This window comes from uncultured Reyranella sp. (assembly GCF_945957355.1).
GTDB lineage: Bacteria > Pseudomonadota > Alphaproteobacteria > Reyranellales > Reyranellaceae > Reyranella.
On sequence record NZ_CAMFKM010000018.1, the window covers coordinates 1 to 86918 of the forward strand.

The window sequence follows — 86918 nt, forward strand, 5'->3', positions numbered from 1 at the left end:
CCGAAGCCAGGCTCGGCAAGAGCGGGCGCATCCTCGTACGAAAGTCGGGCACGGAACCGCTGATCCGCGTCATGGCCGAGGGGGACGATTCCGACCTCGTGCACAGCGTCGTCGACCAGATCATCGAGGCAATTCCCCGGCAGGCTGCATGAAGGGCCGCGTGCTGATTGTCGCCGGCTCGGATTCCGGCGGCGGGGCGGGCATCCAGGCCGACATCAAGGCCGTCACCGCGATGAACGGCTTTGCCGCCACCGCCATCACGGCGCTGACGGCCCAGAACACCGAGGGCGTGCACGGCGTGGTCGGCATCGAGCCGGCCTTCATCGCCCAGCAGATCGAAGTCGTGCTGAGCGACATCGGCGCCGACGCCGTGAAGACCGGCATGCTGCACAGCGCCGAAGTGATCGAGGTTGTGGCCGCCGGTATCGAGAGGCATGCCGCCGGTGTGCCGCTGGTCGTCGATCCGGTGATGGTCGCCAAGGGCGGGCACCGGCTGCTGCTGACCGAAGCCGAGGCCGCGCTGCGCGGCAGGCTGCTGCCGATGGCGGCGCTCATCACGCCCAACCTGCCGGAGGCGGAAGTGCTGGTGGGATTTCCCGTGCGCGTCGAGGCCGACATGAAGCGCGCCGCCGAGCGGCTGGCCGCGCTGGGCGCCGGCGCCGTGCTGATGAAGGGCGGCCATCTCGAGGGCGACCGCGTGGTCGACCTGCTGTTCCACGACGGAAGGTTCGACCGTTTCGAGGATGCGCGAATCGTGAGCCGCAGCACCCACGGCACCGGCTGCACGCTCGCGTCGGCCATCGCGGCCGGGCTCGCCCAGAAGATGACCTTGCGCGATGCCGTGGCGCGGGCGCGCGACTATGTCCGCAAGGCCATCGAGACCGCGCCCGGCTTCGGACGTGGCCATGGCCCACTCAATCACGCCGTGACGGTCAGATAAGACCGGCGCCCTCGGCGACCGGCAGCCGGCTGGTCCATTTGCCGGATTCCGACAGCGTGATGAAGTTCCAAAGCTCGCGGTTGAAGGCGTCGGGCTCCTCGAGGTTCACCGCATGCCCCGTCTTGGCGAACATCGCCAGCCCGGCGTTGGGCAGCACGCGCTTCAGGTAGAGGCTGGGTTGCAGGCAGGGATCGTCCTCGTCACCGCAAATGATCAGCGTCGGCAGGTCGAGCGTCTGCCATTCCTCCTCAAAGTCGTAGAGCGACGGCCGCTTGCCCTGGTAGTTCTCCATGGTGTTGGCGGCGCCCAGGTCGGGATGCTCGGAGAGGTGCCTCGTGAATTCGGCGAATCCGCGCGGGTCCTTCAGCCTGAAGCGCGAGCGGGTGGGATTGGTCGTCAGGCTCTCGGCGTACTTCGCCATGCCGTCCTTGCGGATCAGTCCGGCCGTCGTCACCGCGTCCTTCTTGAACTGCTCGTGTCCATCGAGCCCGGCACCGGAGCCCACGCCCGCAAGCGTCAGCGAGAGGGCGCGATCGGCGTACAATCTGCCGAAATGCGCCGTCGCGAAGGCGCCCTGCGAGAGGCCGACGATATGCGCCTTCGCAATCCCGAGATGATCCAGCATGTGCCTGGCATCGTCGACGGCAAATTGCTGGCCGTACATGTCGCCGGACGCGGGCACGTCGGAGCCGGGATAGCCGCGGAAGGAATAGGTGATGCAGCGATGGCGCCGCGCGAAGAAGCGCATCTGCGGTTCCCAGGCGCGCCAGTCGCCGCAATATTCGTGGACGAACAGGATCGGCGTGCCGCTGCCGGCTTCCTCGTAATAGAGCTTCACCCCGTCGGGCGTGGTGGCATGAGGCATCTCGCGCTTCCTCTTCGCATCGTTGATGGCGGCGCCGGATAGGCTAGCATCGCGTCCATGACAAAGCATCGTATCTACATGATGGGCTTCGCCAAGGTTTACGCGGCCCTGGTCGCGAAGGCGGAGCGGAAAGGGCGCACCAGGGAGGAGGTCGAGCAGATCATCAGCTGGATCACCGGCTATGGCGCCAAGGCACTGAAAGCACAGTCGAAGAAAGAGGTCGACGTCGAGACCTTCTTCGCCAAAGCGCCCAAGCCCAACCCGTCCCGTGCCCTCATCAAGGGCGTGGTGTGCGGCGTCCGCGTCGAGGAAATCGAGGAGCCGATCATGCGCGAGATCCGCTACCTCGACAAACTCGTGGACGAGTTGGCCAAAGGAAAGCCGATGGAGAAGATTCTGCGGAAGGAGTGATCCGCAGCATCCGCCTCATCCTCCAAACCGTTCCAGCCGTTCCAGTACCGTCGGGATCTTGTCGTCGGTGACGTTGGCGAAGGCGAGGCGGATGAAGCGTTCCTGCCCGGCGCCGAACATGTCGCCGGGGATGGTGAGCAGGTTCTCGTCGTCGGCCATGCGTTTGGAGACTTCGGTGGAAGGAGTCCCGACGAAGGGATGCTCCACATAGGCGAAGTAGGCGCCGATGCTGACGAGGCGCCAGCGGTTGGAGCGTTCGAGGCCCTGGCCCAGAAGGTCGGCCCGCGCCTTCAGGCCGGCCGTGTTGTTCCGCGCCCATGGCAGCAGGTTGCGCAGGCCGTACAGAGCGGCCTCCTGGCCAAGCCGCGGCGGACAGATCGAAACGCAGTCCATCGCCTTCTCGATCTCGGCCATCAGTTCGGTGCCGGCCGTCACGGCGCCGACCCGGTAACCCGTCAGCGCGAAGACCTTGGAGAAGCTGTAGAGGTGCACCAGCGTGCCGCGCCAGTCGGGCCGGCTGAAGAGATCGTGCGGGCGCTGTCCTTGCGGCAGGAAATCCTTGTAGGTCTCGTCGAGCAGCAGCGCGATCCCGTGCTTCCTCGCAAGCTCGTAGAAGGCGTGGATCGTTTCGGGCGGATAGACGGCGCCCGTCGGATTGTTCGGCGAGATCAGGATGATCGCGCGGGTCCGCGGCCCGATCAGCTTCTCCGCGTCCTCTGCATTGGGAATCGCGCCGGAGCCTGGCCGGAAGTCGAGCGATACCGGCTCGACGCCCTGCATCCGCATCCACATGTCATGATTGAAGTAGTGGGGGCGCGGCAGGATCACCTGATCGCCGGCCTTGGCGATGCTCATGAGGGCCAGGCAGAAGGCCTGGTTGCATCCTGACGTGATGCCGACCTCGGCGTGCGTGATTGTCGCGCCGTAGAAGTCGGAGAGATGTCCCGCATAGGTCTCGCGCAGTACCGGCAGGCCGAGGATCGGCGTGTAACCGTGCATGGTGGGATCGAGCAGCAACTCGCCCAGATGCTGGCGCAACTCCAGCGCCGGCGGATAACCGGGGACCGCCTGGCTGAGATCGATCAACGGACGGTCGGCCGGAAAGGTGCGGCCCAGCACCCAGCGCTTGGTTTCGCCGATGGGCGAGGGGGCAACGGCTGCGAGCCAGGGATTGGTGATCGGAACGGTATTCATGACGAGGCGGACGCTTCTTTCAAATCTGGTGCCGAGAGAGACGGCGATGGAACTTGATCGGGATGCAATTCACAGAAAATTCTCGCAAGAATTGCAGGCCCGTTGCCGACTCGGGGGGCCGCGGAGCATCCAAGTCTCGCTGCAACCTGTCAAATCCCTCGCGAATCCGGGCGCCATGTCAAAATGCATTGCTTGCCCGGTGTCTTGTGCATAGCATCGCCTCAAGGCTCCGTCTGAGAGCCAGTGCCCCAAGCGTCAGTGCGGGCTGGGATCAATCTGCCGGTCGAAATCGGCGTTGAGGAGGAAACATGGTCTCGAGGAAGGTTAATCGTCGTCGATTCGTCGCTGGTACTGCTGCCGTATCGGCAGCGTTCGTGGCTGCGCCATTCGTCCGTGGCGCCAATGCCGCCGGCAAGCTTTCGGTCGGTTTCTGGGACCACTGGGTGCCCGGCGCGAACAAGGCGGTTGAGGCTCTCGTGAAGGAATGGGCCGACAAGAACAAGGTCGAAGTCCAGATGGACTTCATCACTTCGCAGGGCAACAAGTTGCTGCTCACCACCGCAGCCGAGTCGCAGGCCAAGTCCGGCCACGACGTGCTCGCCTTCTCGACCTGGCTGCCGGCGCGCTATTCCGACCAGCTCGTCGCCATGAACGACGTGATGGAGCCGCTCATCAAGGAGAATGGCGCGGTCAATGGCACCGTCGAATATCTCGGCAAGTTGAACGGCAAGTGGCTCGCTGTGCCGGCCACGTCCGGTAGCCAGATCAAGGGCCCGTGCTCGCGGATCGATCTCCTGAAGAAGCATGCCGGCATCGACATCCAAGCGATGTATCCAGCCGGCCAGGCGCCCAAGGCTGACGCCTGGAACCTCGACAACTTCCTCAAGGCGGCGGAGGCCTGCCACAAGGGGGGCAACCCGTTCGGGATCGGACTCGGAACGACGTCGGACAATGTCGACAGCGCGGGCGCCCTGTTCCATGCCTTCGGCGCCCAGCTCGTCAACGCCAAGGGCGACATCGTGGTGAAGAACGACCAGGTCCGCCAGGTGCTGGATTACTACAAGAAATTGATGCAGTTCCTGCCGCCGGACGTGCCGTCGTGGGATGACGCCTCGAACAACAAGTTCCTAGTGTCGGGGCAGGGCTCGCTGATCATGAACCCGCCCAGCGCCTGGGCCGTTGCCAAGCGCGATGCGCCGCAGGTCGCCGAGCAGCTCTGGACGCACGGCTTCCCCGTTGGCCCGAAGGGCCGCTATGCGCCGTTCCTGCCGTACTTCTGGGGCATCTGGAACTTCAGCAAGAACCAGTCGGCGGCCAAGAGCCTGATCACCTTCCTCTCGCAGGCGAGTTCCGCGGAGAAGATGACCAATGCCTCGCAGGGCTACGACCTGCCTTCGTTCGAGAAGCTCACCACCTTCAAGGTGTGGGCGGAAGAGTCGCCGCCAAAGGGCACGCTCTACCACTACCCCAACCCGCACAACCACCAGACCCTCTCGATCGCCGCGGCTCCCGCGCCGCACAAGATCGCCGAGCAGATCTATACCCAGGCCATCCAGACCCAGATGGTCGTGCGCTACGCCAAGGGCGAGGCGATGGACAAGACGATCGACTGGGCGGCCAAGGAGCTCGAGGGCTTCACCCGCAACTGATGCGATGCCGCCCGCCGTTCCTCGAGCGAGGACCGGCGGGCGCTTCATATAGGCCCCGGAATCGGTCCGCAGGACTGGTTCGGGAAGGGTGTGCGGGCGGTCCCACGATGCACGGGACAGTCCGCCGCTCCCGTCTCAACGGCGGGGTCCGCATTGTTTTCGTAGCTCCGTTTCACGTGGCGTTTCCCGCATGGCCCGGCAGGGCCTGGAGTACCCGATGGCAGACATCGCCGCCCGCAATCCGGCAGGGCACCCGACACAGCAGCGCAGCGGCCTGCACAAACTCATGCAGCGCAAGTCGACCATCGCCTTCCTGATGGCCCTGCCGCTGATCCTCCTTATCGCAATCCTGGTGGCCTATCCGGCGGGCTACGCGGTCTATCTCGCGACGCTCAACAAGGGGATGACCCGCTTCGTCGGCTTTGGAAACTTCGAGTTCCTGTTCGGGCGCGACACCTTTTGGCTGGTGGTTTACCAGTCCTGCCTGTTCGCCATCACCGCGGTGATCTTCAAGGCGATCATCGGCTTCGTGGTCGCGCACTTCGTCCATAACATTCCGGCGAAGGGCCAGCGCAAGTGGCGTGGCATGCTGCTGGTGCCGTGGGTCATTCCGCCGGCCATGAGCACGCTCGCCTGGCTGTGGCTGTTCGACCCGTCCTACAGCGCCCTCAACTGGATCCTGTCGCTCTTCGGTATCGAGGGCATTCCCTGGACAGGCGAGGCCGGCTGGGCCCGCTTCTCTGTGATCCTCGTCAACGTCTGGATTGGCTCGCCGTTCTTCATGATCATGTACCTCGCGGCGCTGAAGTCTGTGCCCGAGCAACTCTACGAGGCGGCCTCGATCGACGGTGCGACCTGGTGGCAGCGCATCTGGTATGTGACTCTGCCGATGATGCGCAACATCATCGCGATCACCGCGCTCTTCTCGCTGATCGTCACTTTCGCCAACTTCGACATCGTGCGCGTGTTGACGGCCGGCGGTCCGTTGAACAGCACGCATATCTTCGGGACATGGGCATTCCGCGTCGGCATCGAGGGCGGTGACATCCCCCTCGGTGCCGCCGTATCGCTGTTCATGGTGCCGATCCTGGCCGTCGCCGCGACCTTCATCCTGCGCGACATCACCAAGCGGGGGAGTGAAGTCTGATGGCCGACGCATCGATCGCCAGCGGCGCGCCGAGCCGCCCCAAGTACGGCAGCATGAGCCGGGACCGCGCCTGGGCGCTGCGCTGGTCCTATTTCTTCCTCGTGCTGTTCGCCATCTTCTTCCTGATGCCGCCGGTCTACATGCTGATCACCTCGCTGAAGACCAGCGCGGAAATATCGGCCGCGACCAACCCGTGGTGGATCAGTAATCCGACCCTGCAGAACTACATCGACCTGCTCTCGCAGAACCAGTTCCTGGTCTTCTTCAGGAACTCGGCGATCGTGTCGATCTGCGTCGTCATCCTCACCATGGCGATCAGCGTGATTGCTGCCTTCGCGTTGGCCCGCATGAAGTTCTGGGGATCGGCTACGCTGGCGACCGGCGTGTTCCTCACCTACTTGATCCCCGAAACGCTGCTGTTCATCCCGCTGTTCAAGATGTTCGCCTGGGTGAACGAGGTGTTCGGCGTCCAGCTGATGAACCATTGGTGGACGATGATCATCCTCTATCCGACGTTGACGGTGCCGTTCGCCACCTGGATCATGATCGGCTACTTCGCGTCGATCCCCAAGGAGCTCGACGAGGCGGCCCTGATCGACGGCGCCACCTGGATGCAGACTCTCACGAAGATCTTCATTCCGGTGGCCCTGCCGGGGATCATCGCGGCGACGATCTTCACCTTCACCGTGGCCTGGGCTCAGTTCCTCTACCCGCTGGCCTTCACCACCTCGACCAGCGAGCTGGTGCTGCCGGTGGGCATCATCACGACGCTGATCAAGGGCGACGTCTTCAACTGGGGGCAGATCATGACGGGCGCGCTGCTCGGCGCAGCGCCACCGCTCATCATCTACGCCTTCCTCATGGATTACTACATTGCGGGTCTGACCGCGGGCGCGACAAAGGGATAGTCGACACATGGCTCAGGTAACGTTGCGTAAAGTCGTCAAGAAGTACGACGAAGTCCTCGCCGTCCGCGGCATCGACCTCGATATCACCGACAAGGAGTTCATCGTCCTGGTCGGCCCGTCGGGCTGCGGCAAGAGCACCACGCTCCGCATGATCGCGGGGCTGGAGGAGATCAGCGGCGGCGACATCGAGATTGGCGGGCACATCGTCAACGACGTGCCGCCCAAGGACCGGGACATCGCCATGGTGTTCCAGAACTACGCGCTCTATCCGCACATGAACGTCTACGAGAACATGTCGTTCGGGCTGAAGCTCAAGAAGACGCCGAAGGACGTGATCGACCAGCGGGTCAGGCAGGCGGCGCAGATCCTCGACATCACCGAACTGCTGGATCGCAAGCCCAAGCAGCTCTCCGGCGGTCAGCGCCAGAGGGTCGCCATGGGCCGCGCCATCGTGCGCGATCCCAAGGTGTTCCTGTTCGACGAGCCGCTTTCGAATCTCGATGCCAAGCTGCGTGTCCAGATGCGCACCGAGATCAAGAAGGTGCATCAGAAGGTCCGCACCACCACTGTCTATGTGACCCACGACCAGGTCGAGGCGATGACCCTGGCTGACCGCGTGGTGGTGATGAACGGCGGCATCATCGAGCAGGTCGGCTCGCCGAACGACCTCTACCACTCGCCGGCAACCAAGTTCGTCGCGGGCTTCATCGGCTCGCCGGCCATGAATTTTATCACCTGTCAACTCGAGCAGGCGGCGGGTGCCCTGAGGGTGAGGGTGAACGACACGCTGTCCTTCCCGGTGCCGGCCGACCGCACGGCGCGCTACACGCCGCATGTCAGCAAGCCCAACCTGATGCTGGGGCTGCGGCCCGAGCACATCATGGAGACGAGGCCGCATACCGAGCCCAACCAGCACGATTTCGACATGCTGATCGATGTCGTCGAGCCGATGGGCATGGAAACCCTGGTCTATTTCACCGTGAACGGCCGGGAGGTCTGCGGCCGAGTCAATCCCAACGCGGGCGCCGCCGCGGCACAGTCCATGAAGCTGAGGGCCGACCTCAGCAACATGCACCTGATCGACGACAGCACCGGCAAGGTGCTCTGAGCGTCAGCGCGCGTCGTCCGAGTCCACTTCGGCGAGGAAGCCGGAGACGAGGGCCTTCACGACCTCGGGCTGGTCGTCGTGGATATAGTGGCCGGCATCGGCCACTTCCTTCCAGCGCACGAGAGGATTGCGTGCGGCCATCGCCTCGGCGGTTTCGCGCCGGAAGTAGTCCGAGCGGCCGCCGCGCAGCGCGAGCGTCGGGGCACATAACGCTTCAACATGCGGCCACAGGTCCACCCGGCGCGACGGGTCTGGATCGAGCCGGGCGCGGGCGATTCCATCATGGTCGTACTGCCAGCCCCACGTTCCGTCGGGATGCTGCTTCAGCATGTTGCGTAACCGGTCGAGGCGCGCTTCCTCGGTGACGCTCGGGCGCAGGTTTCGCATGAAGGTGACGGCGGCGTCCCAGCTTTCGAAGGAGCGGGGGGCCGAAAGCAGTTCCTGGCGGATGCGGGCGGAGCCCGCGCTGTCCTCCGAGGCGCCCGGGCCGGCATCCTCGATGATCAGCCGCCGGATTTTGTCGGGATGAGTCGCGGCATAGACGTAGGCTGCGATACCCCCCATCGAATGGCCCAGCAGGTCGAAGCGGCCGAGGCCGAGATGATCGACCACGTCCTCAATGTCGCGGACGTAGCTGTCGTTATAGTAGTTGCCCGCCGGATCCCAGTCGCTGGCACCGCGGCCGCGCTGGTCCCAGGCTATAGTGCGGAAGCCGGGCTCAAGCGCCTGTGCCAGCCCGGTGAAGGTCCGGGCATAGCCCCGAATCCCGTGCAGCATGACGATCGGTGCCGCGGCGGGCGGGCCCCATTCCAGCACGCGCAGCGACAGGCCGTCGCGGGTGCGGACCCTGTATTCCCGCGATTCCTGTTCAGTCTTGGCCATGCGATCCTCTTCGTCGGTCAGGCGGCACGTGATGCGTCGGCGGTGGGACCGCCGAGACGCGCATGCAAACGCCCGCGCGTGGCGAAAGCGAAGGCGATGACGATCTCGTCCGCGTTGGGCGCATCCGCGAACATGGCGCTGATCGTGTCGTAGTGCGAGCGGACATACAATTCGTCCTTGTGGGCGAGCGGAATGTCGATCGACGAACCCGGGACGCCGCGCTTGCCGGTCGAAGGAATCCAGGACTTCGCCCCGCCGATCGCCGAGCGCACAGGATCGGCGAAGACCGTCGTCAGCAAGGCATTGCCGTGCTCGTATTCGCCGGCCGAGCCCACCAGGCAGGCCTTGCCGTAGCTCTCGACTCGCGCATCGCCGATCGTCTCGCGGATGCGCTTCCCGAACTCCCGGCCCAACGCCTCCGAGGCCCTCACCGAGCCGCCGAGATTACCGACGAAACGGCCGGCGTGGGGATTATGCAGGGCAGCCCCGACCACGATCTTGCGGACGGGACTGCCGTCGGCCAACTCGCCAGTTTCGGTGGCCAGGGTATCTTCGATCTGCAGGTACCATTTGCGGATATGGAATTCGCCTAGATTGTTGGTGCGCATTTTCCGTTTGTCTTCAGGTGGGAGGAGCGCCGATGTCTCGCGGCGGTCAGGTGATCGAGCGGGGATGCGCGCGAACCGGCGCCTCGAAGGGCGTCCAGGCGACGGCGGTGATCTCGGGGAACGCACGCCATTCCTTGAACCAGCTCCGTCCGCCGTCGAGCGAGCGGAAGAGATCGCCGTACTTGGTGCCGGCGAACACCAGGGCCGGGTCCGAAGAATGCAGGCCGAAAGCCCAGAAGGTCGAGTTCGGCTCGGCATGGAGCAGGGCGGGGACCCAGCTGTCGCCGCGGTCGGTCGAGCGGTAGAGGCGGCTCCGGGTGCCCGGAGTGCCGTCACCGACCGCCAGCATCAGCGCACCGTCTCCGGCCAGCGGCTGGACGGCGCGGGTGTAGTAGAGCCCCTCGAAGCGATCCTTGGAGGCGGCACCAGTCCACGCCTTGCCGCCGTCGGTACTGGTGAAGACCGAATTCACCGTCGCCACGAAGATCCGGTGCGGGTGCTGGCTGCTCGCCGGCAGCATCGAGATGCTGTGGATGTCCGAATTGGTGATTCCGCAGTCGGGATCGATACGGCGCCAGGTGGCGCCGTGGTCGCCGCTTTGCCACAGCCCGCCTTCCTCCACGCCGAACCAGATCTGGGCGGTGTCTGAGGGATTGACGTAGATCGTCAGGATGCGGGGACGATTGACGCCCTGGCAGAATTCCGGGATTTCGGGCGAAAGGCGCTCCCAGCTCTTTCCGGCATCGGTCGAGCGGAACATGGCCGCACGCGAGGGCGCGCCTGTGCCCGCGTAAATGTAGGACGGGTTGGCCGGATCAATGGCGATCGACCATACGGCCTGACCGTTCATTGGCGAGTCCACGAGCGAGAAGTGCGCGCCGCCATCGGTGCTGATGCATAGGCCTGAATCGGCACCGGCCAGGACCACCTGCGGATCCTTGGGATGGACCACGACGCTGCGCACGACGCCGTCGAACTCGATGGCCTCCTTGAGACCCAGACGGTGCCAGCTCGCGCCATCGTCGACGCTGCGCAGGAAGCCCTGGCTCGCCGTTCCAACCAGAATCGTACCCTTCATGTCTGCTCCTCCATTGTCGGCGCCCCCGGATCGCGCCGGGATTCGTCCCTGCTCCAAGGCTGTGCAGAGCATCTTTGCCTGCTCGGATCGGCCTATTCAACAAAATTGTAGTACGAGACTTGTTTTTTAAAACAGAATCGTCGTACCTTTCTCGCCAAGCAGCGAGGGGGTCGCGATGAAAGGGTTGTTTCGGAGGGTCGTGCGTACATGCGCCGCGGTGGCGCTACTTCTCTCGGGGCCAGCGATGGCCGGGACCTATCCGGAACGCCCGGTGACCATCGTCGTGCCGTTCGAAGCGGGCGGATCCACAGACGTTTCGGCGCGGGTCGTCGCCAAGGCCCTGTCGGACGTGCTTCGCCAGCCGGTGGTCGTGTTGAACCAGCCGGGCGCGGGCGGGCGCATCGGCACGCGCCGCGTCGCCACCTCGGAGCCCGATGGTTACACGCTGCTGTGGGGCAGTGGCAGCACGCTGGCCGTCGCGCCGGTTCTTTATCCCGACCAGACCTACCTGACGACTTTGGTGCCGGTGAGCCTTGGCGCCTTGCAGCCCTTCGTGTTCGTCACGTCGCGGGCGACCGGGGCGCGGAGCCTGGCCGAGTTGCTCGACCAGGCGCGCGCCAAGCCCGACGTGCTCAACTTCGCCTCGGCCGGCATCGGCTCCAGCAATCACCTGCTGGGCGAGATCATGATGGCGACGACGGGTACGAAGTTCGTCCACGTCCCCTACAAGGGTTCGATCTCGGCGCGTGACGCGGTGATCAACGGCGATGCCCAGCTGATGGACGAGGTGCTGGCACCGCTGCTTGCTCAGATCAAATCCGGACAACTCGTGCCGCTGATGGTGACCAGCGAAGCGCGCGATCCCGCGCTGCCCGACGTGCCGACGGCAAAGGAAGCGGGCCTTCCCGACCTGTCCATCACCGGCTTCTTCGGCCTGATGGCGCCGCCGAAGACGTCGCCCGAGATCGTGGCCACTCTGAACGCGGCGATGAAGAAGGCGCTGGCCTCGCCCGAGCTGCGCAAATCCTACGAGGCCATGAGCTTCGATGTCGGCACCGGTTCGGCCGAGGAGCTGGCGACGCTGATCGCACGCGGCCGAGATCGCTACGGGCGGATCGTGTCCGAACGCAAGATCACCGTGAACTGAACACCATCCCGAACCACGCCCTCACAGCGAGACCGATATGAAACTGTACCTGACCCCACATGCCTGCTCCCTCGCCGTCGACATCGTCGCGCGTGAACTGGATATCCCGCTCGCCCTCGAATGGGTCGACGTCCGCGCCAAGAAGCTGCGTGACGGGTCCGATTACTATGCGGTCAACCCGAAGGGGCAGGTGCCGACGCTGCAACTCGACGACGGCGCGTTCCTGACCGAGGGGCCGGTGATCGTGCAGTGCATTGCCGACGGCAAGCCCGGCAATGCGCTACTCCCGCCGGCCGGCACGATGGCGCGCTACCGCGTTCTCGAGTGGCTGAACTTCGTAGGTACCGAGCTGCATAAGGGCTTCACGCCTCTGTTCCGCCCCACCACGCCGCAGGGGTATCGCGAGATCGCGCGGCAGAACCTCGCCACCCGATTCAAGTGGCTCGATGGTGTGCTGGCCGGCCAGACCTTCCTCACGGGTGACGCGTTCAGCGTGGCGGATGCGTACTGCTACACGATCCTGATGTGGTCGAAGCTGCACGACATCGACCTCGCGCCGTGGCCGAACCTCGCCGCCTACGTCGCCCGTGTCGGCGCTCGCCCGTCGGTGCAGGCAGCCGAGGCAGCGGAGCGCCAGGCCAAGGCGGCCTGAGGCAGGCCGATGACCATGAAGTTCTTCCACGAGTCCCACGGATGCTCGCTGGCAGTCGACATCGTCGCGCGGGAACTTGGCATTCCGCTCGAGATCGTCTGGGTCGACATGCAGCGCAAGGTCCTCCCCGACGGCACCGACTTGTACGCCATCAATCCGAAGGGGCAGGTGCCGTCGCTGCAGCTGCCGGACGGGCAGTTCCTCAGCGAGGGGCTGGCGATCATGCACTACCTGGTCGATCTCCGGCCGGACAGCGATCTCGCCTCGACCGCGCGAGGCGCGGAGAAGTACCGCGTGCTGGAGTGGATGAGCTTCATCGGATCGGACCTGCACAAGGGCGGGTTCATGCCGCTCTTCAAGAAGGCGACGCCGTCCGACTACCGGCCGATCGCCCTGCAGCACATTGCCGGTCGTCTGGAATGGCTGAACCGCCATCTGGCCGATCGGGACTATCTCGTGGGCGACCGGTTCACCATCGCCGACGCCCATTGCTACGCGATCGTCATCTGGACGAAGCGGCATGCGATCGACGTCACGCCCTGGCCCAGACTCGAAGCCTACATGGCAAGGATTGCCGCCCGTCCGTCGGTGCGTGCCGCTGTCGACGCCCAGCTCGTCCAGGAAGCGATGGAGGCCAAGACCCGTGCAGCCTGATCCAGCGAATCCCCTTCCGTCTTCGCGACAGAGATATCCCATGAAGTTCTTCCATGAAGTCCGCGGCTGTTCCCTCGCAGTCGACATCGTTGCCCGCGAACTGGGCGTGCCGCTCGAGGTGATCTGGGTCGATGTACCCCGCAAACTGCTTCCGGACGGAACCGACTACTACAAGGTCAATCCCAAGGGGCAGGTGCCAGCGCTCGAACTGCGCAACGGCGAGTATCTCACCGAGGGCGCCATCATCATGCAGTACCTCGCGGACATGCGGCCGGAGAGCGATCTCTGCGCCGCGCCGGGCACGCTGCAGCGCTACCGCATCATGGAGTGGATGAGCTTCATCGCCTCCGACCTGCACAAGGGCGGCTTCATGCCGCTTTTCAAGAAGACGACGCCCGACGACTACCGGCCGCTGGCGCGCCAGCTCGTGGTGTCGCGCATGAAGTTGCTGGACGAGCAGCTGGCGGATCGCGATTACCTGACCGGCTCCGTCTTCACCATTGCCGACGCCCATTGCTACGCGATCGCGATGTGGACCCATTATCACGACATCGATCTCGCACCATGGCCCAACCTGTCGACCTATCTGACGCGGATCGGCAGACGTCCCAGCGTGCAGGCGGCCAAGGCGGCGGAACGTGCGGAAGCGCAACGCCAGGGCTACGAGGGCAATGTATGACCGCGCGCTGGAGCCGCCGGCCGGACGGGTCGAACTGGGGTGAGTTCGGTCCTGACGATCAAATCGGCGCGATGAACCTGGTCGGCCGCGAGCAGGTGCTGAAGGGCCTGGCCGAAGCACGGACGGGGCAGACGTTCAGCCTGTCGCTGCCGCTCGACCTGCCGGGCGGCAATGCCCTGCATCCGAGTCGCCACCCGCCGCGCCGGTTCGCGACCCTGCGGGCGGGCAAGAGCGCGGGCGAGCAGTGCTTCTGTTTCGCCCTGCAGCGCGACAATCCGCTGCTCACCGACGTGGTGTCCGACGACGTGGTTTTGCTGCACACGCAGTATTCGACGCAGTGGGACGGGCTCGCGCATATGGGCAGCCTGTTCGACTCCGACGGCAGCGGAAAGCCGGAGGTCACCTTCTACAACGGCTACCGCCCGCGGCATGGCCTGACGGTGGCGGAACGCTGCGAGCGCAGCGAGGCCTGGGCGACCTACGAGAATCCGCGCGCCGATGTGCTGGGCATCGAGAACATGGCGCGCCACGGCGTGCAGGGGCGCGCGGTGCTGGTCGATCTCGCACGCCACTACGGCCGGGAGAACCGCGCGGTCGGGTACGACGATCTGCAGCGCATCCTCGAGAAGGACGCCGTCGAGATCGAGAAGGGTGACATGGTGTGCTTCTACGCCGGCCTAGACGAGCTGATCCTCGGCATGGCCGGGAAGCCCGATGCGGCGGTCCTGCAACGCTCCTGTGCGGGTCTCGACGGACGCGACAAGCGGCTCCTGTCCTGGATCACCGATACCGGCGTCGCGGCGTTGATCTCCGACAATTTCGCCGTCGAGCTGATGTCGAAAGAGGCGCCGCAGATCTCCCACGCCCTGCTGCCTCTGCACGAACACTGCCTGTTTAAGAACGGCATCCACCTCGGCGAGCTGTGGTTCCTGCGTGATCTGGCCGTCTGGCTGCGGAAGAACGGAAGGAATCGCTTCCTGCTGACGGCGCCGCCCCTCAATCTCCCGGGCGCGGTGGGCTCACCCGTGACGCCCATCGCCACTGTCTGAGGCGATGTCCGGAGGTTCACGATGAAGCGCAGGTTGTTCAACATCTCGGCTCTGGCGGCCGCGACCGCCACGGCGGCCGGACTCGGCCGTCCCGCCGCGCCGCGGGCGCAGGGTGCCGCGTTTCCGCCGCTCGTGTCGCTGGTCGTGCCCTTCGCGCCGGGCGGCGGCGCCGACCAGCTCGCGCGCGAATTCGCCAACGCGGCGGCGCCGTTGCTGCCGGGGACGACCTTCGTCGTCGACAACAAGCCCGGCGCCAACGGAGTCATCGCCAACCGCCATGTCGCGCGCCAGAAGCCGGATGGCGCGACCTTCCTGCTGGGCACCTCCAGCACCCATGCGCTCGGCTCGCTGATCCATCGCGGCGACGTCGACCCGGTGGCCGACTTTGCGCCCGCTACGCTGCTGGCCGAGACGGCGACGGCGTGGGCGGTGCTGGCGACCTCGCCCTGGAAGACGCTGCAGGAGGCGATCGCGGCGGCACGGCTGAAGCCGGTCACCTACGGCACGTTCGGCGCAGGCTCCTCCGCCCATCTCTACGGGCTGGTACTGGCTGGCGCGACCGGCGCGAAGCTCGAGCACGTTCCTTACAAGGGTTCGGCCCAGGCCATCACCGACCTACTGGCCGGACATGTCGATTCCGTGTTCCTCACGACCAGCGCGCTCGACGCGATGACGAAGCTGGGCAGGATCCGCCTGCTCGCGGTGAGCGGCGAGAAGCGTACGCAGCTCCTGCCCGATGTGCCGACGTTCAAGGAGCAGGGCGTCCCCCAGCTCGAATTCAACGGCTGGTTCGGTCTCTTCGGCCCCAGGGGCACGCCGGCGCCGCTGCTTGATCGGCTCGCCAGCGCGGCAAAGGCGTTGGGCGAGGATCAGTCGTTCCGCAGCCGTCTTGTCGCACAGGGCTACGACTGGGTCGGCTCCACCCCGGACGCGCTGGTGCGCGAGCTGGCGCGGACGATGGAGATCTACACCCGGATTGTTGCCACCACGCCGGCCGGGGAGCTCTCCCGATGAGCGACAACGGAATGAACGGCGCCGAGAGCGCGACACCGCTCCGCAAGCAGGCGGAAGAGGATCTGCGCAAGGCGATCCTCTCGGGCAAGTACGACGCCGGCGAGCGCCTGAAGGAGCGCCAGCTCATGGAGACACTGGGCGTCAGCCGCACGCTGCTGCGCGAGGCGCTGCGCCAGATCGAAGCCGAAGGGCTGGTCACGCTGGTGCCCAATCGCGGCCCCGTGGTCACGGTGCTCTCCTACGAGGACGCCGAGGAGATCTACGAGGTCCGCGGCATCCTCGAAGCGCAGGCCTGCGTGGGCTTCGTGCTGCGCGCCTCCAGCGCCCACGTCCGCAAGCTGCAGGACGTGTTCGCCAGTCTGAAGGAGGCCGCCGAGGGCGGTGATGTATTGCGCACGCTGGAACTCAGCAGCGACTTCTACGACGTCATCCTCGAGGGCAGCGGCAACAAGGTGCTGAGCTCGATGCTCAAACTGTTGCACAACCGCATCGTGCTTCTGCGTCGGACGTCCATGTCTGAGCCCGGCCGCCTTCCCGAGACACTCGACGAACTGACCCGGATGCACGAGGCCCTTTGCGCGCGCGACGAGTCCGCCGCCAGCAAGGCCTCGCAGCACCATGTCCGCCAGGCCTCCCGGGCCGCCCTGCGCATCATGCGCCAGCGGCAGTAGGAGACGGCATGCCCGGTGGGATTCCAGTTCGCCGGCGACTGAGCCGGTTCTCACGGGGGAAGGCTCCATGTCGTCGATCAGAATCCTGTCTGCCATACTGCTGCTGGCCCTGAGTTTCACTGGGCCGGCGAAAGCGCAAGCCAACTTTCCGGCGAAGCCGATAACGCTCGTGGCGGCCTTCGCGCCGGGCGGTGCCACCGATACGGCGGCCCGCATCATCGCCAAGGAACTCTCGATCGAGCTGGGACAGCCGGTCGTCGTCGACAACCGCGTCGGCGCCGGCGGCGCCATCGGTGCGACTTCGGTCGTCAGGGCAGCGCCGGACGGCTACACGTTGCTGCTCGGAACAGGTTCCGAGATGGTCGTCCTGCCGGCCGTGAAGATCGTGCCGCCCTACGATACGCTGAAGGACTTCACCCCAATCGCCGAGATCGGCACCGTGACCTTCGTGCTGGTGGCGCATCCGTCGGTCGCTGCCAGCAGCGTGCAGGAGTTGATCGCACAGGCACGGGCCAATCCCGGCAAGCTCTCCTTTTCCTCGTTCGGCATGGGTTCGACCAACCATCTCCTCGGCGAATTCTTCATGAAGAAGTCGGGCACCGACCTGCTGCACGTGCCCTACAAGGGCAGCGCCGCCGCGGCGACCGACCTGGTCGCCGGCGAGGTCAAGCTTTCCTTCGACACGACAACTGTGGCGATGCCGCTGGTCCAGAGCGGCAAGCTGAAGGCGCTCGGCCTGCTGTCGCCGGAGCGTTCCGACGCGGCCCCCGGCGTCCCGACCCTGGCCGAAAGTGGCGTTCCTCTCTCGACCGTCGGCTGGGTCGGTGTGGTCGGGCCGCGCGGTATGCCGGCTCCGATCGTCGAGCGTCTCAACAAGGCCATCAACAAGGTCCTGGCCATGCCCGCCATCGTCCAGTCCTTCAAGGACCGCGGCGTCACCGTCATGACCGCCACGCCCGAAGGTTTCAGCAGGTTCATCCAGTCCGAGGTCGTCGAGTGGACGCAGGTGGTGAAGGACGCCGGCGTGAAGATCGAATAGCGCCGCATCGCCGGCGAGGACGAAGAGGGGCTTGCCGCAGGGCAGGCCCTTTTTCTTTGCGTGCCATCATCGGCTTCCGCCGCTCGGCTCGTGGCGCGCATCTCCCCGCGACGGGATCATCGTGAAGGCGTAGGCTCGCAACCGCGCGGCTGGTGCCGCACGAAACCGGGAACAATGGACCCGAGAGGGAAACGAGGAGAGAGCGTGATGGGTATTCTGACGGGCAAGGTCGCGTGGGTAACGGGCGCGGGGTCGGGCATCGGTCAGGCGGCGGCGGTGGCCTTGGCCAAGGACGGTGCGACCGTGGTGCTGACCGGCCGCCGCCGGGCGCCGCTAGAGGAGACCGCGGCGATGATCGCCGAGGCTGGCGGCAAGGCCGAGGTGAAGCCGGCCGACCTGATGAAGGCCTCCGCGGTCGAGAAGACCGTTGCCGCGATCGCCAAGAAGCACCGCCGCGTCGACATCCTGGTCAACAATGCCGGCCTCAACATCCAGAAGCGGAGCTGGAAGCAGCTGACGCCCAAGGGGGTCGACGAAGTCGTGCATGGCAACCTGTCGAGCGCCTTCTACTGCACCTCGGCCGTGCTGCCGCTGATGCGCAAGAACAAGGGGGGTGTGCTGATCCACACCTCTTCGGTGGCCGGCAAGGTGCCGAGCCTGCTCTCGGGCCCGGCCTATTCGGCGGCCAAGCACGGCGTGGTGGCGATGAGTCACACGATCAACATGGAGGAATGCGTCAACGGCATCCGCTCCTGCGTGGTCTGCCCGGGCGAGGTGGCGACGCCGATCCTCGACAAGCGGCCGGTGCCGATCACGCCGGCCGAGCGCAAGCGCATGGCGCAGTCGGAAGATGTCGGCGACCTGATCCGCTACATTGCCTGCCTGCCGCCGCACATCGTCATCAACGAGGTGATGATCAATCCGACCTGGAACCGCGGCTACGTCGCGAGCCTGCAACGCGGGAAGTCCTGACATGGGGAGCGTGACCATCAAGGCGAAGGAACTGGAATCCTTCGTCGCGGACATCTTTGCCGCCGCGGGATGCTCGAAGGAGGAGGGCGGCCGCATCGGCCGCTATCTCGTGAGCGCCAACCTGTCGGGTCATGACAGCCACGGCGTGGTGCGCGTGCCGCGCTACGCCTCGCAGAAGAAGACCGGCACCGTCATCGCCGACGTGAAGGTCGACGTGCTGGTCGACACGCCAGTCATCGCAGTGGTCGACGGCAAGTACGGGTTCGGCCAGACCGTGACGCCGCAGGCCGTGCAGATCGGCATCGACAAGTGCCTGAAGAACGGCCTCTCGGCGGTGACCCTGCGCAACGCGGGCCATGTCGGCCGGGTCGGCGACTGGGCCGAGATGGCGGCCGATGCGGGCCTCGTCTCGGTTCATTTCGTCAACGCCTCGGGCAGCGTCCTCGTGGCGCCGTTCGGCGGTGTCGAGCGTCGTTTCTCGACGGCACCCTATTGCGTCGGCGTCCCGCGGCCAGGACAGGACCCGCTGGTTCTCGACTTCGCCACCTCGATCGTGGCCGAGGGCAAGGTGCTGGTGACCAGCCAGGGCGGCAAGAAGCTGCCCGAGGGGGCACTGATCGGCCCGGATGGCAAGCCGAGCGCCGATCCGCACCTGCTCTATGGCGACTACACGCCCACGGGACCGCGCGACCACAGCAAGGGCACCGGCGCCATCCGCGCCTTCGGCGACCACAAGGGCTCGGGGCTGGCCTTCATGTGCGAGATCCTGGGCGGCTCGCTTTCGGGCACGGGGGCGACCGACCCCAAGCGCGGCCGCTTCGCCAACGGCATGCTGTCCTTCTACGTCGATCCCAAGGTGTTCGACGCCGAGGGCTTCTTCCCCACGGACATCGCCAAGTACGTCTCCTTCGTGAAGGGCTCCAAGCCCGCAACGCCCGGTGTCGAGATCCTCGTGCCGGGCGAACAGGAGTCACGGACCCGCGCCCAGCGTCTTGCCGACGGCGTGCCGCTGCCGGACGACACCTGGGCCGCCATCGTCGAGACGGCGCGCTCGGTCGGTCTCGACGAAAGGCGCATCCAGCAGGCGACGATGTAGCCCGTTAGCGGCCGGCGGCGCGCTGCAGCCGGTAGACGGACCCCGCGACCGGATCGACCGGTGCCGGCGTCGCGACATAGTCGGTGCGCAGCATACGTTGCAGCGCACCGAGGCGGCCGGCGTCCGCCACCATGCCGGTCTCGGTCAGCAATTGTGCCTCGGGAATGTCCCATAGGCGCACGACCAGCACCGCGTAGCCCAGCTCCATCGCACGATCGATCTGTCGCCGCAGCGACTCGACATGCCGCTCGGCGCTCCAGTCAGGATGTCGCAGCACGTCGCCGGTGAAGCCGATCCATTTGAACTTCGGCAACGCCTGCGGCGCGGGCCCAAGCCCGGCGACGCCCGGCTCCGACGTGCCCCAGTGCAGCGAGGCGTAGACCATCGTCCAGTCGAAGTCGTGCAGCAGGAACACCGTGCGTGATGGATCGCCCTGCTGCTCCAGCCGCTCGATCGCGAGGCGCCATTTGGTGTCGAGGCCGCGCAGTGGGGCGATGCTCCAGACGTTGTAGGCGAACAGCGCCACGGTGACGGCAGTCATCGCGGCGAGACCGCGCGCGGGCCAGCGCCGGCGCGTGGCCAGCAGTACCAGCGCCCAGGCCGGTGTCACCCAGGCCATGACGTTGACCTGCATCTGCGGGTCCTGCGGCTGGGAATAGAGGTTGAAGACCTCGCCGGCGAGGAAGGTGATGCCGAACACCGCGACGAGGGCGCGGGTCTGCCCGTCGCCTCGGGTCGGCCACAGGGCCGAGCCCGCCACCCAGGCGATGCCGATCAGCCAGAAGGTCGCGACGAAGCGCCAGATATCCCACCCGGGAACGGCATCGAACGTGGTGACGCCCGTTCCCAGCAGGTAGGCGACGATTCCGTCCCAGAGGTAGCCGACCTTGGGCCAGGTGAAGCCGGCCCACACCGAGCGCACCGCCTTGCCTGTCCAGATGAGATCGAATGGGCCGACGGCGCCCGGGTGCCCGTGCCAGGCCAGTGCAACGAGTGCGGCTGTGGCGGCCATCGTGCCGAGGAAGAGCGCGATCCAGGCAAGGCGCAGCGACCAGCGCCGCTCGCAGAACCAGAGGGCGGCCAGCATCGCCGGCAGGGTGGGGAACATCAGTCGCCATTCGAACAGCCAGCCGGCCGAGAACAGGACCGAGACTGCCACGACGCGCGCCACCGTCGGCCGCGCCAGCCACACCGCGCCCAGCGCCATCGCGGCGAACATCACCGTGTAGCTCGGCATGATGTCCTCGTTGACGATGGCGAGGAACATCACGTGACTGGTCGCGAGATGGAACGCGCCCGTCAGCCAGCCAATGATCCGGTCGCCCGTCACCGCCCGCGCGAGCAGATAGGCCGCGCCGACACAGAGACTTGCGCTGACGGCATTGAGGATCGTGAGCTGCCGCCGCGGATCGCCGGCGAAGACACCCAGCAGGTCGAGCAGCCGGCAGAGCGCGCCGTAGGCGGGATAGAAGAGATAGTTCGACGGGTAGAGCGGCGCGTTCGCCGGATCGACCACCCACGGCTTCAGTTCGAGGCTCTTGAAGACGCCATTGCCGGTCAGTCCGCCCTGCGCATTGTCGAACCACAGGATGAGGGCGATCAGCATGGCGCTGCTGCCGATCACGAGCAGGGCGAGATCGGCAAGTGTTCCCCTCGACCATTGCTCGCCAGTTTGCCCCATGCCGATATTTTTGTAGCGAATGCCGGCAGTATTCACAACGATGGCGCCTTGAAGAGCCATTGGAGGAAACAATGAAGACGATGATGAGGCGTACTGCCTGCGCGCTGGTCCTGGCGGCGGTGGCGGTACCGGTTTGCGCCCAGGATTTCCCGTCCAGGCCGCTCAAGCTCGTGGTGCCCTACGCGCCGGGCGGTGGCGCGGACTCCGTGGCACGCATCGTCGCCAAGAGGGTTTCCGAGAATATCGGCCAGCCGATTGTGATCGAGAACAAGGGCGGCGCCGGCTCGATCGTCGGGACCGACCTCGTGGCCAAGGCCGAGCCCGACGGCTACACTTTGTTGCTCGGCCAGTCCGGCCCGATCTCGATCAATCCGGCCGTCTACAAGACGCTGCCCTACGATCCGGTGAAGGACTTCGCGCCGATCACCATGACGACGGCCTATCCCTACATCCTGGTCGTCAATTCCGAGTCGCCGGCCAAAACCCTGAAGGAGTTCGTGGTGCTGGCGAAGAGCAAGCCCGGTGCGATGAATTACGGCTCAACCGGCGTCGGCGCGGCCAACCATCTCGTTGCCGAGCTGTTCAACAGCAAGGCGGGGCTCAAGATGACCCATGTGCCCTATCGCGGCACGGCGCTGGCGGTCGGCGATCTCGTCAGCGGTCAGCTGAACGTCGTGTTTGGCGATCCGATCAGCGTCCTGCCTCACATCAGGTCCGGCAAGCTGCGCGCGCTGGCCGTCACCAGCCTCGAACGCTCACCGGTGGCGCCGGAAGTGCCGACTGTCGCCGAGAGCGGCTATCCCGGCTTCGAGGCTCTGGCCTGGCACGGCATCCTGGCACCCGCAAAGACCCCGCCTGCCGTGATCAAGAAGCTGAACGCCGAGATCGTGAAGGCACTGGCCGATCCCGCCACCAGGGAACTGCTGGAGAAGCAGGCTATGCAGACGGTCGGGAACTCGCCGGAAGCCTTTGCCTCCTTCATCCAGAAGGACATCGCGACCTGGAAGGCGGTCGCGGCAGCCGCCAACGTCACCGTCGAGTAGGCACCCCCAGCGCCAGCAGCGAGGAGACATCCTCGCTGCGGTCGAGCGCCCAGACGGCGTCGATCAGCGGCTGGATGTCGTGGTCCGGCTCCCAGCGCCTGGCCTCGTCCCGCAGCTTGGCCTCGATCTCGGCATCCTTCAGCGGGTTAGACGAGCTGCCGCGCGCCGCTTGGGTGGACAGCGCATGCTTCTTCCCGTCGGCGGTCCAGATGTCCATCTCCGCGGCGATGGTCGAGATACCGTCATCGCTCGCGCATTCGAACCGAGCCCGTAGCGCCTTGATGGCGGGATCGGCGACGCAGGCATCGGTCAACTGGTCGAGGCCGGCCTTGCCCAAGACGAGAGCCGCCGCCACGCAATGCTGCAGGCTGACCTGGGCCTCGCGGCCCGTGGCGATGTCGGCCCGGTCGGTGCGCTGCAGGAGCAGAGGATTGCCGCGTACGGCGATCCGCTCGACCGCCACGTCCGGATGGGCGCGCCGCCAGTCGAGCGCGAGGTCGAGCAGTGGGTGGATCACGAAGCCCGCGGCATAGGGCTTGATCGAGTTGTGAGTGACCTGCCAGTCCCCGCCCAGACCGTCGAGCAGGGCTTTCCAGTCGGGCGGCTCGCCCATGGCGGCAAGAAAGCCCTGCGCGCCGGCGATCGGCTCGGGCGGGCCGGCGAAGCCCTTCTCCGCTAGCAGCGCCGAGAACAGGCCATTGCGCGCGGCGTTGCCCACGCTGACGCTCTTGGCGGGCCAGCCCAGGCACTCGCAGAGGCCCGACGATTGGGTTGAGGCGCTGCCCAGCGCCCACACGGTCCGCTCGACGTCGAGGCTGAGGAGCTTGGCCGCGCCCGCCGCCGAACCGAACACGCCGCAGGTCGAGGTGATGTGCCAGCCCTTGGGATAGTGACCGGGCGATATCGCGCCGCCGACCCGGCACTCGATCTCGAAGCCCAGCGCAAAGGCCAAGAGGAGTTCAGGTCCGGTGACGCGGCGGATCTCGGAAAGGGCCAACAGCGCCGGGGCGAGCGGCGATGTCGGGTGAACGACCGTCGGCAGATGGGTGTCGCAATAGTCGAAGACGTTGGCGCCCGCCGCATTCAGGAAGGCGGCCGTCAGCGGGTCGATGCGCTCGGGCCGCCCGACGATCGTGGCCTGCCGGCCGCCCGAGAATTCGCCCAGCGTCCGCAGCGCCAGCTCGACAGGCTGGGTGCGGCAGCCGGCGATCGCGACGGCAAAAAAGTTCAGCAGGGCCCGCTTCGCTTCGTGGCGGGCCTTCTCGGGAAGGTCGTCCCACTTCGTGTCGACAATGAAGTGGGCCAGTTCCTGGGTGACGCCTTGTCTGGGCAGCATGGTATTCTTTCTGTGAGCAAGCGTATCTATTCGCGGACCGCAGCACCTTCGAGCTTGAGCGCGGCATCGGCAGCGGGTTTGATCCCTTCGTCGAGGCGCAGGCATCCGGCGTTGAGCCCGTCCCCCGGCTTCCTGTCGACCGGCGCGATGAACAGCGTCGTGACCTTGATGTCTCCCACGGCGAGTCGCGCCTCGCTCAGCCAGCGCGTCGCCCGGATCGAGGCGCCGCCCTTGTCGAGCAGGACCCAGCCGCAGAGCACTGTGCGTTCCCCCGACGGATCGATGCGGACATGGGCCGTGTCGTTGCCCTTGAAGCTGCCGGCGGTGCTGGTCACCTGCCATTCGAAGGGCACGGCGCGGTACAGCTTCGCGTCTTCGGCCGAGACGTCGATCGTGCCGACATAGTCGGCCTTTGCGAGCGACGGATCACGAATCCAGCCCTGCGACGCCGCGATGCCGTACAGGACCAGCGCCGCCGCCAGCAGCAGCATCGCCCAGCGTGGAATACCGGTCATGGGTTAGGCGAGGATGGTCGTCAGGCCGCCGTCGACCACCAGCGTGTGGCCGGTGATGTAGGCGCCGGCGTCCGAGGCGAGCAGCAGCAGGGCGCCACGCAGATCCTCGGGCTTGCCCCAGCGCGCGGCCGCGGTGCGGCGCTCGAGCATGTCGCTGAAGTCCTTGTTCTGCTGGAGGGGCACGTTGAGTTCGGTCCGGATGTAGCCGGGCGCGATTGCATTCGCGGTGACATGCGGCCCGTATTCGGCCGCCAGGTTCTTGGTCAGGCCGACGAGCCCGTGCTTGGCCGAGACGTAGCCCGCCACCGAGGCGCGGCCGAGGACCGCCATGACCGACGAGATGTTGACGATCCGCCCGTACTTGCGCACGAGCATGTGGCGGCCGACCTCGCGGGCGACGATGAACTGCGACACGAGGTCGGTCTCGATCACCTTGCGGAAATCCGCCGTTGCGGTGTCGACGATGTCCTGGCGATGGACGATCCCGGCATTGTTCACCAGAACGTCGATGCGGCGGTGCCTGGAGATGATGGCGCGAACCTTGGCGACGACATCCGCCTCGTCGGTGACGTCCAGCGGGACGACATGCGCCGTGCCGCCCTTGCGGGTGACGGCGCGGGCCGTTGCGTCGAGCTCTTTCACGGTGCGGCCGGCGCAGAGCACGGTCGCACCGGCGTCCGCCAGGGCCAGCGCCATGTCGCGTCCCAGTCCGCGCGACGCACCAGTCACCAGGGCGACGCGCTTCTTCATCGAAAACAGATTGGCCATGTTCCCGCTTACCATTCGCTTCTTTGCCTTGGGACCCGATCCTAGCCTATGACAGGTGCCGCAGATATCGGGAGAAACGACATGGCGAAATCGAACAAGGTGGCGATCGTGACGGGCTCGGCGACGGGGCTGGGGGCCTCCTGCGCGCTCGACCTGGCGGAGCGCGGCTGGAATGTCGCGATCAACTACACCAAGAGCAGGAAAGAGGCGGACGAGACCTACGAGGCGGTGAAGGCCAAGGGCGTCGAGGCGATCCTCGTCCAGGCCGACATGGGCCAGGACGCCGACTGCCGAAAGCTTGCGGAAAAAACCATGAAGAAGTGGGGCCGCATCGATGGCCTGGTCAACAATGCCGGGACCACCAAGTTTCAGAACCAGGGCGACCTCGACGGCGTCACGCCGGAGGACTTCGATCGCATCCTGCGGGTCAACGTGACCGGCCCGTACATGATGAGCCGCGCCGTCTTCCCGATCATGAAGAAGCAGTGGGAGGCTGATCAGGCTCGCGGCTCGATCGTGAACATCTCCTCGATCGCCGGCGTCATGGGGGTCGGCAGCTCGATCCCCTATGCCTGCTCCAAGGGCGCGCTCAACACCCTGACGCTTACGCTCGCGCGCTGGCTGTCGCCGGCCGTGCGGGTCAACACGGTCTGCCCGGGCTTCATCCAGACGCGCTGGCTGCTGGGCGGCATGGGCGAGGAGAACTACAACAAGATGAAGATGGGGCAGGAGCAGAACACGCCGCTGCGCCAGGCCGGCACGCCCGAGCAGATGGCGGAAGCCGTGATGTTCTTCCTGACCAGCGCCAGCAACATCACCGGCGAATTTTTGATCGTCGACGCCGGCATGCATCTGGCCAGCCTGCCGATGAAGGCGCGCTAAAGACGCGTTCCTGCTACGCGCGTGCGGCGCAACAGAAGAGATTTTCCTTTCGAATAACGTCTCTTCATGTGGCGCCGCACATCTTCTCCATGGCGCCGAAGTGTAGCGAGCCCAAGATCATCCGAACATCTTCGGAGGTCCTGGACCATGAACCTGCAGCAACAACTCGACGTCTTCGCCAACCTGTCGAGCGTCGTCGCCGACATGAACTATCTCGTGCCGATGGTTGAGCGGCCGCGGAACTACACGTTCGACCCGCCGCCGCGTGCCCGACGCCGAGGTCTCGGCGGATGCGCCCCGTCAGCCGGTGCGCGGCGTCCATATCGACCATACGGCCCGGTCGGGTCCGCAACGCGTCCGCGATCTCCTGCCCGACGAAGCCGAGGAGTTGCTGAAGGGAAGGGTGCAGGTCGTCAACCTGTGGCGACCGATCAAGGGGCCGTTGCTCGATTCACCGCTCGCCGTCTGCGACGCGACCTCCATCGCGCTGGACGACCTGATGCCATCGGATCTCGTCTATCCGCATCGGGTCGGCGAGACCTACTCGGTGAAGTTCAATCCGGCGCATCGCTGGTACTAGGTGCCGCAGATGCGCGCCGACGAGGCGCTGCTGCTGAAATGCTGCGATACCTCGACTGGCGTGCCGGCGCGTTACACACCACACAGCGCCTTCACCGATCCGACGGCGCCCGCGGATGCGGCGCCGCGCGAAAGCATTGAGGTCCGGACGCTGGTGTTCCACCGGTCCTGACGATGATTACGGAATCTCGTGGCCGCGGCCGATGTTACGGACCACTTCCTTGAGGTGCGGCTTCACTTCGAGCAGCGCCTTTCGGTAGGCGACCAGGCCGCGCAGCATCGCACCGTCGCGGTTCAGCAGTGCGTCGGCGAACTCGACCATGCGGGTGTTGGGCCAGCCGTGCTTGCGCAGGTCCAGCAACTTCAGGAAGGCCTGTTCCTCATGGCCGGGAGCGTTCTGTGCCATCAGGATGGCCGCGGCAGCGGTCGAGCGCGAGATGCCAGCGTGGCAATGCACCAGCACGTGACCGTCAGGCCGCGCGTGCACGCGTTCGCCAAAGGCCAGGACCTTCTCGATGTGCGCAGGCGTGCAGGCCTCGAAGCCCGGGTACTCCGCCACCACGTCGTCGAAGCGGATCAACTCGTGATCGATGCCGGAATAGGCGTCGAGCGCAGGCGGACGCGGCTCGTGGGTATCAATGATCGAGAGGACGTGGCTGACACCGACGGCGCAGTGCTGCGGCAGCTCGGGGATGCCGCAGATCGTGACCTTGAAGGGAGGAAGTGACATCGCGTCAGCCTACAGCAAGCCACGCGCCATGTGCAGCCCGAGGCCCAGCAGCCCGATCAGGAAAACCCGGCGGAACATCTCCGGCGACAGGGCATTGCGCGACTTCTGGCCGAGCCACACGCCGATCGAGGTCGGTACGATGGCGACAATCCCGCCCACGACATTCGTGGCGTCGAAGGCGCCCTGGCGGAACAGCGCGAAGGTCAGCGAGCCGATCAGGAAGATGAAGAGGATGCCTAGCGCCTGGACGAGGTCGTCCTTGTCGATGTCCAGCGACTGCATGTAGGGCAGGAACGGCACGGCCGCGATGCCGGTGAAGCCGGCGACGGCGCCGCTGGCGATGCCCATCAGCGGGTTCATCCACCGTTCCGCTTGGCGCGAGACCCGGGGCCGCCACGCCAGAAGCACGATGGTCGAATAGAGAACCAGCATGACGCCCAGCCAGGCCGAGGCCTGGGCCGAGCCGAGCTTGTCGAGGGTCGCGGCGACGAGGATCAGTGTGATAGTCGCCGTCAGGGCCAGCGTCCAGAAGCGGCGGAAAAGGCGCAGCAGCCCGTGACCGTAGGCCGCCTGCCAGATGTTCGTGACCAGGGTCGGAATAGTCATGATGGCGAGCGCGTCCTCGAGCGGGACGGCCAGCGTCATCAGACCCACGGCGATAGGCGGAAGGCCGATTCCGACCGCTCCCTTGGCGATGCCGGCGATGACGAACGCGACGGCGGTCACCAGAATCTGCACTTCGGTCATCAGATCAGGACACCCTTCGCCAGCCGGTCGAAGCCCTCCCAGAAAAGGGCCCGGATCTCGTCGGTTTCCATCATGATCTCATGGCGGGCGTGGCCGATCGTGAAGTGTTCGCCGCGCTTCAGCCGGGCGACCAGCGGGGCGTGGGACCGGGAATCGATCAGCCTGTCCTCCCCGGCCGTCATCAGCAGGACCGGCAGGTCGATTCGCTCGAGGTAGCCGGGGGCATGGACGGCCGTCATCGACCGGACGGCCTGGCGGGACCAGCCCAGCGTCGGACCGCCCAGCGACAGGCGGGGATCGGCCGTGAACCAGTCCTCAGTGAAGCGGTAACGTCGCTCGTCATGGGTGACGAAATTGGAGGCGAACTCCCGGGCCAGCAGGACGAAGGGTCCGGTGCCGAACAGGTAGCGCTCCTCGACCGCCGGGACCTCCGGCATGATCATCAGGACCGAACGCAGCATGGCTTCCCGGCGCAGGGCGGTCATGGGCGACACGAACAGGGCAGCGGAGAAGGGACCTGTCCCGTTCTCCGCCAACTCCCGCATTGCGATGTGGCTGCCCATCGAGTGGCAGAGCGCCATCACCGGGCGGGGAGCGTCAGGTGTAACGATCGTGTCGAGGAATAGCCGCAGGTCGGCCATGTAGGTCGAGAAGTGGTCGATATGTCCCTTGCCGCGGTCGGGCAGCGGCCGGTCGGACAGGCCCTGGCCCCGCCAGTCGAGCGCCGCCACCGCGAAGCCTCGTTCCAGGAGCTCGCCCACCACCTCGGTGGCATATTTCTCGATGAATTCGCCGCGACCGGTCAGGATGACAACGGTACCGCGGGCCACGCCCAAGGCATTCCACCAAGCGTAACGCAGCCGCGCTCCCGCACGCTCGAGAAGGCCGTAACGATCCGCCGCGCGATAGGTTGCGCGGAGAGAGGCGGGTATCGCTACGGGGGCTGCGGCGGGATCCTGATCATTCATGGTTTGTGGCGTTTTGGCGAAGGACGGGCGTCAAGGCCAGCAAAGAATTGGGCATTTTAGCCATCATCCCCTTCGGTCTCTTTACCGTACCGGGAGGCGCAGGCTATAGATCGCCCGTGTCGCCTTACCGACTGCGAAGGGTCGCCGTCGAGGAAATCGGGCGCAAGGAAACCTCGAAGAGGTCCGCCGCACTGCGTGGTAGTCGGCTCGCTTGGAGAGTCGATCCGGGCACGGTCCTTGCGTCGGCGAGTGTCGTCCGCAGGAGACATGCGACCGCGATCCCGAAGCGAGCGTTCACCACCGGCGGCGTTGCCGGAGCAATCGTCTCTTCATGATGCGTCGGGGCCTGGTTCTTTTCTTTACGGTAGCGGCCACTCTGGTGGGCTGGCGCCTGCTCGACAGCCGTGTGACGGCGGCGAACGTCGAGGGTCCGCTCCATGGCGTCACCTATGCGCCCTGGGCCAAGGATCAGGATCCGCTCGAAGGCAAGGCGAGCGGCCTCTGGAGCTTCCTGCGAACCGCCGTGAACGAGGCGCCTGCACCGCAGATCAAGCCGCGCAATGATCAGATCGAGCGCGACTTCGCCATGCTGGGCGGCAAGGTCAACTACGTCCGTACCTACCGCACCACCGACGGCGGCGACGTGATGCCGGCGCTGGCTGCGAAGTACGGGCTGAAGCTGGTGCCGGGCGCCTGGATCTACAGTCCGAACGAAGCCAAGTTGCAGTTCGGCCGTGAGGCGAGCGAGGTCAACGCCGAGGAGACTGGCGCGCTGATCCGCATGGCCAACCAGAACCCAAATATCGAGCGCGTCCTGGTCGGCAACGAGAACATCCTGCGTTTTGATGGCGAGAAGGACCTGCGCAACCCCAACGCCACCAGCCCGGCCCAACTCATCCGCGAGATCCGCAACGTCAAGCGCAACGTCAAGGTGCCCGTCAGCACCGCAGAGCCGTGGCACGTCTGGGAGCGCTATCCCGAGCTCGCGCGTGAGGTCGACTATCTCGCCGTCCATATCCTGCCGTACTGGGACGAGCAGTCGAGTTCCACGCCGCTGGAGTACGTGAAGGAAAAGATCGGCCTCCTGCGCAAGCTCTACCCGAACAAGAACATCATCGTGACCGAGGTCGGCTGGCCGTCGAACGGCGCCTCGCGGCGCAGCCCCGGTTCGGGCGTGGTTAAGGATGCGACGCCGGCCGAGCAGGCAAAGAACGTGCGCGACATGGTGGCGTGGCTGCGCTCGCAGAACATCGACACCTTCGTCGTCGAGGCCGTCGACCAGCCGTGGAAATCCTACGACCTGGAAGGCAAGGCGGGTGGCTACTGGGGGCTCTGGAATGCGGATCGGCAGCCCAAGTTCGCCTGGACGGGGCCGATCGAGACCTTCCCGCAGTGGCTCTCCTGTGCGGCGTGGTCGCTGGCGGCATCGCTGCCGCTGATGCTGCTTTTCCTGTGGCGCTGGCCACGCCTCGGCATGGCGGGGCAGGTGGGCTTCTGCGCCCTGCTGGCCCTTTCGGCGAGCGCTGTGGCCTATGGCGCGTCGGTTGCGGCCGGCACCTACATGGTCGCCTCGGAGATGATCGGCTGGGGCGTGCTTGCCTTCTTCCTGGTGGCCAGCCTGGGCATGGCGCTCGTGCAGGCGCTCGAGATGGCGGAGACGATCTGGCGTGGCCGCTGGACGCGCGAGGCGCTGCCGGCCGCGGAGATGATCGCCCGCCAGCCGTCGAACCGCGAGTGGCCCAAGGTCTCGCTGCATCTGGCGATCTGCAACGAGCCGCCGGCGATGGTCATGCAGACGCTCGATTCGCTGGCCGGGCTCGACTATCCGAACTTCGAAGTCATCGTGATCGACAACAACACCAAGGATCCGGCGGTGTGGCGTCCGGTGCAGGACTACTGCGCCCAGCTCGGCGAGCGCTTCAAGTTCTTCCATTTCGACGTGATGAAGGGCTTCAAGGCCGGCGCGCTCAACTTCGTGCTGAGCCAGACCGCGCCCGACGCCAAGGTGATCGGGGTCATCGACAGCGACTACATGGTGCGCCCGGACTGGCTGAAGGCGCTGGTGCCGTACTTTGACGACGCCAAGATCAGCTATGTGCAGGCGCCGCAGGATCATCGCGATTGGCGCGGCGACCGCTTCAAGGAAATGCTGAACTGGGAATATGCCGGCTTCTTCGACATCGGCATGTGCCTGCGCAACGAGTACGACGCCATCATTCAGCACGGCACGATGACCCTGGTGCGCCGCTCCTGCATGGAAGAGATGGGCGGCTGGGCGACCTGGTGCATCACCGAGGATACCGAGCTCGGCCTGCGCCTGATGGAGAAGGGCTATGGTGCGATGTACAGCCGCGAGCGGTTCGGCCACGGCCTGACGCCCGACCACTTTGCCGGCTACAAGAAACAGCGTTTCCGCTGGGCCTACGGCGCCATGCAGATCATGAAGGCGCATGCCGGCAAGATGTTCTTGGGCGATACCAAGCTCACCTTCTGGCAGAAGTATCATTTCGTCGCCGGCTGGCTGCCTTGGTTCGCAGACGCGCTGAACCTCATCTTCACCTGGGCGGGGCTGGTCTGGGTGCTGGCAGTCGTCGTGCCGCCGCTGTTCGGCATGAAGCCGGTCGGCCTGCCACCGTCGGAATTCATCGCGCCGACCATCGGCATCTTCGTCTTCAAGCTGCTCTATTCGTTCGGTCTCTACTTCGACCGCGTGCGTTGTACCTTCCGCCAGAGCATCGGCGCCTCCCTGGCCGGCCTGGCGCTGACCTATACGGTGGGGCGGGCGGTGATCTACGGGCTGGCGACTAGCCGCCTGCCGTTCATGCGCACGCCTAAGATGGACGAACGCGCGACTTTGGGCATGGCGCTCGGGATGGCGCGCGGCGAGGCGGTCCTGGCCGTCCTCCTGTGGATCGCGGCGGCGGTGCTGTGGTTCGGCAACGGAGTGGTCGATCCCGAGGCCCGCCTGTGGTCGGTATTCATGATCGTGCAGTCGCTGCCCTACGTGGCCGCCGTCTACGTCTCCATCGTCAACGCGGTGGAGCAGATGCGGCATGCCGAGCCGGCCTTCGAGGCGCCGGCCCCGGCCGCCACGGCGGCATCTGCCATGCAACCCGCGCAATAGGGAGCGGCTGCTTTTTCCTGTCGACCTGGAAAGGCGTCTGTTAGCGTTTCGCCCATGCCCCCGATCGAGTCTCGTGCCGGTCTCGACTCGCGCGCCGGTACCGCCCTCTTCCTGAAGCGCTGGCTGCGCAATCCATTTTCCATGGGCGCGGTCGTGCCGAGCGGTCGGCTGCTCGCCGCGGCGATGGCGCGGGCGACCCTGGCCGAGATGAAGGGGCGTGACGGTCACGTCATCGAGCTGGGCGCTGGCACGGGTGAGGTCACCAAGGCGCTGCTGGCGGCCGGCATACCGGCCGACCGGCTGGCCCTGGTCGAGCGCGAGCCTGAACTCGCGTCTTTTCTGCGCCGGCATTTCGCCGGTCCCCGGATCGTCGAAGGCGACGCCGCCCGCCTGCCGAAGATCCTGGCCGAGCAGGGAATCGACTCGGTCTCCGCCGTCGTTTCGAGCCTGCCGCTGCTGTCGCTGCCGGCCGAGGTGGTGCGGGGCATCGTGCACGGCGTGTTCGAGGCCCTGCCGCGCGGCGGGGCGTTGGTGCAGTTCACATATGGCCCTGCGCAGCCTGTGCCACGGGCCCTCACGCAGGAACTGCGGCTGGTTGGCACGCACGGGCCGCGTATCTGGCTCAACGTGCCGCCCGCCGTGGTCTGGACCTTCCGGAGACCCGTCGGCGCGTGAAGTCCTTCCCGTTGGATCAGGCGTTGCGCGCCGACGTCAGGGCCCGCCTCGGCCGCTTCGACCTGCGCCGCCGTGTCGATGCCGGTGACCTGAAGCGGGCGGCCGTGGCGATCGTCATCGCCGAGGCCGATGAACCTGGCGAGGCTGCATTCCTGCTGACTAGGCGAACCCCGAAGTTGCGCGCCCACGGCGGCCAGTGGGCCCTCCCGGGTGGGCGGGTCGATCCCGGCGAGACGGTCGAGCAGACTGCCCTGCGCGAGCTGCACGAGGAGCTGGGCGTGTTGGCCTCGACCGACGATATACTGGGCACGCTCGACGACTATCCGACGCGCTCCGGCTACCTGATCGCGCCCGTTGTCGTATGGGCACCGGGTGTGACCCTGACGCCCAATCCGTCCGAGGTGGCGGGCGCCTATCGGATCGCCTGCAACGAACTCTTCCGGGACGGCTCGCCGGAAGTCGTCGCGATCGAGGAATCCGACCGGCCGATCATCCGCCTGCCGCTGCCGGTCGCCACGGTGAACGCGCCGACCGCAGCCCTGCTGTTCCAGTTCCGGGAAGTGGCACTGGCCGGCCGCCACACACGCGTCGACCATTACGAGCAGCCGGTCTTCGCCTGGCGCTAGGCGGCCCGGCGCCGCTTCAGGAAAACCGTCGTCTCCTGTTCCATCACCTGCTCGTCGCGTTGGTTGATCGTGACCTGGCGCAGCCGCGCGATGCCGCGGTCGGGCCTCGAGGTGGACGGCCGAAGGTCGACGATGTCGGTCACCACGCGCAGCGTGTCGCCGGGGCGGACGGGACGGGGAAACTGCACTTCGCCGATGCCGGGCGATCCCAGGCTGCACGCGCGGAAGACCCCGAGATCGAGCCAAAGGCGCAGCGTTGCGGCCATCGTGTGAAGCCCTGAGGCGATCAGCCCGCCGAAAGTCCACGTGGCAGCGAACGCGGGATCGGTGTGGAACGGCTGCGGATCCCACTGGCGGGCGAAGTCGACGATCGCGGCCTCGGTCATAGTCATGCCGCCGCTCACGAAGCGGTCGCCGACGTTGAAATCTTCGTAGAAGCGATCGGTCAAAGGACCAGCTCCATATAGACGGTGCCGGGCACCGGGCTCGGGTAGTAGGGCGCGATCTCGGTAAAGCCCATCGTGCGATAGAGCTTGATCGCCGCCTCCATTTTGGGACCGATTGTGTCGAGCCTGAGACGCCGATGGCCGCAGGCCCGCGCCGTCTCGACGATGCGATGGGCAAGCTCGCGACCGATGGAATTGCCGCTTTCGGTGCGCTCCCTGCGGAAGTCCGGCCTGACATACAGCCGCTTCATCTCGCCGATGCCGGGCTCCAGCTGTCGCAGCGCAACGGTACCGGCCGGTTCGCCGTCGACCCGCGCCAGCAGCAGGGCGCCGCCTGGCGGGCCATACTTTGCGCGGAGGTCTGCAAGTTCCGCCTCGAAACCCTGGTAGTCGAGGGAGAAACCGAGCGATCCCGAATACTCCCGGACCAGCTCGGCGATGGCGTCGTAATCCGTCGTATCGCGGGGCAGAGCGATCTGGATGTTGCCTGTCATGAGGTCATTTTCGGGGGCCTATGCTAACCTGTCACCTGAAACGAACTGGGAGGCTCCAGAAATGAATCCGACGCGTCGCCATGTCCTGGCGCTCGCTGGCGCGGCCGGCGCATCGCTTGCCGGACCGGCAATCGCGCAATCCGCGTGGCCCAACAAGCCCGTGCGCTTCGTCGTGCCGTTTCCGCCGGGACAGGCCGCCGACATTTTCGCGCGCCTGATGGCGGAAAAGCTGTCTGAGAAGTGGAAGCAGCAGGTCATCGTCGAGAACAAGGCTGGCGGCAGCGGCATCCCGGCCACCGAGTACGGGAAGATGGCGGCGCCCGACGGCTACACGTTGATGGTCGTGTCGAGTGGCACGTTCGGTGTCAATCCGAGCCTTTATCCCGACCTGCCCTATAAGCCGCTGACCGACTTCCTCCCGATCTCCAACATCTTCCTGGTGCCGCTGGTCATCGTGGCGCATCCCAGCCTGCCCGTGAACACGCTGGCCGAGCTGATCGCGCTCGCCAAGAAGGAGCCGGGCCAGCTTTCCTACGCGTCGGCCGGGCCCGGCACCTCGCAGCATCTCGCCATGGAGCTGTTCAAGCTCAAGGCCGGGGTCGACATCGTGCACATTCCCTACAAGGGCAGCGGGCCGGCGATGGCCGACCTGCTCGGGGGGCACGTCAAGCTGATGATGGACAGCACCGCGTCCGCGCTCAACGCCATCAAGGACGGACGCATCAAGGCGATTGCCGTCACGACGTCACGGCCGGCGCCGCCGCCACTCGACAAGATCCCGCTGATCGCCGCCACCATCCCGGGCTTCAATGCTGCCGGCTGGTCGGGCCTCGCGGCGCCGGCGCGCACGCCGCTGGAGATCGTCGCCAAGGTCAGCCGGGACATGCAGGCCCTGCTGAACGACGATGCGGTCATCAAGCAGATCGAGCAACGCGCGGCGCTGCCGGCGCCGGGGACACCCATCCAGTTCGCCGAGTTCATCAAGAACGAGATCGACACCTGGGGCGCGGTGGTCAAGGCCACCGGCACCAAGCCCGGGACTTAAAGTCCCGCGGCCCGCAAGCCGTAGATCAGGCCGACGACCAGCAGGCCGACGAAAATCGTCTCGGTGATCAGCAGCATCACCGGGGCCATGCCGATGCGCACCAGCGCCAGCAGCGACGTCTTCATACCCAGAGCCGCGATGGCGGTGATGATCAGGAAGGCGGAGACGTGGCCAACCGCGTCACGCACGGCGGCGGGAATGACGCCCAGCGAGTTCAGCGCGGCGAGCGCCAGGAAGCCGAACAGGAAGACCGGCGGGGTCGGCCGCGCCGAGGTCTGCGGGCCGCCGCTCCTGGCCACCCACCAGGCGATGCCGGCGATGGCCGGCAGCAGGGCTGCCACCCGCAGCAGCTTGGTGATCACCGCGTCGCTCAGCACCTGCGGGCCCATCGTCTGGCCGGCACCCGCGACCTGCGCCACATCATGGATCGCCCCGCCCAGGAACACGCCCATTTCGAACAGCGAGAAGCCGAGCGCCTCGCGCAGGGTGGGATAGATCACCATCACCACGGTACTGAGGAAGTTGACGCCCATCACGGTGAAGGCGAGGTCGCGGTCCGAGTTCTCGTGCTTGGGCAGCACGGCAGACGCCGCCATTGCGGCCGCCGCCCCGCAGACGCCGGTGGCGCAGCCGGTGAGCAGGCCGAAATTCCGGCTGAGGCCGAACAGGCGCGACGCCCAGGCGCCGAACACAATGGTGCAGCCGACCGCTGCGATGGCCACGAGGATGGGCAGTGCGCCGCCCTCGACGAGGTTACCCAGCGTTAGCCGGGCGCCCAGCAGGGCGACGCCGATGCGCAGCAGGGTGCGGCCGGCGAATTCGAGGCCGGGCTTCAGTACGCCCTTCGACGAGAGCGGCTGCAGGGCCATGCCGATGACAAGGGTCAGGATCAGTGGGGGCACCCAGACCGCGCCGAAGCGCAGCAGGCTCCTAGTGTCGGCATAGTAGGCGACGGCGGCAATGACGGCGCAGAGGGCGATGCCGGGGGCGGAACGGCGGAGGTTGTCGGGCGCCCAGAGTCGCGCCAGTTCGACTGCGACGACGCTGTTACGCATCGAGCACGGCCACGAGCTGGCCTTCGCCGATCGCCTCACCTTCGTTGACCTTGATCTCCCTGATCACGCCCGCCTTGGGCGACAAAACCGGGATTTCCATCTTCATCGATTCGAGGATCACGATCTCGCCCTCGGCCTCGATCAGATCCCCCACCTTGACCTGGATCTTCCAGACATTGCCGGCGATCTCCGACTTCACATTGACGACGGCCATGCCTCAAGCGTCTCCCGTTCAGCTTTGTCCAGACTTTTCGGCCAGCGCGCGCGCCAGTGCAAGGGCGGAGCCTCCCACCCTCGCGCCAAGCCGGTATGCGGCTTCGTTGGCGTCGGAAATCGTTCCGTCCTGCAAGGTGGAACGGCCATCTCCGATTCGGGCGGATTGCGTTGCGACTGCGAGAGCGGCGATGCCTTCCTTGTCGAGTTCGGGCAGTGCCAGTACCCCGCCGCGGTCGGCGCCGAAGCCGGCATCGTTGAACATCAGCAGCAGCGGCCGGAACGGCGCCGTCGCCTTGTACGAGTTGAGCGCCCCATGGCTGCCGGTCGCGACCACGCGACCGCGATCGCCGGGAACCAGCAGTGTGGCCGAATCGGCGCAGACGGCGCCGTCCCTCTCATGACGACTCTCGCCCTTGGCGGGCGGCATCGTGTGCGGCCACCGCGCCTGCTTAAGCAACTCGGCCGCCTGGCGGGCCTGCATGCCCGGCACCACGCCGCAGGCCATGGCCAGCCCGTTGGCTCGGCTGATGATGCCGCGGGCCTGCAGATCGGCGCCATCGCCGATGCGGGCGCTTGCCGTTGCCACGGCCGCCATCGCCATGCCGAGCCTGTCGGCATAGGCGAGGCCGCTGACGCCGGCCTCGTCCTTGCCGATGCCGGCATCGTGGTGGATCGCGGCGCGGCAGCCGAATTTCGCGGACATGTAGGCGGCATAGACGGCGGCGTGACTGGCGCCGATCACGACTGCGCCGTCGGCTTCGGGCGGCAGCTTGGTCACGCTATCGAATACGAGAGTGGCAACGTCGGAGGCAGAGGGCATCGCGCAACCCTAGCCGGCCGGCTATATGTCGGCCATGTCGGAGACGGTGGACAACAAGGTTTCGATCCTGGTGCTGCAGCACCCGCAGGAGCAGGACCGCGTGCTGGGCACGGCGCGCCTGCTGTCCGGTTCGCTGGTCCATGCCAAGGTCGTGGTCGGCCTGTCGTGGCGCAATCTCGCCCAAGCGCTGGGCGAGCCGGCGGAGCCGCGTGACTGGGGCGTGCTCTATCTCGGCTCGGCGCAGACCAGGGGGCAGGCGGCTCCCCTGGTCGCCATCGACGCCAAGGGCCAGCCGCTGGCCGACCAGGAAGCGGCGCGCACCGGCCTCAAGGGGCTGATCGCGCTCGATGGCAACTGGGCGCAGGCCAAAGCCCTGTGGTGGCGCAATGCATGGCTGACAAAGCTGCGCCGCTTCGTCGTCGTGCCCGATGGCCCGTCGCTCTACGGCGACCTGCGGCGCGAGGCGCGGCCCGATGCCGTGTCGACCCTGGAGGCGGTGGCGTTGTCGCTGCAGGTGCTCGAAGGCGATGCTGCGGTGCGGGAGAAACTTCTCGTGCCGTTTCGCGCTCTCCTGGCGAAGGCGCGTCGCGAGGGCGTGCGGGATTCCAAACGGGATCGTCGCGTCCGGCGTTAGCCGCCCCTATACTTTGGCCATGCTCGACCAGCCGGCGGCTCAGCTTCCCGTCTCCCAGCGGACCAATCCCGAACGTTCCTTCGCTGAAGAAGTGCGCGCCCTGCGGCTGGGGAACGGCGAGGTTTTCCGCGGCGAGGGCATCCTCGCCGTCACCAAGGCGATCCTGCAATCCGGCGTCGCCTATGTCGGCGGCTACCAGGGCGCGCCGGTCTCGCACCTGGTCGACGTGCTGGTCGAATCGCAGGACCTTCTGGACGAACTCGGCGTCCATCTCGAGACCTGCACCAACGAATCGTCCGCCGCAGCGCTGCTCGGCGCCTCGATCAACTATCCGATGCGCGGCTGCGTGACCTGGAAGTCGATCGTCGGGACCAACGTGGCGGCCGATGCGCTATCCAATCTCGCCTCGCCGGGCGTCATCGGTGGCGCGCTGATCGTGGTCGGGGAGGACTACGGTGAGGGCGCCTCGGTCATCCAGGAGCGCACCCAGGCCTATGCGCTGAAGTCCTCGGTCTGGCTGATGGACCCGCGCCCGTCGCTGCCAACCATCGTGCGATGCACCGAGAAGGCGTTCGAACTCTCGGAAGCGACCAACACGCCGGTGATGATGGAGCTGCGCATCCGCGCCTGCCACGTCACGGGCGAGTTCGTGGCCAGGGACAACGTGCCGCCCGCCATTTCGCGCAACCGGCGCCTCGCCGAACCCGCAGCCCACAACTACGACCGCATCTCGCACCCGCCGTCGACCTATGCGCACGAGAAGATCAAGGTCGAGGTCCGCCAGCCCGCCGCCGAGCGATTCATCGTCGAGAACGGGCTGAACGAACACCTCCCGGGCGAGCGGTCCGATCTCGGCATCATCGTGCAAGGCGGCATCACCAATGTGCTGGTGCGCGGCCTCGACCGGCTGGAGGTCGAGGGCAAGGTCCCGACCCTGGTCCTGAACGTCACGCATCCGCTGGCGCCCGACCAGATCGCCGACTTCTGCAAGGGCAAGCGCGCCGTGCTGGTCGTCGAGGAGGGCGCGCCCGACTATATCGAGCAGGCGATCCATGTGATCCTGCGCAAGCGAGACATCGACACCAAGGTCTACGGCAAGGATGTGCTGCCGATGGCCGGCGAGTACACCGCCGAGGTGGTCACCGAGGGCTTGCTGAAATTCTTCGCCCAATCGGCCAACGACATCGACCTCAGTAAGCCGCGTGAACGCTTCGAGGCCGCCCGCGCCGGACGCGCCGAGGCGCAACGCCTGCTGGGTGGGCCGTTGCCATTGCGGCCACCGGGCTTCTGCACCGGTTGTCCCGAGCGGCCGGTCTTTTCGGCCATCAAGCTGCTCGAGCGCGAGGTCGGCAAGGTCCATATCTCGAGCGACATTGGCTGCCATTCCTTCGCGACCCTGGCGCCGTTCAATCTCGGCAATTCGATCCTGGGCTTCGGCATGTCGCTGGCGGCCGCGGGCGCCGTGGCCCCGGTGATGCAGAAGCGCACGATCTCGGTCATGGGCGACGGCGGGTTCTGGCACAACGGGCTGCTGAGCGGCGTCGCCTCGTCGATGTTCAACCGTGGCGACCGCGTGCTGGTCATCATGCAGAATGGCTACACCTCGGCCACGGGCGCGCAGTTCATTCCCAACACCTCTGGCAATCGCCGCGACGGCGAGACGACGTCGGACATCGCCGCCACCCTGAAGGCGATGGGTGTCGGCTGGCTGCGCACCGTTCGCACCTACAATGTCGGTACGATGCTCAAGACCCTGCGCGAAGCGATGAGCACCGACGACAAGGGCCTCAAGGTCATCGTGGCCGACGGCGAGTGCCAGCTCGCCCGCCAGCGCCGCATCCGCCCGCAGATCGCCGCCCAGCTGAAGCGCGGCGAGCGGGTCGTGCGCACGCGCTACGGTGTCGACGACGAAGTCTGTACCGGCGACCATTCCTGCATCCGGCTCTCGGGTTGCCCATCGCTGGTGGTGAAGCCCAGCCCGGATCCGCTGCGCAGCGACCCGGTGGCCAGCGTCAACAACGGCTGCGTCGGCTGCGGCCTGTGCGGCGAGGTGGCCGATGCCGCCGTGCTCTGCCCGTCCTTCTACAAGGCCGACATCGTCCAGAACGCCACCTGGTGGGACCGCCTGAAATGGAAGGTCCGGGCGAAGGTGATCGGAGCGATGGCATGTTGAGCGCTGGGGGCGCGCCACTCCCGTGGCGCGATCTTCTTGTTGCGACACCGCATGACGCGCCACGGGAGTGGCGCGCCTCCGGCGCATGAAGCCCGTCACGATCCTGATCGGCGCGCTGGGCGGCGATGGCGGCGGCGTTTTGTGCGACTGGATCGTGTCGGCGGCGCAGAGCCGCGGGCTCGGCGTCCAAGCGACTCAGATCCCCGGCGTGGCGCAGCGCACCGGCGCCACGACCTACTATGTCGAGGTGATGCCGGCGGGCGCCGCGCCCTCGTCGGTGCTGGCGCTCAATCCGGCGATGGGCGAGGTCGATGTCGCGCTGGCGACCGAGCTGCTGGAAGCCGGGCGCATGATCTTCAACGGCTTCGTGACGCCCGACCGCACGACGCTCGTCGCCTCGACCCATCGCGTGCTGGCGATCGGCGAGCGCATGGCGATGGGCGACGGCAGCTTCGATGTCGGCAAGCTGCTGCGTGCCGTGAAGGAGCGCAGCCGCGAGCAGATATTGTTCGACATGGACCAGGCCGCCGAGGAATCGGGCGGCGTGATCAACGCGGTGCTGCTGGGGGCACTGGCCGGCTCCGGCAAGCTGCCGATTCCCGACAGCGCGTTCGAGGCGGCTATCCGGCATGCCGGCAAGTCCGTCGACACCAACCTCGCGGCCTTCGCCTTCGGCCGCGGTCATGCGCGCGGTGAACTGGAGCAGGCGGTGCGCGAGCATCGCAAGCGGCAGGCGGCGGTGCAGGGCGTCGAGGACCTGATCGCGCGGGCACGGCGGACCTATCCCGTGTCCAGTCTCGATGTCGTGGAGGAGGGTATCCGCCGCCTCACCGCGTATCAGGACCGTCGCTACGCCGCGCTCTACCTCGACCGGCTCGACACGATCCACGCGGTGGGCTCGCCTGAGCTGCTGCGCGAGGTGGCGCGCCATCTCGCCGTACGCATGTCGTTCGAGGACGTGATCCGCGTGGCCCAGGCCAAGACCTCGGCCGAGCGCGTGGCGCGGGTTCGGTCCGAGGTCCATGCCAAGGCGCACGAGCCGCTGCAGATCACCGAGCATTTCAAGCCGGGCATCGAGGAGATGGCCGCGATCCTTCCGCCATCGCTGGCGCGGCGCCTGCTGGCCTGGGGCGAGCGGACCGGCCGTCTCGGCAAGGCCTACTTTTCGATGCATGTGCGCACGACGACCATCCTGGGCTTCGCCCGGCTGCGCCTCGTGGCCGGCTTGCGCTGGTGGCGGCCGCGCACCTTTCGCTATGTCGAGGAGCAGGCCGAGATCGAGCGTTGGCTGGACCAGATCCGCGCCGCCGCGCCGCTCAGCATCGATCTCGCGCGGGAGATCGCCGAGTCGGCGCGCCTGATCAAGGGCTATGGCGACACCCACAAACGCGGCCTCGGCAACTACCGCCGCATCGCCGACGAGGTGATCGCGCCGGCCCTGGCCGGGCGCCTGACGCCGCGCGCCGCGGCCGATGCCGTCGCCAATGCGCGCGTCGCGGCGCTGGCCGATCCCGAGGGCGAATCGCTGTCCAAGACGCTGGCCGCCATCGCCTCAGCGACATCGGCACTGCGGCAGGCGGCGGAATGATCGACGTCGCGGCGCTGGCGAAGCGGGATGCCTTCGCCCGTGGTCTCGGCATCGAATTCGTCGAAGCCTCGCTCGGTCGCGCCGTGACGCGGGTCTCGATCGAGGAGCGCCACCTCAACTTCAACGGCGTCGGCCATGGCGGCCTCACCTTCACTCTGGCCGATGCGGCATTCGGCTATGCCTGCAACTCGCAGGGCGTGGTCTCGGGCAGCATCGACGCGCACATCGTCTACAGCATCGCCGTGCGGCTGGGTGACGTACTGACCGCCACGGCGGCCGAAATCTCGCGCTCCAGCAGGGCCTCGAACTACCGCATCGACGTCGTGCGCGGTGACGGCAAGCTCGTTGCTGCCATGACCGGCACCGCCCTGATCAGCGGCAAGCCGGTCGTCACTTCTTAGTCCTCTGTCCGTCCCTGCACCTTCGCCCTGAACCCGCCCGCCCATTCGATGCTGAGCTCGACGGTCTTGTCGCCGAACACGTGGGTCACCCGGGCCGCGTCGTCGTTGCCGAGCGTCTGGACCTCTAGCAAGAGACTTTTGCCGTCGGCCGACCAGGCGCCGCGTGCGGCGCTCGGTCCGTAGGGCATGAGCCCGCCGACGGCGAAGCGGCCGTCAAAACCGATCGGCCCACCGAACCGACCTGCCGGCGCGCCGGGCCGACCGCTGTCGAGCTCGACCTCGTAGGAGGGTCGGGGATCGTCGAGCTTCAGCGTGTAGGCCTTGATGCGCATCGGATTGGCAGCAAAACGCCAGGTCTTGCCGGAGATGGAATTGGCCATCGGCGGCGGCCCACCGATGCTGGCGCTGCCCGACGCCGGCTGATCGATGGCGGCCGCCTTCACCTTCTCGGCGAGCTCGCCGGTCGCTGCAGGATCGGCCGCTGCGGGCCCGTCCGAGGTGACGGCGGCCGCGAGGTATCCCACCAGCGTCCCGAAGCGGTAGCGCGGCGTGCTGACCGTGTTGCTGGTCAAATAAGGAAAACGCGCCGAGCCGGTCACCACCGCCACGATGTCGAGTTCGGGCATCACGACGATGAGCTGGCGGTGTTTACCGACCGCCATGAAGGTGTTGCGCAGCGGCATGACCCAGAACTGGAGGCCGTAGCGAATGTCGACCGCCCAGCTCTCACGCATGTCGACGTCGGCACGGCGCACGCTCTCGATCCATGTGGCCGGCAGGATTTGCTTGCCTTCCCACATGCCGCCGCGCAGCCAGAGATAGCCGATCTTCGCCATGTCGCGTGGCTGCAGATGGAGACCCCAACCGCCGACCGAGATGCCCTGCGGGTCGGCCTGCCACAGCACATCGTCGATCCCGAGCGGCCCGAACAGCTTCTCCCGCGCGTAGTCGAGCGCGCTCCGGCCGGTGGCCTTGCTCAGGAAGGCCGACAGGAGATGGCTGTTGCCGCTGTCGTAGTAGAAGCGCGCACCCGGTGCCGACGCCATTGGCTGGTCGAGAACGAATTGCCGCCAGTCAGGCGAGCGCGTCATGGCGATGATAGAGTCATCGGGACCGTCCAGGCCCTCCTGCCAGGCGAGGCCTGATGTCATGTCGAGCAGGTGCCGCACCGTCATCGCCTTCTTGGCATCGTCGAGGTTGCCGATCGGACGGTCGCCAAGGAGATCGACGACCAGTCGGTCGGTGCTGTCGAGCAGGCCCTCGCCAAGCGCCATGCCGACCAGGGTGCTGGTGACGGCCTTGGTTGACGAATAGATGTGATGCCTGAGCCCGGCGCGGAACGGCGCATAGGTCGCCTCCAGCACGATCCGGCCGTGGCGTGCCACCAGCACGCTGTCCATGTTGTTGGCGGCGCCGAAATCGACGAGTCGGGCGAGCCGCTCGGAACTCATGCCCTGCTCCTCGGGCGAGGAAACCGGCCAGCCGCGAGTCGGCCAGGGCTGCGCGGTCTGTTGCGCCGTGGCGAGCGGCGCGCAGAGCAGCGCCGACGTGGCCACCAGGATCGCCAGAAGCGTGTTCGTAAGCCGATGCATCGCAGCCACCGTCTTCGTATCGCCAGATGCTACGGAGGACGGCGGATGCGTTCAATACGCGTTCGGATTTATGAATACTCGCCCGGCGACGCTCACGGCATTTTCGCACGGCCTGTCAGGCCGCACCCTTCAGGATATCCGCCATCTTCTCACCGACCATGATCGACGGTGCATTGGTGTTGCCGGAGGGCATGGTCGGGAAGATCGAGGCGTCGGCGACGCGCAGGCCCTGGATGCCGTGCACCCTGAGCTTGTCGTCGACCACGGTGCTCGGGCCCTCGGGGCCCATGCGGCAGGTGCCGATCGGGTGGTACGCTGTCTGCGAGTTGTTGCGGATCCAGGTGAGGATCTCCTCGTCGGTCTGGACCGAGGGACCCGGCGAGAACTCCTCGTCGCGGTAGGGATCCATCGGCTTGGCATCGACGATGCGGCGCATCATGCGGAAGCCGGCGGTCATCGCGTCCTGGTCGATCCTGTCGGCCAGGAAGTTGAAGCGGATGGCCGGATGGGCCTTGGGATCGGCCGAGCGGATGTGGATCGAGCCCAGACTCTCGGGGCGAAGCTGGTAGCAGGCGATCGTCATCGACGGGAAGTCCTGCAGCTTGCGGGTCTTCGGGTCCTTGATCGAGTAGGGCACGAGATGCATCTGCACGTCGGGCGTCTCGAGCTCCGGCCGCGTCTTCAGGAAGCCCAGCAGCGGCGCCGAGGGCAGGCTCATGAAGCCGCCGCCGGTGGCCAGGTACTTCATCATCTGCGTCACGGCACCGATGCCGCGGGCCATGTGGTTGTAGGAGACGTTGGCGACCTTCAGGCGCCAGATGATGCGGGCGTTGATGTGGTCGCGGAAGTTCTCGCCCACCGCCTTCAGCTCGTGCTTCACCTCGATGCCGTGCTTCTTCAGCAGCTCCGGCTGGCCGATGCCGGAGAGTTCGAGGATCTGCGGGCTGGCGACGCCGCCCGCCGACAGGATCGTCTCCCTGGCCTTGGCCTGGACGACCTTGCCGTCCTTCTCGTATTCGACGCCCACGCAGCGCTTGCCTTCCAGCAGGACACGCAGCGTGTGGGCGTGGGTGACGACGTGCAGGTTCGGGCGCTTCATCGCCGGCTCGATGTAGCAGTGCGCCACGCTCATGCGCCGGCCCTTGTAGATCGAGGTCTGCGTCTTCACGACGCCTTCCTGGTCTTCGCTGTTGTAGTCCGGATTGGTCTTGAAGCCGGCGGCCTTCGAGGCCTCGAACAGCGCGTCGTAGAGCGGGTTCTGGTCGGGCACGGTCGAGACCTTGAGCGGCCCGTCGGTGCCGCGGCCGTTCGAACCGTCGCCGTCGACGAAGTTCTCCATGCGGGTGAAGAGCGGCGCCACGTCGCGCCAGCTCCAGCCGCGACAACCCATCTGCGCCCAGGTGTCGAAGTCGAGCGGCTGGCCGCGCACCCAGACCAGCCCGTTGATCGAGCTCGACCCGCCCAGCACCTTTCCGCGTGGCACCGGGATCACTCGGTTGGCCGTGCCGGGCTCCGGTTCGGACTGGTAGAGCCAGTTGGCGGCCGGATTGTCGATCAGCAGGCCGAAGGACAGCGGCATGCGGGAGTAGGGATGGCTGGCCGCACCGGCCTCCAGCAGGAGGACCTTGTTGGTCGGCACTTCCGTGAGCCGCGCCGCCAGGGCACCGCCCGCCGAACCCGCGCCAACGATGATGTAGTCGTACTCGGCCATTTCTCCTGCTCTCCCCGCGCATTCGCTGTCATGCAAGCGTAGCGCACCGCCATGCAGTTGGCAGGGGCAATCTCGTCTCGACAGCTATGATGTCGCGTGTTCCGATAAGCGGCTGCCGGGGCTGGGGAACGCGGCGGCTCACATTCGATTGGAAGTACGGCCAATATGATTGGTTTGGTCCGGGTCGCCCTCAAGCGGCCCTATACGTTCGTCGTGATGGCGCTGCTGATCCTGATCGTCGGGCCGCTGGCGGCCCTTCGGACGCCGGTCGATATCTTCCCCGAGATCCGCATCCCGGTCATCGCCGTGGTCTGGCAGTATACCGGCCTGCCGCCCGACCAGATGTCAGGCCGCGTCATGCTGAACTTCCAGCGTGCCCTGACCACCACCGTCAACGACATCGAGCATATCGAGGGTACTTCCTACACCGGCATCGGCATCGTGAAGATCTTCTTCCAGCCCGGGGTCGACATAAGCATCGCCAACGCGCAGGTCACCGCCATCTCGCAGACGGTGCTGAAGCAGATGCCGCCGAATATCACGCCGCCGCTGATCCTGAACTACAACGCCGCCACCGTGCCGATCATCCAACTCGCGCTGGCGGGCAGGGGCGTGCCGGAGCAGGCGGTGTTCGACCTCGCCATCAATACCGTGCGCACGCCACTGGTCACCGTGCCGGGCGCCGCCATCCCGTTCCCCTTCGGCGGCAAGTTCCGCCAGATCCAGATCGACCTCGATCCGGCGGCCATGCAGGCGCGCGGCCTGTCCGCTGCCGACGTGGCCAATGCGCTGGCGGCCCAGAACCTGTTGACCCCGGTCGGCACGCAGAAGATCGGCAGCCACGAATACGCAATCCAGCTCAACAACGCGCCGGTCGACTTCAACGCGCTGTCCGACCTGCCAGTGTTCGCCGCCAACGGCACCGTAGTCTACCTGCGCGACGTGGCGCAGGTCCGTGACGGCAACCCGCCGCAGCAGAACATCGTGCATGTCGACGACGGCCGCTCGGTGCTCCTGGCGGTGCTGAAGAACGGTGCCACTTCGACCCTGGCGATCATCGCCGGCATCAAGGAGCGCGTGGAGGAGCTGAAGAGGGTCCTGCCCGAGAACGTATCGCTGAAGATCCTGGGTGACCAGTCGCTGTTCGTCGAAGGCGCCGTGTCGGGCGTGGCGCACGAGGCGGTGCTGGCCGCGGTGCTGACCAGCCTGATGATCCTGCTGTTCCTTGGCAGCTGGCGCTCGACGGTGATCATCGCCATCTCGATTCCGCTGGCCATCCTGGGATCGATCGCGCTGCTGGCGGCCTTCGGCGAGACCCTCAACATCATGACCTTGGGCGGCCTGGCGCTGGCCGTCGGTATCCTGGTCGACGACGCCACCGTCACAATCGAGAACATCAACTGGCACCTCGAACAGGGCAAGGACGTCGAGGCCGCCATCATGGACGGCGCCCAGCAGATCGTCGCGCCTGCCTTCGTGTCGCTGCTCTGCATCTGCATCGTCTTCGTGCCGATGTTCTTCCTGGAGGGCGTGGCGCGCTTCCTGTTCGTGCCGATGGCCATGGCCGTGATGTTCGCCATGGTCTGCTCGTTCGTCCTGTCGCGCACCCTGGTGCCAACGATGGCGAACTTCCTGCTGAAGCCCCACGCCGTGCACGGCGTGGGCCACGCCCCGCCGCCCTCGCGCAATCCGCTGGTACGATTCCAGCGCGGCTTCGAGGGGCAGTTCGAGAAGCTGCGCGCCGTCTATCACGACCTGCTGGGGCTGGCGCTCTCGCATCGGCCGGTCTTCATCGTCTGCTTCCTGGGCTTCGTGGTGGCATCGTTCGCGCTGGTGCCGTTCCTCGGCCGCAACTTCTTCCCCACCGTCGACTCCGGACAGATCCTGATGCACGTGCGCGGACCGATCGGCACGCGCGTGGAGGAGAGCGCCAACAGTTTCGCGGACATCCAGAAGGCGATCCGCACCATCATCCCGTCGAACCAGATCGCGACGATGGCGGACAATGTCGGCATGCCGGTCAGCGGCATCAACATGGCCTACAACAACACCGGCACGATCGGACCGCAGGACGGCGATATCCAGATCAAACTGACGCCCGATCACAAGCCGACCGACGAATACGTGGCCGAGCTGCGCAAGCGCCTGCCCGGGATGTTCCCGGGCTTCACCTTCTCGTTCCTGCCGGCCGACATCATCAGCCAGATCCTGAACTTCGGCGCACCGTCTCCCATCGACGTTCAGGTCCGCACCTCCGACATCAACGCCGGCTTCGAACACGCCAACAGGCTGCTCGCGCGCATCCGCAAAATTCCCGGCGTGGTCGATGCGCGAATCCAGCAGTCGCGCGGCGCACCGGTCTTCGCCGTCGACATCGACCGCTCTCGCGCCCAGACCGTTGGCCTCACGACGCGCGACGTCACCAACTCGCTGGTCGTCAATCTCGCGGGCTCCAGCCAGGTGGCGCCGACCTACTGGCTCAATCCTGCCAACGGCGTGACCTACAACATCGTCATGCAGACGCCGCAGTACCGGCTGGATTCGCTGGCCTCGCTCAGCAACCTGCCGATCATGGCGCCGGCCGCCTCGCAGCTCCAGGTGCTGGGCGGCATCGCCGACATCCGGCGCGATGCCGCCAATGCTGTGGTGTCGCAGTACGATCTCCAGGGCATGGTGCAGGTCTATGCTGCCGTCCAGGGCCGCGACCTGGGTTCGGTGGCTGCTGACATACGCGCCGTCGTGTCGGAACTCGCGCCGTTGCAGTCGCCACGCATCCGCTCGGTCAAGGTCCAGGGGCAGGTGAAGACGATGGAATCGGCCTTCTCGGGCCTAATGTTCGGCCTGCTGGGCGCGGTCGTGCTGATCTACCTTCTGATCGTAGTGAACTTCCAGTCGTGGAGCGATCCGTTCGTCATCATCACCGCCTTGCCAGCCGCCCTCGCGGGAATCGTTTGGATGCTGTTCGCGACCGGCACGACGCTCTCCGTGCCGGCGCTGACCGGCGCCATCATGTGCATGGGCGTGGCGACGGCGAACTCGGTGCTGGTCATCTCCTTCGCCCGCGAGCGGCTGGCCGAGCTGGGTGACGCCACGGCCGCTGCCCTGGACGCCGGCTTCGTGCGCTTCCGCCCGGTCGTCATGACGGCGTTGGCCATGATCATCGGCATGGCGCCCATGGCGCTGGGCATGGGCGAGGGCGGCGAGCAGAACGCGCCGCTCGGGCGCGCGGTCATCGGCGGTCTCATATTTGCTACCATTGCCACGCTGATCTTCGTCCCCGTGGTCTTCAGCGTCGTGCATCGCAACCACGGCAAGCGGGCCGCCAAAGCGCCCGCCACCGTATCCGGAGCGCCTGATGTCGCCTGAAACTTCGCCCGTTGCCCCCAAGCCGCGTTCGCGACGCGGCCTGGCCCCGTTTGGCCTTGCCGCCACCCTGGGCCTTGCCGCCGTCGTCGCCAATGGCATCTGGAGCCGGCAGGCCAGCGAGGCCAGGCTCAAGGAATGGACCGACATCCAGGCGGTCCCGACAGTCAGCGTCGTCAGTCCGTCGACCGGCGCCAACAAGACGTCGCTCGACCTGCCGGGCCGGCTGGAGGCCTATTCCCGCGCACCGATTTACGCCCGCGTCGGCGGTTTCCTGAAGGCCTACTACGTCGATATTGGCGCGCCGGTGAAGGCCGGGCAGCTCCTGGCCGAGATCGAGGCACCGGACCTCGACCAGCAGCTCCTGCAGGCCAAGGCGTCGCTGGCGAGCGCGCAGGCCGCCGAACAACTGGCGACCGTGACGGCCGGACGCTGGCAGCAGCTCGGCGGCGCCAACACGGTGTCGCGCCAGACGGTCGACGAGAAGACGGGCGATCTCACGGTCAAGCAGGCCCTGACCAAGGCGGCGCAGGCGGCGGTCGACCGACTCGAGGTCCTGTCGGCCTTCAAGCGCATCACTGCGCCGTTCGATGGCATCGTGACGACCCGCAATACCGACGTGGGCGCGCTCATCAACGCCGAATCCAGTGCGGGCCTCGCTCTGTTCGTGATCTCCGACATCGAAAAGTTGCGCCTCAACGTCAGTGTCCCGCAGAACTTCGTTCCGGCGGTAAAGCTGAACACCAACGTGCAGATCACGGTCCCGGAATATCCCGGCAAGGTCTACAAGGGCGTCGTCGAGGCGTCGGCCCGTGCTGTCGATGCCCAGACCGGCACGACCCGCATGCAGGTGGTGGTCGACAATGCCAGCGGCGAACTGATGCCCGGCGCCTTCGCCAATACCCGCATCGAGTTGCCGTCCAGCATGAAGTCGCTGGCCATCCCGTCCGGCGCGCTGATCTTCGACAGGAACGGCTTGCGCGTCGCCACGGTGGATGCCAACGGCAAGGTCATCCTGAAGCCGATCACCATCGCGCGCGACCTCGGCCAGATCGTCGAGATCGGCAGCGGCCTCACCGCCCAGGATCGCGTCATCGACAGTCCGCCGGACGGCCTGTCCGACGGCGACTCGGTTCGCGTGGTGGATACCGCCAAGCCTGCCGCCGTGCGATAAACGCCCTCCGCCACGAGGGCGGCAGGGGGCGGCGGCGGAGACGGCGATGATCGAGACGGAAAAGGGCAGGGCCGAGGTCACACGGTTCACGATCGACCTGGCGATTCGCCTCGGCCTGATCGCGACCATCGTTTATGTGAGCCTGCTGCTGCTGAGGCCGATTGCGGCCCTCATGATGTGGGCCGTCATCTTGTCCGTCGCCGTCTATCCACTGTTCAACCTGGCCCGCCGCCGCCTGCATGTCCGCGACGGGATCGCGGCGTCGCTGCTGTCTCTGCTGCTGCTCGTCCTGCTGCTCGCGCCGGTCGTCATCCTGGCTGCTTCCGCGATCGAGAGCCTCGACGACTACGCGCGGCTGTTGCTGCGGGGCGGCCACGTCGTGCCGCCGCCGCCGGAGTCCGTCAAGAGTTGGCCGATGGTCGGCGCGCGCGTCTATGACTTCTGGCTGAACGCCTCTAACGACCTCCGCACCATGTTGGGGGCCCATGTGGAGCAGCTCACGTCGGCCGGTCGCTGGATCGGCCGTATCGCGGCCGGGGTCTTCCTGGAGGTGCTGCAATTCGCCGGCGCCATCATCGTGGCGGGCGTCCTGCTGGCCTATTCCGACGAACTCGCTGGCACGTTGCGCGACCTGGCGTCCCGGGCGGCCGACAAGCGCGGCCGGCATTTCGTCGAGATCGCGGGTTCGACCATCCGCAACGTCTCGCAAGGGGTGATCGGCATTGCTCTCTTGCAGTCGGCGCTGCTTGGCATCGGCATGCTGGTGGCGGACGTGCCTTTCGCCGGCGCCATTACCTTCGTCTGCCTGGTGCTGGCGATCGTCCAGGTCGGACCCAACATCGTCATGATCCCGGTGGTCATCTGGACCTGGATGTACCTGCCGGCGCTGCATGCCGGGCTCTTCACCGTCTATACCGCACCGCTGCTGCTGCTCGACAACGTGCTGCGGCCGATCCTGATGGCGCGCGGCCTGCCGACGCCCATGGCGGTTATCCTGGCCGGCGTCATCTGCGGTACCCTGGCGGGCGGCCTCATCGGCCTGTTCGTCGGCCCGGTGGTGTTGTCCGTCTTCTACGACCTGCTGGCGGCCTGGATCGCGGCAGGCCGGAAGGTCGAGGAAATCGACGGTCCGGCCTCCGCGCCCTGACTACTTCTTTTGGGGCCGGAGCGCGTCCCACTGCTCGTCGGTCCAGTCGAGCATCGCCGACGTGTTGGCGCCGCCGCCGCCCGACTGCAGCATCTTGCCGCCGTCGATCACGATGGCATCGCCGTTGATGTAGGCCGCGCCGTCGCTCACCAGGAAGGCGGCGAGGTTGGCCAGCTCGATATGCTCGCCGGTACGGCGCATCGGGATCGCCTTGATCATGTCGTCCTGGCCGCCCCGTGCCTTGGGCATCAGGCGGCTCCAGGCGCCCTCGGTCGGGAAGGGGCCGGGGACGATCGCGCAGGTGCGGATGCCCTTGGGACCCCATTCGACGGCCAGGCTCTTGGTCATGGCCAGCACGCCCGCCTTGGCCATCGCCGACGGCACCGTGAAGGGTGCGCCAGTCAGCGACGAGACGGTGAGGATGGACATCACCACCTTGTTGCGCTCGCCGGCGTCGATCCAGCGGCGGCCGGCTGCGACGGTGCAGTAGGCCGAGCCATGCAGCACGATGCCCAGCACGGCGTCGATCGCGCGCGGCGACATCTTGTGGGTTTGGGCCAGGATCTGGCCGGCGGCGTTGTTGACCAGGATGTCGAGCGGGCGCTTCTCCCAGATCTTGTCCATCATCGCCTCGACGGCGTCGGGAACGCGCACGTCGCAAACCACCGTCTCGATCTCGCCGCCGGTCTCCTTCGCGAGCTCAGCCGCGGTCTCCTTCAGCACGTCCTCGCGGCGGCCGCAGATGATCACGTTGGCGCCAAGTTCCAGATAGCGGTGCGCCATCGAGCGGCCGAGGCCGGTACCGCCGCCGGTGACCAGGATGCGCTTGCCCTTGAGCAGGTCGGGTTGGAACATCGTTGCTCCTACTTCCTGGTCTCGGTGAAGGCGACGCCGGCGGCGACGAGCTTGTCGATCTCGGCGGCGGAATAACCGGCTTCCTGCAGGACGGCGCGCGTGTCTGTGCCGAACTTCTTCGGCTTGGTGCGCACCTTGGGCGGGGTTCGCGAGAGCTTCACGGGGTTGCCGACGTTCCGCCAGCCATCCTTCTCCCACACCATGCCGCGATGCCTGGTGTGCGGCGCCTCCATCACGTCGGACACTTCCAGCACGGCGGCCGACGGCACTCCACCTTTCATGAGCTCCTGCGAGAACTCGTTGGCGTCGCGGTCCTTCAACAGCGCGCGCAGCTCGGTCTCGAGCTCGGCCCGATGGGCGACGCGATCCTTGTTGGTCCTGAAGCGCGGATCGTCGGCCAGTTCCGGTTTGCCCAACATCTGCGTCAGCTTGCGGAACTGCCCGTCATTGCCGGCACCGACCACGATGTTGCGGGTCTTGGTCGGGAAGTTGGAATAGGGCACCAGGCTCGCATGGCTGTTGCCGACCAGCTTGGGCTTGAGGCCCGCCATGAAATAGTTCGGCGCATGCGGCTGATGCAGCGCAATGGCGCTGTCGTAGAGCGTCGCGTCGACGAACTGGCCCTTGCCGGAACGGTTGCGCTCGTAGAGCGCCATCAGGATGCCGATCGTGGCGTTCATGCCGGTCGAGAGATCGACCACCGGCACGCCGATGCGCACCTGGCCGCCCTCGGGCGAGCCGTTGACGGAGACCAGTCCGGCCGAGGCCTGCACCATGGCGTCGTAGCCCGGGAAGCCGCCCAGCGGTCCGTCGGCACCGAAGCCCGAGACGCGGGCATGGACCAGCCGCGGAAACCTAGCCGCCAGCACGTCGTGGTAGCCGATGCCCCACTTCTCCATCGTACCGGTCTTGAAGTTGTCGATCAGCACGTCGGCAATTTCGAGCAGCTTCAGCAGGACCTCGCGGCCCTCCGGCTTGGAGAGGTCGAGGGCTATCGTGCGCTTGTTGCGGTTGATGCCGGCGAAGTAGGCCGAGATGCCCTCAGCGTCGAACGGAGGGCCCCAGGTGCGGGTCTCGTCGCCCTGCGGCGGCTCGATCTTGATCACGTCGGCGCCGTGGTCGGCCAGCATCTGGCCGCAATAGGGGCCTCCCAGCACGCGCGACAGGTCGATCACTTTCAGGCCCTCGAGCGCGCCCCCGCTTGCCACCGGCATTTCGTTCCACTCCTCGGATTGAGACAAGAGGCGCGGTTATAGACCATGGGACTGGAGCCCGGTACCGTCCGGGCATGATCGAACGCGAGCTGGATATCGCCACGCAAGATGGCGCCATGAACACCTACACGGTACGGCCCGACGATGGCGGGCCGCTACCCGTCGTCATCATGCTGATGGACGCCCCCGGCGTGCGCGAGGGCCTTCGGGAGATCTGCCGGCGAATTTCGCAGTCCGGCTACTACGTGCTGCTGCCCAACCTCTACTATCGCTCCACGCGCGAATTCGTCTGCGGCCCGACCCGCAACCATCCCGATGCCGAAGCCAACCTGAAGCGCATGTTCGGCCTGCTGGAGTCGATCTCCAACGCCAAGGTCGCGGCCGACACCGGCGCGGTGCTCGACGTGCTGCCAACCCTGCCCGATGCAAAACCAGGCAAGGTGGGCCTGGTCGGCTACTGTATGAGCGGTGCCTTCGTCACGGCGGCGGCCGCAGCGCATCCCGATCGCATCGGCTGTTTCGCGTCCTACTACGGAACGCGCCTGATCACCGAAAAGCCCGACTCGCCGCACCTGATGCTGGGCGACATCGTCGCCGAAGGCTACTACGCCTTCGCCGAGCATGACACCTACGTGCCGCTGTCTGACGTCGCAAAATTCGAGCGGCTGCTGGCCGCCGCGCCGTTTCCCTCGCGAGTCGAGACTGAGGCGGGCGCGCATCACGGCTACGCTTTCTCCGACCGTGGCAACCTGCACGAGACTGCCCGCGAGAAGCACTACGAACGCATGCTGGCGCTGTTCCGCCGGCACTTGAGTTAGGGGAGCGAGCGAAATGCTCAGCGGGATCCACGGACACCAGGACATCGAGCGGGTCGTTTACGGCAGGCCGGCGGGCGCCGCGCTGCGCACCGAGGCCGAGCGGCTGGGGGCGAAGAAGGTGTTCATCACCACCTCGAAGTCGGTGGCGCAGAGCGCGCTGCTGGCGTCGGTGATCGACGGACTGGGTGAGCTACACGCGGGGACCTACGCTGGCATCACGGCGCACTCGCCTCGGCCCTGCGTGGTCGAGGGGGCCGCGATGGCGCGCGCGGCCGGCGCAGATCTGATCGTGGCGGTGGGTGGCGGCTCGGTGATCGACGCCACCAAGACGATCCTGATCGCGCTGTGGCAGGACGTAACCACGGTCGACGAGCTCGATGCCTACCGGGCTGGCAAGCCCAAGGAAGGTGCCGCGCCCCCATCCGAGGCCATCCGGCCGCCGGCCGACGCGATCCGCATGATCGCCGTGCCGACGACCCTGTCGGCCGCCGAGTTCAACGCTTTCGCTGGCATCTCCGATCCGCGCAAGGGTATCAAGGAAAGCTTCGGCCATCGGTTGATCGTGCCGCGGGTCATCGTGCTAGATCCCGCCGCCACCCTGGCGACGCCGATGGACCTGATGCTCTCGACCGGCCTGAAGGCGGTCGACCATGCGGTTGAGCGGCTGTGCTCGCAGCAGGCCCATCCTTTCGTGCTGGGCACCGCCACCGAGGCGCTGAAGCTGCTCGCGCGTGCGCTGCCGGCGCACAAGGCCAACCCCGAAGACATGGCGACACGGCTGGATCTCCAGTTCGGCATGTGGCTGGCGATCGGCGCCGGCACGTCGGGCGTCGGCGTGGGCGCGAGCCATGGAATCGGCCACGTGTTGGGCGCCGCCTGCCATGTGCCGCACGGCCATACCTCCTGCGTGATGCTGCCGTCGGTGTTGCGCTGGAACCTGGCGGCCAATGCGGAGCGCCAGAAGCGGGTGGGCGAGGCGTTCGGCAAGCCCGAGGCCGCGGCGGGTGACCTCGTCGAGGGGCTGGTGAAGTCGCTCGGTCTGCCGGGACGCCTCTCGGAAGTGGGCGTCGGCCGGGATCGCTTCCGTGAGATCGCCGAGAAGTCGATGCACGATCGTGCGGTGCTGAACAATCCGCGCCCCATCAAGGGACCGGAGCAGGTGATGGAGATTCTCGAACTCGCGGCCTGAACCGACATGACCCCATGAATTCTTCTCGTGAGCCCGAGCGGTGGCGAGCGGCTAAAGCCACACGACCTAAGGGGAGCAAACGCTAGTCACGGGTGAATCCATGGTCGACGTTCGAATTGCCGAATCCGCCGCTCCGCAACTGCCACTTGCCGGCTGGGTGGATGCGCCGGTGAACTACTTGGCCGATCTCAGCATCAAGCCGGTGACCTACAACCCGCCCCACGGTACGGGCCTGCCGCGGCGCGACGGCAACTATCGGGACTTCACGGTCCGCATCCACGATGCCCGTCCGATCGCGCGCGATCTCTCGCTCGATCGGCAGGCCTTCATCCTGACTCATCACGATACCGACGTGCGCGATTTCTACGACGAGGAGGAGGTGCGCACGAAGTACCACGCCGAAGTCGAGGCGCTGATCAAGCGCGAGACAGGCGCGTCCAAGGTCGTCGTGTTCGACCATACGGTGCGCACGGCCGACCGCGCTGTCGAGCGCGGGTTGCGGACGCCAGTGCGCAGTGTCCATTGCGACTACACGGAGAAGTCGGGCCCGCAGAGGGTACGCGACCTCCTGCCGCCCGAGGAGGCGGAACAGCGCCTCGAGAGGCGCTTCGCCGAAATCAATGTCTGGCGCAACATCGCGCACGAGCCCGTCGAGATGACGCCGCTGGGCCTCGTCGATTCGGAGAGCCTGGCTCCGCGCGACCTCGCTGTCTGCGATCTCGTCTATGCCGACCGCGTCGGTGAAATCTACCAGGGCGTCTACAACGCCGATCACCGCTGGTTCTATTTCCCGAAGATGACCCGGGACGAGGCGATCCTGATCAAGTGCTACGACTCGCTGAGGGACGGTCGTGCGCGCTTCTCGCTACATTCCGCCTTCGAGGATCCGACATCGCCGGCCAACCCGAGGCCGCGGCAGAGCATCGAGGCGCGGGCGTTCGCATTCTTCGATTAGGTGCGTAACTGGAACCGTGCGGGCCCCCGCGCCTCAGAAGGCGCTACCGCCCGCCGGCGCATCTGAGCGCGCCGCCGCAATCGCCTCGAGGTGATCGACCAGCTCCTCGGGATTGCTGAAGAACGGCGAGTGGCCGCATTCCAGGCGAAGCACCTTGCAGGGCGTTGACTTCACCATCGTGCGCTGCAGATTGATGCGGATGGCGTGGTCGAGCGTACATTCGATGTACCAGCGCGGGACCGATCCGAAACGCTCCTCGGTCAAGGTCACGGGCGTCGTCGAAATGGCGAGCGGCTGCGGGCGCAGGCGCTGCATCGCCTTGTAGCGGTCCTCCGGCGAGACGTCGGCATAGAACAGGCTCGGCAGCTTGTCGCGCGCAAACGTGTAGGTCTTGCCGTCGGGGCTGACCTGCCGCGACAGCCGGAACATGGCATCCGGTTCCAGCGAGGTCATGTCCCTGCCGCTCTTGCCTGAAGTGGGCAACAGCGCGCAGAGATAGACCAGTGCCTTGATCTTGCGCCGCCGCGCCTCGGCGAGCTGGCTGATCGTGACGCCGCCCAACGAATGCCCGACCAGGATGACCTGCTCCTCCATCTTGTCGAGCAGGCGGGCCAGTTTCTCGACGTTGTCGGCGAGGGTGACGTTGGCGGGCGGTGTCTGGTCGTTGCCGAGACCCGGCAGGTCGGGCGCGCAGACCTTGTGGCCCGCAGCTTCCAGCAGAGGCACGACCTTCTCCCAGCACCAGCCGCCGGTGCAGGCGCCATGGACCAGCAGGAACGTCGCCACGGCTAGGCCTTTCCGACGACGGTGCGCGCCCCGGGGGCGGGCACGAAGAAGTCGGGCATCAGCGGCGTGCCGGGCGAGACGGCGTACTTCTCGAAGTCGGTGACGCCCTCGGCCGCCAGGACCTCGTCATCGATGAAGAAGTTGCCCGTGCATTCGCGCGCCGCGCGGCTGAAGATGGCGTGCGCTGCATCGGCCATGATCTCGGGCTTGCGGCACTGCTTCATGCCTTCTTCGCCGCCCAGGATGTTCTGGATCGCCGCGGTGGCGATGGCGGTGCGCGGCCACAGGCAGTTGAAGGCCACGCCCTTGTCGCGGAACTCCTCGGCCATGGACCAGGCGAAGACCGACATGCCGTACTTGGCCAGCGTATAGGCCGCGTGATTGGCAAACCACTTCACGTCGAAGTCGAGCGGCGGCGAGAGGTTCAGCACGTGCGGATTGGCGGCCTTCAGAAGGTGCGGGATGCACTTCTGCGAGACCATGAAGGTGCCGCGCGCATTGATCTGGTGCATCAGGTCGTAGCGCTTCATCGGCGTCGCGAGCGTGCCGGTCAGGCTGATCGCGCTGGCATTGTTCACCAGGATGTCGATGCCGCCGAACTTCGCGACGGTCTCGGCCACCGCCTTTTCGACGCTCTGCTCGTCGCGGATGTCGCAGGCGAGCGGCAGCGCTTTGCCGCCGGCCTTCTCGATCTCCTCGGCGGCGGTAAAGATCGTGCCGGGCAGGCGCGGGTCGGGCGTCACCGTCTTCGCGGCAATGGCGATGTTGGCGCCGTCGCGTGCCGCCCGCAGTGCAATGGCCAGTCCGATACCGCGGCTTCCGCCGGTCACGAACAGGGTTTTGTTACCCAAGCTCATGGCGTCCCCAAGAAATCTTCGGGCTCTATAGCCGGGCCGGGGTAGCGGCGGCTAGTGTCGCGGTACTCAGGGGAGGCATGCATGAATCCGTGCTTCGAAACGGCGACCCGACTTGCACGCGCCATACGAAACGGACGGTTGAGCTCGGTCGAGGCGACGAAGGCGCATCTCGATCGGATCGCTCGTGTGAACGGACCGCTCAACGCTCTGGTGCTGGTCGACGAGGCTGGCGCAATGAAGGCCGCACGGGCGGCTGATAGGGCACGAAGCCAGAATAAGTCCCTCGGTCCGCTGCATGGCGTGCCGATCACCATCAAGGAAGCGTTCGACGTCGCGGGCCTCAAGACGACCTCCAGCCATCCGCCGCTGAAAGACAATGTCGCGACGCAGGATGCGAGCCTCGTCGCGCGGTTGCGGGCGGCGGGCGCCGTCATCCTGGGAAAGACCAATGTGCCTGAATTGTGCGCAGACTTTCAGACGGACAGCCCGATCTTCGGCACCACCGTCAATCCATGGGACGAACGCCGCACGGCGGGCGGCTCCACCGGCGGAGGTGGCGCGGCGGTGGCGGCCCGCCTGTCGCCGCTGGAACTGGGCAGCGACATCGGCGGTTCGGTGCGCAATCCAGCTCACTACAACGGCATCTTCTCGCTGAAGCCCACGGAGTGGCGCGTGCCGGGACACGGGCATGTGCCTGACTTGCCGGGGCAGACCCGCAGCACGCGCTACATGGGCACGTTCGGCCCGCTGGCGCGCTCGGTCGACGATCTCGACGCGGCGCTGCGCATCATCGCGGGCCCGGACGGCTACGAGGTCGAGGCCGCACCGGTGCCACTAGGACCAACGCCCAGGCTGGCGGCGGCGGACCTGCGCATCGCGGTCCTGACCAGCAATCCGCTGGTGCCTGTTTCGACCGATATGGCGTCGGTGGTGCAGGCGACCGCGAAACTGCTGTCCGGGGCGGGCGCAAAGGTGAAGCGAGCCGAGCCGGAGGGACTGGATTGGCAGCAGGGCTGGGACGACTGGTCGGACCTGTTCCAGTACATGATCATGAATGGGCAGCCGCTCGCCGAACGCGAGCGGCATTTCGACAGGCTCGAGTCCCCCGATCCGACGGCGCGGTCGGTCGCGCGCGCGGCCCGGCTCAGCATGGCGCAATTCTTCGCCGTGCTCGACCGGCGCGATCGCCTTGTGCGCCACTGTGAGTCCTTCCTCGACGACTACGATGCCTGGCTGATGCCGGTGATGCCGGATGCAGCCTTCATCCGGCAGTCGCGGAAGCTGCCGCTCAAGGTCGACGGCGCCGGCCATCCCTATTTCTTTGCCGGCACCGCCTATAACTTCCTGGCGAACCTCACGGGGCAGCCATCCGTGGTCCTGCCTTGCGGCTTCTCGAAGGAGGGCCTGCCGATCGGCCTTCAACTTACCGGCAAACGCTGGGGCGAGGCGAAGCTTCTGGGCGTGGCAAAGGTGCTGGAGAAGCTCCTGCCACCCTGCCCGGTGCCTCCTTCCTTCGCGTCTTGAGGGGGCGGTTCACTCCACCTTCACGCCGGCCTTGTCGATGATCGGCTTCCATTTGGCGAACTCCGCCTTCTGGTAGGCGCCGAACGCATCCGCCTTCATCTGCGCTGGCGTCGGGATGTCCTGGCCGAGATTCTCGAGCTTGCCGCGGATCTCCGGGTCCTGCAGGGCCTTGACTGCGGCGGCGTTGAGCTTGTCGATGATCTCCTTCGGGGTGCCCTTGGGCGCCCAGAGCCCGTGCCAGATCGCGACCTCGATGCCGGGAAAGCCCGCTTCGGCGGTCGTCGGGATGTCCGGCGCCGCGGCGGTGCGCTGCCTGGCGGTGACCGCGTACACCTTGAGCTTGCCCGCGCGGATGTGCGGCAGCGAGTTCGACGACTGGTCGATCATGACCTGGATCTGGTTGGCGATCAGATCCTGGACGGCGGGACCGGTGCCGCGATAGGGCACGAGCTGGTAGTTGGTGCCGGTCACGGCGAAGAAGGCGAGTGCGCCGATGTGCGAGCCCGAACCCAGGCCCGCCGTGCCACCGGAGATCTTGTCGGCGTTTGCCTTGAGATAGGCGACCAGCTCCTTGAGGTCCTTGGCCGGCACCTGGTTCGAGGTCACGACCAGCAGCGGATTGGACGGCAGCAGCGTGATCGGCTCGAGGTCGTTGATCAGGTCGTAGTTCAGGTTCTTATAGACGGCGCCGTTCACGACGTTGGTGCCGAGATGCCCGATGCCGATCGTGTAGCCGTCGGGCGTGGAGCGGGCCAGCTTGCCCATGGCGATGCTGCCGGCCGCGCCCGTAACGTTGTCGATCACCATCTGCTGGCCGAGTTCCTTGGCCATGCGCTCGCCGACGATGCGCGCCATGACATCGGTCGGACCGCCGGCCGCGAACGGCACGATGAGGTTGATCGGCTTGTTGGGATAGGCCTGGCCGAAGGCGGGGCCGGCAGCGGCCACCGCGAGCAATGCGAGAGCAACTCTACGCAGCATGGCAATTCCTCCCAGAACTTCTCTTGTTGGGAAGAGCCTAGGGTCTTTTGCGGCGCGATGGAATTACGATCACAAACACCATCCTCATGCTGAGGAGCGCTCCGCCAGGAGCGCGTCTCGAAGCATGGGCACGCGCACCTCGCCCGTTGCTCACCCTTCGAGACGGCCGCGGTGCGGCCTCCTCAGGGTGAGGTGGTGTGGTTGGACGAAAGGGCGCTAACTCGCGGCGGGCTCCATCATCACGAGCACAGTCCGGTTTGAAACCTGCTGGCCCTCCTGCACGGAGATCGCCTCGATTCTGGCATCGAGCCCCGCCTTGAGCTGGTGCTGGATCTTCATGGCCTCCAGCACAATCAGCGTCTGGCCGCGGCTGACCGTTTCGCCCGGCGCCACCTTGATCGACACGATGCGGCCGTCCATCGGCGCGCGGAGCTTGCCGTCGCTGCCGGCCGCCGCCGTTTCCGGCGGGGCATAGGTCTTGTCGGTGAACCGTACGGTGAGCGCGTCGAGGTCGATCAGGATGTCGTTGCCGTCGATGTGGAACGGGACGTGGGGCGCTTCGGCCTCGCGGACCTGCATCAGGCGTTCCTTGCCGCCGGCAGCCAGGCGGAGCGGCGTCGGCTCGGGATTGGAATTGCGCCAGCCGCGCATCGACGGCGGATATTTCTGCGCCGACGACTGCCACAGGAGATTGGCGGCGGCGGTCCAGTGGGCGTCGCCGATTTCGGGTGCGGGGAACTGGTGCTTCACCAGGAAAGACGTCGTGGCCTCTCCGGCCGCGAAGTCGGGATGCTCGAGCAGGCGGATCAGGAAATGCCGGTTGGTCGTCGGTCCCAGCACGACCGTCTCGGCGAGGGCCCGCAGCAGCCGGCCGCGCGCTTCGTCGCGCGTGGCGCCGTGGGCGATCACCTTGGCGATCATCGGATCGTAGTAGGGCGAGATGGTGAGCCCGTCCTTCATGCCGTGGTCGATGCGCACGCCGGGGCCGGTCGCTGGCCGCCACACGTCGATGCGGCCGGTCTGCGGCAGGAACCCCGCATAGGCGTCCTCGGCGTACAGACGCACCTCGATGGCGTGGCCGGCGAAGGTCACCTGCTCCTGGCGCAGCGGCAGATGCTCGCCGCGCGCGACGCGGAGCTGCCACTCAACCAGGTCCAGGCCGGTGATGGCTTCGGTCACCGGATGCTCGACCTGCAGGCGGGTGTTCATCTCCAGGAAGTAGAACGCACCATCGGCGCCCAGCAGGAATTCGACCGTGCCGGCGCCGCGATAGCCGATGGCGCGGGCGGCGGCGACGGCCGCGGCGCCCATGCGATCGCGCAAGGAGGCATCGACGGCGGGCGAGGGGGCTTCCTCGATCACCTTCTGGTGGCGGCGCTGCACCGAGCAGTCGCGCTCGCCGAGATGGATGACGTTGCCGTGGGCGTCGGCAAAGACCTGGATCTCGATGTGACGGGCATCGATGACGGCCTTCTCGAGGATCAGCTCGCCCGAGCCGAAGGCGCTTTCCGCCTCCGTGCGTGCGGTGCGGATCGCTTCCAGCAGGTCGCCCTCGTGTTCCACGAGGCGCATGCCGCGTCCGCCGCCGCCGGCCGCGGCCTTGACCATGACCGGCAGGCCGATCCTGCGCGCTTCGGCCTCGAGGTTGCCGTCGCTCTGGTCGGCGCCCTGGTAGCCCGGGACACAGGGCACGCCGGTCTCGATCATGCGGCGCTTGGCGGCGGCCTTGTTGCCCATCGCGGCGATGGCGGCGGGCGGCGGGCCGATGAAGGTGATGTTGGCGGCCTCGCAGGCCGCCGCAAACGCCTCGTTCTCCGACAGGAAGCCGTAGCCCGGATGGATCGCATCGGCGCTGCTCTCGCGTGCTGCTTCCAGGATGCGATCGATGCTGAGATAGCTTTCGCCCACCGGAGGCAGGCCGATGCGCACCGCCTCGTCGGCGAAGGCGACGTGCGGCGCGTCCTTGTCGGCGTCGGAATAGACCGCGACGGTGCGATACCCCATCGCCCTGGCGGTGCGCATCACGCGCCAGGCGATCTCGCCGCGGTTGGCGACCAGGACCTTGCTGAAGCTCATTACTCGACGGCCCAGCGAGGCGGACGCTTCTCGGCGAAAGCGCGCAAGCCCTCGGAGGCCTCGGGACCACGGCGCGCCTCGGCGAACTTGTCGGCGGCGAAGTCGAGCACGGCGGAAAGAGGCTCGGTCCCGACCTTCATCACCACCTGCTTGGTGAGCGCATTGGCGATGGGCGCGCACTTGTCGATCTGCTTCAGCACTTCCTCGAGCTTGGCGTCGAGGGCAGCGGAATCGGCCACGAGATAGTGCGCGATGCCGAGCCGCAGCGCCTCGGGCCCTTTGAAGCGCGCCGCCGTGAGGGCGAGGTGCCGCGTTTGCGGTACGCCGATGCGCTGGGCGACGAACGGCGCGATCTGGGCCGGCACGATGCCGATGGCCGTCTCTGTCATCGCGAAGCCCGCGCCCTCGGTGCAGATCGCCACGTCGGACACGCAGAGGATGCCGAAACCGCCCGCGATGGCGTAACCCTCGACTGCGGCCACGACCACCTGCGGCGTGCCGTTCAGCATTTCGAGGAAGGCGCCGAACTGCCGGTTCCAGACCGCGATCGGATCCTTCTCGCCGGGCTTGGGCTTGTCGGTGAAGCTCTGCTCCATGTTCTTCAGGTCGGCGCCGGCGCAGAAGGTACCGCCCGCACCGCGCAGGATCACGACCTTGATGTCGCGCCGGTCTCGCAGGATGCCGAACACCGACTTCAGTTCCTCGATCAGCGTCGGGTTGAGCGCGTTTTTCACCTCCGGCCGGTTGAGCGTCACGTAGAGACGCGACCGCTCACGACGCAGGAGGAGGGCTTCGTACTTGTCGGCAAACTCGGCCATGGAAACTCCGGCGCTCAGCGGTTTTCGAGACGGGGCAGCGTGCCCATGTGCTTGGAGATGATCTGCAGCATCACCTCGTCGGCGCCGCCGCCGATCGAGGCGAGGCGCGAATCCCGGAAGGCGCGGGCGGTGGGTGATTCCCAGAGATAGCCCGCGCCGCCCCAGTATTGCAGGCAACTGTCGGTGACGAGGCGGACCATGCGGCCGGCCTTCAGCTTTGCCATCGAGGCCAGCATCGTGACGTCCGCCCCGTCGAGATACTCCTCGCAGGCGCGATAGCAGAGCGATCGCACCAGTTCGATCTCCGTGCGCAGCTCCGCAAGCTTGAAATGGATCACTTGGTTGTCGAGCAATGGGCGGCCGAACACCTTGCGCTCGCGGGTGTACTCGATCGTCTGGTCGATCAGCCGCTCCATGCCGACCACGGCGCTGATCGCGCCCCACAGCCGCTCCTCCTGGAACTGCTGCATCTGATAGACGAAGCCCATGCCCTCCTGGCCGATCAGGTTCCGGACCGGCACTTTCACCTCGTCGAGGAAGATCTGCGCGGTGTCGGAGGAGCGCATGCCGAGCTTGTCGAGCTGCTTCACGATCTGCACGCCCTTGGTCTTCATCGGCAGGCAGATCAACGACTTGTTCTTGTGCATCGGCCCTTCGCCGGTGCTTGCCAGCAGGCACATCCAGTCGGCCTGGGTGCCGTTGGTCGTCCACATCTTGCCGCCGTTGATCACCCAGTCGCCGCCTACCTTGCGGGCCGTCGTCTTGATCGAGGCGACGTCGGAGCCGGCGCCGACCTCGGATACGCCGAGGCAGGCCACGTAGTCGCCCGCGATAGACGGCGCGAGGAATTCGCGGCGCAACTCGTCGCTGCCATGGCGGGCCAGTGCCGGCGTCGCCATGTCGGTCTGAACGCCGATCGCCATCGGCACCGAGCCGCAATGGATGTGGCCCAGCTCCTCGGCCATCACCATGGCGTAGGAATAATCGAGCCCCATGCCGCCGTACTCTGCCGGCTTGTTGATTCCGAGCAGGCCGGCGGTCCCCAACTTCTTGAAGACCTCGTGCGCCGGGAAGATGCCGGCCTCTTCCCACTGGTCGACATGCGGATTGATGTCCCGCTCGATGATCGCCCGCAGGGTGCGGCGGATCTCGTCATGTTCCTGGGTGAACTGCATGGCAGGCTCCTAGCGATTGCCCAGCCGCGGGAGCGTGCCCATCAGCTTGGAGATGATCTGCAGCATGACCTCGTCGGCGCCGCCGCCGATCGAGCCGAGGCGGCCGTCGCGATAGCCGCGGGCCACCGGATTGTCCCAGAGATAGCCGGCGCCACCCCAGTATTGCAGGCAGGCGTCGGAAACTTCGCGGCGCAGGCGGCCGGCCTTCAGTTTGCCCATCGAGGCGAGCATCGTGACGTCCTTGCCGGCGAGATAGTCCTCGCAGGCGCGATAGACGATGGAGCGCAGCGCCTCGACCTCGCTCTTGAGCTCGGCCAGGCGGAAATGGATTACCTGGTTGTCGAGCAGCGGCTTGCCGAAGACCTTGCGTTCGCGCGTGTACTCGATGGTGGCATTGATGATTCGCTCGCAGGTGTTGAGCGATCCTGCGCCGGCCCACAGCCGCTCCTCCTGGAACTGCTGCATCTGATAGGTGAAGCCCATGCCCGGCTGGCCGATCGTGTAGCGAACCGGCACCTTCACCTCGTCAAAGAAGGTCTGCACCGTGTCCGAGGCACGCATGCCGAGCTTGTCGAGCTTCTTCACGATCTCGATGCCCTTGGTCTTCATGGGCACGACGATCAGCGACTTGTTCTTGTGGGCGGGCCCGTCATCCGTGCTCGCCAGCAGGCACATCCAGTCGGCCTGGGCGCCGTTGGTGGTCCACATTTTGCCGCCGTTGATCACCCAGTCGCCGCCGACGCGGCGGGCCGTCGTCCTGATCGAGGCGACGTCGGAACCGGCGCCGGTTTCCGAGACACCGAGACAGGCAACGTACTCACCGGTGATCGAGGGCGTGAGGTATTCACGGCGCAGCTCGTCGCTGCCGTAGCGCGCGAGGGCAGGCGTCGCCATCGAGATCTGGACGCCGGTAGCCATCGGGATCGAGCCGCCGTTCACCCATCCCAGCGATTCGGCGCAGACCATGGCGTAGGAGAAATCGAGGCCCGAGCCGCCGAATTCGACGGGCTTGTCGACCCCCAGCAAACCGGCATCTCCCATCTTCTTGAACAGCTCATGGGCTGGGAACTGGCCGTCCTTCTCCCACTGGTCGACGTACGGATTGATCTCGCGATCGATCAACGTCTTCCAGGTCTGGCGCAACGCTTCATGCTCGGGGGTGAACTTCATGGTTACATCCTCGCCACGCCGAAGGTGATGGGATTGAGAGGTCGCACGATTGATTCGCGCGCGATGGAAAGGGTGAACGCGAGGACTCGCCGGGTGTCGCGCGGGTCGATGATGCCGTCGTCCCACAGGTGTGCGGTGCCGTAGAGGGCGGTGGATTCACGTTCGAACTGGTCGACGATGCCCTTGAACATCCGGTCGATCTGCTCGTGCGGCGGCTCCTTGCCCTCGCGCAGGAACTTCTGCTCGGTCACGGTCTTCATGACGCCGGCGGCCTGCTCGCCGCCCATCACGGCGGTGCGGCTGTTGGGCCAGGCGAATATGAAGCGCGGATCGAAGGCGCGGCCGCACATGCCGTAGTTGCCGGCGCCGAAGCTGCCGCCGATCACGATGGTGATCTGCGGCACCGTCGCGTTGGCCACCGCCTGGATCATCTTGGAGCCGTGCTTGACGATGCCGCCGCGCTCGCTTTCGGTGCCGACCATGTAGCCGGTCGTGTTCTGCAGATAGACGATGGGCGTGCCCTGCTGGCAGCAGAGCTGGATGAACTGGGCGGCCTTGACGGCGCCCTTGGCGGTGATCGGTCCGTTGTTGCCGATCAGCGCCACCGGCTCGCCTTCGATGGCGGCCCAGCCGCAGATCGTCTGCTGGTCGAACAGCGCCTTGAATTCGAGGAAGTCCGACCCGTCGACGACGCGCGCGATCACCTCGCGCACATCGTAGGGATTCTTGTGCGACGGAGGCACGACACCGCACAGCTCCTCGATGTCATAGCGCGGCTCCTTGAACGGCCGCTCGGCGCGCGGCGGCAGCCGGTCATTCCAGTGCCACTTGGCGATCACGTCGCGTGCCATGCGGATGCCGTCGGCGTCGTTCTCGGCCATCCATTCGGCGACACCCGAGACGGTGGCGTGCATCTCCGCGCCGCCCAGCTCTTCGTCGGTCGCGATCTCGCCGGTCGCGGCCTTCAGGAGCGGCGGGCCGGCGAGGAAGACCTTGGCCTGGTTGCGCACCATGATGACGTAGTCGGAGAGGCCCGGCAGGTAAGCGCCCCCCGCGGTCGACGAGCCGTGCACGACGGTGACCTGCGGGATGCCGCGCGCCGACATGCGCGCCTGGTTGGCGAAGCCGCGGCCGCCGGGCACGAAGATCTCGGCCTGGTAGAGGAGGTTGGCGCCACCGGACTCGACCAGGTTCACGACCGGCAGCTTGTTCTCCATGACGATCTGCTGGACGCGCTGGCCCTTGCGCTGGCCGGAGGGCGCCACGGTGCCGCCCTTGATGGCAGAGTTCGAGGCCGTCACGACGCAGCGTACGCCCTCGACATAGCCGATGCCAGCGACCGAACCGCCGCCGGCGCTCGACCCGTCCTTGTCGTCGTGCATGCGGTAGCCGGCCAGAGGCATCAGCTCTAGGAAGGGCGCGCCGCGATCCAGCAGCAGCGCGATGCGCTCGCGCGGCATCAATTGCTTGCGCTTGGCGAAGCGCTCGCGCGATTTCTCGGAGGCCGCCTGGACACTCGCCTCGGCCTCCCGGAACTCGGCGATCGCGGCGAGCATGCGTTCGCAGTTTTTCTTGAACTCGTCGCTATTGCGATCGATCTGGCTCTCGAGAATCGGCATGTCGTCCTCAGCCGCCCAAGACCTTGGGCGTCGTGGCCAGATGGAAGCCGTCGAACGGCTTCGAGCGGTCGGTGGCCGGCAGCTCGACCGAGCGGTTGGCGAGTGGCACGCCGCCATCGATGCGGATCTCCGTGCCGGTGATGTACGCCGAGGCGTCGCTCAGCAGGAAGCAGACCGCAGCGGAAACTTCGCTCTCGGTGCCGAGACGGCCCAGCGGGCAGTGGCCCTTCAGCTTGGGGATCTGCTCCTTGAAGTCGCCAGTGTAGGTGTCCATGCCCGAGGAGGCGATCCAGCCCGGCGCCACCGAGTTCACGCGAACGCCGGCCGCCGCCCATTCGAAGGCCAAGGTCATGGTGAGGTTCGCCATGCCGGCGCGCGCGGCGCCGGTATGCACCATGTTGGGGAAACCGTTGCGGTAGTCCGCCGTCATGTTGACGATCGAGCCGCCGTGGTTCTGCATCGATTGCGTGAAGACCTCGCGGCTCACGATGAAGCCGCCCGTCAGGTTGTTGCGCACGACGACGTCGAAGCCCTTGGCGCTGAGCGCTGCCGCGGGCGAGGGGAACTGGCCGCCGGCATTGTTGAACAGGCCGTGGATGCGTCCGTTCTTCGCCACGATCGCGGTCACGGCGTCCTTGACCTGGGCTTCCTCGCGGATGTCGAAGACATGGGTTTCGCAACTGCCGCCCGCGGCCTCGATTTCGGCTCGCACCTTGTCGAGCTTGTCCTGTTTGCGGCCGGTGATGACGACATGGGCCCCGAGCGCCGCGATCTCGTGCGCCGTGCACCGCCCGATGCCGCTGCCGCCGCCGGTCACGACGACCGTCCGGCCCTCAAACAACCCCGGTTTGAAGACCGAGCGATAGGTCATGTTTCCTCCGATTGAACGACCGTTTACCGGCCTGTAGTTGACGTTTACGTAAAGGTCAAGTAATCCCCCAAGGCCATTGCCGATGGGAGGAATTCGCTCATGACCTTGCAGGAAATCACGGAGAAAATGAAGGAAGGCGCTTCCAAGAAGACGGCCTTCGGAAACAGCGTCAAGTTCGCCACGGATCAGGGCGTCGTCCACATCGACGGCAACCAGACCCCGCCGGCCGTCACCAACGACGATACGGCCGCCGACTGCACCATCAAGATGGACTTCAGCGATTTCGCCGACCTGATCGGCGGCAAGCTCGACGGCATGACCGCCTTCATGACCGGCAAGCTGAAGATCGAAGGCGACATGGGCGTCGCCATGAAGCTGCAGAGCATCCTGCGTTAAGGCGCATTCACATGCGCCGGTGGGCGGCAGCGCCTTCTGAGGCGCGGAAGCCCACGCGACAGTAACAAGGGCCCCGACGAAGGGGCCCTTTTTCTATGCCTGCCTGCTCTTGTGGTAGTGCCGCCTGGCCTTGGCGCGGTTGCCGCACGACGACATGGTGCACCAGCGGCGCTTGCCGGCCCTGCTCTCGTCGAGAAACAGATAGAGGCACTCGGGATTGGCGCAGCGCCGGACCTTGGCCAACTTGCCGCTCGCCAGCAGGTCCCCTGCCGACCATAGGACGGGAGCGAGCAGGGCCAGCGCCGTGCCCGATCTCATGTCGAGTTCCCAGTCGAACGCTTCCTTCCCGCGCTTCAGGACCATGCGCGCGGGCGCGGCGGCGAGGGCCGCGTTCAGCCCGTCGAAATCACGACTGGCAGGCGCCTTCCCCTGGGCCACGGCATCGAACAGCCGATGGATCGTCTCGCGCAGCTCGAGGGCGCGCTCGAATTCCCTCTGGGCAGGAACCTTCGGCGCCTTGGTCCAGGCCGCCAGATCCGCCGGCGCGTTCAGCGTCTCCGTGGGCGAATCCTGTCCGCGCCAGTAGCGCGTATTGGCGAACTCGAGGCAGAGGTCTGGGCGGTTCATCGACCGGACTTACTAACCGGTTGTTAGGTTGACAAGGAAAGCCTCCCGGAATAACCATGTGACCGGTTATATGGTTATATCGGAGGAAACTGCCATGTTCGACCATGTGTCCATCGGCGTCGCAGACATCGCTCGCACCCGGAGGTTCTACGACGCCGCGCTGGAGCCGCTCGGTTATGCGCGACTGAGCGACGGCGAGACCTCGCTGGGCTACGGCGAAAAGGAAGTCGGCTTGTGGATCGGCAAGGCGGCGAAGCCCGTGAAGCCCGATATGGAGTCCGGCCTGCACTTCTGCTTCGTTGCGAAGGACCGGAAGGCCGTCGACGCGTTCCATGCTGCGGCGCTCGAGAGCGGCGGCAGGGACAACGGCAAGCCCGGCCTTCGTTCGGACTACAGCCCGACCTATTATGCGGCCTTCGTGATCGACCCCGACGGCTACCGGATCGAGGCCTATTGCGGGAAGTGACCGCGGCGGCTTGCTATGATCGCTCCCGGTCCCAATGTTGAAGGGACCGGCAGCGATCCCGTGAGGCGAGGATGACGACGAAGACCGTTCGGAACGCCACATTGGCAGAAGAGGCGGCGGCCATCGCCACACTGACGCTGGCCTTCAGCACTGATCCGGCAACGCGCTGGACCTGGCCCAGGGCGCACGACTATCTCGATGCCTTTCCGCGCTTCGCGAAGGCGTTCGGCGGCGCGGGATTCACCAGGGGTGGCGCCCATATCGTCGGCGACCATGCCGGGACGGCGCTGTGGCTGCCGCCAGGTGTCGAACCGGATGGCGCAGCGCTCGGCGAGTTGATGCGCGCCACGGCGTCACCACAGTCCATGAGCGATGGATTGCAGGTAATGCGGCAGATGGAAAGCCATCACCCAAGCGAGCCGCATTGGTTCCTGCCATTGATCGGCATCGATCCGAAGCACCAGGGCAAGGGGCTCGGCGGCGCGCTGCTGGCTCATGTCACCGACATTTGCGATCGCGATAGCGTGCCGGCCTATCTCGAATCGTCCAATCCCAGAAATGTGCCGCTCTACCAGCGTCACGGTTTCGAGATCACGGGCGAGATCCAGTACGGCAGTTCCCCGACCATCGTGCCGATGCTGCGCAGGCCGCGGCGTCTCTGAAGGATCAGGCGGCCTTCTTGCCGTGATGGCTGTGCAGCTTGGTGCTCAGGACACGGCGGATCGCATTGAATTCCGGGCTGGCGACGTCGCGCGGGCGCGCCAGCTCGAGCGGATTGTCGCTCTCGATGCGGCCGGGGCCCGGCGTCATGACGACCACGCGGTTGGCCAGCAGGATGGCTTCCTCGACCGCGTGGGTCACGAACACGACCGTGAGCTTTGTGCGCTCCCAGATGTCCAGAAGCTCGTCCTGCAGCCGCTCCCGCGTCATGGCGTCGAGGGCGCCGAACGGCTCGTCCATCAACACGAGCTCGGCATCGTTGGCCAGCACCCGGGCGATCGCCACGCGCTGCTTCATGCCGCCGGAAAGCTGGTGGGGATAGGCGTTGGCGAACTTGGCGAGGCCGACGAGGTCGATGAATTTGTCGACGATCTGCTTCACCTCGGCGCCGCCGAGGCCGCGCGAAGCGGGTCCAAAGCCGATGTTGGCGCGCACGCTCAGCCACGGAAACAGCGCGTAGTCCTGGAAGACCATGCCGCGCGACGGATCGGGACCGGCTATCGGCTTGCCCCACATCAGCGCCTCGCCCGACGAGGGCTGGTCGAAGCCCGCCATGATGCGCAGCAGGGTGGACTTGCCGCAGCCCGAGGCGCCGATCAGGCAGATGAACTCGCCCTTGTTGATCGAGAGGTTGGCGTCGGAGAGGGCGTGGATCGTCTGGTCCTGCAGCCGGAAAACCTTGGAGACGCCCTTGATCTCGACGATGGGTGTCGGGGACTCAGCCATGATGGTTGGGACTCCAGCGCAGGAGGTAGTTGCCCAGCGCCACGACGACGCGGTCGGAGAGGTAGCCCGCAAGGCCGATCACGATCATCCCGCAGATCACCAGCTCGGTGCGCGACAGGGTGCGGCCGTCCATGATCACTGCGCCCAGCCCCTGCGGCACGCCGGTCATCTCGCCGACGACGATGACGAACCAGGCGAGGCCGAGGCCCAGCCGCAGGCCGGTGAAGATGGACGGCGTCGCGGCCGGCAGCACCACCTTGTAGAACTGGGCGTTGCCGCGGCAGCCTAGCATGGAGGCCGCCTCGAACAGCTTGGGATCGACCGAGCGGACGCCGAAGATCGTGTTGAGCAGGATCGGGTAGAAGGCGCCGAGGCAGACCAGGGCGAAGGCCGACTTGGCGCCCAGCCCGAATAGGATCATCGACAGGGGCAGCCAGGCCGTGACCGGGATTGGCCGCATCACCTGCAGGAAGGGGTCGAGCAGCATGCGCGCGGTCGGCACGCGGCCGATCAGGATGCCGATCGGCAGGGCGAAGATTGCGGCCAGCGCGAAGCCACCATAGACGCGGCTCATGGAGGCGAGCAGATGCGTGGTCAATGTCGCTGAGTAGGCGTCGTCGTAGATGCCGCCCACCGCGAAATCGACCATGTACTCCCCGACGGCGTAGGGCGTCGGGATGAGGCGCGTCCATTGCTGGGTGGTGGCCACCTGCCAGAAGGCGAGCAGGAGCACGGGCACGATCAGCGCCAGCACCGTGGGCTTGAAGCGTGCCCATGTCGAGCGCGTCGCCGCGCGCGGGAGGGCGGCGGCCGGAGCCGCCGCCGGAACCGATCCTGTGTCGGCGATCGCCATGATGCGCTCCGTCGCCCGTGCCTCGCCTAGCTGGCGATCTCGTTCGAGAACTTGGGATTGAGGAAGGTGTCGAACTTGGGCAGGGCGCGGATCTGCTTCAGCTCGAGCATGTGCTGGGCGTAGGTCCTAGCCTGGCCCTGCACCTTGTCGTCGAGCTTCCATACATATTCGACGTTGTCCGCACCGAGCGCCTGCTCGACCGCGGCGCGGTTGGCGCCGAGCTTCTGCACCGTCATTTCGACCACGGCCGGCTTGTTGGCCGCCATGAACTCCACGGCCTGGCGGTGGGTCTTCAGCATGGTGCGGATCATGTCCGGGTTCTTGGCAACCGTCTCTTCATTGGTGCCGATGATCATGTTGAGGCCACCCATGGCCGTGCCGTACGGGTACTCGACGAGTTGACCGACGCCGGACGTGATCGACAGGGCCGGGCCCGGCTCGGCGCCGACATAGGCGTCGATGTCGCCGCGCGCGAGCATCGCCGGCATCTCGCCGAACGGGACGCGGACCGAGGTGATGTCCTTGATGGTGAGCCCCTCCATGCGCATGCGCTCGAGGATGAAGACTTCCTGGGTGGAGCCCGGCCAGATGCCGACCTTCTTGCCCTTGAGGTCCTTGATCGTCTTCACGTCGGAGCCGGCCTTGGAGATCACGCCCATGCCCCGGTTCGACATCGCGCCCACCACGACAACCGGCTCGCCGGCGGCGGCGCCCAGGATGCCGGCGGCGATGCCGAAGGTGCCCATGTCGACGGACTTCGTGACCACGGCGTTCTTGCAGTCGGTCGGGCTGTCGAAGGTGATGATCTCGATCTTCAGGCCCGCAGGCGCGAACTTCTCGTAGAAGTGCGGCGGCATCGAATGGACGAGGCGCAGCGCGCCCATCTTGACCGTCTGTCCGGCTTGCGCCCGCAGGATGGACGGCGCGGCCAGTGTTCCCATGGCAGCGAAGCTGGCGCCGGCCAGCAGACGACGACGATTGATCATGAAATGCCTCCCAAGCAGTGCCCTTGGAAGGCAACAAGCGTGCCAAGTCGGCACGCTTGTCGGGGTGGCTGTAACAGGTGGTCCTTAGAATCCGACTGCCGCGCCGTCGCGGCGGCTCTCGGAGGCGCCGAGATAGGGGCCGCCGTCGGGGAAGCGCCAGATGATCTGGCTCGAGCCGAAATCGAAGCTCGGCATCTTGGTGCGCGTCAGGCGATGGCCGCGGCTCTCCAGGCCCTCAAGCGTGCCCTGCGGCATATGCTCTTCCGTCCAGATCGTGCCGTCGGTCTCGTGCACGCGCCAGCGCGGAGCGTCGATCGCGGCCTGTGGGTTCTGCCCGTAGTCGACCATGCGCGAGAAGACCTGCATGTGGCCCTGCGGCTGCATCGCGCCGCCCATCAGGCCGAAGGTCGCCACGGGCTTGCCGTCCTTGGTGATGAAGGCGGGGATGATCGTGTGGAACGGCCGCTTGTTCGGGCCGACCTCGTTGGGATGGCCCTTGGTCGTGACGAAGCCGGTGCCGCGATTCTGCAACGCAATGCCCGTTCCCGGCACCACGATGCCGGAGCCGAAGCCGGTGTAGTTGGACTGGATCAGCGACACCATCATGCCCGAGGCATCGGCGGTGCCGAGATAGATCGTGCCGCCGTCCTTGGGCGTGCCCGGTCCGAAATCCTTGGCCTTCTTCGGGTCGATCAGCTTCGCCCGGCTCTTCAGGTAGCCCTTGTCGAGCATCTGGGCCGGCGTGACTTCCATGAAGCGCGGGTCGGCGACGTAGCGGTAGATGTCGGCGAAGGCGAGCTTCATCGCCTCGATGCGCAGATGCGCCACCTCGGGCCCGTCGCAGTCGAGGCCAGCCAGCTCGAAGTTCTCGAGGATTCCAAGCGCCATGCAGGCCGCGATGCCCTGGCCCGACGGCGGGATCTCGTGCAGCGTCGTGCCGCGATAGGCGAGGCCGATCGGGTCGACCCAGTCGGGCTTGTGGGCCGCGAGGTCTTCCTTGCGCAGCGCGCCGCCATTCTCGCGGGCGTACTTGTCCATCATGTCGGCCAGTTCGCCGCGATAGAAGGCCTCGCCCTTGCTCTCGGCGATCTTTGTGAGTGTCTTCGCCTGGTCGGGGAACTTCCAGAGTTCGCCGGGCTGCGGTGCGCGTCCGTTCGGGAGGAAGGCCTTGACCCAGCTCTCCTGTCCCTTGAGCCGGTCGATCGCCCGGTGCCACTGATGCGCGACCATGTAGGAGACGCGGAATCCGTCATGGGCGTATTTGATCGCCGGTTCGAACAGGTCGGCGAAGGGCAGCTTGCCGTAGCGCCCGTGCAGTTCCATCCAGAGCGACACGGCGCCCGGGGTCGTCACGCAGCCCCAGCCGACATTGGGCATCTTGTCGAGGCCGGCGTACTTGTCCGGTGTCATCAGCGCGGGCGAATGGCCGTGGGCGTTCAGCCCCACCAGCTGCTTGCCGTCCCACAGGATGCAGAAGGCGTCGGCGCCGATGCCGTTCATGGTCGGCTCGACCACCGTGATGGCTGCGGCGCTCGCGATGGCCGCGTCGACCGCGTTACCGCCTTTGGCCAGCATGCGCAGGCCGGCGGTGGAGGCAAGTTGCTGGGATGAGGCGACGACGTTCTCGGCGAAGACCGGCAGCTTCTTGGTGGAGTAGGGGAAGTCGTACGTGAAAGACGGCACCTCGGAATCCTTTCTACTTCTTCGAAGCCTGGACGGCCTCGACGCGCGCCACGAAGCGTGGCGTCTCCAGGAACTGGCGATGATCGGCGGCGCTCTTGCCGAACAGGCGGGAGAGATCGAACACGCCGGAGCCCGCGATCTCGCCCATCCGCCCGGAGAGCGTCACGCGCTCGCCAAGCCGCAGGGTTTTTAGCGCCGCGACGGCCGCTTCGGAAAGACCCGGCGGCGGGGCTGCACGGGATCGTGTGGAGAAAAAGTCGGTGACGGTGCCGGCGAATGCCAGCGCCCAGTCGTTGAATGCGTAGAGCGAAACCTGCCGGCCGATGTCGAACGTGACGGCCACCGTTTGGGCATTGCCCTCGATTTTCGTGAGCGTGCCGCACCAGTCGCTGAACGCCCCGACCTTCGCTGCGAGTGCAACGCTCTGGCGGGCCGCCTCCTCGACCCGCAGCGGGTTGTTGGAGGCCAGCGCCGGCTTGGCGAGTTCCTGCAGCCCGTCGAGGAACGCCTTCTGCGTCGGATTGCGCTCGTGGCAGGGCCGGTCGAAGCAGCCCGCGAGTAGGAGGCTACTGCCTCCGAGCAAAACGGAGCGGCGAAAGGCGAAGGGAGACGTCGATAGCATTGCCCCTTCACCTTACCTCAATATGAGGCTCAAGCCGCCTTCGACTGCGCCTTGGCCCGCTCTTCCTCCTTGAGTTCCTTCTTGGAGAGCTTGCCGACCGGGGTCTTGGGCAGTTCGGGGCGGATCTCGAGGGCGACCGGCATCTCGTGCTTGCCGATCTTGCCGTCGAGATGTTTCTTCAGCTCCTCGAAGGTGAGCGAGGCGCCTGGCTTCAGCTTGACGAACACCTTGGGCGCTTCCTGGCGATAGGGATCGGGAATGCCGATCACGATCACCTCGTCGACCGCCGGATGCTCGTAGACGGCCTCCTCGATCATGCGCGGGTAGACATTGTAGCCCGAGGAGATGATGAGATCCTTCGAGCGGTCGACCAGGTAGAGCCAGCCGTCGGCATCCATGTAGCCCATGTCACCGGTGCGCAGGCCCATCCAGTTGCTCGACGGATGGCGGAACAGGACCTTCTCGGTCTCCTCCGGCTTCTTCCAGTAGCCCTTCATGACCTGCGGGCCGATGATGCAGACCTCGCCGACATGCTCCTTGCCGGCCGGCAGCACCTTGTCGCCGTTCTCCATGTCGCGGATTTCGATCACGGTGCCGGGCATCGGCACGCCGCATGAGCCGACGCGGCGCACGCTCTTGTCGACCGGGCAGATCGCGCCGGTCGGCGAGGTCTCGGTGAGCCCGTAACCCTCGATCAGGGTGGCACCGGTCAGCTTCTCGAAGCTCTGCTGCACTTCGACGGGCAGCGGCGCGCCGCCCGACATGCAGATCTTGAGCGAACTGAGATCGAGGCCCTGCGCCTTGGGATGCTTGTTGATCGCGGTGTAGAGCGTCGGCACCCCCGGCAGGAAGGTCGGCTTTTTCTTCGCCAGATCGCTCACGATCATGTCGATGTCGGGCCGCGGATAAAGGATCAGCTGGTTGCCGTTGCGCACCGCGCCCAGCATGATTCCCGACAGGGCGTAGATGTGGAACAGCGGCAGCACGCACACGACCTTCTCGGTGCCGGGCGTCGTGTAGGGCGTCGTCCAGGCCTGTCCCTGGCTCATCGCCGCCATCACGCAACCGTGCGTCAGCATCGCCGCCTTCGGCAGCCCCGTCGTGCCGCCGGTATATTGCAGGATCGCCACCTCGTCCCAGAGATCGTCGCTGGCCGGCTTGTAGGCGAGGTACTTGCCGTCGTTCGCCAGCAGGTCCTTGAACGACATGTGCCAGTCGTCGCGCGGCCAGGCCGACAGTTCCTTCTTCTTGACGATTGGATAGAGCCAGTTCTTGGGCCACGGCAGATAGTCGGCGATCGAGCCGACGATCAGCTTCTTGAGCCGCGTCTTGCCGCGCATCGCGGCCATCTTCGGATAGAGCGCGGCGACGTCCAGCGTCACCAGGATGTCGGTCTCCGAATCGCCGATCTTGAACTCCAGTTCGCGCGCGGCATCGAGCGGGGAATAGTTCACCACGCGCCCGCCGGCCTTCAGCACGCCGAAGAAGGCGATAATGTAGTGCGGCGTGTTGGGCAGATAGAGGCCGACATTGACGCCGGGCTTGACGCCCAGCTTCTGGAAGCCGGCGGCGGCCCGGTCCGAGGCCTCCTTGTAGTCACGGAAGGTCATCACCTTGTCGAGGAAGTCGGTGAAGGGCCGGTCGCCGTATCGGGCGCAGCTTTCCTCGAAGCTCTGATGGATCGTCAAATTGGGGACGTCTAGTTCCCACCTCACGCCCGGCGGATAGCTCTTTTCCCACGCGTAGTTCGACATTTATGAAGTTCCTCCCTGCATCGACTATGCGAGGCCGGAAGCGGGAGGGTCAAGAAGTCGACGGGACCAGATACTCGTACTCGTAGACCGTGCGGAACCCCTGCGCCGCATAGAGCGGCATCGCCGCCGCATTGGTCGCCACCACCTGCAGGTAGGCGAAGCGCGCGCCCCGGGCCCATGCCCAGGCGTAGAGGCTTTCGGTAACGCGCCGTGCCAGCCCCTGGCGCCGCGCTTCGGGCATCACCAGGACATCGAACAGGCCCATGTGATCGTCTTCGACCGCGCCGATCGCCATGGCCAGGGGACGGCCTTCGTGCTGCACGAAGGCAAAGCCGGCGGGCTGGGTAATGGACAGAAGCATCCGCTGCATGGTCTCGCGATGGTCGGGTTTCACCGGGCTGTGCGCCGCAAACGCCTCGATCCATTCGGTGGAAGGACTCGGACGGATTTCGACGGCGGGATCGGCCTGGAAGCCGTCATGCAGCGGACAGCGCTGAAGCAGGCTGCGCTCGATAGGCTCGTAGCCCCGGGCCTTGAGCCGCTCTGCCATGCCGAAGGGGGCGAGCGGCGTCAGACGCCAGACGGGTCGCATCGCACGCTGATGGAAGGGTGCCTCCACTGCTTCAATGTCAGTTGAAGCAACGGGACTTACTGCATTGATAGAATTTGCTCTTTTCGTGTAGCCGCCCGAGAATCGCAGGTGCCATCCCTGAACGTCCTGGTTCTCCAAGGCCGGCCAGCCGCGAAAGGCGAGCCGTTCCAGGCGGCGGACTTCATCTAAATTCTTAGGAGATGACATGGTGCGCGGCCTCTGCTAGTCTAAAGACTAATAATAACATCAAGTTATTTTAAAAACTGTAAGTTACGCATGAAGTCTGACCCCCTCGATGTCGGCTCTCGCGTTTGCTGGCAGCCTTCCGGTTGTTCCTTTTGTTTCCCGACCGGTCAAAGGCTGCCAGCAATCCTTTCGCTCGTTCTGCTCCTGGCGCTTGCCCTGGCGGGCTGCGGGGGCGGCGGAACCGGCGCCGACGACCGCCCGCCCAGCGACAAGGTCGCCTACACGGCCTGGAAGGAGTGGAGTCGATTCGGCCGCGCTACGGTCGTGTATGGCGGTCAGGCCAACGGCTATACCAACCGCTACGGCATGACCGAGCGCAGCGAGCCTCTCTCGAGCAGGGTCGGAGAATACTGGGGTGCCTGCGGGCGGCCCCAGTGGAACGGCACTTCAGACAAACCATGGTCGGGTGCCTTCGTCACCTGGGTGATGGCCCAGTCGGGCTACAGCGCATCGCAGTTCCCGCGCGATGGCCGACACGGGAGCTATCTGGCCTCCCTGTACGATCGCCAGCGCGCCTCGCGCAGCGCCCCCTTCGTTCTGCACGCGCCGAGCGAATATTCGCCAAAGCCCGGCGACCTCGTCTGCTCGGGGACGGCCGGCCCGACGTGGCGCTATGCCGACCCGAAAACCGCCCACCGGCGCATCGACAACACGGCCGCCCATTGCGACATCGTCACCGAGGTGCGCGGTGGCTACGTCCACGCGATCGGCGGCAATGTGAAGGACAGCGTGGCGATGAGCCTCTTCCCCGTCGACTCGCGCGGCCGCCTGATGAACGTGTCGGGCCGGCCCTGGCTGCTCGTCGTCGAAAAGCGCGGTTGAGCCGGCCTAGTTGGTCATCCCCGCCGCGTGCATGATCGCCGCGGTGCGCTCGGCGAGCATGATGGTGGGGGCATTGGTGTTGCCGCCGATCAGGGTCGGCATGACCGACGCATCGACCACGCGCAGCCCCTCGACGCCGTGCACCAGCAACTTGTCGTCGACCACCGCCATCGGATCGCTGGCCGGGCCCATCTTGCAGGTGCCGACCGGGTGATAGATCGTCTCGCACTTTGCGCGGATCCACTGCTCGATCTCGGCGTCGGTCTTAACCGCCGCTCCCGGGCCGAGCTCGTCCGCACGGTAGGGATCGAGGCCCGACTGGGCGAGGATGTCGCGGCCCATCTTCACGCCGGCGATCAGCGTCTCGAGGTCCTGGCGCTCGCTGAGGTAGTTCGCGTCGATCAGCGGATGTTCCTTGGGATCCTTGCTGCGCAGCCGGATCGTGCCCTTGCTCTCGGGCCGAAGCGCACAGACATGCAGGCTGTAGCCGTCCTTGTTCAGGCGGGTGCGGCCATGGTCGATCACCAGCACCGGCAGGAAATGGAGCTGGATGTCGGGTGCCGAGAGGCCCGGCCGTGTCCGCAGGAATCCGCCGGATTCGGCGATCGGCGAGGTGCCCGGACCCTTCTTGTTCACGACATACTGGAAGAGCGACGCCAGCTTGTTCGCCCGGTCGTAGGTGTCGCGGGTCTTGCAGAACTGGAGCAGCGACGCATCGAGATGGTCCTGCAGGTTGCCGCCGACGCCGGGCAGGTCGTGAATCGGCCGGATGCCGATCGACTTCAGGTGATCCGCCGGGCCGATGCCGGACAGCATCATGAGCTGCGGTGAGTTGACGGCGCCGCCGCACAGGATGACCTCGCGCGTGACGCGCGCGACCTCGTCGCGGCCGTTCAGCGTGTAGCGCACGCCCATGGCGCGGTTCTCGTCGAAGATGATGCGCTCGGTGAGCGCGCCGGTGATGACCTCGAGATGGGCACCGCTGTTGGCCACGGCCGGACGCAGATAGGCGCTCGCCGCGCTCCAGCGCTCCTTGTTCTTCTGCGTCACCTGGTAGAAGCCGACACCTTCCTGCTCAGCCCCGTTGAAGTCCTTGTTGCGCTTGTGGCCGGCCTGCTCGGCGGCCTTGAGGAAGGCCTCGTTCAGGCGGCTCGGATCGACCTGATCGGCGACGTTCAGCGGACCGCCGGTTCCGTGGAAGGCGTCGGCGCCGCGCTCGTTGTTCTCCGCCTTCTTGAAGTAGGGGAGCACGTCCTCGTAGGACCAGCCCTCGTTGCCGAGCTGGCGCCAGTGATCGTAGTCGGACGCGTGGCCGCGGACGTAGAGCATCGCGTTGATCGACGAGGAGCCGCCCAGCGTCTTGCCGCGCGGCCAGTACATGCGCCGATCGTTGCAATGCTTCTGCGGCGTCGTCTCGTAGTGCCAGTTGTAGGGATTCTTCTCGCCCAGCGAAGCGAAACCGGCGGGCATCTTCAGCATGAACGACTTGTCGGGACCCCCGGCCTCGAGGACCAGGATGCGCAGCTTGGGCCGTTCCCAGGCGAGTCGCGCGGCGAGCGCGCAACCGGCCGAGCCGGCACCGACGATGATGTAATCGTAGAGCGAAGACATAGTCCTTCCTTCAGGGCAGCCGGTTTTCGATGACCGCGAAGACGGGTCGGCCGGATAAGGGCGATAAAATACCGTTCGCGTCCAGTGGAAAGACGCTGCGGGTAACGGAGTCGCTTACATTGCCGCCGATCGCGGAGAGGTGGCCTGGCTGGACGTCGACCACGATGTCGCAATGTCCTGCCCCTCGATTCAGGTTTTGCAGCGTCGTACCGCTCCCTTCGCGCGACGCGCAGACCAGGTCGCCAACCCTGGGCGCATAGGCAAAGGTCTCGTGTGGAATGAACGCCGCACCGGGCCGCTTCGCGCGTTCGACGATGCGTTCGACGTAGATCGTGTGGCGCTGGTCCGGACAGAAGAGGTCACGCGGCACGCCGGCGCTCTCGATGTCCCAGGAGATGAAAGCCGCCGACCAGGGTACGTCGTTCAGCCCACTGAGATTGTTGCCGACGGAAGCCCAGTAGTCGGCGATGCGCTGCGGTGCCTCACGCTCCTTGATGCCGAGTTGTTCCGTGCGCGGCGGTGCGTCCTTCGAGTAGGTGATGACCTGCTTGCCGTAGCGACCCCATTCGCCGACCGCCAGCAGCACCATCGAGGTTCTGGCGCTCGACGACGGGGGAGGGGCCTCGGGCTTCCAGGACGATGCGCGACAGGGACCGAGCGGCGGCAGGTCCTTCGCCTGCACGACCGGCTTGCCCGTCGGCGGCGTCGTGCAGGCGGCGGCGAGGACGAGAAGCAGGATCGCGAGAAGGGGGCGCATACGGAGTTGCCTCGTTCTCCCTACCAGCGGCCCACGCCGCCGATCAGGATCGTCGGCACGCCTCCGGTGCCGTTCTTCACGGTGCAGATCTGACTGCCGGGCCGTCGCCCGTCGCGCGGTTCCGAGACGTCCAGGCCGGCAGCCTTCAGGCGGGCATGAGCGGCCGCGATGTCGGGCACCCGCCAGGACAGTCCCCAGAGATGGTCGGGTTCGTCCGACACGCCCTTCTTCAGGTCGTGGGCGATCTCGACCACCAGGTCGCCGCAGCGGAAGAACAGCAGTCGGGCGCCCCACTTGGGATTGCTGCGGTCGAGGCGCAGGTCGAGGCCGAGCCGGCCGGCGTAGAAGGCGATGGCGCGTTCGGGGTTGGGTGTGCGCACGACGACATGGTCGAGGCTGGAGACGGCCGACGCGGCATCGGCCGTGAAGAGCGAAGGCGCTTCGTCGGCTTTCGCAACGACTCCGATCGCGACGCTATGGCCGAGGAAGGCGAGCCCTCCGTCCGTTCTGGTCGCCGGGACCGCACGCCGCTCGAGGAGCGTCGCCGCCTTGTCGATGTCCGACGTCGCGAACACCATGGATCGCAGGCCCGATGATTCGGCCTCGAAACGCACCCCGACGTTTTCGGTGCGCAGGTGCCCATCGATCGCACGCCGCCCCAGCAACGTCTCGTACACGGCCGGCGAACCGCCGACGACGAGATGATCGAGTGCCGCGAGCATGGCGTCAGCCAATGCGCTTCAGGTTCGCCTTGTAGTTCTGGCCGCGCTTCACGTAGCTCTCCGCGCTCATTGCCAGCCGCGAGGCGTTCTCCTCGCTCAACTCGCGCACGACCTTGGCCGGCGAGCCGAGGATCATCGAGCGGTCAGGGAAGGTCTTGCCCTCGGTCACGACCGAGCCGGCGCCGACCAGGCAGTCCTTGCCGATCACCGAACGGTTGAGCACCACCGACTGGATGCCGATCAGCGAGCCGTCGCCGATGGTGCAACCGTGCAGCATCACCTGGTGGCCGACCGTCACGTTGCGGCCGATCGTGAGCGGCGCGCCGGGATCGGTATGCAGGACGCTCAGCTCCTGGACGTTGCTGTCGTCGCCGATAACGATCGGCTCGTTGTCGCCGCGCAGCACGGCGCCGAACCAGATGTTCACCCGTTCGCCCAGGATCACCGACCCGATGATGGTGACACCCTCCGCGATGTAGCAGGAGGCCGGGATCACCGGCACGCGGTCGTTCAGCTGGTAGATCGGCATCTGGGGTCCTTCTGCGAACGCACTTGATGAGGGAGGCCGTTCGGCATGCCAGCTTGCCTCCGCTAGTTCAATAGGAGCGAGCCGGTCTCGGCGGCCCTTACGTAACTGCAGCCTTACGTAAAGGAGATTTGACGTTTACGTAAACGTCAACTAAATGATCTCCATCATGTCAGTCGCCGCCATTTCCTCGGTCAAGACGCCGACGCCGCGAGACGCGCAGCGCATCTACAGCATCGCCGAACTATCGCGCGAATTTGCGATCACGCCGCGCACCATCCGCTTCTATGAAGACGAGGGGCTGATCAAGCCACGACGGCACGGCACGACCCGTCTCTACACCGTCGGCGATCGCACGCGGCTGAGCTGGATCCTGCGCGGCAAGCGGCTGGGCTTTTCGTTGGCGGAGATCCGCGAGCTGCTCGACCTCTACCAGGTCGACCGCACCGGCATGCAGCAGCTGCGCGAACTGCAGCGCCGCTGCCAGCTCCACATTGCCGATCTGGAGCGCAAGCGCGCCGATCTCGACCAGCACATCGGCGAGTTCAGGGAAGTCGAGGCACAAGTCAGCGCCGAACTGAAGCAGCGCGGCATCGATCCGGAAAAAACCTAGGCAAGTCGCAGACAGGGAGAAGGCCATGGCCGTCTACAAGGCCCCGATCAAGGACATCCAGTTCGTTCTGAACGAAGTCATCGACGTCTCGAAGCTCGCCAAGCTGCCGGGCTACGAGGACGCAACCCCCGACACGATCCACGCCATCGTCGAGGAAGCCGCCAAGCTCTGCGAGAACGTGCTGTTCCCGCTGAACCGCACCGGCGACGAGGAAGGCTGCCACTACGAGAACGGCGTCGTGCGCACGCCCAAGGGCTTCAAGGAAGCCTACAGGCAGTTCGCCGAGGGCGGCTGGACGGGCATCACCTGCGATCCTGAGTTCGGTGGGCAGGGGCTTCCGGCGACGGTGGGCTTTGCGCTGCAGGAAATGTTCACTGCCTCGAACCAGGCCTTCGCGATGTACCCGGGCCTCAGCCACGGCGCCTACGAGGCGCTGTCGCGCCATGGCTCGGACGAGCTGAAGCAGCGCTACCTGCCGAAGCTGGCGGACGGCACCTGGTCGGGCACGATGTGCCTCACCGAGCCCCATTGCGGCACCGACCTCGGCATGCTGCGCACCAAGGCCGAGCCGCAGGCCGACGGCAGCTACAGCATCACCGGTACCAAGATCTTCATCTCGGCCGGCGAGCACGACCTCACCGAGAACATTATTCATCTGGTGCTGGCGCGCCTGCCAGATGCGCCGGGCGGTACCAAAGGCATTTCGCTCTTCATCGTGCCGAAGTTCCTGCCCAAGGCCGACGGATCGGTCGGCGAGCGCAACGGCATTCGCTGCGGCGCCCTCGAGCACAAGATGGGCATCAAGGCCAACGCGACCTGCGTGATGAACCTCGACGGCGCCACCGGCTGGCTGGTCGGCGAGGCCAACAAGGGCATGACGGCGATGTTCGTCATGATGAACGCCGCGCGGCTCGGCGTAGGCATGCAGGGGCTCGGCATCGCCGAGACGGCCTACCAGAGTGCCGTCGCCTATGCGCGCGACCGGCTGCAGGGCCGCTCGCTGACCGGCCCGAAGAACGCCAACGGTCCGGCCGATCCCATCATCGTGCATCCCGACGTACGCCGCATGCTGATGATCCAGAAGTCGTTCACCGAGGGCGCCCGCGCGCTCTCGCTGTGGGTCGGCATGCTGATCGACGAGGCCCATTCGCATCCCGACGCGGCGACGCGCGAAGCGGCCGACGATCTCATCCAGATGCTGACGCCGATCATCAAGGCCTACTTCACCGACATGGGCAGCGAGTGCGCCAACCTGGCGGTGCAGACCTATGGCGGCCACGGCTTCATCCGCGAGAACGGAGTCGAGCAGCTCGTCCGCGACGCGCGCATCACCCAGCTCTACGAGGGCACCAACGGCATCCAGGCGCTCGACCTGGTCGGCCGCAAGCTGCCGATGAAAGGCGGCCGCGCGGCGCAGCGCCTGCTCGGCGAAATCGGCGGCTTCATCGCCCAGCACAAGGCCGACGAGAAGATGAAGGAATTCGTCGAGCCGCTCGAGAAGGCGATGGGCCGCGTGCAGGACTCGGCGCTCTTCCTGATGCAGAACGCGATGAAGAACCCGGACGAGGCCGGCGGCGCCGCCACCGACCTGCTGCGCCTGATGGCGCTGACGGCGATGGCCTATATGTGGAACCGCATCGTCGTCGCCGCCCACAAGGGGCTGGCGGCCGGCAACGACAACGGCTTCTACGAGGCCAAGATCGCGACCGCGCGATTCTTCATGGCCCGCGTGCTGCCGCAGACCGTGTCGCTCAACCATCAGATCAAGGCCGGCGCCTCGACCCTGATGGCCCTGCCCGCCGACGCGTTCTGACCGACGAAGCGACCTCGACCCTGACGACGCGAGACCTTCTCGCGTTGCAGGCGTTCGAGCTCGCTGCGCGCGGAGGCTCGTTCAAGGCTGCCGCCGAACAGCTCCACATTACCGCCTCGGCGGTCAGCCACCGCATCGCCGGCCTCGAGCGCAAGCTCGGTGCCCGGCTGTTCGAGCGCGGGCCCCGCGGCGTCGTGCTCGCGCCGGCGGGCCGGCTTCTTGCCAGCACCACCGGCCGCGCCTTTGGCGATCTGTCGCGCGCGCTCGCCCGCCAGGGCGGCGGCTCGCAGCGCCTGCGCGTCTCGGCCGTGCCGATCTTCGCTTCCCACTGGTTGCTGCCACGCCTCGGCCAGTTCCTTGCCGCCCATCCCGGCATCGAGCTGCAGGTCGAGGCGAGCCCGCGCATGGCCGACATGGAGGCGGGCCTCGTCGACGTCGCGCTGCGCTACGGCGACGGCGACTGGCCCGACGTGGCTGCCGAAAAGATTGTGGAGCTCAGCGCCGTGCCGGTTGCCGCGCCCGAGCTGGTGCGGCGGCTCGGGTTGCGCACGCCGACCGATCTTCTGCGTGCGCCCTTGATCCGCGTCGCACCGTTCGGCACCTCGTGGGTCGAATGGGCCGAGGGCGTCGGCCTCGATCCAGCGGGCTTCGCGGAGCGCCGCGGCGGCATCAAGGGCGTGCAGGTCGACGGCATGGGGGCGGCCCTGCGAGCAGCCGCGCACGGGCTCGGCGTCGCGCTGGTGTTCGATCCGCTGATCGAGAGCGAGATCGCCTCGGGCGCGCTTGTACGCGTCGGGCCATCGCTGCCGGCGCGCGGCCAGATCTGGTTCGTTTGCCGCCCGCGCGAGCGCAGCCTGCCCGCCGTCCGGGCGCTCAGGCGCTGGATGCGGGGTGAGGTCGCCACGATGCGCTGAACGACATTCAACCCGGCGACCCACAAAAGCGTTTGCCCCGGAACCCGCACGGCGCGCGATATGGACGGCATGGTCGACCTCACGCTCGCCGCGCGCGACGGTGTCAAACTCGCAGCCACCTTCTTCGAGCCCACCACCTCCAACGGTATCGCCGTGCTGATAAACAGCGGCACTGGAATCCCGCGCCAGTTCTACGGCGCGCTGGGCAAGCATCTCAGTGCCCGCGGCATTGCCGTGCTGACCTACGATTATCGCGGCATCGGCCAGTCGGAGAAACCGGCCGACGCCAGGATGGAGCAGTGGGGCATGGTCGACCAGGCCTCGATGATCGATCATCTCGCGGTTCTGGCTCCCGGCGCCGCGCGGGCCGTTGTCGGCCATTCGTTCGGCGGACAGGTGCTGGGTCTGGCCGATAATATCGGGCAGGTCTCCGCCGCCGTACTCGTGTGCAGCCAGAGCGGTCACTGGCGTCACTGGCCGGCAGGGCGGGCCCGGCTTCGCATGCTTGCCTTGTGGTGGCTGCTCATTCCCGGTCTCACCGCGGTGACGGGGCGATTTCCGGGGGCGTGGGTCGGCACCGCCGACCTGCCAAAAAGTGTGGCGCGGAGCTGGGCCCGGTGGGGCCGCTCCCGCCACTATGTCTGCGACGCGCACGGCCGGCCGCTGCGACCCTACAATGAGGCGGTCTCGTTTCCGATCCGCTGGATGAGCTTCAGCGACGATCCCATTGCGCCATTGTCGGCGGTCGAGGCACTGCGTTCCTACTATTCGAACGCTGCCGTGGACCGCATGCACCTCACGCCGCCGGATCTCGGCCTCGAGGCGGTCGGTCATTTCGGCTTCTTCCGCAAGTCGATGCCGCGCGGTCCCTGGGATGAACTCGCCTGTTGGCTGGAACGGGAAATGCGGCAGACTGACCGCAATCTAAAGCTGGAGGAATCGACCGAATGTCCGCACCGCACGTTCTCGCCGAAGTCAAAGACGGCATCGGCTGGATGACGCTCAACCGGCCGGAGTCGCTGAACGCGCTCTCGATGGAGATGCGCGACCTGCTGATCGAGCACAGCGCGAAGTTCGAGAAGGACCCGGCGGTGCGCTGCGTGGTGATCCGCGGCGCCGGCACGCACTTCATGGCGGGCGGCGACATCCGCGGCTTCCACAAGTCGCTGACCGAGGACAAGGAGGCCCATCTCGCGGGCTTCGAGATGCGGGTCGTGAAGGCGCACCAGGCGATCTACCAGATCCGCCGCATGAACAAGCCGGTG

Annotated in this window: 84 protein-coding genes and 2 pseudogenes; 44 read left to right on the forward strand and 42 right to left on the reverse strand. The window is 66.4% G+C overall.

What is annotated here, in order from left to right; translation table 11 throughout:
* A pseudogene (gene glmM / locus Q0Q48_RS23505) lies at positions 1 to 152 on the forward strand (phosphoglucosamine mutase); the annotation flags it as partial.
* 8 nt (positions 153 to 160) lie between these two features.
* On the forward strand, positions 161 to 940 hold the full coding sequence (gene thiD, locus Q0Q48_RS23510; RefSeq protein WP_366915304.1) for a bifunctional hydroxymethylpyrimidine kinase/phosphomethylpyrimidine kinase: 780 nt from the start codon (positions 161 to 163) through the stop codon (positions 938 to 940).
* Here the strand turns inward: thiD and Q0Q48_RS23515 are convergent.
* Positions 933 to 1805 carry an alpha/beta hydrolase gene (locus tag Q0Q48_RS23515; protein ID WP_295143493.1) on the reverse strand — a complete coding sequence of 291 codons (873 nt, stop codon included), beginning with the start codon at positions 1803 to 1805 and terminating at the stop codon, positions 933 to 935. The genes thiD and Q0Q48_RS23515 overlap by 8 nt on opposite strands.
* 57 nt (positions 1806 to 1862) lie before the next feature.
* On the opposite strand from Q0Q48_RS23515, the gene Q0Q48_RS23520 reads away from it, so the two are divergent.
* Positions 1863 to 2216 carry a DUF2200 domain-containing protein gene (locus tag Q0Q48_RS23520; protein ID WP_295143496.1) on the forward strand — a complete coding sequence of 118 codons (354 nt, stop codon included), beginning with the start codon at positions 1863 to 1865 and terminating at the stop codon, positions 2214 to 2216.
* Between the two features lie 15 nt (positions 2217 to 2231).
* On the opposite strand, the gene Q0Q48_RS23525 is transcribed toward Q0Q48_RS23520, so the two are convergent.
* Complete coding sequence (locus Q0Q48_RS23525; RefSeq protein WP_295143499.1) at positions 2232 to 3410, reverse strand: aminotransferase; 1179 nt, start codon at positions 3408 to 3410, stop codon at positions 2232 to 2234.
* A gap of 308 nt (positions 3411 to 3718) precedes the next feature.
* Between Q0Q48_RS23525 and Q0Q48_RS23530 the strand changes: the two genes are divergently transcribed.
* The 4 genes from Q0Q48_RS23530 (at position 3719) to ugpC (ending at position 8222) form a co-directional block, all read left to right on the forward strand.
* Positions 3719 to 5059 carry an extracellular solute-binding protein gene (locus tag Q0Q48_RS23530; protein ID WP_295143501.1) on the forward strand — a complete coding sequence of 447 codons (1341 nt, stop codon included), beginning with the start codon at positions 3719 to 3721 and terminating at the stop codon, positions 5057 to 5059.
* A 217-nt stretch (positions 5060 to 5276) separates the two neighbouring features.
* Complete coding sequence (locus tag Q0Q48_RS23535; RefSeq protein WP_366915305.1) at positions 5277 to 6206, forward strand: sugar ABC transporter permease; 930 nt, start codon at positions 5277 to 5279, stop codon at positions 6204 to 6206.
* Positions 6206 to 7114 carry a carbohydrate ABC transporter permease gene (locus Q0Q48_RS23540; protein WP_295143504.1) on the forward strand — a complete coding sequence of 303 codons (909 nt, stop codon included), beginning with the start codon at positions 6206 to 6208 and terminating at the stop codon, positions 7112 to 7114. The genes Q0Q48_RS23535 and Q0Q48_RS23540 overlap by 1 nt, the downstream gene beginning before the upstream one ends.
* 7 nt (positions 7115 to 7121) lie before the next feature.
* Positions 7122 to 8222 (forward strand): sn-glycerol-3-phosphate ABC transporter ATP-binding protein UgpC, encoded by a 1101-nt coding sequence (ugpC, locus tag Q0Q48_RS23545; protein WP_295143507.1) that lies wholly within the window; start codon positions 7122 to 7124, stop codon positions 8220 to 8222.
* 3 nt (positions 8223 to 8225) lie between these two features.
* Here ugpC and Q0Q48_RS23550 read toward each other — a convergent pair whose 3' ends face one another.
* From Q0Q48_RS23550 to Q0Q48_RS23560, 3 genes are read right to left on the reverse strand one after another with little or no spacing between them, the layout of a single operon-like run.
* A complete protein-coding gene (locus Q0Q48_RS23550) occupies positions 8226 to 9104 on the reverse strand; it encodes an alpha/beta hydrolase (protein WP_295143511.1) in 879 nt (292 codons plus the stop codon).
* Positions 9105 to 9121: 17 nt separating this feature from the next.
* Positions 9122 to 9712: an amino acid synthesis family protein gene (locus tag Q0Q48_RS23555; protein WP_295143514.1), complete on the reverse strand. Its 591-nt coding sequence runs from the start codon at positions 9710 to 9712 to the stop codon at positions 9122 to 9124.
* 46 nt (positions 9713 to 9758) lie between these two features.
* The gene (locus tag Q0Q48_RS23560) at positions 9759 to 10790 is read right to left on the reverse strand and encodes a hypothetical protein (RefSeq protein ID WP_295143516.1); all 1032 of its coding nucleotides are present in this window, start codon (positions 10788 to 10790) and stop codon (positions 9759 to 9761) included.
* 217 nt (positions 10791 to 11007) lie between these two features.
* Here Q0Q48_RS23560 and Q0Q48_RS23565 point away from each other — a divergent pair, with 217 nt between their 5' ends.
* The 10 genes from Q0Q48_RS23565 (at position 11008) to Q0Q48_RS23610 (ending at position 19763) form a co-directional block, all read left to right on the forward strand.
* Positions 11008 to 11937, forward strand: coding sequence for a tripartite tricarboxylate transporter substrate binding protein (locus tag Q0Q48_RS23565; RefSeq protein WP_295143519.1), 930 nt, complete (start codon positions 11008 to 11010; stop codon positions 11935 to 11937).
* A gap of 37 nt (positions 11938 to 11974) precedes the next feature.
* Positions 11975 to 12589, forward strand: coding sequence for a glutathione transferase GstA (gstA, locus tag Q0Q48_RS23570; protein ID WP_295143521.1), 615 nt, complete (start codon positions 11975 to 11977; stop codon positions 12587 to 12589).
* Between the two features lie 9 nt (positions 12590 to 12598).
* Entirely contained in the window at positions 12599 to 13243 is a 645-nt protein-coding gene (gene gstA, locus Q0Q48_RS23575) for a glutathione transferase GstA (protein WP_295143523.1), read from the forward strand.
* A 40-nt stretch (positions 13244 to 13283) separates the two neighbouring features.
* Positions 13284 to 13922, forward strand: a complete 639-nt coding sequence (gene gstA / locus Q0Q48_RS23580; protein WP_295143526.1) for a glutathione transferase GstA — start codon at positions 13284 to 13286, stop codon at positions 13920 to 13922.
* The gene (locus tag Q0Q48_RS23585) at positions 13919 to 14971 is read left to right on the forward strand and encodes a cyclase family protein (protein WP_295143529.1); all 1053 of its coding nucleotides are present in this window, start codon (positions 13919 to 13921) and stop codon (positions 14969 to 14971) included. The genes gstA (Q0Q48_RS23580) and Q0Q48_RS23585 overlap by 4 nt, the downstream gene beginning before the upstream one ends.
* A 21-nt stretch (positions 14972 to 14992) precedes the next feature.
* Entirely contained in the window at positions 14993 to 15985 is a 993-nt protein-coding gene (locus Q0Q48_RS23590; RefSeq protein ID WP_295143532.1) for a tripartite tricarboxylate transporter substrate binding protein, read from the forward strand.
* Positions 15982 to 16656 (forward strand): GntR family transcriptional regulator, encoded by a 675-nt coding sequence (locus Q0Q48_RS23595; RefSeq protein ID WP_295143535.1) that lies wholly within the window; start codon positions 15982 to 15984, stop codon positions 16654 to 16656. Before Q0Q48_RS23590 ends, Q0Q48_RS23595 begins: the two co-directional genes overlap by 4 nt.
* A gap of 67 nt (positions 16657 to 16723) precedes the next feature.
* Positions 16724 to 17695 carry a tripartite tricarboxylate transporter substrate binding protein gene (locus tag Q0Q48_RS23600; RefSeq protein WP_295143538.1) on the forward strand — a complete coding sequence of 324 codons (972 nt, stop codon included), beginning with the start codon at positions 16724 to 16726 and terminating at the stop codon, positions 17693 to 17695.
* 207 nt (positions 17696 to 17902) lie between these two features.
* Positions 17903 to 18667 (forward strand): SDR family oxidoreductase, encoded by a 765-nt coding sequence (locus Q0Q48_RS23605; RefSeq protein ID WP_366915306.1) that lies wholly within the window; start codon positions 17903 to 17905, stop codon positions 18665 to 18667.
* Between the two features lies 1 nt (position 18668).
* The gene (locus Q0Q48_RS23610; protein WP_295143544.1) at positions 18669 to 19763 is read left to right on the forward strand and encodes a malate/lactate/ureidoglycolate dehydrogenase; all 1095 of its coding nucleotides are present in this window, start codon (positions 18669 to 18671) and stop codon (positions 19761 to 19763) included.
* 4 nt (positions 19764 to 19767) lie between these two features.
* Here the strand turns inward: Q0Q48_RS23610 and Q0Q48_RS23615 are convergent, their stop codons facing one another.
* Positions 19768 to 21444, reverse strand: a complete 1677-nt coding sequence (locus Q0Q48_RS23615; protein ID WP_295143547.1) for a hypothetical protein — start codon at positions 21442 to 21444, stop codon at positions 19768 to 19770.
* 71 nt (positions 21445 to 21515) lie between these two features.
* Here Q0Q48_RS23615 and Q0Q48_RS23620 point away from each other — a divergent pair, with 71 nt between their 5' ends.
* Positions 21516 to 22487, forward strand: a complete 972-nt coding sequence (locus Q0Q48_RS23620; RefSeq protein ID WP_295143549.1) for a tripartite tricarboxylate transporter substrate binding protein — start codon at positions 21516 to 21518, stop codon at positions 22485 to 22487.
* Here the strand turns inward: Q0Q48_RS23620 and Q0Q48_RS23625 are convergent.
* From Q0Q48_RS23625 to Q0Q48_RS23635, 3 genes are read right to left on the reverse strand one after another with little or no spacing between them, the layout of a single operon-like run.
* Positions 22474 to 23823 (reverse strand): MmgE/PrpD family protein, encoded by a 1350-nt coding sequence (locus Q0Q48_RS23625; RefSeq protein ID WP_295143551.1) that lies wholly within the window; start codon positions 23821 to 23823, stop codon positions 22474 to 22476. The genes Q0Q48_RS23620 and Q0Q48_RS23625 overlap by 14 nt on opposite strands.
* Positions 23824 to 23849: 26 nt before the next feature.
* Positions 23850 to 24338, reverse strand: a complete 489-nt coding sequence (locus Q0Q48_RS23630; RefSeq protein ID WP_295143554.1) for a hypothetical protein — start codon at positions 24336 to 24338, stop codon at positions 23850 to 23852.
* Between the two features lie 3 nt (positions 24339 to 24341).
* A complete protein-coding gene (locus Q0Q48_RS23635; protein ID WP_295143557.1) occupies positions 24342 to 25106 on the reverse strand; it encodes an SDR family oxidoreductase in 765 nt (254 codons plus the stop codon).
* A gap of 81 nt (positions 25107 to 25187) precedes the next feature.
* On the opposite strand from Q0Q48_RS23635, the gene Q0Q48_RS23640 reads away from it, so the two are divergent.
* Together Q0Q48_RS23640 and Q0Q48_RS23645 are read left to right on the forward strand one after the other, a co-directional pair.
* Positions 25188 to 25988, forward strand: coding sequence for an SDR family oxidoreductase (locus Q0Q48_RS23640; RefSeq protein WP_295143560.1), 801 nt, complete (start codon positions 25188 to 25190; stop codon positions 25986 to 25988).
* Positions 25989 to 26238: 250 nt separating this feature from the next.
* Positions 26239 to 26739 (forward strand): annotated as a pseudogene (locus Q0Q48_RS23645) (CmcJ/NvfI family oxidoreductase); the annotation flags it as partial.
* A gap of 6 nt (positions 26740 to 26745) precedes the next feature.
* Here Q0Q48_RS23645 and Q0Q48_RS23650 read toward each other — a convergent pair.
* The 3 genes from Q0Q48_RS23650 to Q0Q48_RS23660 are packed head-to-tail and all read right to left on the reverse strand — an operon-like array spanning position 26746 to position 28874.
* Positions 26746 to 27297: a protein-tyrosine phosphatase family protein gene (locus Q0Q48_RS23650; RefSeq protein ID WP_295143563.1), complete on the reverse strand. Its 552-nt coding sequence runs from the start codon at positions 27295 to 27297 to the stop codon at positions 26746 to 26748.
* Positions 27298 to 27306: 9 nt separating this feature from the next.
* Positions 27307 to 28044 carry a sulfite exporter TauE/SafE family protein gene (locus Q0Q48_RS23655; RefSeq protein ID WP_295143566.1) on the reverse strand — a complete coding sequence of 246 codons (738 nt, stop codon included), beginning with the start codon at positions 28042 to 28044 and terminating at the stop codon, positions 27307 to 27309.
* A complete protein-coding gene (locus Q0Q48_RS23660) occupies positions 28044 to 28874 on the reverse strand; it encodes an alpha/beta fold hydrolase (RefSeq protein ID WP_295143568.1) in 831 nt (276 codons plus the stop codon). Before Q0Q48_RS23660 ends, Q0Q48_RS23655 begins: the two co-directional genes overlap by 1 nt.
* 469 nt (positions 28875 to 29343) lie before the next feature.
* On the opposite strand from Q0Q48_RS23660, the gene Q0Q48_RS23665 reads away from it, so the two are divergent.
* Genes Q0Q48_RS23665 through Q0Q48_RS23675 form a run of 3 tightly spaced genes read left to right on the forward strand, consistent with a single transcriptional unit; the run spans position 29344 to position 33437 of the window.
* The gene (locus Q0Q48_RS23665; RefSeq protein WP_295143571.1) at positions 29344 to 32136 is read left to right on the forward strand and encodes a glycosyltransferase; all 2793 of its coding nucleotides are present in this window, start codon (positions 29344 to 29346) and stop codon (positions 32134 to 32136) included.
* Between the two features lie 54 nt (positions 32137 to 32190).
* Positions 32191 to 32811: a hypothetical protein gene (locus Q0Q48_RS23670; protein WP_295143574.1), complete on the forward strand. Its 621-nt coding sequence runs from the start codon at positions 32191 to 32193 to the stop codon at positions 32809 to 32811.
* Positions 32808 to 33437 (forward strand): CoA pyrophosphatase, encoded by a 630-nt coding sequence (locus Q0Q48_RS23675; protein ID WP_295143578.1) that lies wholly within the window; start codon positions 32808 to 32810, stop codon positions 33435 to 33437. The genes Q0Q48_RS23670 and Q0Q48_RS23675 overlap by 4 nt, the downstream gene beginning before the upstream one ends.
* Here the strand turns inward: Q0Q48_RS23675 and Q0Q48_RS23680 are convergent.
* Positions 33434 to 33886 (reverse strand): MaoC family dehydratase, encoded by a 453-nt coding sequence (locus Q0Q48_RS23680; protein ID WP_295143581.1) that lies wholly within the window; start codon positions 33884 to 33886, stop codon positions 33434 to 33436. The two genes, Q0Q48_RS23675 and Q0Q48_RS23680, sit on opposite strands and share 4 nt — an antisense overlap.
* Positions 33883 to 34377, reverse strand: coding sequence for a GNAT family N-acetyltransferase (locus tag Q0Q48_RS23685; protein ID WP_295143584.1), 495 nt, complete (start codon positions 34375 to 34377; stop codon positions 33883 to 33885). Before Q0Q48_RS23685 ends, Q0Q48_RS23680 begins: the two co-directional genes overlap by 4 nt.
* Positions 34378 to 34438: 61 nt before the next feature.
* On the opposite strand from Q0Q48_RS23685, the gene Q0Q48_RS23690 reads away from it, so the two are divergent.
* Positions 34439 to 35422, forward strand: a complete 984-nt coding sequence (locus Q0Q48_RS23690) for a tripartite tricarboxylate transporter substrate binding protein (RefSeq protein WP_295143587.1) — start codon at positions 34439 to 34441, stop codon at positions 35420 to 35422.
* Here Q0Q48_RS23690 and Q0Q48_RS23695 read toward each other — a convergent pair.
* Genes Q0Q48_RS23695 through Q0Q48_RS23705 form a run of 3 tightly spaced genes read right to left on the reverse strand, consistent with a single transcriptional unit; the run spans position 35419 to position 37513 of the window.
* Complete coding sequence (locus tag Q0Q48_RS23695; protein WP_295143589.1) at positions 35419 to 36477, reverse strand: putative sulfate exporter family transporter; 1059 nt, start codon at positions 36475 to 36477, stop codon at positions 35419 to 35421. The genes Q0Q48_RS23690 and Q0Q48_RS23695 overlap by 4 nt on opposite strands.
* Positions 36470 to 36691, reverse strand: a complete 222-nt coding sequence (locus Q0Q48_RS23700; RefSeq protein ID WP_295143592.1) for a biotin/lipoyl-binding carrier protein — start codon at positions 36689 to 36691, stop codon at positions 36470 to 36472. The genes Q0Q48_RS23695 and Q0Q48_RS23700 overlap by 8 nt, the downstream gene beginning before the upstream one ends.
* A gap of 18 nt (positions 36692 to 36709) precedes the next feature.
* The gene (locus Q0Q48_RS23705; RefSeq protein ID WP_295143595.1) at positions 36710 to 37513 is read right to left on the reverse strand and encodes a hypothetical protein; all 804 of its coding nucleotides are present in this window, start codon (positions 37511 to 37513) and stop codon (positions 36710 to 36712) included.
* Positions 37514 to 37547: 34 nt separating this feature from the next.
* Between Q0Q48_RS23705 and Q0Q48_RS23710 the strand changes: the two genes are divergently transcribed.
* The 4 genes from Q0Q48_RS23710 to Q0Q48_RS23725 all read left to right on the forward strand — a co-directional run bounded on the left by Q0Q48_RS23710 (position 37548) and on the right by Q0Q48_RS23725 (position 42309).
* Complete coding sequence (locus Q0Q48_RS23710; protein ID WP_295143599.1) at positions 37548 to 38147, forward strand: tRNA-uridine aminocarboxypropyltransferase; 600 nt, start codon at positions 37548 to 37550, stop codon at positions 38145 to 38147.
* Positions 38148 to 38166: 19 nt separating this feature from the next.
* The gene (locus Q0Q48_RS23715; RefSeq protein ID WP_295143604.1) at positions 38167 to 40320 is read left to right on the forward strand and encodes an indolepyruvate ferredoxin oxidoreductase subunit alpha; all 2154 of its coding nucleotides are present in this window, start codon (positions 38167 to 38169) and stop codon (positions 40318 to 40320) included.
* Between the two features lie 85 nt (positions 40321 to 40405).
* Positions 40406 to 41908 (forward strand): indolepyruvate oxidoreductase subunit beta family protein, encoded by a 1503-nt coding sequence (locus tag Q0Q48_RS23720; protein ID WP_295143608.1) that lies wholly within the window; start codon positions 40406 to 40408, stop codon positions 41906 to 41908.
* Entirely contained in the window at positions 41905 to 42309 is a 405-nt protein-coding gene (locus Q0Q48_RS23725; RefSeq protein WP_295143612.1) for a hotdog fold thioesterase, read from the forward strand. Before Q0Q48_RS23720 ends, Q0Q48_RS23725 begins: the two co-directional genes overlap by 4 nt.
* Here the strand turns inward: Q0Q48_RS23725 and Q0Q48_RS23730 are convergent.
* The gene (locus tag Q0Q48_RS23730; protein WP_295143615.1) at positions 42306 to 43901 is read right to left on the reverse strand and encodes a serine hydrolase; all 1596 of its coding nucleotides are present in this window, start codon (positions 43899 to 43901) and stop codon (positions 42306 to 42308) included. The genes Q0Q48_RS23725 and Q0Q48_RS23730 overlap by 4 nt on opposite strands.
* Positions 43902 to 44016: 115 nt before the next feature.
* Entirely contained in the window at positions 44017 to 45612 is a 1596-nt protein-coding gene (locus tag Q0Q48_RS23735) for a GMC family oxidoreductase N-terminal domain-containing protein (protein WP_295143618.1), read from the reverse strand.
* 165 nt (positions 45613 to 45777) lie between these two features.
* Between Q0Q48_RS23735 and Q0Q48_RS23740 the strand changes: the two genes are divergently transcribed.
* Genes Q0Q48_RS23740 through Q0Q48_RS23750 form a run of 3 tightly spaced genes read left to right on the forward strand, consistent with a single transcriptional unit; the run spans position 45778 to position 51296 of the window.
* A complete protein-coding gene (locus Q0Q48_RS23740) occupies positions 45778 to 48978 on the forward strand; it encodes an efflux RND transporter permease subunit (RefSeq protein WP_295143621.1) in 3201 nt (1066 codons plus the stop codon).
* A complete protein-coding gene (locus Q0Q48_RS23745) occupies positions 48968 to 50149 on the forward strand; it encodes an efflux RND transporter periplasmic adaptor subunit (RefSeq protein WP_295143623.1) in 1182 nt (393 codons plus the stop codon). Before Q0Q48_RS23740 ends, Q0Q48_RS23745 begins: the two co-directional genes overlap by 11 nt.
* A gap of 46 nt (positions 50150 to 50195) precedes the next feature.
* A complete protein-coding gene (locus Q0Q48_RS23750) occupies positions 50196 to 51296 on the forward strand; it encodes an AI-2E family transporter (RefSeq protein ID WP_295143626.1) in 1101 nt (366 codons plus the stop codon).
* Here the strand turns inward: Q0Q48_RS23750 and Q0Q48_RS23755 are convergent, their stop codons facing one another.
* Both Q0Q48_RS23755 and Q0Q48_RS23760 read right to left on the reverse strand, forming a co-directional pair.
* Positions 51297 to 52151 carry an SDR family oxidoreductase gene (locus tag Q0Q48_RS23755; RefSeq protein WP_295143628.1) on the reverse strand — a complete coding sequence of 285 codons (855 nt, stop codon included), beginning with the start codon at positions 52149 to 52151 and terminating at the stop codon, positions 51297 to 51299. It lies immediately after the preceding gene.
* A gap of 8 nt (positions 52152 to 52159) precedes the next feature.
* Positions 52160 to 53365 carry a CaiB/BaiF CoA-transferase family protein gene (locus Q0Q48_RS23760; RefSeq protein ID WP_295143630.1) on the reverse strand — a complete coding sequence of 402 codons (1206 nt, stop codon included), beginning with the start codon at positions 53363 to 53365 and terminating at the stop codon, positions 52160 to 52162.
* Between the two features lie 74 nt (positions 53366 to 53439).
* On the opposite strand from Q0Q48_RS23760, the gene Q0Q48_RS23765 reads away from it, so the two are divergent.
* The 3 genes from Q0Q48_RS23765 (at position 53440) to Q0Q48_RS23775 (ending at position 56327) form a co-directional block, all read left to right on the forward strand.
* Complete coding sequence (locus Q0Q48_RS23765; protein ID WP_295143633.1) at positions 53440 to 54183, forward strand: dienelactone hydrolase family protein; 744 nt, start codon at positions 53440 to 53442, stop codon at positions 54181 to 54183.
* Positions 54184 to 54196: 13 nt separating this feature from the next.
* Entirely contained in the window at positions 54197 to 55372 is a 1176-nt protein-coding gene (locus Q0Q48_RS23770; protein WP_295143635.1) for an iron-containing alcohol dehydrogenase, read from the forward strand.
* Between the two features lie 100 nt (positions 55373 to 55472).
* Positions 55473 to 56327, forward strand: a complete 855-nt coding sequence (locus Q0Q48_RS23775; protein ID WP_295143639.1) for a CmcJ/NvfI family oxidoreductase — start codon at positions 55473 to 55475, stop codon at positions 56325 to 56327.
* Positions 56328 to 56360: 33 nt separating this feature from the next.
* Here Q0Q48_RS23775 and Q0Q48_RS23780 read toward each other — a convergent pair whose 3' ends face one another.
* Both Q0Q48_RS23780 and Q0Q48_RS23785 read right to left on the reverse strand, forming a co-directional pair.
* A complete protein-coding gene (locus Q0Q48_RS23780) occupies positions 56361 to 57113 on the reverse strand; it encodes an alpha/beta fold hydrolase (protein ID WP_295143642.1) in 753 nt (250 codons plus the stop codon).
* A 2-nt stretch (positions 57114 to 57115) separates the two neighbouring features.
* The gene (locus Q0Q48_RS23785) at positions 57116 to 57970 is read right to left on the reverse strand and encodes an NAD(P)-dependent oxidoreductase (RefSeq protein ID WP_295143644.1); all 855 of its coding nucleotides are present in this window, start codon (positions 57968 to 57970) and stop codon (positions 57116 to 57118) included.
* A gap of 81 nt (positions 57971 to 58051) precedes the next feature.
* On the opposite strand from Q0Q48_RS23785, the gene Q0Q48_RS23790 reads away from it, so the two are divergent.
* On the forward strand, positions 58052 to 59494 hold the full coding sequence (locus Q0Q48_RS23790; protein ID WP_295143647.1) for an amidase: 1443 nt from the start codon (positions 58052 to 58054) through the stop codon (positions 59492 to 59494).
* 9 nt (positions 59495 to 59503) lie between these two features.
* On the opposite strand, the gene Q0Q48_RS23795 is transcribed toward Q0Q48_RS23790, so the two are convergent.
* The 7 genes from Q0Q48_RS23795 to Q0Q48_RS23825 all read right to left on the reverse strand — a co-directional run bounded on the left by Q0Q48_RS23795 (position 59504) and on the right by Q0Q48_RS23825 (position 68204).
* The gene (locus tag Q0Q48_RS23795; RefSeq protein ID WP_295143650.1) at positions 59504 to 60475 is read right to left on the reverse strand and encodes a tripartite tricarboxylate transporter substrate-binding protein; all 972 of its coding nucleotides are present in this window, start codon (positions 60473 to 60475) and stop codon (positions 59504 to 59506) included.
* Positions 60476 to 60691: 216 nt separating this feature from the next.
* On the reverse strand, positions 60692 to 62551 hold the full coding sequence (locus Q0Q48_RS23800) for an acetyl-CoA carboxylase biotin carboxylase subunit (protein ID WP_295143652.1): 1860 nt from the start codon (positions 62549 to 62551) through the stop codon (positions 60692 to 60694).
* Complete coding sequence (locus tag Q0Q48_RS23805; RefSeq protein ID WP_295143654.1) at positions 62551 to 63369, reverse strand: enoyl-CoA hydratase-related protein; 819 nt, start codon at positions 63367 to 63369, stop codon at positions 62551 to 62553. Before Q0Q48_RS23805 ends, Q0Q48_RS23800 begins: the two co-directional genes overlap by 1 nt.
* 14 nt (positions 63370 to 63383) lie before the next feature.
* A complete protein-coding gene (locus Q0Q48_RS23810) occupies positions 63384 to 64544 on the reverse strand; it encodes an acyl-CoA dehydrogenase family protein (protein WP_295143657.1) in 1161 nt (386 codons plus the stop codon).
* Positions 64545 to 64553: 9 nt separating this feature from the next.
* A complete protein-coding gene (locus tag Q0Q48_RS23815; RefSeq protein ID WP_295143660.1) occupies positions 64554 to 65714 on the reverse strand; it encodes an acyl-CoA dehydrogenase family protein in 1161 nt (386 codons plus the stop codon).
* Between the two features lie 2 nt (positions 65715 to 65716).
* A complete protein-coding gene (locus tag Q0Q48_RS23820; protein WP_295143663.1) occupies positions 65717 to 67333 on the reverse strand; it encodes a carboxyl transferase domain-containing protein in 1617 nt (538 codons plus the stop codon).
* A gap of 7 nt (positions 67334 to 67340) precedes the next feature.
* Positions 67341 to 68204 (reverse strand): SDR family oxidoreductase, encoded by an 864-nt coding sequence (locus Q0Q48_RS23825; protein WP_295143666.1) that lies wholly within the window; start codon positions 68202 to 68204, stop codon positions 67341 to 67343.
* 99 nt (positions 68205 to 68303) lie between these two features.
* Between Q0Q48_RS23825 and Q0Q48_RS23830 the strand changes: the two genes are divergently transcribed.
* On the forward strand, positions 68304 to 68600 hold the full coding sequence (locus Q0Q48_RS23830) for an SCP2 sterol-binding domain-containing protein (protein ID WP_295143668.1): 297 nt from the start codon (positions 68304 to 68306) through the stop codon (positions 68598 to 68600).
* Between the two features lie 93 nt (positions 68601 to 68693).
* Here Q0Q48_RS23830 and Q0Q48_RS23835 read toward each other — a convergent pair whose 3' ends face one another.
* Complete coding sequence (locus Q0Q48_RS23835) at positions 68694 to 69227, reverse strand: ABATE domain-containing protein (protein ID WP_295143671.1); 534 nt, start codon at positions 69225 to 69227, stop codon at positions 68694 to 68696.
* A gap of 94 nt (positions 69228 to 69321) precedes the next feature.
* Between Q0Q48_RS23835 and Q0Q48_RS23840 the strand changes: the two genes are divergently transcribed.
* Together Q0Q48_RS23840 and Q0Q48_RS23845 are read left to right on the forward strand one after the other, a co-directional pair.
* The gene (locus Q0Q48_RS23840) at positions 69322 to 69693 is read left to right on the forward strand and encodes a VOC family protein (RefSeq protein ID WP_295143674.1); all 372 of its coding nucleotides are present in this window, start codon (positions 69322 to 69324) and stop codon (positions 69691 to 69693) included.
* Between the two features lie 71 nt (positions 69694 to 69764).
* Positions 69765 to 70355: an N-acetyltransferase gene (locus Q0Q48_RS23845; protein WP_295143677.1), complete on the forward strand. Its 591-nt coding sequence runs from the start codon at positions 69765 to 69767 to the stop codon at positions 70353 to 70355.
* A 4-nt stretch (positions 70356 to 70359) separates the two neighbouring features.
* Here the strand turns inward: Q0Q48_RS23845 and Q0Q48_RS23850 are convergent, their stop codons facing one another.
* The 7 genes from Q0Q48_RS23850 to Q0Q48_RS23880 all read right to left on the reverse strand — a co-directional run bounded on the left by Q0Q48_RS23850 (position 70360) and on the right by Q0Q48_RS23880 (position 77629).
* Positions 70360 to 71139: an ABC transporter ATP-binding protein gene (locus Q0Q48_RS23850; RefSeq protein WP_295143680.1), complete on the reverse strand. Its 780-nt coding sequence runs from the start codon at positions 71137 to 71139 to the stop codon at positions 70360 to 70362.
* Positions 71132 to 71992 carry an ABC transporter permease gene (locus Q0Q48_RS23855; RefSeq protein ID WP_295143683.1) on the reverse strand — a complete coding sequence of 287 codons (861 nt, stop codon included), beginning with the start codon at positions 71990 to 71992 and terminating at the stop codon, positions 71132 to 71134. Before Q0Q48_RS23855 ends, Q0Q48_RS23850 begins: the two co-directional genes overlap by 8 nt.
* Before the next feature lie 26 nt (positions 71993 to 72018).
* Positions 72019 to 72978: an ABC transporter substrate-binding protein gene (locus tag Q0Q48_RS23860; protein WP_295143686.1), complete on the reverse strand. Its 960-nt coding sequence runs from the start codon at positions 72976 to 72978 to the stop codon at positions 72019 to 72021.
* 84 nt (positions 72979 to 73062) lie between these two features.
* Positions 73063 to 74661 carry a gamma-glutamyltransferase gene (gene ggt / locus Q0Q48_RS23865; RefSeq protein ID WP_295143688.1) on the reverse strand — a complete coding sequence of 533 codons (1599 nt, stop codon included), beginning with the start codon at positions 74659 to 74661 and terminating at the stop codon, positions 73063 to 73065.
* A 13-nt stretch (positions 74662 to 74674) separates the two neighbouring features.
* Positions 74675 to 75283, reverse strand: coding sequence for a hypothetical protein (locus Q0Q48_RS23870; RefSeq protein WP_295143691.1), 609 nt, complete (start codon positions 75281 to 75283; stop codon positions 74675 to 74677).
* A 29-nt stretch (positions 75284 to 75312) separates the two neighbouring features.
* The gene (locus Q0Q48_RS23875) at positions 75313 to 77037 is read right to left on the reverse strand and encodes a long-chain fatty acid--CoA ligase (protein WP_295143694.1); all 1725 of its coding nucleotides are present in this window, start codon (positions 77035 to 77037) and stop codon (positions 75313 to 75315) included.
* Positions 77038 to 77086: 49 nt separating this feature from the next.
* Complete coding sequence (locus tag Q0Q48_RS23880; RefSeq protein WP_295143696.1) at positions 77087 to 77629, reverse strand: GNAT family N-acetyltransferase; 543 nt, start codon at positions 77627 to 77629, stop codon at positions 77087 to 77089.
* A 276-nt stretch (positions 77630 to 77905) separates the two neighbouring features.
* Here Q0Q48_RS23880 and Q0Q48_RS23885 point away from each other — a divergent pair, with 276 nt between their 5' ends.
* Positions 77906 to 78697 (forward strand): DUF2272 domain-containing protein, encoded by a 792-nt coding sequence (locus Q0Q48_RS23885; protein ID WP_295143699.1) that lies wholly within the window; start codon positions 77906 to 77908, stop codon positions 78695 to 78697.
* Between the two features lie 6 nt (positions 78698 to 78703).
* Here the strand turns inward: Q0Q48_RS23885 and Q0Q48_RS23890 are convergent, their stop codons facing one another.
* Genes Q0Q48_RS23890 through Q0Q48_RS23905 form a run of 4 tightly spaced genes read right to left on the reverse strand, consistent with a single transcriptional unit; the run spans position 78704 to position 82316 of the window.
* Positions 78704 to 80308 (reverse strand): choline dehydrogenase, encoded by a 1605-nt coding sequence (locus tag Q0Q48_RS23890; protein ID WP_295143703.1) that lies wholly within the window; start codon positions 80306 to 80308, stop codon positions 78704 to 78706.
* Positions 80309 to 80318: 10 nt separating this feature from the next.
* The gene (locus Q0Q48_RS23895; RefSeq protein ID WP_295143706.1) at positions 80319 to 81065 is read right to left on the reverse strand and encodes a DUF2272 domain-containing protein; all 747 of its coding nucleotides are present in this window, start codon (positions 81063 to 81065) and stop codon (positions 80319 to 80321) included.
* A gap of 20 nt (positions 81066 to 81085) precedes the next feature.
* Positions 81086 to 81799 (reverse strand): VOC family protein, encoded by a 714-nt coding sequence (locus tag Q0Q48_RS23900; RefSeq protein ID WP_295143708.1) that lies wholly within the window; start codon positions 81797 to 81799, stop codon positions 81086 to 81088.
* Positions 81792 to 82316: a gamma carbonic anhydrase family protein gene (locus tag Q0Q48_RS23905; RefSeq protein ID WP_295143710.1), complete on the reverse strand. Its 525-nt coding sequence runs from the start codon at positions 82314 to 82316 to the stop codon at positions 81792 to 81794. The genes Q0Q48_RS23900 and Q0Q48_RS23905 overlap by 8 nt, the downstream gene beginning before the upstream one ends.
* Before the next feature lie 166 nt (positions 82317 to 82482).
* Between Q0Q48_RS23905 and Q0Q48_RS23910 the strand changes: the two genes are divergently transcribed.
* The 5 genes from Q0Q48_RS23910 to Q0Q48_RS23930 all read left to right on the forward strand — a co-directional run.
* A complete protein-coding gene (locus Q0Q48_RS23910) occupies positions 82483 to 82926 on the forward strand; it encodes a MerR family DNA-binding transcriptional regulator (protein ID WP_295143713.1) in 444 nt (147 codons plus the stop codon).
* A 25-nt stretch (positions 82927 to 82951) separates the two neighbouring features.
* Entirely contained in the window at positions 82952 to 84739 is a 1788-nt protein-coding gene (locus tag Q0Q48_RS23915) for an acyl-CoA dehydrogenase C-terminal domain-containing protein (RefSeq protein ID WP_295143716.1), read from the forward strand.
* 44 nt (positions 84740 to 84783) lie between these two features.
* Positions 84784 to 85653: a LysR substrate-binding domain-containing protein gene (locus Q0Q48_RS23920; RefSeq protein WP_295143719.1), complete on the forward strand. Its 870-nt coding sequence runs from the start codon at positions 84784 to 84786 to the stop codon at positions 85651 to 85653.
* Between the two features lie 69 nt (positions 85654 to 85722).
* Positions 85723 to 86652, forward strand: coding sequence for an alpha/beta fold hydrolase (locus tag Q0Q48_RS23925; protein ID WP_295143722.1), 930 nt, complete (start codon positions 85723 to 85725; stop codon positions 86650 to 86652).
* Positions 86601 to 86918, forward strand: a 318-nt coding sequence (locus Q0Q48_RS23930; RefSeq protein ID WP_295143725.1) for an enoyl-CoA hydratase/isomerase family protein, incomplete at its 3' end; no start/stop codon positions are given. The genes Q0Q48_RS23925 and Q0Q48_RS23930, both read left to right, overlap by 52 nt.

What these genes read in the sequence shown, in the direction of transcription:
- Q0Q48_RS23515 (WP_295143493.1), bottom strand. Translation starts at nt 1,805, where the DNA reads ATGCCTCATGCCACCACGCCCGACGGGGTGAAGCTCTATTACGAGGAA.
- Q0Q48_RS23520 (WP_295143496.1), top strand. Translation starts at nt 1,863, where the DNA reads ATGACAAAGCATCGTATCTACATGATGGGCTTCGCCAAGGTTTACGCG.
- Q0Q48_RS23525 (WP_295143499.1), bottom strand. Translation starts at nt 3,410, where the DNA reads ATGAATACCGTTCCGATCACCAATCCCTGGCTCGCAGCCGTTGCCCCC.
- Q0Q48_RS23530 (WP_295143501.1), top strand. Translation starts at nt 3,719, where the DNA reads ATGGTCTCGAGGAAGGTTAATCGTCGTCGATTCGTCGCTGGTACTGCT.
- Q0Q48_RS23535 (WP_366915305.1), top strand. Translation starts at nt 5,277, where the DNA reads ATGGCAGACATCGCCGCCCGCAATCCGGCAGGGCACCCGACACAGCAG.
- Q0Q48_RS23540 (WP_295143504.1), top strand. Translation starts at nt 6,206, where the DNA reads ATGGCCGACGCATCGATCGCCAGCGGCGCGCCGAGCCGCCCCAAGTAC.
- ugpC (WP_295143507.1), top strand. Translation starts at nt 7,122, where the DNA reads ATGGCTCAGGTAACGTTGCGTAAAGTCGTCAAGAAGTACGACGAAGTC.
- Q0Q48_RS23550 (WP_295143511.1), bottom strand. Translation starts at nt 9,104, where the DNA reads ATGGCCAAGACTGAACAGGAATCGCGGGAATACAGGGTCCGCACCCGC.
- Q0Q48_RS23555 (WP_295143514.1), bottom strand. Translation starts at nt 9,712, where the DNA reads ATGCGCACCAACAATCTAGGCGAATTCCATATCCGCAAATGGTACCTG.
- Q0Q48_RS23560 (WP_295143516.1), bottom strand. Translation starts at nt 10,790, where the DNA reads ATGAAGGGTACGATTCTGGTTGGAACGGCGAGCCAGGGCTTCCTGCGC.
- gstA (WP_295143521.1), top strand. Translation starts at nt 11,975, where the DNA reads ATGAAACTGTACCTGACCCCACATGCCTGCTCCCTCGCCGTCGACATC.
- gstA (WP_295143523.1), top strand. Translation starts at nt 12,599, where the DNA reads ATGACCATGAAGTTCTTCCACGAGTCCCACGGATGCTCGCTGGCAGTC.
- gstA (WP_295143526.1), top strand. Translation starts at nt 13,284, where the DNA reads ATGAAGTTCTTCCATGAAGTCCGCGGCTGTTCCCTCGCAGTCGACATC.
- Q0Q48_RS23585 (WP_295143529.1), top strand. Translation starts at nt 13,919, where the DNA reads ATGACCGCGCGCTGGAGCCGCCGGCCGGACGGGTCGAACTGGGGTGAG.
- Q0Q48_RS23590 (WP_295143532.1), top strand. Translation starts at nt 14,993, where the DNA reads ATGAAGCGCAGGTTGTTCAACATCTCGGCTCTGGCGGCCGCGACCGCC.
- Q0Q48_RS23595 (WP_295143535.1), top strand. Translation starts at nt 15,982, where the DNA reads ATGAGCGACAACGGAATGAACGGCGCCGAGAGCGCGACACCGCTCCGC.
- Q0Q48_RS23600 (WP_295143538.1), top strand. Translation starts at nt 16,724, where the DNA reads ATGTCGTCGATCAGAATCCTGTCTGCCATACTGCTGCTGGCCCTGAGT.
- Q0Q48_RS23605 (WP_366915306.1), top strand. Translation starts at nt 17,903, where the DNA reads ATGGGTATTCTGACGGGCAAGGTCGCGTGGGTAACGGGCGCGGGGTCG.
- Q0Q48_RS23610 (WP_295143544.1), top strand. Translation starts at nt 18,669, where the DNA reads ATGGGGAGCGTGACCATCAAGGCGAAGGAACTGGAATCCTTCGTCGCG.
- Q0Q48_RS23615 (WP_295143547.1), bottom strand. Translation starts at nt 21,444, where the DNA reads ATGGGGCAAACTGGCGAGCAATGGTCGAGGGGAACACTTGCCGATCTC.
- Q0Q48_RS23620 (WP_295143549.1), top strand. Translation starts at nt 21,516, where the DNA reads ATGAAGACGATGATGAGGCGTACTGCCTGCGCGCTGGTCCTGGCGGCG.
- Q0Q48_RS23625 (WP_295143551.1), bottom strand. Translation starts at nt 23,823, where the DNA reads ATGCTGCCCAGACAAGGCGTCACCCAGGAACTGGCCCACTTCATTGTC.
- Q0Q48_RS23630 (WP_295143554.1), bottom strand. Translation starts at nt 24,338, where the DNA reads ATGACCGGTATTCCACGCTGGGCGATGCTGCTGCTGGCGGCGGCGCTG.
- Q0Q48_RS23635 (WP_295143557.1), bottom strand. Translation starts at nt 25,106, where the DNA reads ATGGCCAATCTGTTTTCGATGAAGAAGCGCGTCGCCCTGGTGACTGGT.
- Q0Q48_RS23640 (WP_295143560.1), top strand. Translation starts at nt 25,188, where the DNA reads ATGGCGAAATCGAACAAGGTGGCGATCGTGACGGGCTCGGCGACGGGG.
- Q0Q48_RS23650 (WP_295143563.1), bottom strand. Translation starts at nt 27,297, where the DNA reads ATGTCACTTCCTCCCTTCAAGGTCACGATCTGCGGCATCCCCGAGCTG.
- Q0Q48_RS23655 (WP_295143566.1), bottom strand. Translation starts at nt 28,044, where the DNA reads ATGACCGAAGTGCAGATTCTGGTGACCGCCGTCGCGTTCGTCATCGCC.
- Q0Q48_RS23665 (WP_295143571.1), top strand. Translation starts at nt 29,344, where the DNA reads ATGATGCGTCGGGGCCTGGTTCTTTTCTTTACGGTAGCGGCCACTCTG.
- Q0Q48_RS23670 (WP_295143574.1), top strand. Translation starts at nt 32,191, where the DNA reads ATGCCCCCGATCGAGTCTCGTGCCGGTCTCGACTCGCGCGCCGGTACC.
- Q0Q48_RS23685 (WP_295143584.1), bottom strand. Translation starts at nt 34,377, where the DNA reads ATGACAGGCAACATCCAGATCGCTCTGCCCCGCGATACGACGGATTAC.
- Q0Q48_RS23690 (WP_295143587.1), top strand. Translation starts at nt 34,439, where the DNA reads ATGAATCCGACGCGTCGCCATGTCCTGGCGCTCGCTGGCGCGGCCGGC.
- Q0Q48_RS23695 (WP_295143589.1), bottom strand. Translation starts at nt 36,477, where the DNA reads ATGCGTAACAGCGTCGTCGCAGTCGAACTGGCGCGACTCTGGGCGCCC.
- Q0Q48_RS23700 (WP_295143592.1), bottom strand. Translation starts at nt 36,691, where the DNA reads ATGGCCGTCGTCAATGTGAAGTCGGAGATCGCCGGCAATGTCTGGAAG.
- Q0Q48_RS23705 (WP_295143595.1), bottom strand. Translation starts at nt 37,513, where the DNA reads ATGCCCTCTGCCTCCGACGTTGCCACTCTCGTATTCGATAGCGTGACC.
- Q0Q48_RS23710 (WP_295143599.1), top strand. Translation starts at nt 37,548, where the DNA reads ATGTCGGAGACGGTGGACAACAAGGTTTCGATCCTGGTGCTGCAGCAC.
- Q0Q48_RS23715 (WP_295143604.1), top strand. Translation starts at nt 38,167, where the DNA reads ATGCTCGACCAGCCGGCGGCTCAGCTTCCCGTCTCCCAGCGGACCAAT.
- Q0Q48_RS23720 (WP_295143608.1), top strand. Translation starts at nt 40,406, where the DNA reads ATGAAGCCCGTCACGATCCTGATCGGCGCGCTGGGCGGCGATGGCGGC.
- Q0Q48_RS23725 (WP_295143612.1), top strand. Translation starts at nt 41,905, where the DNA reads ATGATCGACGTCGCGGCGCTGGCGAAGCGGGATGCCTTCGCCCGTGGT.
- Q0Q48_RS23730 (WP_295143615.1), bottom strand. Translation starts at nt 43,901, where the DNA reads ATGCATCGGCTTACGAACACGCTTCTGGCGATCCTGGTGGCCACGTCG.
- Q0Q48_RS23735 (WP_295143618.1), bottom strand. Translation starts at nt 45,612, where the DNA reads ATGGCCGAGTACGACTACATCATCGTTGGCGCGGGTTCGGCGGGCGGT.
- Q0Q48_RS23740 (WP_295143621.1), top strand. Translation starts at nt 45,778, where the DNA reads ATGATTGGTTTGGTCCGGGTCGCCCTCAAGCGGCCCTATACGTTCGTC.
- Q0Q48_RS23745 (WP_295143623.1), top strand. Translation starts at nt 48,968, where the DNA reads ATGTCGCCTGAAACTTCGCCCGTTGCCCCCAAGCCGCGTTCGCGACGC.
- Q0Q48_RS23750 (WP_295143626.1), top strand. Translation starts at nt 50,196, where the DNA reads ATGATCGAGACGGAAAAGGGCAGGGCCGAGGTCACACGGTTCACGATC.
- Q0Q48_RS23755 (WP_295143628.1), bottom strand. Translation starts at nt 52,151, where the DNA reads ATGTTCCAACCCGACCTGCTCAAGGGCAAGCGCATCCTGGTCACCGGC.
- Q0Q48_RS23760 (WP_295143630.1), bottom strand. Translation starts at nt 53,365, where the DNA reads ATGCCGGTGGCAAGCGGGGGCGCGCTCGAGGGCCTGAAAGTGATCGAC.
- Q0Q48_RS23765 (WP_295143633.1), top strand. Translation starts at nt 53,440, where the DNA reads ATGATCGAACGCGAGCTGGATATCGCCACGCAAGATGGCGCCATGAAC.
- Q0Q48_RS23770 (WP_295143635.1), top strand. Translation starts at nt 54,197, where the DNA reads ATGCTCAGCGGGATCCACGGACACCAGGACATCGAGCGGGTCGTTTAC.
- Q0Q48_RS23775 (WP_295143639.1), top strand. Translation starts at nt 55,473, where the DNA reads ATGGTCGACGTTCGAATTGCCGAATCCGCCGCTCCGCAACTGCCACTT.
- Q0Q48_RS23785 (WP_295143644.1), bottom strand. Translation starts at nt 57,970, where the DNA reads ATGAGCTTGGGTAACAAAACCCTGTTCGTGACCGGCGGAAGCCGCGGT.
- Q0Q48_RS23790 (WP_295143647.1), top strand. Translation starts at nt 58,052, where the DNA reads ATGAATCCGTGCTTCGAAACGGCGACCCGACTTGCACGCGCCATACGA.
- Q0Q48_RS23795 (WP_295143650.1), bottom strand. Translation starts at nt 60,475, where the DNA reads ATGCTGCGTAGAGTTGCTCTCGCATTGCTCGCGGTGGCCGCTGCCGGC.
- Q0Q48_RS23800 (WP_295143652.1), bottom strand. Translation starts at nt 62,551, where the DNA reads ATGAGCTTCAGCAAGGTCCTGGTCGCCAACCGCGGCGAGATCGCCTGG.
- Q0Q48_RS23805 (WP_295143654.1), bottom strand. Translation starts at nt 63,369, where the DNA reads ATGGCCGAGTTTGCCGACAAGTACGAAGCCCTCCTCCTGCGTCGTGAG.
- Q0Q48_RS23810 (WP_295143657.1), bottom strand. Translation starts at nt 64,544, where the DNA reads ATGCAGTTCACCCAGGAACATGACGAGATCCGCCGCACCCTGCGGGCG.
- Q0Q48_RS23815 (WP_295143660.1), bottom strand. Translation starts at nt 65,714, where the DNA reads ATGAAGTTCACCCCCGAGCATGAAGCGTTGCGCCAGACCTGGAAGACG.
- Q0Q48_RS23820 (WP_295143663.1), bottom strand. Translation starts at nt 67,333, where the DNA reads ATGCCGATTCTCGAGAGCCAGATCGATCGCAATAGCGACGAGTTCAAG.
- Q0Q48_RS23825 (WP_295143666.1), bottom strand. Translation starts at nt 68,204, where the DNA reads ATGACCTATCGCTCGGTCTTCAAACCGGGGTTGTTTGAGGGCCGGACG.
- Q0Q48_RS23830 (WP_295143668.1), top strand. Translation starts at nt 68,304, where the DNA reads ATGACCTTGCAGGAAATCACGGAGAAAATGAAGGAAGGCGCTTCCAAG.
- Q0Q48_RS23835 (WP_295143671.1), bottom strand. Translation starts at nt 69,227, where the DNA reads ATGAACCGCCCAGACCTCTGCCTCGAGTTCGCCAATACGCGCTACTGG.
- Q0Q48_RS23840 (WP_295143674.1), top strand. Translation starts at nt 69,322, where the DNA reads ATGTTCGACCATGTGTCCATCGGCGTCGCAGACATCGCTCGCACCCGG.
- Q0Q48_RS23845 (WP_295143677.1), top strand. Translation starts at nt 69,765, where the DNA reads ATGACGACGAAGACCGTTCGGAACGCCACATTGGCAGAAGAGGCGGCG.
- Q0Q48_RS23850 (WP_295143680.1), bottom strand. Translation starts at nt 71,139, where the DNA reads ATGGCTGAGTCCCCGACACCCATCGTCGAGATCAAGGGCGTCTCCAAG.
- Q0Q48_RS23855 (WP_295143683.1), bottom strand. Translation starts at nt 71,992, where the DNA reads ATGGCGATCGCCGACACAGGATCGGTTCCGGCGGCGGCTCCGGCCGCC.
- Q0Q48_RS23860 (WP_295143686.1), bottom strand. Translation starts at nt 72,978, where the DNA reads ATGATCAATCGTCGTCGTCTGCTGGCCGGCGCCAGCTTCGCTGCCATG.
- Q0Q48_RS23870 (WP_295143691.1), bottom strand. Translation starts at nt 75,283, where the DNA reads ATGCTATCGACGTCTCCCTTCGCCTTTCGCCGCTCCGTTTTGCTCGGA.
- Q0Q48_RS23875 (WP_295143694.1), bottom strand. Translation starts at nt 77,037, where the DNA reads ATGTCGAACTACGCGTGGGAAAAGAGCTATCCGCCGGGCGTGAGGTGG.
- Q0Q48_RS23880 (WP_295143696.1), bottom strand. Translation starts at nt 77,629, where the DNA reads ATGCGACCCGTCTGGCGTCTGACGCCGCTCGCCCCCTTCGGCATGGCA.
- Q0Q48_RS23885 (WP_295143699.1), top strand. Translation starts at nt 77,906, where the DNA reads ATGAAGTCTGACCCCCTCGATGTCGGCTCTCGCGTTTGCTGGCAGCCT.
- Q0Q48_RS23890 (WP_295143703.1), bottom strand. Translation starts at nt 80,308, where the DNA reads ATGTCTTCGCTCTACGATTACATCATCGTCGGTGCCGGCTCGGCCGGT.
- Q0Q48_RS23895 (WP_295143706.1), bottom strand. Translation starts at nt 81,065, where the DNA reads ATGCGCCCCCTTCTCGCGATCCTGCTTCTCGTCCTCGCCGCCGCCTGC.
- Q0Q48_RS23905 (WP_295143710.1), bottom strand. Translation starts at nt 82,316, where the DNA reads ATGCCGATCTACCAGCTGAACGACCGCGTGCCGGTGATCCCGGCCTCC.
- Q0Q48_RS23910 (WP_295143713.1), top strand. Translation starts at nt 82,483, where the DNA reads ATGTCAGTCGCCGCCATTTCCTCGGTCAAGACGCCGACGCCGCGAGAC.
- Q0Q48_RS23915 (WP_295143716.1), top strand. Translation starts at nt 82,952, where the DNA reads ATGGCCGTCTACAAGGCCCCGATCAAGGACATCCAGTTCGTTCTGAAC.
- Q0Q48_RS23925 (WP_295143722.1), top strand. Translation starts at nt 85,723, where the DNA reads ATGGTCGACCTCACGCTCGCCGCGCGCGACGGTGTCAAACTCGCAGCC.